The sequence below is a fragment of the Ferrimonas sp. YFM genome (assembly GCF_030296015.1).
In the GTDB taxonomy this organism is placed as follows: Bacteria; Pseudomonadota; Gammaproteobacteria; order Enterobacterales; family Shewanellaceae; genus Ferrimonas.
On record NZ_AP027368.1, the window covers coordinates 3,953,619 to 4,065,807 of the forward strand.

A 112,189-nucleotide genomic window follows, 5' to 3' on the forward strand; every position below is an offset into this window, starting at 1 on the left:
GGGTAGCCGAAACGGGGTGCCAGATGCTCGGTAAGCCAGTCCCGGGCCGCCAGAATCAGGGTTTCCGCCATTTGAGACAGGTGCGCCAGGGACTCATCCAGGGGCGCCAGATTGAGAAAGTCCCGGGCCGCGATCAGAACCATCTGCCGATGACGGAAACGACGCAGAACCCGCTTAGCCGAGGCCTCATCCTGACAAGTGGACAGCGCCTCATCCAGGGTGGCGCGGAATTGAGGATGGCGCAGATGCTGGGGCAGTTGCTGGAAAAACTCCGGCAGCCAGTCACCGTCCCGGCTCAGACGACCGCCGATAAACTGGGACATGGCAAACAGGTAGTTGAGTCTCTGCTGCTGCTGTTCATCCAGGGCACTCCAGGGGGCCTCCCCCAACACCTCTCTGTAATGATCGGCCTGCTGGCGCAGGCTGGCTGGGAGGTTGTCGAACAGGGGCGGCAGGCTCATAATAACTTCCTGTGTGTGCGGATTTTTCTCGGATTACCTTAGCAGAAAGCGGTTAAGAAGGCAGCGGTCGGATATGGCAGAGTGGTTGCAATGGGATTGGATTCACCTGGCCCTGGAGATAGGAGGCAGCCTGCTGCTGTTTACCCTGCTTCGATTCAGTCAGGGCTGGTGGGAAGGGGTCAGCAGTCAAAAGGAGCTGGCGGAGCGGGATAACGTCGCCTTTGGCATCAGCACCGCAGGTTCATTGCTGGCCATGGCGCTGGTGATCAGTTCGGTGATGCCTCGTCAGGGCCACCTCAGCTACACCCAGCAGGGGATCAACCTGATCGTGTTTGGCCTCATCGGCCTGTTGCTGATTCGGGTCAGCCTCTGGGCCAATGACCGTTTCGCCATCAACCGCATCGACAAGAAACAGCACATCCTCAGCGGCAATGTCGCCATGGCCCTGACCGACGCCAGTGCCGCCCTCAGCGCCGCCTTCATCATCCAGGCTCTGCTCACCAAGCTGCATCAGGCCCCCTCTCTGATGGGCGTGGTCAGCTATGGGCTGATCTACATCGCCAGCCTGGTGATGCTCACCGGCATCAGCCACTGGATGCAGCGCCTCCATGACCGCCATGGCTATGGCCCCTTCCAGCAGGCGATCGAGCAGGATCAGCGCTCCGTTGCCCTGAACCACTCCGGGGTGGTGATCGCCTGCTCTCTGATCATGTCGGCGTCTGTGTATCTGCCTGATGTGGGCGTAAACCAGCCCCTGACCCTGCTCTGGAGCTGGTTCGGATTCGCCTTGGGGGGGTTGCTGCTGCTGACCCTGTGGCAGAGGCTGCTCAGCGCCTGGGTAATGATTAAAATAAATCCAGACAGGGAGATCGCCCTGCAGGACAACAGCGGCATTGCCGCCCTGGAAGCGGCTCAGTGGGTGGGGGTTGCCCTGCTGCTGAGCGCCATGATTGATTGAGAGAACTATGCCAAAAGAGTCTTTAAGCCCCAGGGAAACGGGGATGATGTTGCTGTCGGTGTTGTCGGTGATCGTCGTGCTGGTCATCGCCTTCAACGACGAAACCAAAGAGGCGATCCGTCTGCTGCTCTATGTCGATTTCGCCATCTGCTTGGTGTTCATCACCAACTTCTTCTGGGGACTGGCCAAAGCGGACAGCCGCAAGCTCTATTTCACCCAACACTGGATTGACCTGGTGGCCTCCATTCCGGTGATTGAGCCTCTGCGCTTCGCCCGGATCTTCCAGGTACTGCGGGTGATCCGCCTAATGCGCATGAGCCGCTCCCTGCTCAAGGCTTACAGCCACCATAAGCGGGAAACCACCGCCACCAGCCTGCTGGTTGCCCTGATCACCGTACTCACCTTCTCTTCGGTGATGATCCTGCTGTTCGAGGACGGGGTACCTGGATCCAACATCAACGACGCCGAATCCGCCATCTGGTGGTCCCTGGTGACCATCTCAACCGTGGGATACGGCGACTACTACCCGGTGACCACAGAAGGCCGGGTGATTGGGGCCATGGTGATCATCTGTGGCGTGAGCTTCTTTGGTATCGTGGCGGGCTACCTGGCCTCCATCTTCGTCTCCCCCGAGGAGCAGGAGAAGCTGGACGAGCAGAACAAACAGCTGCAGAAGCGCTCCGACGCCCTGGAAGCCAGATTGGCGGCCCTGTCTGAGCAGAACCGCCAGATTCTGGCCAGGCTGGAGGCCCTTACTCCCCCCGAAGCTCAGGCAGCAGGGCAAGAAGGGCCAGCTGAGTCTGACCATAAGCGGGAGACGCCATAAGTTGAGCCAGCCGCGCCCTGGGATCCGGGGCGTCCACCAATCCCTGCCCCAGGGATGCCAGGCGTACCGCCAGCGCCGGCTCCCGTTCAAACAGCAGTTGAGACAATCCGCTGAACTGGACCACCAACGCCTCCAGGGCCCCCTGTGTGCCCAGCATCAGGTGATGCTCGTTGCACTGCCAGCCTGCCAGCCCCCTGGCCAGGTTTTCGGGCGGCTCAGCCTGAACCGGAGACTGAGGCGACAGGCCGGCCAGCCGATAGCCGCGGGCAGCCTTGGAGGCCTGGCCCAGGCGCAGATTGAATCGCTCCGCCAGCTTCTGAGCCAATTGCAGCGCCTCGCCCAGGTCGCCACTGATCAACTCCAGCTCCAGCTCATCGATCACTTCACTCTTGCCAGCCGCCAGCACCTCTCCGGAGTCCAGCGCCACCTCCAGCAGGGTGCCACCGGCCAGTTCCAGCTCCAGGGCGTGACGGCGGAAATTGGTGGCAAACTGCTCGGTCAGCGCCTGCTGCAGGGCCGACACCTCCTCCCCTTGCCAGACTTCCACCGGAAACAGCGCCAGCTCCGGCCAATCCGCGTCGATGTCGACGTTGTACTCGGGCCGGCGGTGCACGCCGGTGTCACTGCTGCCGGCGGTCTTTACCGTCTGCTCTCGATGCTCGCCCTTCTGGCGGATCCGCAAACCAATATCCAGATGGCGCAGCGCCAGTTCCGGGGTGTCAAAGTAGCGATTCACCAGAAAGTGAACCTGATCACTTTTTACTCGACCCGCCTGTTTCAGCGCCGAAACCAGTTCATTCCTGTCTACCTGGGTGAGCAACAGTTTCAGTTCGATTTCCATAAGCCTATAAGTTTCTTTAAAAATTCATACTGACGTAAGTAAAGTGAAATAATGTCATATAAGTGTCACATTACTGACATAGGATGCTCCCGGCCTTGATTCATCGGGATTTTTATAGCCAGCCGTTATAATTACTCCACAGAAGGCCAGATTTTTGATGTTGCTTATATTGGTGCATAGGGTAACATGCGCCCGCCAATGCTATTGAGAGCAAAGCAGAAGGTTCTTTGGCTATGCCAGTAAATACGATCTTAGGTGTCTTCGCGAAGTCACCCATTAAACCGCTTCAAGAGCACATGCATAAGGTGCACGAAGCGTCCAAGATGCTGATTCCTTTCATGGAAGCAGTTATTGACCAGAAGTGGGAACGTGCCCGCGAACTCCAGGGCGAAGTCAGCCGTCTGGAGCGTGAAGCGGATGTTCTCAAGCGGGAGATCCGTCTGACCCTGCCTGGTGGCCTGTTTATGCCGGTGGAACGCACCGACATGCTCGAGCTGCTGACTCAGCAGGATAAGATCGCCAACAAGGCAAAAGACATTGCCGGTCGCATCATTGGCCGTGAAATGGTGATGCCTGCCGATCTTCAGGATGATCTCAAATCCTACCTACAGCGCTGCGTTGACGCAGTGTCTCAAGCCTCCAAGGCCATCAACGAACTGGATGACCTTCTGGAAACCGGTTTCCGGGGACGGGAAGTGAACCTGGTTGAAGAGATGATTCAACAACTGGACCGCATCGAAGACGACACTGACCACATGCAGATCAGCCTGCGCCGTCGTCTGTTCAGCATTGAGAAAGACCTCAATCCTGTGGATGTGATGTTCCTGTATAAGATTCTCGAGTGGGCCGGAGATCTGGCCGACCAGGCAGAGCGGGTTGGCTCTCGTCTGGAACTCATGTTAGCTCGCGCTTAAGTCGAGACAAAATAAAAAGTTAAGGGTTTACCATGGTAGAAGTACTGGTAAATTACGGCCCCATTTTGATTGTGGTGGCCGCATTATTCGGTTTTCTGATGGCTTACGGTATTGGCGCAAACGACGTTGCCAATGCCATGGGGACTTCGGTAGGTTCAGGCGCACTGACCATCAAACAGGCGATCGTCATCGCGATGATCTTCGAGTTTGCGGGCGCTTACCTGGCCGGGGGAGAGGTAACCTCCACCATTCGTAAAGGAATCATCGATTCCGCCTTCTTTATCGACCAGCCTGAACTGCTGGTGTACGGCATGATCTCCGCCCTGTTGGCTGCAGGTATCTGGCTGGTCGCTGCCTCCATCCTGGGCTGGCCTGTGTCCACCACCCACTCCATCATCGGTGCCATCATTGGTTTCGCCGCTGTCGGCGTGGGCGTAGACAGCGTCAACTGGGGCAAGGTGGCTGGCATTGTGGGTTCCTGGATTGTGACCCCCGCCATCGCCGGTTTCATCGCCTACATCATCTTCCAGAGTGCTCAGAAGCTGATCTTCGATACCGAAGACCCGCTGAAGAACGCCAAGCGCTACGTCCCCTTCTACATGGGTCTGGCGGGCATGGTGCTGTCTCTGGTGACCATCAAGAAGGGCCTGAAACACGTTGGCCTGCACTTTGACAACGTTGAAGCCTGGGGCCTGGCCATCGCCATCTCCATCACCGTTGCCCTGATTGGTAAGTTCTTCATCAGTCGCCTGAAGCTGGATCCCAGCGCCGACCGTGACATGCACTTTGCCAACGTGGAAAAGGTGTTCGCCCTGCTGATGGTGGTGACCGCCTGTGGCATGGCCTTCGCACACGGCTCCAACGACGTGGCCAACGCCATTGGTCCTCTGGCTGCGGTAGTGTCTATCGTTCACGCGCAGGGTGAGATTGTCGCCAAGGCACCCCTGGTATGGTGGATTCTGCCCCTGGGCGGTGTGGGTATCGTTATCGGTCTGGCCACCCTGGGTAGCCGGGTGATCATGACCATCGGTAAGAACATCACCCACCTGACCCCAAGCCGCGGCTTCGCCGCAGAGCTGGCGGCGGCCTCTACCGTGGTGATCGCGTCCGGTACCGGTCTGCCCATCTCCACCACTCAGACTCTGGTCGGTGCGGTTCTGGGTGTAGGTATGGCTCGCGGCATCGCCGCACTGAACCTGGGTGTTGTACGCAACATCGTGGTTTCCTGGGTCATCACCCTGCCAGCAGGCGCCGGTCTGTCGATTGTGATTTTCTACTTGATTCGCGCCATGCTGGGTTAATATCCTTAGCTGATATCACCCGCTGTCTTCACGGGCAGCGGGTTTTCTGTATTAAGGGTTCTGAATATGTCGCACAAACCTCTGGCCATCGCCGCGCTGCTCAGCGCCGCCCTGCTGGCCCCGAACATCACCGCCGCTGAGAGCAACTACAGCATCTCAGAGGAGATTTACATCTACCTGCATTCAGGGCCGGGCACTCAGTTCCGCATCCTGGGTTCGGTAAAGGCTGGTATGCCGGTGACACTGACCGGTGAGAACCAGGGTGACTATGTTCAGATCATCGACGACAAGGAGCGCACCGGCTGGGTCAAGCGAGACCAACTGACCGAGCAGGAGAGCTTCCGCCTCGCCGTCCCGCGCCTCAATGACGAGGTCGCTGCACTCAAACAACTGCTGGACGCGGAGCAAACCCGCACCGCCGGGCTGCAGGAGCAACTGACGCAGCTCAACAGCGAGCTGGAGTCGACCCGACGCGATGCCATCAATGTGGAAGCCGACCTGAAGACCACCCTGGATTCCCTCTCTGCCGAGAATGAGCAGCTCAAAGAGGAGAATCAGAGCATGCAGAACAGCGAGCGCTGGCAGTGGCTGCAACAGGGCGGCATGGTGGCCGGTGCCGGCCTGATACTGGGCCTGCTCATCGCTTACCTGCCAAGGCCTCAGCGACGCCGCAATAACAAGAGTGGTTGGGTGTAACCGCCAGCATCAGGGATTACCCTAGAATCAGAAACTAAGCCGATAATTTTTATCGGCTTTTTTTATTCCCACCCCTCCACACCATCCCCTTTATCTTCGCCGTTTGGTGTTTGAATCTCCGCTGCACAAAACGCCAGCAAACCCTGTTTCACCTCACAATTTAAGGGTATACTGTGCGCGCCGTTGGCGCGGATTGTATACAAAAACAAAACTGATCACAGGATGCCGCGCCGCCCCATGGATTACGAGGGACACGCGATGTTTAAAGCAAGCCAAGTACTGGCTAATGGAGTACCCACTGACCTGACCAGCCTGAGAGAGGCGATCAGCGTCAATCACGGTGCGGATGAGTCCGACTACATCAGCGAACTGCTGCAACTGGTTCCGCAAGACCAGGCCACCATCGACCGCATCACTGAACGAGCCGAGCGTCTGGTGCACGAAGTGCGCAGCGTCGAGAAGAAGGGGCTGTCAGTGGGCATCGATGCCTTCCTGCAGCAATACAGCCTGGATACTCAGGAAGGGATCATCCTGATGTGCTTGGCGGAGGCCCTGCTGCGCATCCCAGATGCCGCCACCGCCGACGCCCTCATCGAAGACAAGCTCTCCGGCGCCGACTGGGCCAGTCACCTCAAGGGATCCGACTCGGTGTTGGTGAACGCCTCCACCTGGGGCCTGATGCTCACCGGTAAGGTAGTCACCCTGGACAGGACCCTCGACGGCAACCCCAACAACCTGCTGGCCCGCCTGGTCAATCGAGTGGGCGAACCCATCATCCGCAAGGCGATGTATACCGCCATGAAGATCATGGGCAAGCAGTTCGTCCTGGGCCGCTCCATGAACGAGGCGTTGGCCAACTCCGAAGACAACCGGGGCATGGGCTACACCCACTCCTATGACATGCTGGGTGAAGGCGCCCTGACCCAGGGCGACGCCGAGCGCCACTTCCAGGAGTACAGTCAAGCGATCAATACCCTGGGCAACCACCGCTCCAAACACAGCGACGCGCCCCTGCCCTCCATCTCGGTGAAGCTGTCTGCCATCCACCCCAAGTATGACGTCGCCAATGAGGCTCGGGTGCTGGAGGAGCTGCACGACACCATGATCAAGCTGATCACCCAGGGCCGCCAGCTGAATGTGGGCATCACCCTGGACGCAGAGGAAGCGGACAGGCTGGAACTCTACCTCACCCTGTTTGAGAAGCTCTACCGCAGCAACGCCAACCGCGGCTGGGGCAACTTCGGCGTGGTGGTCCAGGCCTACGCCAAAACCGCCCTGCCGGTGCTGTGCTGGCTCAACGCCCTGGCCTCTGAGCAGGGCGACCGCATCCCCATTCGCCTGGTAAAGGGCGCCTACTGGGATACGGAGATCAAACACTGTCAGCAACTGGGGGTCGCCAACTACCCGGTGTTCACCCGCAAGGCCGCCACCGATGTCTCCTATCTGGCCTGTGCCCGCTACCTGCTGTCCGACTTGACCAAGGGCAACATCTACCCTCAGTTCGCCAGCCACAACGCCCACACCGTGGCCGCGGTGCTGGACATGGCCGGCGAGCGGGAGTTTGAGTTCCAGCGCCTGCACGGCATGGGACAAGAGCTGTACGACCCGGTGATCACCCAACACCACCCCAGAGTGCGCATCTATGCCCCCGTGGGCGCCCATGAGGACCTGCTGCCCTATCTGGTACGGCGACTGCTGGAGAACGGTGCCAACACCTCGTTCGTTCACAAGCTGGTGGATCCCAATACCCCGGTCAGCAGCCTGATCGCCCACCCGCTGACCACGCTGAAGGCCTGCCCCACCCTGCATAACCACAAGATTGTCCTGCCGGAAGCGATCTTCGGCAGCGAGCGCAAAAATTCGAAAGGAATCAACATGAACATCGCCGCCGAGTCCCGCACCTTCTTTGCCAAGCTGGATGGCTTCAAGACCCACCAATGGCAGGCAGCCCCGCTGATTGGCGGCGAGACCATCAAATGTGGCGATGCCCTTGCCATCACCAGCCCTCAGGATCGCGGCCAGACCGTCGGTCAGGTGCACTTCGCCGACGCCGCCACCATCGAGCAGGCGGTCAAGGTCACCAATGCCGCCTTCCCCGCCTGGAACCGCGAAGATGTCGACGTACGGGCCCGGGCAGTGGAGAAGCTGGCGGACCTGCTGGAGAGCCACAGAGAGGAGTTGATCGCCCTGTGTACCCGCGAAGCGGGCAAAACCTTGCAGGATGGCATCGACGAGATCCGTGAAGCGGTGGACTTCTGTCGTTACTACGCCGTCCAGGCCCGCAAGATGCAGGGCGAAGCCACGGTGCTCCCCGGCCCCACCGGCGAGTTGAACGAGCTCTTTGTTCAGGGCCGTGGCACCTTCCTGTGCATCAGCCCCTGGAACTTCCCCCTGGCGATCTTCCTCGGTCAGGTGGTGGCCGCCCTGGTCACCGGCAATACCGTGATTGCCAAGCCAGCAGAACAAACCAGCCTGGTGGCCTATCGCGCCGTTCAGCTGGCGCACGAAGCGGGCGTTCCCGGCGATGTTCTGGCCCTGCTGCCGGGCACCGGTGCCCTGGTGGGCGGCAGCCTGACCGGCGATGACCGCATCGGCGGCGTCTGCTTTACCGGCTCCACCCAGACCGCCAAGGTGATCAACCGCGCCCTGGCTGGCCGCGAAGGGGCCATCGTGCCTCTGGTGGCGGAAACCGGTGGCCAGAATGCCATGGTGGTAGACTCCACCTCTCTGCCTGAGCAGGTGGTCAAGGACGTGGTGCAATCCGCCTTTGCCAGTGCCGGTCAGCGCTGTTCCGCTCTGCGGGTGCTCTACGTCCAGGACGACATCGCCGACAAGGTGATCGATCTGCTCAAGGGTGCCATGGCCGAGCTGCATGTAGGCAACCCCGCCCGCCACATGACCGACCTGGGCCCGGTGATCGATGAGGCCGCTCAGACCAACCTGCTGGCTCACATCGACCGCATCTCCAAGGAGGGCAAGCTGATCTTCCAGGCTCCTCTGTCCGAGGAGTGTCTGGACGGCACCTTCGTTCAACCGACCGCAGTGGAGATCCGCCATATCGGTCAGCTGGAGAAGGAACATTTCGGCCCCATCCTCCACCTGATTCGCTACAAGACCAGCGATCTGGAGAAGGTGATCGAGGAGATCAACAGCACCGGTTTCGGCCTGACCCTGGGAATCCACAGCCGCAACGAATCCCACGCACTGAAGGTCGCTGACAAGGTGAATGTGGGCAACGCCTACATCAACCGCAACCAGATTGGCGCCGTGGTGGGCGTTCAGCCCTTCGGTGGCCAGGGCCTCTCCGGTACCGGCCCCAAGGCGGGCGGTCCCCACTACCTGACCCGGTTTGTCACCGAGAAGACCCGCAGCAACAACATCACCGCCATCGGCGGCAATGCCACCCTGCTGTCACTGGGCGACGGCTAAATCAGCGAGAAGACCGCCAAAAAAACAGGCCGCCCACTGGGCGGCCTGTCTGTTTCTGACGTTAAGCCAGGCTGCACTAGAGTGCTTCCAGGGACATCACCACCTTGGGGCCGCTTTGATTCAGCTCCACCCGGCTCTCCTGGATGAACACCCGCTCGGCACCGATGCCGAACTGGGCGATCAGCACCTGCTTGACGGCCTGAGCCCGGCTGGCCGCCAGCTCCGGCAGGGCATCCAGGGGCAGATTAACCCTCTCCAGCAACTGGTTATACAGCCCCTGCTGCCAGGCCTGAGGCGGCTGGCCCTCAGGGGGCGGCGGGGCGGATCCCACGCCAAAGCGCCGTTCATAGGCGCTGACCAGCAGCGTCTGCTGTTCCGGGGTCAGCCCCTGCTCCGGAGTGGCGTCAAAGCCCAGTTCGGCGGAGAGTGCCTTTGAGGCCAGGGCACTGCGATCCGCGCCGACGGACACTGCCCCCTGGACCGACAGGCTGAGACCAGGACGTTGTGACAAGCCATCCGCCAGACGCTTGAGCTGCGCCTGAGCACCGGGGGACACCGAGGCGACACCAGGCTCGAACAGCACCTCTGAGGCTGGCTCCTCCCCGCCCAGCAAAGAGCCCAGCAGGGTAAAGGGCGAGGTCACCACCTTGGTGATGGCATTGAACAGCGCCTTGCCCACCAGGGGGCCGATGGCAAACTCAGGGTCGTCCACATCCCCCTGCACCTCCAGACCCAGATCGATGACGCCATTGCTGTCCTGCAACAGGGCCACCGCCAGGGCGACTGGCAGACTGGTGGCCTTGTCTGAATCACTGCGCTTACCCAGCTTCAGTTTGTCCACCACCGCCCGGTTGCTGCCCACCATTTTACGCTTGTCCAGCTTGTAGTTGAGGTAGAGATCCAGCTGGCCCTGATCGATGAAGTAGCCGGCATAGGTGCCGGAATAGGCATTCAGCGACGTCAAATCCACATTATCGAAGGTGAGCGCCATATCCAGGTAGCTCTCTGCCGCCAGGGGCTGTAGCTCGCCGGTGAGGCTCACCGGCGCATAGCGGTCGACCTGGCCCTGAATGTCCACCTTGGCACGGGAGTCTGGCTTGGAGCTGAGCCCACTGATGCTGCCCGCCAGGGTCTCAATGCCAGTGGCAAACTTCGGGGTCAGGCTGTTGTCGGCAAAGAAGGCGCCGCCGTCGCTCAGCTCGATGCGGTTGATGCTGAGCTGCAGCGGCTCAGATGCCCCGCCATCTTCGGCCTCGGCAGCGGCGTCTGCCCCCTGGGGCTGACTCTCGGCCCCCAGCAACTGCTGAATGTTGGTGCTGCCATCCTCATCGATGATCACCCGCGCGTAAGGCTGAGTGACGGCAACGGTATCCAGCGCCACCGACAGGGGGGCGGTGCCCACCTTCAGGCTGTTGACATCAAGCTGCTGCCATTTCACGAAGTCCCTGCCCTGAGCCGGGTCCTGAGTCACCAGCTCTTGAACCGCCAACTGGCCGTCGTAGCTCAGATCCAGTGGTTCGACCCCGGCCAGAGTCAGGGTACCAACGCAGCTCAGGCTGCCTGAGGTCATCTTCAGCGGCACCAGGTCCTGCCAATAGGGAATGGTCGCAGTCAGAGGGAAACGCTCCAGATTCAGCTCGAACTGGGCATTGAGGGTCTGTGGCACCAGCTCACCTTTGGCACTGAAGGCTGCATCGTCGTTGATGCGGCTGAGCACCTCGAGGGCGATGGGCTGGCTCAGATCGTTTGAGGCCGGGCCGACGGTCACCCGATCCAGATCCAGGATCCAGGTTGTCGCCTCTCTGGGGAGCCGATCCTCCAGGGTCAGGCGGAACTGCTCAACACTGGTTCCCGCCAGAGTGACCCGCCAGGGCTCTTCCGGCTCATCGCCGTTGGAAGCTGGGTCAGGCTGAGCATCAGTGTCCTCGGCGATCACCGGCTGGAACAGGGTCGCCCAGTCCAGCCCTTGTTCGCTGTTCACACCCAGGATCTGCCCCTGTTCCAGGGCCAGCTTGGCCACCGACACAGAGCGCTCATTCAGGTCCAGGCTGATCCCCGCCACCCGGGTTTTCGCCAGGGTCAGCAGCGGCCCCTGGTCGCTGGAGAGATTCAGACCGGACAGCTCAATGGTGCCGTCATTCAGCGTCAGCGATGAATCGTTGCCCACGCGCTGAAATCTCAGCCCGGTGTGCAGATCCAGTCGTCCCTGATCCAGCTGGAAACGGAACAGGTCTTTGATGAAGGGCCAGTAGCGGGTCAGATCCAGGTCATCCAGAGTCAGCTCCATCTGAATGTCCGCAGGGGCCAGGGATGCCGTGGCCTCCACCAGCAGGCGCCCCCCACCTGAACCGGACAACGCCAGAGCCATCTTGTTGTCTGCCCCCGCCAGGGCCAGGTTCTGGGCATCGAGCTCCAGATCGGTAAATCGGGTACTGGCCCCATCGGGACGCCGGTAGCTCACCACACCACTCTCCAGATTGAGATCGGCGATGTACAGCTGTGGAACCGTGGGCTCCTGAGGTTCGGCCTCCGGTGAGGGGCTGGATTCCGTCAGGGGCTTGAGCAGGACACCCAGGTTGCTGCGACCCTGCCCCAGCTCTCTGACCGCCAGCTCGGGGCCCTGCAGAGAGAGGGTTTTGATGCGGCCACTCAGGGTGAACAGCGAGTGAAGGGGGTCGAGGTCCAGGATCAGCTGCTGCAGACCCAGCACAGGCTCGCCGTCGTCACCATCGAGACGGACACCGTCGATCTGCAGTCGCCAGGCAAAGGGGTGGAACGCCACCTTTTCCAGGGTGAGTTGGCCATTGAGGTTGTCGGCCACCCACTTGGGAGCCTGGCTCTGAATCAGCCGGGGCAGGCCCCAGCCGGTGAGCAGAAGATAGATGAGCAGGACCAGCAGGCCCCAGCCGCCCCGGCGAATCCAGGGGTTACTCCATAGGGTTTTGATATTCACGGGACTCCCTACTCCGGGCTTTAAGTGACTCTCCCCGAGAGACAGCGAACGCAATAATCATAGACACTCCCGCCGGATGACGCGGAGGCAAGATACAGTAAGTGTGGCCCAGTATATCAGGAATAACTGGCCCAACCTGCTGTTTTAACATGTGAAGATAAAGGGGGGCACGGCACTCCCCGACCGGACAATGCCGCGCCCTGTTGCCGCGAGGCGACAGAGAGTCAGAGTTGACCCAGGGCGGGGACGCTGAACGCCTGGCCGGACATCTCCAGAATCACCTCGTTAGGCCGGATCTCGCGCAGCATCACCCCGGGGGCCACGCTGTCTCCCTCCTGCAGCTCACGACCGTTGGCCCTAAGCCAGCGGCTCTCCACTTCCGAAGAGTAGACATGGGCGGTGATGTTGATGTCAGGCAACCGCTTCTGGAAGTTCCAGGGCAGGCTGCCCAGCTTGGGCACCTCGGCGGAAGCCACAGGCTCACTGGCCTGGGGGTTGAGCAGGGACTCGGCGCTGACCTCGGGCTCGGGCTCGGGCGCCGGTTCCGGCTCGGCGCTCACCTCAGGGTCCAACTCAAGGTCGGCCACTGCACGCTCGAAGGCCGCCAACAACTTGGCATTGGCGGGCTCGGCCGCCTCCGGGGCCGCCTTGGGCGCCTGAGTAGCGACCTGAGGCTGAGAACCGGCAGAAGCTGTCGCTGCCTCCACCTGCAGATGATCCTGGGTAAGCACCTCGGCCTTGAACTCGGCATCGGTCATCTCGGGCTCAATCTGGTCATTCTGAGGCTTATACACGTACTGGGGCTCAGGCTCCGCCACCTGGGCAGGTTGCTCCCAGGCCACCGGAATGGGCATCACCACCTGCCTGACCAGCTGAAGCTCTGGGAGCTCAGTGACAATCTCAGGTTCGGGCTGAGGCTGAAAGCTCACCGCCAGCAGGCCCAGGCCTACCCCCATGGCGGTGCCAATCAGCGGCCAGCCATAGTGCCAGGGCAAAGCGCGTTTCGGGGCCAGGGGCGCCGCCATGGCAGGGTCCAGTTGACCCTGCTGCTGCTTCTCGCGGCCTACCGCATCCAACAGATAAGACATCAGGCGTCTCCTCCCTGGCTGAGTCTGGGGCCCTGTTCACTGCTCATCAGGCTGAGCAGCTCAAGGGTTTGTCGTCCGGCGATACCATCCACCTCCAGGCCAAAGCGGCGCTGGAAACTCATCACCTGCTGTTTCAGCTCCAGGTCATAGCTGCCGAGCATTCGGGCCGGGCGCTGCTGCAACCGGCTTAGGGTATTCTCCAGCCATTGCACCTGCCCCTGAGGACTGCCCTCCCCCACCAGCCTTGGCAGTTGGCCGGAGGGCCGCCAAATCAGGCTGTAGTGGCCATCAAAATGACTGATAAACCAAGACTTACTCGCGGAAATCCACTGATCACCAAACTGCAGGGTCAGAGGTGCATTGCCATCATTGCCGCTATTGAGCAGGGCACCGTAGAAGAGGGAACCGTCATCGCCGCGCAGGCTGACCACCGCCGGATAGTCCATCTCCAGCAGCTGCTGCCAGCTGCTGACCCCATCCAGGCAGGCCAGGCCCCGGGACTGGGCAAACTCACAAGGTGCGGTCGCCGGCACAGGTTGCTGCCAGTGGTGAAGCAGAGCCTGATAGGCCTGCAGATCATCGGCGAAGCGGCTCAGCTGAGGGACAGGAGCCGAAGGCTGGACCTGGGCTTGAGGCGCAGACTCCGGCTTAGGCGCCAGGACGTAGACCACGGCTGCAGCGGCGATGCCGGCGGTCAGGGTACCCGCCAGCCAGGGCCAGCGCCCCTTGGCTTTGGCCTTGATGCCCAGCACCTCAGCGGCGGCGGATTCCACCTCGCGGCGACCCAGATAGATCTTCTGGTGGGCGTAGCCCCCCATCAGGGCCCGCTCACACAACAGGTTGATCACCCGGGGCACCCCGCCACTGTACTGATGCAGAGCCTTGATGGCACCGGACTTGAACAGGGGCTGAGCCCGGCCCGCCACCTGCAGGCGGTGCTGCACATAGTGAGACACCTCCTCCTTAGTCAGAGGCAGGAGGTGATAGCGGGCGGTAATGCGTTGAGCCAACTGGCGCAGCTCGCGACGCTGCAGCAACTCCTGCAGCTCTGGCTGACCGATAAGGATCACCTGCAACAGCTTGCGGGTGTCGGTCTCCAGGTTGGTCAGCAGCCGCAGCTGTTCCAGCACCTCAGGCTTGAGGTGCTGGGCCTCATCGATGATCATCACCGTATTGCGGCCCGCCTTATGGTTGGCCAGCAGGAAGGCGCTGATCTTGTCGGTCAGTTGCTTGAGCGTCGGGTCTGGGTCATAGGGGATCTTCAGCTCATCGCACAGGGTCGCCAACAGCTCCAGCTCCGTCAGAGCCGGATTGAGGATAAAGGCGGTATCGGTGTTGTCCGGCAGTTGCTTGAGCAGGCTGCGGGACACTGTGGTCTTGCCGGTTCCCACCTCTCCGGTCAGCAGCACGAAGCCGCCATTCTCCCCCAGACCATAGGTCAGGTGAGCCAGGGCCTCACGATGTCGGCCGCTGAGAAACAGGAAGGCTGGGTTGGGGGCGATGGAGAAGGGGCTCTCCGCTAGCCCATAAAATCCCTTATACATAGCTTTTGCGCGGTTCTTGGTCGAATTCGCCCAAGGTAAGGGGTGTCATCTGGCTTGTCAAAGCCACCAGGCCATATAATGACGAAACAGCGATTTTTAGGAGAAAAAGGTGGAGATCTACCTGGTAGGCGGCGCGGTGCGCGACCAGCTGTTGGGGCTGGAAGTAAAGGACAGGGATCATCTGGTTGTCGGGGCGACCCCGGAACAGATGCTGGCGTTAGGCTACCAGAGCGTAGGCAAGAGCTTCCCGGTCTTTCTGCATCCCCAGACCCATGAGGAGTACGCCCTGGCCCGCACCGAGACCAAGGCCGGCCATGGTTACACCGGGTTCGAGGTCTGCTCCGACCCGGAAGTGACCCTGGAGCAGGACCTGCTGCGCCGCGATCTGACGGTCAATGCCATCGCCATGGACAGCCAGGGTCAATTGCACGACCCCTACCAGGGCCAGAAGGATCTGGACGCCAGAGTGCTGCGCCATGTCTCCCCCGCCTTTGTGGAGGATCCATTGCGGGTGCTGCGGGTGGCCCGTTTTGCCGCTCGCTTCCACCCCCAGGGCTTTACCGTCGCCGAAGACACCCTGGCTCTGATGGCCGAACTCGCCGACTCCGGAGAGCTGTCCCACCTGACTCCTGAGCGGGTATGGAGTGAAGCCGAGCGTGCCCTGGCGGGCCCCTGCCCCTGGGTGTTCTTCGAGGTACTGCATCGCTGCGGCGCCCTTTCGGTGCTGATGCCTGAACTGGCTGCCCTGGACGGAGTGCCCCAGCCCGAGGCCCATCACCCGGAAATCGACTCCCTGGTTCACACCCTGATGGTGCTCAAACGCGCCAGCGAACTGTCCGACTCGGTGGCAGTGCGCTTCGCCGCCCTGACCCATGATTTGGGCAAGGCACTGACTCCCCAGCATGAGTGGCCCAGGCATATCGCTCACGAAACCCGGGGCCTGGCGCCCCTGGCGGATCTGTGCCAGCGTCTCAAGGTGCCCAACGCCCCCAGAGAGCTGGCGGAGATCGGTTGCCGGTGGCATCTGCACGGTCACCGGGCCCTGGAGCTGAAACCCACCACCCTGCTGAAGCTGTTCGATGGCGTCGATGCCTGGCGCAAGCCAGAGCGGTTTGAACAGTTCATCCTGGTGTGTCAGGCGGACGCCCAGGGCAGGATGGGCCTGGAGCAACGGCCATACCCCCAGGCGGCCTGGCTGCGGCAGGCCCTCTCCCTGGCCAACCAGATTGAGGTGAAGCCCATTGTCCAGGCCGGCTTCAAGGGCGGGGCCATAAAAACGGAGCTGACCCGAAGACGAACACAGGCACTCGCCGATGCCCGATGATCGTCTCGGCATGATGTAAGAACTTCGCCCGGGGTGACCAACGCCCGGGCTGAAATCGCCCCATCCTCCCAGATCACTGACGTAGACTGGAAAGACCCCGGCCAACCAGGAGCCCTCAATGCCCAGGCAGCTGCTCAAACAACACTTTGGATTTGATGAATTTCGCCCCGGTCAGGAGCCGGTGATTCAGCGACTGATGGCGGGTGACAGCGCCGTGGCGATCTTCCCCACGGGCTCAGGCAAATCCCTGTGTTACCAGCTGCCCGCCCTGACCCTGCCCCACCTGACCCTGGTGATCTCGCCGCTGCTGGCCCTGATGCAGGATCAGCTGGCGTTTCTGCGCCGCCGGGGCATTCCGGCCGCCGCCATCGACTCCAGCCAGAGCTTCGAAGAGAGCCGGGAAGTGATGCAGCAGGCTCAGCGTGGGGAACTGAAGATCCTGATGGTATCGGTAGAACGCCTGAAGAATGAGCGCTTCCGCCGGTTTATCAGCCAGGTTCCCCTGTCGATGCTGGTGGTGGATGAAGCCCACTGCATCTCCGAGTGGGGTCATAACTTTCGGCCCGATTACCTGAAGCTGCCCCACTATCGGCGCTGGCTCAAGATCCCCCAGGTATTGCTGCTCACCGCCACGGCCACCCCCAGAGTCATCGAGGACATGTGTGCCCGATTTGAGATCCCCGAAACCGGGGTGGAAACCACCGGCTTCTATCGCCCCAACCTGGATCTGACGGTGAGGGGAGTGAGCGGCGGCCATAAGCGCAGCGCTTTGCTGCAGGCCCTGGCCGGGGAGCCCGAGGCGCCCACCATTGTGTATGTGACCCAACAGGCCAGTGCCGATGAACTGGCCCAATGGCTGACTCAACAAGGGGTCAGCGCCCGGGCATACCATGCGGGCATGGACCATGAGAAACGCAGCGCCTGTCAACAAGCCTTTATGGCGGGCAAATTGCCCGTGGTGGTGGCCACCATCGCCTTTGGCATGGGTGTGGACAAGGCCGATATCCGTCGGGTCATCCACTTCGATCTGCCCAAATCGGTGGAAAACTACTCCCAGGAGATCGGCCGTGCTGGCCGGGATGGCGGACTGTCCCACTGCCTGCTGCTGGCTGACACCGGTAACCGCACCCTGCTGGAAAACTTCGTCTTTGGCGACACCCCGGAACTGTCGGGCATCCAGGCAGTGCTTCGGTCATTGGCCGACGCAGGGGCCCAGTGGGAACTGCTGCCCAACTCCCTGTCGACTCTGAGCAACATCCGCCAGCTGCCCCTGCGTACCCTGCTGGTCTACCTGGAGATGGCGGGAATCATTGAGCCGCAATACAGCTACTTTGCCGAGATCAAGTTCAAGCTGCTGGTCGAAGAAGCCAGCCTGCTCACCCGGTTTGAGGGGGAGCGACAACAGTTCCTGCGCGCCCTGCTGCAACACAGTCACAAAGCCCGCACCTGGTATCAACCGGACTTCGATGCCCTCCACACTCAATACGGCTCAGACCGCAACCGCGCCATGACCGCCCTGGAGTACCTGGCCCAACAACAGTTGGTTGAGTTGCAAACCCGGCAGATGACCGAAGTGTTCCGGGTGCGCACGCCCCTGCCTGAACTGGCTCCCCTGGCGGCTCAGCTGCATCAGCAGTTCCTCGACAAGCAGGAGCAGGAGGTGGCGCGCATCGAGCAGATGCTGCAGCTGCTGCAGGAACCCCACTGCCTGAGTCATGCCCTGGCCGCCAATTTTGGCGATCCCCAGGCCCCCGAGCGCTGCGGCCACTGCTCAGCCTGCCGAGGGGAGACCGCCACCCTGTCACAGCCCCAACCTTTGGCGGAAGCGGATCCGGAACAAGTGCGACGCTGGCTCTCCCCTCTGGCCGACAAGCTGCAACAGAGTTTGCAGCAGCCTCTGACGCCGGAGCTGGCCGCCCGCTTCCTGTCCGGCCTGCCTACCCCCTGGCTGACCAAGGTCAGGGCCAGGCAACTGGCTGGCTTTGGCGCCCTGGAGGAGCACCCCTTCCGGGTGCTGGTTCAACTCTGTCAGACCAGCATCATCCCAGGGTTGGCCCTGCAGGAGTAAGTTCATCCGATGAAGCTAAGTCGATGAATCATCGACGCAAATTATGACTTAACCGGCTGAGAACAATGTGAATTATGTCGGATAGGCCATAGGCATTGCTGTTCCGAGTGGCTAGTATGACTTCAAGCTTTGTCACTCACATAAAATGCGCGGATGAAATCCTTCAACTGGAACAAAAACTTCGTTACCGGCTTCGACAGCGTAGACAGCCAGCACCAGGAGCTGGTCAGCCTGATCAATGGATTGGGCAATCTTCTCACCGAGAACAGATTCGATGAACAACGAGCTCGGGAGCTGATTCAAAAACTGGCGGATTATGCCCACGACCACTTCCAGGATGAAGAGGCCCTGATGGTGGCCCAGGGGATCGACTGCCGCCATTTGAAGCACCATATCGACGACCATCGTCACTTCCTCCGGGAGGTGGCCATACTGCAGCAATCGGTCAACACCGAGACCTCCGCCGGTTACATGCTGGAGTTTCTGATCCACTGGCTCGCATACCACATCCTAGGGCAGGACCAGAACATGGCCCGCCAGTTGGAGCGGATAGAGGCAGGCATCCCGGCAGCCGACGCCTTCGACGAACAGCAGCGCAGCCAGGACCCGGCCACCAGCACCCTGCTCGACGCCATTGGCCAGTTGTTTAAACAGGTCTCTGCCCGCAATCAGGAGTTGCAGGAACTCAACCTGACTCTGGAAGAGAAGGTGGCCAAACGCACCCTGGAACTCAGTGAAGCCAACCGCCATCTTGAGCTGCTCTCCCTCACCGACACCCTGACCCAGCTGCCCAATCGGCGCCACGCCATGCAGACCTTAGAGGCCTTGTGGAAAGAGGGAGAAGAGAAAAAACTGCCGGTGACAGCGATGCTGGTGGATGCCGACTACTTCAAGCAGGTCAACGACACCTATGGACACGATGCCGGGGATCAGGTGCTCATCGAGCTGGCCAGGACCCTCAGAGGCGCGGTACGCACCGATGATCTGGTGTGCCGTCTCGGCGGTGACGAGTTCCTGGTGCTTTGCCCCAATACCGACCTGGCCGGTGGTCAGATTCTGGCACAGCAGCTGGTGAACAAGGTGGCTGCGCTCAGGGTGGCCACCGGCGGTGCGCCCTGGCAGGGCAGCATCAGCCTGGGCTTTGCCAGTCAAATACCGAAGACAGAGGATTTCGAAGCCTTGATCAAGGCCGCCGACCGGGGCGTCTACGCCGCCAAAGAAGCGGGAAGGGGCTGCGCCAGGACCACTGCAGCCATTGGGTAAAATGATGAACCGCGACAAGCTGCTGCAAGCCACAAAGCCAGGCCAAATGATTCATCTTGATATCGGTGAAGATGACCATTTAATTGGTGAGCTGATGAGTGTGCAATCCGATTATCTCACGATTCATCAGGCCACAGACTTTCACTTTGACGGTTTGGCGCATGTCAGACTTGAGAGCATTCATCACCTTATCGACGATGAGCAAAGCCGTTTCTATTCAGAGCTCTTCGAAAAAACAAACCACGCTCCACGGTCCGATGAACTTCAATCCTTCCCTGAAACCTTTGATCGACTGCTAGCGCGCATCATCAGCAACAGATTGATCGTCTCCTACCACATCGAAGATATGATGTTGCTTGGGGAAACCCTGGGCTACCTGGATGAAATGATCACCATCCGTCCCATCAATACACTGGGAAAGGTGGGGGAAGCAGAAACCATCTCCAAGAACGAACTGACCTGTATTGAGGAGGGCACTGAGTACGTTCTGGCCTACGCCCGGCATCACCTCAACTCCTGAGTTCAGTCGCAATCAAAAAGCCACCGCCTTGGCGGTGGCTTTGCTTTCTCCAGTCAGCCGTTAAGCTTCCACGGTCGGCTTCTTCTCCTGGGCCTTCTCAACCAGTTTCTTGCTGCTCTGCTGAGCATCGATGTTCACCAGCTCGACCCGGGCTCCCTCCACTTCGTGCCACTGACCACGGGCAAAGAAGGAGAAGTTGGCCACCCCGGACTGCCAGTCCTCGTTCATCACCATCCTCAGTTTGGCGTTCTTATGCTCAATGGGGTGACCGCCCACCAGCAGCGGGCTGATGTCGAACCCTTCCGCCACCACCAGAATGTGGCAATCCTTCATGGTGCACATGTAGGACCACTCTCCGGTGAACTGGGACACCACATTGATCGGGGGGCTGACAGGCTGAAAGATGTGGCCCACACCGGACACACTCTTGTTGACCGTGTCCACCAGCAGCTTCAGGGTCAGGGAGGCGCCGCCGAGGATGGGCATCTCCTTGGTGCCCAAGGCAATCTGGTAGGAAACGGGAAACAGGCCGGTTTGAATATCTTTGGAAGTGCTCATAGTTCAATCCTTTGTATGCTTTGAGTAGATCTCAGAGGTCCATCACTGACCTCAGGCTTCGCAAGTCTAGGAGCGCCTGTCTGCCCTCGCCACGTCTTGGGGAAAAACCAGAGATCGCCCTTCCGTCTCGAGCGCCATTTTCCTACAAGGATTGCAACGACGAATCCTCCACAGGGTGATAAGGCGCCGTGGAATAACGGCGCCAGCGTATAAAAACTCCTAAAAAAACCTCATCAGAAATCACGACTCCTCGGCGGCTGCGACCGATTGTCGCACTTTGCCCCATGGCCATTGCCGAACTCGGCTCAGAGCGAAAATAATGCGCGGCAACAAGCCCATAGAAGTAAAAAAATCAGGATGATAATCATGAAAGCGTCCCTCCTTCCCAGCGCCATAGCCGTTGCAGCCACCCTCTCTGCCCCCGCTCAGGCACAAGAGGCAGACAACAGCTGTGACCAATCCCGTTGCGACGAAGTGATCGTGGTGACCGCCGAGCCCATGCAGTCTCCTCTGACCGTGGTCATCGACCCCAAGAAGCCCAGACAGCCCATTCCCGCCTTCGACGGCTCCAGCTACCTGCGCACCATTCCGGGCTTTGCCGTCACCCGAAAAGGGGGCTCCGGTGGCGACATCAGTTTACGGGGCATGGCGGGCTCCAGGGTCAGCGTGGTCAACAACGGCCAGCACATGCAGGGCACCTGTGGCGGGCGGATGGATCCCCCCACCAACTACATCTCTCCGGAAACCTACGAAGAGGTCAGGGTGATCAAGGGGCCCCAGACGGTGAAATATGGCCCTGTGGGCAGTGCCGGCACCGTGGTGTTCTCCCGGGACAGCTATGGCCTTAGTGAAGCGGGCACCGAGGGGCGGGCCAGCATCACCGGCGGCAGTTTCGATCGCAAAGACTACCTGATGGAGCTGCTTACCGGCAGCGAGGACTATTACTGGCAACTGGACATCAACGGCTCCCAGAGCGACGACTATGAAGATGGCAACGGCGAAATGATGCAGTCCGAATACGACCGCCAGAGCGTCAACACCGCCTTTGGCTGGACCCCGAGTCAGGGTCAGGTGGTGGAGCTGAGCTACGGCTACTCCCAGGGCAGCGCCGAGTACGCCGACCGGGCCAACAAGGCCCGGCAGATAGACAACGAGAACCTGTCGCTGCTGATGCGCAGCAACCTGGACAGCGACTGGGCCAAATCCATCGAGTTCCAGATCTACGCCAATGAAAACGATCACATCATGGATCAGTTCGATCGCCCCATTAGCGATCCGGACAACCTGCCCATGGGGATGAACCCCAGGCGCACCACCTATGGCGGCCACCTCTGGCTGGAGTTGGCACCCACTGAACCCTGGCAGCTGACCCTGGGGCTGGACGCCCTGGACAGCACCCAGGATATGCGCGGCGGCAAGAGCCTGGATCAGTTGGAGGCCGCCCCCTTCAAGGAGGTGTTCAACCAGCAGAGCATCGGACTGTTCATGGAGTCGGACTATCAGCTGAGTCAGGGGGTGATCAAGGCTGGCGCCCGTCTGGATCAGTGGACCACCGACCTGCGCGGCAGCTGGGCGGGTGACAACAAGGACAACAGCCGGGACGACACCCTGTTCTCCGGCTTTGCCCGTTATGAGCTGACCCAGGGTCAACACCAATGGTACGCCGGCTTCGGTCACGCAGAACGCATCGCCGACTACTGGGAGGTGATGATGGCAGGCAAGACCCTGACGCTGGATCCGGAAACCACCGACCAGCTGGATCTGGGCTGGATCTATCAGGGTCCGGTCGAGCTGTCCCTGTCGCTGTTCTATGCAGATCTGAGCGATTACATCCTGATCGACAACAACAGCATGCCATCGGCCCGCAACATCGACGCCACCCTGTGGGGCGGCGAGGCCGGACTGACCTGGACCTTCGCCGACCATTGGCAATGGGTCACCACCCTGGCGTACAGCCGCGGGGAGAACGACAGCGAGGATCGCCCCCTGGGCCAGATCTCTCCCCTGGAGGGCAAGCTGGCCCTCAACTATGAGCGGGAGAGCTGGAGCTTCGGCGCCCTGTGGCGACTGGTGGCCAGGCAGGACAGAGTGGCCGTCGGCCAGGGTAACATCGTTGGCCAGGACCTGGGGGAAACCGCCGGCTTCGGGGTGGTCTCCCTCAATGGCGCCTGGCGCTTCGCCGACGACTTCACCCTGAGCATGGGCATCGACAACCTGCTGGACAAGGCCTACGCCGAGCACATCAGCAAAAGCGGTGCCGGCAACGACCTGCTTCCGCCGGAAGAGCGCACCCGCCAGGTGAATGAGCCGGGTCGCACCCTTTGGGCCAAGCTGGACTATCAGTTCTGACCGCATCCGGGAGGCCGCCCGGCCTCCCAACCCCTCTCAACATGACTCGGCCTCGTTCTTTTGCAGTTGTTCACGTCGCCAAACTCCTCCTCATCCATTTGGGTTAACTCACCGACATGATCAGGGAGTGTCCGATGCGTCTTATCCTCAATGGCAAAAAAGCAAACCAGGATCCGGTTCGCCAGGGGATCCTGGCCCTGCGCCACCACGGCCCCATCGAGGTGCGAGTCACCTGGGAGGGGGACGACGTCGCCAGGCTGGTGACAGAAGCGATCGACGAGGGGTGCCCCCGGCTGGTGGCTGGGGGAGGTGACGGTACGGTCAACGAGCTGGTATCGGCGCTGATGGCCCACCCCAGGGAGCGAAGACCACAGCTGGCGATCCTGCCCCTGGGCACCGCCAACGACTTTGCCACTGCCTGCGCCATTCCCACGGAGGTGGAAGCGGCTCTTGCCCTGGCTCGAGATGGGCAATCTAGGCCGGTGGACGTAGCCAGTGCCAACGAACGTTACTTCATCAACGTCGCCAGCGGCGGTTTTGGCGCCCGGGTCACCGCCACCACTCCGGTGGCCCTGAAGAACTTCCTTGGTGGAGGCGCCTACACCCTTAATGGCCTGCTGCAGGCGTTAAAATTCGAACCCTACGAGGGGCAGCTACTCACCCCCAACGGCCCGCTGGAGAACCGCATCCTGGTGGGGGCGGTGTGCAATGGCCGTCAGGCCGGAGGCGGTCAGCCGCTGGCCCCTATGGCCTGCATCGACGACGGCCTGCTGGACTTCGTCGGCCTCTCCGCCTTTACCCCCCAGGACCTGCCCCAGGTTCTGAAGGAGCTGGAGTCGCCGGCGCCGGACAACCGCTTTGTCACCTGGATGCAATTGCCCTGGGCCGAGTACCAGGCCGACGATCCAATGCCAATGAACCTGGATGGCGAACCGATCCACGCCTCCCGGATCCGCTTTCAGGTCCATCCCGGCGCCATCAACCTGGTGCTGCCACCGGACTGCCCCTGTGTGGGTGGCGGCTAGCGCCCTCCCCTGGATTCTCGAAGGCGGCCTGTCTGTGACAGCCGGGTACAAAAAAGCGGCCCTGTGGGCCGCTCATTGCGCCGGTCTGGGTCAGACGAAGAAGGCGAACAGCACGCCAGCCAGAACCAGACGGTAGATGACGAAGGGTAGCATGCCCATATTACTGATCATCTTCAGGAAGTAGTGAATACACAGATAGGCGGACACAAAGGCCGCCACCAGAGCGACGCCCAGGGGAGACCAGTTGACCGGATCAGGGTTGCCAATCAGTCCCAGGGCCTCATAGCCGCCGGCCAGCGCCCCCACAGGGATCGCCAGCAGGAAGGAGAATCGGGCAGCAGAGACCCGATTCAACCCCACCAGCAGGGCCGCCGTAATGGTGACGCCGGAGCGGGAGGTGCCGGGGATCAACGCCATCGCCTGGGCGATGCCGATAAAGAGCACCAGCTGCCAGGTCAGATCCTCGATGCCGCGCTTCTCACTGGGCTTGGCGTCTGCCCACCACAGCAGCAGGCCGAAGATCAGGGTGGAGCAAGCCACCACCAGGGTGCTGCGAAAATGGGTGGCGATGAAATCGTTGAACAGCAGGCCGGAAAGCCCTACGGGAATGGTGCCCAGAACAATGAGCCACGCCAGCTTGCTTTGCTCACTGTGATGCCCGCCCAGGGAGCGCAGCCAGGCGGTCAGCAGAGAGATCACATCCTGGCGGAAGTAGATCACCACCGCCGCCAGGGTACCCAGGTTGACGATGGCATCAAAAGCCAGCCCCTGATCCGGCCAGCCCAGCAGCTGTGACGGCAGAATCAGGTGCGCCGAGCTGGAGATGGGTAGAAATTCGGTGATCCCCTGAATCAGGGCGAGCCAGAAGGCTTGTATCAGATCCATTTACTGCATGTCTCCGGAGGGTGACCAGTGGAATTCCACAGGCCATAGTTTCTGTTGAGTCTTATCGAAGTCCTGCCACAACTGTGACAGGGGAGCGTCATCGCCGGGCATCACCAGTTCGGGAGCCAGTTCGGCCAGGGGCCACAACACAAAGGCGTTGAATCGAATCTCTGGCCTGGGCAACACCAGGGGCTGCTGGCACTGAGTCTCGCCAAAGAGCAGCAGATCCAGATCCACGGTGCGGCTGGAAAACTTCTGAGCGTTCGGGGCGCGACCATGGGCCAGCTCCATCTTTCGCAGGGTTGCGGCAGTCTCTGCCAGAGAGAGCTTGGAGTCGCAGGCCACCACAAAGTTCAGGAAGTTGTCTCCGTCAAAGCCCACGGCTTCGCTCTCGAACACCCTGGACAGAGTCAGGGGGCCAAAGTGGCGAAACAGGTCATCCAGAGCGGGAGGGATATTCTCTCTGGGGCAGATGTTACTGCCCACGCTGATGTAGATACGGGTCACGGGTTGGTCCTGCTGCCCCGCTCAATGCGCACCCCAAGGTTGGCGGCATTTTTCACCGCACCGGGCTTATTGACCGTCACCTTGACCCAGTGGACGCCGAAACGGCTGCGAATCAGCTCAGCCACTTTTTCTGCCACGGTTTCCACCAACTCGTGGGGCGTGCCCTCCACCAGTTCGGTGACGGCAGTGGAGACGGTGTCGTAACACAGGGCGTGGCGGTAGTCGTCCGAGGCGGCGGCCGGCCGGTTGTCCCAACTCATCTCCAGGTCAATAAACAGGGTCTGGGTGATCTGCTTCTCCCAGTCAAATACCCCGATGACCGCTTCACATTTCAGCTGGTCGACGAAAACCGTATCTGCTTGCAACTCTGGTACTCCAATCAAAGGTTAGATACCCTAATATCCTGTCCGTAGGCGGGTGTGGCGGAATCATAAAGCCTTTTACCCCATCGCGGCAAACCGCAACCACCGCCTGGGGTGGCCATTAACGCAGAAAAGGACGCGCCGTTTCGATGACCCTGATGATGATCCTGTTTGCCTACCTGCTGGGTTCCGTATCCAGTGCGGTATTGGTGTGCAAGCTCAAAGGGTTACCCGATCCCAGAACCAGCGGCTCCAACAACCCGGGGGCCACCAATGTACTCAGGCTGGGGGGAAAGAGCGCCGCGGTGATGGTGCTGCTGTTTGACGTGCTCAAGGGCACCATTCCGGTGTGGACCAGTTACCATCTGGGGATCGATCCCCTCTCTTTGGCCTTTATCGGCATCGCCGCCTGCCTGGGCCACATCTATCCGGTGTTCTTCGGTTTTCGTGGCGGCAAAGGGGTGGCCACCGCCCTCGGCGCCCTGGCGCCCATCAGCGACTGGATGGGTCTGCTGATCATCGCCACCTGGGTGGTGATCGTCTGGCTGACCCAGTACGCCTCTCTGGGTGCGGTGATCACCTCGATGCTGGCCCCTTTATATACCTACCTGATCAAACCCCAGTACACCCTGTCGGTGGTGCTGCTGTGTCTGCTGATCATCTGGCGGCACCAGCCCAACCTGGTGCGCCTGTGGCAGGGCAAAGAGCCCAAGGTGTCGGAACGCCTGAAGGCGAAGGCTAAGCAGCCCCCGGCGCCTTGAGGGTATCCAGAGGCCAGCGCGGCTGACACTTCACTGACAGAGGCTGGGTTTCACCGGCCTTGAGTCGCTGCAGACCCGCGTAGGCGATCATCGCACCGTTGTCGGTACAGAACTCATTGCGGGGGTAGTACACCTCCCCCTTCTGCTTGGCCATCATCGCCGCCAATTGGGCGCGCAGATGTTTATTGGCGCTCACCCCACCGGCGATCACCAGGCGGTTCAGCCCGGTCTCCTTCAGGGCCCGGCGGCACTTGATCGCCAGGGTGTCCACCACGGCGTCCTCGAACGCCCGGGCGATGTCGGCCCGAGTCTGCTCATCGTCGCCTTCGGCGGCGATGGTGTTGGCGGCAAAGGTCTTGAGGCCGGAGAAGCTGAAATCCAGGCCAGGGCGGTCGCACATGGGGCGCGGGAAGGTAAAACGTCCCGGCGTGCCCTTTTCCGCCAGTTTGGCCAACAGCGGTCCGCCAGGGTAATCCAACCCCATCAGCTTGGCGGTCTTGTCAAACGCCTCACCGGCGGCATCGTCGATGGATTCGCCCAGGGCCTGATACTGGCCGATGCCGTCTACGCGCACCAGCATGGTGTGGCCACCAGAGACCAGCAGGGCAACAAAGGGGAATGGGGGGGGCGTCTCCTCCAGCATGGGTGCCAGCAGGTGACCCTCCATGTGGTGTACCGCCACCGCAGGGATGTTCCAGGCAAAGGCCAGGCTGCGACCGACGCAGGCGCCCACCAGCAGCGCCCCCACCAGGCCGGGGCCCGAGGTGTAGGCGATACCGTCAATCTCATCCGAGGTCAGGCCGGCATTGGCCACCGCTTCCTTCACCAGGGGCACGATCTTGCGTACGTGGTCCCGGGAGGCCAGTTCAGGCACAACGCCGCCGTAATCCGCATGCAGTTTCACCTGACTGTAGAGGGCGTGTGACAACAGCCCGCGCTCATCATCGTAGATGGCGATACCAGTTTCATCACAGGAAGTTTCGATTCCCAACAGTCGCATGCTAGACTCTCATATCAATAGTTGAAGGCGGCAATTCTACCTGCGCCTTGGCCAGGATACCAATCCCGGCCGGCACAACCGCCCTTAACCCGGGGAAAGCTCACCGGGCACAACCCAAAATCTCCTTTCACCATAAAGGGTTGAGAGGTGATTTTGCTTTGGTTGTTACCCAAGTTCCTCAAGACAGGTGAACGCCCCTTTACAAGCCAGTGCGGTTCAGAGTAGAATTTCGCACCATTTTGAACTTACGCCGGTCAAAAGATGACCAGCTCAAACCCAATTTATTGAGGTGAGTGGCAGATGCCAGTAATTAAAGTACGTGAAAACGAGCCCTTTGACGTAGCCCTGCGTCGCTTCAAGCGTTCCTGCGAAAAGGCAGGTATCCTGTCTGAAGTACGTCGCCGCGAGCACTATGAGAAGCCTACCACTGCACGCAAGCGCGCCAAAGCTGCTGCTTCCAAGCGTCACGCTAAGAAGCTGTCTCGCGAAAACGCTCGTCGTACCCGCCTGTACTAAGCAGAGTTTACGATGTCCGTAATTGAGCGTCTCAAAGACGAGCAGAAAGCTGCCATGCGTGCCAAAGATAAGGCACGCCTGGGCACCATCCGCCTGGCTCTGGCTGCGGTTAAGCAGCAAGAGGTAGACGGTCAGAAAACCCTGACCGACGATGAAATCACCGCGGTTCTGACCAAGATGGTCAAGCAGCGTCGCGATTCCATCAGTCAGTTTGAGGCCGCAGGCCGACAGGATCTGGCCGACGTGGAAGCCGCCGAAGTTGTTGTGCTGCAGGAGTTTCTTCCTCAGCCTCTGACCGAGGAGGAGCTGGGCGCTCTGGTAGACAAGGCACTGGCTGATTCCGGTGCCAGCTCAATGCAGGATATGGGCAAGGTGATGGGGCTGCTGAAGCCTCAGGTTCAGGGTCGTGCCGACATGGGCGCGGTCAGTGGTCTGATTAAGGCCCGTCTGAGCTAAGCCATCTTGCCTTAGCGTGAAACAAGCCGTGCCCTGCACGGCTTGTTCGTCTCTAATCGATAGCACCTCGGAGACTCAAAAGTAAGTGGCAGGGCGTATCCCCAGAGATTTCATTGACCAGCTACTGGCCCGAGTCGACATTGTCGATCTGATCGACGCACGCGTAAAACTTAAGAAAACAGGCAAGAATCACAGCGCCTGTTGCCCATTCCACAACGAAAAATCCCCCTCCTTCACCGTCAGTCAGGATAAGCAGTTCTATCACTGTTTTGGCTGTGGCGCCCACGGCAATGCCCTGGACTTTGTGATGGAGTATGACCGGCTGGAGTTCCTCGACGCCATCGAGGATCTGGCATCCACTGTGGGCCTCGAGGTCCCCAGGGAGCAGGGCCAGAGCGCCCGCCAGCAACAGGCCCCCAAACTCACCAGCCACTATGAGCTGATGGACTGGGCCGCCCGCTTTTTCCAACTGCAGCTGCGTAAGCATGCCCAGCGCCAGAAGGTGATCGACTACATTCGCTCCCGCGGCCTGGATGGCGAAACCGTCAAGAAATTCGGCATCGGCTTTGCCCCGGATGGCTGGGACAACCTGCAGTCGCAACACAAACAGAACCCCACCGGCCTGAACGTGCTGACCGAATGCGGCATGCTGATCGCCAAGGAGGGGGGTGGCCGAAGCTACGATCGCTTCCGCGACCGGCTGATGTTTCCCATCCGCGACCGACGCGGCCGGGTGGTGGCCTTCGGGGGCCGGGTGTTGGGTGACGGCACCCCCAAATACCTGAACTCGCCGGAAACCCCCATCTTTCACAAGGGGCGTGAACTCTATGGCCTGTATGAGCTGAAGCAGCACGACAGGAACCCCGCCAGAATTCTGGTGGTCGAAGGCTATATGGATGTGGTGGCCCTGGCACAGCATGGGGTGCCCTATGCGGTGGCCTCCCTGGGCACCTCCACCACCGCAGACCAGATGCAGCTGCTGGTGCGTACCAGTAAGCAGGTGATCTGCTGCTACGACGGCGATAACGCCGGCCGGGAAGCCGCCTGGCGGGCGATGGAAACTGCCCTGCCCCATTTGAGGGATGGCATCCAACTGAAATTCATGTTCCTTCCCGACGGGGAGGATCCGGACAGCCTGGTGCGGAAACAGGGTAAAGAGGCGTTTGAAGCCCTAGTGGAGAAGGCGATGCCCCTCTCCGATTACCTGTTTGACACCCTGCTGTCCGACGCAGATCTCTCCAGCCAGGAGGGCAAAGCCCACCTGGCCAGCACCATGGAGCCCCTGCTCAATAAGGTGCCCGATGGTCTGCTCAAAGAGAGTCTGTTTGCCCGGCTGCGCACCGAGCTCGGCTGGGGGGCAGACTCACTGCGACAACGGAGTGCGCCTCAGGTGGTTCAGCCCACCGGGGCTCAGGGACGCGGCACGCCGGTTCGGCGGGCCATTGCCCTGCTGCAGCAACAGCCTTCACTGGGCCACAACATGCCGGTGCAGGAGGAGTTGCAACACCTGGAGATGGCCGGCTTGCCGCTGCTTCGGGAGATGCTGGAGATCTGCCGCCCGGAACCGCTGACCACGGGTCAGCTGATGGAGCGGTTCAGGGGCCGTCCTGAACACGGCACCTTATGTAAACTGCTGAACTGGAAACTGGAGCTCAGTGATGAGTCCGCTTACCGCCAGGAGTTTACCGACTGTTTATTATGGTTAAACCAACGTTTTTTTGAACAGATGTCAGAGCAACTGCAACGTAAAGCGCGTGATGGTTCAATATCCACCGATGAGCTACGTCAATTGCAAGAGATGAATCTGTTATTACAGGGGCTTAAGGCCCCGGCAAAGGCTAGCGATTGACCCGCCGAAACGCTATAATTGGCTATTTGCGCGGCTGTCGCTCAAACACTCTGTTCGCATAAGTAAGTGGATGATATCTATGGATCAAACTCCGCAGTCACAACTCAAGCTTCTGGTAGCCAAAGGCAAAGAGCAGGGCTACTTGACCTACGCCGAGGTGAACGACCACCTTCCGGCGGATATGATCGATTCCGATCAGATCGAAGATATTATCCAGATGATAAACGACATGGGTATTCAGGTTTTCGAGTCCGCCCCGGACAGCGATGACCTGATGATGTCGGAAGACGCCACGGATGAAGACGCTGCCGAAGCCGCCGCTCAGGTGCTGGCCAGCGTAGAGGGCGAACTGGGCCGCACCACTGACCCTGTGCGCATGTACATGCGTGAGATGGGTACGGTGGAACTGCTGACCCGCGAAGGCGAGATTCTGATCGCCAAGCGCATCGAGGATGGCATCAACCAGGTACAGTGCTCCGTCGCCGAGTACCCGGAAGCGATCTCCTTCCTTCTGGATCAGTGGGATCGTTTCGAGGCGGATGAGATCCGCCTGTCTGAGATCATCTCCGGCTTTGTCTCCGAAGATGAAGACCAGAACAACGTCGCCCCGACCGCCACCCACGTCGGCTCCGAACTGTCTCAGGAAGACCTGGACGATGAAGACGACGAGGATGACGACGACGAAGAGGAGACCTCCTCCGGCCCGGATCCGGAAGAGGCCCGTGAGAAGTTTGCCGAACTGCGCAAGCACTATGAGCTGGCCCAGCAGGCGATCGCCGATCACGGTCACGACTCCGTCGAAGTGGCCATGGTGGTGACCCGCCTGTCTGAGCTGTTCAAGCAGTTCCGTCTGGTACCCAAGCAGTTCGATCATCTGGTTGGCAACATGCGTACCATGATGGATCGCGTACGCATCCAGGAACGCCTGATCATGAAGCTCTGTGTTGAGCAGGCGAAGATGCCCAAGAAGAACTTCATGAAAGTCTTCGCCGGCAGCGAAACCGACGACAGCTGGCTGCAGACCGAAGTGGCCGCCGGCAAGAGCTACAGCGATGCCCTGGCCAAGGTGCAGGACGAAGTGTCCCGTTGCCAGACCAAACTGGGCCAGGTTGAGGTGGAAACCCGCCTGACCATCGGTCGCATCAAGGACATCAACCGTCGCATGTCCATCGGTGAAGCCAAGGCCCGCCGAGCCAAGAAAGAGATGGTGGAAGCCAACCTGCGTCTGGTGATCTCCATCGCCAAGAAGTACACCAACCGGGGTCTGCAGTTCCTGGATCTGATCCAGGAAGGTAACATCGGTCTGATGAAGGCGGTAGACAAGTTCGAATACCGTCGCGGCTACAAGTTCTCCACCTACGCCACCTGGTGGATTCGTCAGGCGATCACCCGCTCCATTGCGGACCAGGCTCGTACCATCCGTATTCCGGTGCACATGATCGAGACCATCAACAAGCTGAACCGCATCTCCCGTCAGATGCTTCAGGAGATGGGCCGTGAAGCCACCCCGGAAGAGCTGGCTGAGCGGATGCTGATGCCGGAAGACAAGATCCGCAAGGTGCTGAAGATCGCCAAAGAGCCCATCTCCATGGAGACGCCCATTGGTGATGATGAAGACTCCCATCTGGGTGACTTCATCGAAGATACCACCCTGGCCCAGCCCATCGATGCCGCCACCAGCGAAAGCCTGAAAGTGGCCACCAATGAGGTTCTGGAAGGGCTGACCGCCCGTGAAGCCAAGGTGCTGCGCATGCGTTTCGGTATCGACATGAACACCGACCACACCCTGGAAGAGGTGGGCAAGCAGTTTGACGTGACCCGCGAGCGTATTCGTCAGATTGAGGCCAAAGCGCTGCGTAAGCTGCGTCACCCCTCCCGTTCTGAAATTCTCAAGAGCTTCCTCGACGAGTAATCAGAAAAGAAAACGCCCCGCTGATGCGGGGCGTTTTTTTATTTGTCTTCCTTGCTCCTAATTCACTATTTGCACCCGACTTTCACCTGGCGAAAATGAAACTGTCAGGGCACTATCTCGGTAAATAATTTCGCTCTTTTCCCTGCTGTCTGGCTACGGCAATTCTCTGATTCTTTGAGAACATCGCCTTTATCTGGCCCAAAGTTTCGCCCAAAAGAACCGAGCCATTGGAACCAAAGCCGCGGGTCTTATACAGGCGTTTGACTTCGGCCAGGGCATTGGGTGAGCGCTGCGCCAGGGCCTTGGCCAGCTCCTGGCTGCGTCCCATGGCATCATCCACCACTTCGGTGACCAGATTCAGCCTGAGCGCCTCGTCGGCATTCACAGGCTCTGCCAGCATGGAGAGCATCAATGCCTGGTCCTGTGGCATCTGCTCGCGCAACGCCAGGGTCCCGCCCATGTCGGGAATCAACCCCCAGCGCCCCTCCATCACCGCCAGGGTGGCGTCGGACTCGGCAATGCGGAAATCCGCCCCCAGGGCGATCTGCATGCCTCCCCCCCAACAGCGTCCCTGGATGGAGGCGATCACCGGTACCGGCAGGTCCCGCCAGCCGGTGCTAACCCTCTGAGCCCGGTTTGCCTGCCACGGCCATAACTTAAACAGCAACTTCATTGCGATTGAAGGGGAGGTAAACATGGACTTTATGTCTATGCCGGAACAAAAATCCTTGCCTCGTCCGGTAAGGATGACCGCACGAATTTCCCTCATGCCCGCGATGCGTTTTTGTACATCTACCAAGGCTTTGAATAGGTCGTAGTCCAGGGCATTACACTTATCGGGACGATTCATCTCCACCAGGGCGATGCCGTCCAGGACACTTAAAATTACTTTTTCCGACATAACCACTCCTTAGTTGTCAGAAATTCATCACCGTCAAGATCATGACATTTATAAATTAATTCAATAGAATGCTCTTTTTACGAGTTTCGATAAAAAGGTCATTTAGACCCAGGGCAGGGAGGCACCACCATTAAGGTTCTAATTTGCGATGACTCTGCGCTGGCCCGTAAGCAACTGGCCAGAACTTTGCCGTCGGGCCTTTGCAGTGACATAGCCTTCGCCGAAAACGGCGAACGGGCCCTTGAGATGCTGAAACAATCCAGCTACGAGCTGCTGTTTCTTGACCTCAACATGCCTGGCCTGGATGGCTATCAGGTCCTGGAGGCCCTCTCTGGTCAGACCTCCAAGCCTCAGACTATCGTGGTTTCCGCCGATATCCAACCCCAAGCCCTGACCCGGGTAAAGACGCTGGGTGCTCTGGACTTCATCAAGAAGCCAGTCAACACCGCGGATCTGGCCTCGGCACTGGCCAGGCTGAGGATCGAAACCGGCACGGCGACAAACATGGTCGACACCGGCAGCGTCAGCCTGGAGGACGCCCTGCGCGAAATCTGCAATGTCGCCATGGGTCGCACCGCGTCGCTGCTGGCCAAGGTGATCGACGACTTCGTTCAGCTGCCTGTGCCCAAGGTCTCCCACTGGAGCAGTCGTGACCTGGAGATGATGCTCACCTCCGCCCGCCAGGATCAATACACCCAGATCCTCAGCCAGGGGTTCATCGGCGCCGGTATCGCCGGCGAAGCCTTGCTGCTGTTTCACGACATCAACGAAACCGACCTCAGCCAGCTGTTTGGCCTCAAGGGTGAAACCGCCGCCCAGCAGGAGGAGATCCTGATGGATGCCGCCAACCTGTTGTTTGGCGCCTTCCTAAACAGCCTGTCAGAACAGTTACATGTGGCCTTCAGTCAAAGCCCGCCCATCATTTGGCGCCACTCCAAGGAGGTCAACAGCCTCAGCGGAGAGGTCTACGCCATTGAAATCAGCTACCGACAGGAGCAACATAAGCTAAATTGCGACCTGTTGCTGCTGCTGCCCCAATCCAGCTGGGCCCTGCTGCAGACCCAACTCAAGGACCTGGTGTAATCCATGCCAAACCAGCACTCCCACAATGCCGAACTCGATGCCCTGCACCTGCTGACCCAGCTGGTTCAGACTATTGAAGTGGGCCTGGTGGTGCTGGACCGACAGTTCCGCATCCACCTGTGGAACAGCTTCATGGAGAACCACAGTGGCCTCAGAGCCTCCCAGGTGCGCGGCAAGCGGGTCTTTGACCTGTTCGAAGAGTTACCGGAGGAGTGGCTCACCAGCAAGCTGGAGACCGCCTTCCTGCTGAATAACCGCGCCTTCACCACCTGGGAGCAGCGGCCCTACATCTTCAAGTTCCCCAACTCCCGCCCGGTGACCGGCCAGAGCCCCTACATGTACCAGAACCTGACCATTCAGCCACTAAGCAACCGGTTTGCCGAGGTGAATAACGTGGCTCTGGTGGTGTACGACGTTACCGTCGAAGCCAACCACCGTCAGGCGCTGTCGAAGATGAGCCAGATTGATACCCTTACCGGGCTGGCCAACCGCCGCATGTGGCAGCAACACCTGGATCAGGAGTTTGAGCGCAGTCGCCGCTATGGTCACCCCTCCACCTTGATGGTGCTGGACATCGACCACTTCAAGTCCATCAACGACACCCTGGGTCACAGTGCCGGTGACCTGGTGTTGGCGGCAGTGGGTCAGAAACTGGGGCAACTGCTGAGAAAGAGCGATGTGGCGGCTCGCTACGGCGGCGAGGAGTTTACCCTGTTGCTGCCGGAAACCACCCAGGAGCAGGCACAGCTGCTGGCTGAGCGCATTCGCAGCACCATGTCTGAGTTGACCGTGGAGACCGATGCCGGCGTGGCCAGCTTTACCGTCAGCATCGGTTATGCTCCCTACCATGAGGGCCTGGAGAACAATAAGGTGTGGTTCGAAAAGGCTGACAAAGCCCTGTATGAAGCCAAGCGTCAGGGCCGTAACCGCTGCATCCTGGCCAAGGCCAGCTGACCGCGCCCGAGACTAATCCTGCCAGTACCCCTGAAGGCCATCCTCCTTGCGACGCCCCCATCCCCGTCGTCTCTCCTTCTTTCCTGGCTCCCAACGTAGATACTGACGACGATCCGAGTTCTGACGCCGATTGATGCTGCGACGCTCCTGCTGAGGCTGCTGATCCGTCATACTCTGTCCCCCCTATGAGACACAGACTATAGTCTCCGGCATTGCGGCCAGCAAGCTCTTGGGCTCGCCATACGGGCCGAGGCAATTGACATACGCCTCCCCGGCAGTCCCATCGGCCCCAGACACAGCGCCTGCCTGAACCGGCGTGTCTAAGCCACAAAAAAAGCGCCTGACGGCGCTTTTTTAATTTCGCCATCACTGGCGAATGAGAACAACACCCGGGTGTTTATTCCACAAAGTAGGTGCCCCAGCCGTCGTACTGGATGCCGTGCTTGTCGGCCAGTTCGATCAAGGTCTTGGTGTCTTTATTCAGGCGCTCCACCTCAAGTTTGTGCTCAATCACGGCGTCAAAGGCAAACACCACGGCGCCGTCATCCAGCTCCAGCTCTTCGGCGTCTTCCACTTCATAACCCGCCTTAAAGGCGTCTACCGCCGCCTTCTCCAGCTTGTCGAAGTTGGAGCCGGAGAAGTGGTGCTCGATAACGTACTCGGCGTCCGGCTGAGAGCCATCCTCCAGCAGAGCCTCCACGATCTCGCGGTTCTCCTGCTCCTGCTCGAGGATCAGTTGTTCAATGGTCATGACCATCTCCAAATGGGTAAGATTGGCGCCAGTATATCAGGCCAGGGCAGGCTTGGCCCCTGCCAGTCGCATCGCCTCGTTGTTCAGCTCTTCCAGGCGCTGTTTCATGCGGCCATAGACCTCTTCCGCCAGCTCACGTACCTGATCCTTGGAGTAGCCCTTGGTGCAGATGGGCTCCAGGGTCTCGACGATCACCACGCCGTTGTTGCGGCGATTGAGGTTGATTCCATGCTGGTCTGAAGCGATCACCGGTACGATGGGCACCCCGGCCTGGATGGCGGTGTGGAAGGCTCCGGTCTTGAAGGGCAGCAAACCACGGCCACGGGAGCGGGTGCCTTCTGGGAAGATCCAAACAGACAAAGACTTGCCGCGGATCTTCTCCGCTGCCTGCTTCAGGGTGCGAACCGCCTTGGAGCGGTTGCCACGATCAATCAGAATGTTGCCGGTCAGCCAGTACAGCTGGCCAAAGAAGGGGATCCACTTCAGGCTGGTCTTGCCCATGGACACCGTGCCCTTGGGCACAGAACCTGTGTGGGTAAACAGATCGAAGTTGTTCTGGTGGTTGCCCACATAGACCACGGGCTCACCGTCGCCTCGGGTTCCGCGGTGAATCACCTTGAGACCGAGGATCGGTGCCACGGCACCAAACACCTTGGCGGTGTAGTGGACATTATTTCGGTGAAAGGGGCGAATCAGGCACAACAGCAGACCAAGGGTAGAAACCAGGACCAGCAACAGAGCCAGAGTCAGGGAACGCAACAGTAACAGCATCGGCGACGTCTTTCCTCACAACAGGGGCGCCCAGTATAGGCAAACCCCGTGACCGACTCAACGAATTCGTTACAACTGTTCGCTCAAAATTGGATACAGCGAACAGACAGGGGCTACAGCCATTGACGACACTGGTTTATACGTTGCTGTAATGCCTCGTAAAACTCTCCAAGGTGCAGGCCATCGGCCAATCCATGGTGGATCTGCGCGGCCACCGGCACCTTCACCTCCTCGCCACTCTGATCATACTTTCCCCAGGTAATTCGGGGCACAGAGTCTGCCGGGCTCAAAGGCATGGGGTTGGTCATCTGGGTAAAGCGCACCCAGGGCAGACAGGACATGTAGATGGAGTCATCCCCATCCCCCTCCTCATCAAACAGTCCTGGCCGTTGCCAGGCGATCTCAGACTGGGATGTCATCCGCCGGGAAAACTCGGCAAACTCCACGCAATAAGGCACCCGGACAAAACGCACCAGCCGATCCTCACCCAGGGTGGTGATGCCGGCACTCAGATGCTCATGTTCGATGACCTGATCGCCGCGGATGCGCCAGCGGGTCCAATCCAGCTGATGGCAGACGGTCATGATGGCGTGGGTGATGGCGTGATAGGCGGACAGCTTGTCGCGCTGGCAGCGGTGAAAGAGTTCGGTGATGGTGATGTCCGCACACAGGCTGAAGTAGGGCTGGTCCAGCTGAGTGAAAAACTGAAATTGCTGGCGGCGTGGCCAGCGCTCCATATCCAGATGTTTCATGATGTCCTTGTTTGTGTTCTTGCCGGGCTCTTGGCGGCCCGCTGGAAGTGTACCTAGGTTATATAACAGAGCGACGACAATGGGGATAAATAAAAGCGAAGCCAGTGGGCTTCGCTTTTCTGTGACTCAGTTATTCGGTGACCAACTCGAGCTTGTCCACCCGCTGCAGGCCTCGGGGCAGCTTGTTGCCCCGGCGGCCCCGCTCACCCTGATAGTGGGCCAGGTCATCGGGCTTGAGGGTCAGCTTGCGCTTGCCCGCCCACAAGGTGACGGCCGCGGTCTCCGGCACCACCACCAGATGCTTCAGGTACTCCTCCCGGCTCTTCACCCGCTCGGTGGGAATGCCGATGATCTTATTGCCCTTACCCTTGCTCAGCACCGGCAGCTGGGCCACAGGGAACAGCAGCATCCGGCCTTCGGTGGTGATCGCCAGCAGGCGGTCGCTCTCCTGATTGGCGATGGGGGTCGGCGCGATCACCCGGGAACCGATGGGAACGGTCAGCAGTGCCTTACCCGCCTTGTTGCGGCTGATCATCTCCTTGAGGGCACAGACGAAGCCATAGCCGGCATCGGTGGCCATCAGGTAGAGCTGCTCTGAGTCTCCCATCAGGGTATGCTCGAGCATCTCGCCGGCCACCAGGTTGAAGCGGCCCGACAGGGGCTCACCCTGGCTGCGGGCGGAAGGCAGGGTGTGCGCATCCGTGGTGTAGCTTCGTCCCGAGCTCTCCAGGAAGATCACCGGCTGATTGCTGCGCCCCCTGGCATGGGACAGGTAACCATCTCCGGACTTGTAGTTGAGCGTCTCCGGGTCGACCTCATGACCCTTGGCCTGACGGGCCCAGGCCTTCTGGGACATCACCACGGTGATCGCTTCGGTGGGCATCAGCTCGGTCTCGGTCAGGGCCTTGGCCTCCTCCCGCTCCTTGAGCGGGCTGCGGCGGTCGTCACCGTACTTCTCGGCGTCCGCCAGCAGCTCTTTTTTCACCAGGGTCTTCATGCGGCGCTCGGAGGAGAGGGTCAGCTGCAGCTTATCCCGCTCCTTGGAGAGTTCATCCTGCTCACCGCGGATCTTCATCTCCTCCAGCTTGGCCAAATGGCGCAGCTTGAGGTCGAGGATCGCTTCCGCCTGCTTCTCGGTCAGGCCAAAGTGGGCCATCAGCACAGGTTTGGGCTCATCCTCGTTACGGATGATGGCGATCACTTCGTCGATGTTGAGGAAGGCGATGAGCAAGCCGTCGAGGATGTGCAGTCTGGCCAGCACCTTGTCCAGACGGTACTCCAGGCGGCGACGCACCGTGGCCATACGGTAGTCCAGCCACTCGCCAAGAATGGTCTTCAGCCCCTTCACCGCCGGACGCTGATCCAGCCCCAGCATGTTCAGGTTGACCCGGTAACTCTTCTCCAGATCCGTGGTGGCAAACAGGTGCGCCATCAGCTGATCCAGATCCACCCGGTTGGAGCGAGGCACCACCACCAGACGGGTGGGGTTTTCATGGTCGGACTCATCACGCAGATCCGTGACCATGGGCAGCTTCTTCGCCTGCATCTGAGCGGCGATCTGCTCGAGGATCTTGCCGCCGGACACCTGGTGGGGCAGTTCGCTGATCACCACTTCGCCCTGCTCTATGGTGTAGACCGCCCGCATCTTCACCGACCCCTTGCCGGTCTCGTACATCTTGGCAATTTCATTGGCCGGAGTGATGATCTCGGCCCCTGTGGGGTAGTCCGGACCTTTAACAAAGGTCATCAGTTCCGGCAGTTCCGCCCTGGGGTTGTCCAGCAGGTGGGCACAGGCGTTGGCCACCTCGCGAACGTTATGGGGCGGGATGTCGGTGGCCATACCCACGGCAATGCCGGTGATGCCATTGAGCAGGATGTGTGGCAGACGGGCCGGCAGGCTCTTGGGCTCCTTCAGGGTGCCATCAAAGTTGACGCCCCAGTCCACGGTGCCCTGCCCCAGCTCGCTGAGCAACACCTCGGAGAAGCGGGAGAGACGGGATTCGGTGTAACGCATGGCGGCGAAGGACTTGGGATCGTCCGCCGCCCCCCAGTTCCCCTGGCCATCCACCAGGGGATAGCGATAGGTAAAGGGCTGGGCCATCAGCACCATCGCCTCGTAACAGGCGCTGTCACCATGGGGGTGGTACTTACCCAGCACGTCGCCCACGGTACGGGCGGATTTCTTGTACTTGGCAGAGGCGGACAGACCGAGCTCGCTCATGGCGTAGATGATACGTCGCTGGACCGGCTTGAGACCGTCACCGATGTGGGGCAGCGCCCGGTCCATGATGACGTACATGGAGTAGTTCAGGTAGGCCTCTTCGGTAAAGGCATGCAGCGGCCGCTGCTCCACTCCCTCAAGGCTCAATTCAGTTGCATCACTCATTGTTTTCGTTATCCGCCGTCTGCGCCGGCATTCCGTTGTAAGTTAGCTTGTAAACCGCACCATTATAATCGTCCGAAATCAAAAGCGAACCATCAGGGTGCTCAAGAAATGCCACAGGACGGGCTAAAGGTTGTTCTCCATCAAGCCAGGGGCCAATAATCACCCGGTATTGCCAGCTGCCGTCGTCCTGAGGCAGCAGGGCACTGACCTGATAGCCCACCTTGCTGCTGCGGTTCCAGCTGCCATGCTCGGCGATAAACAACGCCCCCCGATACGGCGAGGGAAACGCCTCGCCCCGGTAGAAGTGGATTCCCAGGGGCGCCACATGGGCCTGCAGCTGCCACAGAGGCTTCTCAAAGCCGGCCATCTGCCCGGCACTGGCCTTGAACTTGGGGTCGGCCACCTCAGCGCCATGAAGGAAGGGGTAACCAAAATGGCTGCCCACCGTGGTCAGCCGATTGATCTCATCCGGAGGCACGTCATCCCCCATCATGTCGCGGCCATTATCGGAAAAGTAGAGTTCGCCACTGTCCGGATGGAAGTCAAACCCCACGCTGTTGCGCACGCCCCTGGCCAGAACCTCATACTTCCCCCTGTCCAGGTCCAGCGCCAGAATGCTGGCGTAGGGCAGCTCCGGATTGCAGATGTTGCAGGGCGCACCCACTGGCACGATCAGCCGGCCATCGGCGGCGAAGCGGATGAACTTCCAGCCGTGGTGGGCGTCACTGGGCAGGCCGTCGTACACCACCTCCATCTTAGGTGCCACCAGCCGGTTTTCCACGTCCGGGAAAGCCAGGATGCGATTGACCGCCGCCACATAGAGGGTGTTGTCGCGAAACGCGATGCCGGAGGGAAGGTAGAGCCCCTGGGCCACCAGGTGCCGGGTCTCATAGACACCATCACCATCCAGATCCTGCAAGGCATGAACCTTGCCCGCCTTACGGCTGCCGACAAACAGGGTACCCCGGTTGCCCCAGGCCATCTGTCTGGCATTGTCCGCCTCGGCCACCTGAGTCAAAGAAAACCCCTCCGGCAGCTGGGCGGACGAGACCGCCGCCGCTGCGGCGATGATCAATAGTGTGACGCTTCCCATTTTCCCTCCCTGGCAGTCGAGCTAAGATTGCATAGTTATGCAAACTCAATCTGACCACCCTTTAGCCATGGTGTTCAGTTAACCATCAACACCGCTTTTAACAATTTCAAAATTTATTCCAGAATTCCAATATCTAAAATCCAGAGCTTCAAAAAATATTATATTTAGAGCAATAACATCAATAAAATGTGATTATCTGAGCCTGTCAACACATCACACTTTTCCACAAAACGCGATCTGCACGCCATATGCACTCTTTACATAGTGACAACATTCACGAAAAAGATGCTCAGTTTTTAGGCTGTTTCAATAGTGTGAACTGATGACGATTCCCGCATCAAGCTCTCTGCTATTAATACTCCTGCACACAACTAAGCGGGTAACGATCATGCAACGCGTATTCAATACACAGGACACTCAAAATCTGGCGATTGATCGCCGTCCGACCCTGGAAGAGCTGGTGCGTGACACCGGTTGGGTCACCGAGTCCACCGCCGTAACCCAGGAGCCCGACGGCACCCTGGTTCACTGGCGCATGCCCCTGCACCAGGTGGTGGCGGCCCGTATGTCCTTCACTGGCAAGTCCCTGCGCAGCGAGCTCGGTGGCAACTTCAGCAAGTACGTGGTTCAGGTAAACCACGAAAAGCGAGAGCTGGCAGAAGACTGGTCCAACGGGGTGGTCAGCGCCCTGAACTACATGGATTGTAAGCGTCGCACCAGCTGGTAAGCGCCGCAAAGAGAAACAAAGAGAAAGGCCGCACTGAGTGCGGCCTTTTCTTTATCAGTTTTCCAGAGACGCCAAGTCGCCCTTGGCTTCCAGCCAGGACTTGCGGTCACCGGCCCGCTTCTTGGCCAGCAGCATGTCCATCAACGCCTCGGTGGCCTGGGCATCATCCACCGTCAATTGCACCAGACGGCGGGTATTGGGATCCATGGTGGTCTCCCTGAGCTGGCCCGGGTTCATCTCACCCAGTCCCTTAAATCGGGTGACCTGAACCTTGCCTTTGCGCTTCTCGGCGGCAATTCTGTCGAGGATTCCCTGACGCTCCTGCTCATCCAGGGCGTAGAACACCTCTTTGCCCACGTCGACGCGGAACAGCGGTGGCATGGCCACATACACATGCCCCTGCTCCACCAGAGAGCGGAAATGCCTCATGAACAGCGCGCACAGCAGGGTGGCGATGTGCAGGCCATCGGAGTCCGCATCCGCCAGGATGCACACCTTGCCGTAACGAAGCCCGCTGAGGTCCTCGGAGTCAGGATCGATCCCCAGGGCGATGGAGATGTTGTGCACCTCCTGAGAGGCCAGCACCTGACCGGCGTCCACCTCCCAGGTATTCAGAATCTTTCCTCGCAGGGGCATGATCGCCTGAAAGTCACGATCTCGGGCCTGCTTGGCACTGCCGCCTGCCGAGTCCCCCTCCACCAGGAACAGCTCGCCGCGCATCGGCTCTGTGGTGGTGCAATCGGTGAGCTTACCTGGCAAGGCAGGACCACTGGTCACCTTCTTGCGGGCCACCTTCTTGGCCTTGCGCAGACGGCTCTGGGCACTGGCGATGCAGAACTCGGCCAGGGCTTCCGCCTGCTCGGTGTGCTCGTTGAGCCACAGGCTGAAAGCATCCCGAACCACGCCGGTAATGAAGGCCGACGCCTGACGGGAGGAGAGCCGCTCCTTGGTCTGACCGGCAAACTGGGGATCCTGCATCTTGATGGAGAGGATGTAGCTCACCTTGTCCCAGATATCCTCAGGCGCCAGCTTGACGCCCCGGGGCATCAGGTTGCGGAACTCGCAGAACTCGCGCAGTGCTTCCAGCAGTCCTTGACGCAGGCCGTTGACGTGAGTACCGCCCTGGGCGGTGGGGATCAGGTTGACGTAACTCTCGGCGACGGAGTCGCCCCCTTCCGGTTGCCACACCAGGGCCCAGTCCACCGCTTCATTGTTCGCAGCAAAGGCGCCGGTAAAGGGGGTATCCGGCAGCATGGGCCAGGACTTCACCGTATCGAACAGGTAATCCTTGAGGCCATCTTCGTAGTGCCACTCGGTGACCTCACCGGTCACCTTGTTGTCGAACTTGATCTTCAGTCCGGGGCAGAGTACCGCTTTGGCCCGCAGCAGGTGAGTCAGCCGGGCCACAGAGAAGTTGGCGGAGTCAAAATAGCTGGGGTCTGGCCAGAAATGAACGCTGGTGCCGGTGTTGCGACGACCACAGGTGCCGGTCACCTGCAGGTCCTGCACCTTGTCGCCATTTTCGAAGGCGATCTCATACACCTGGGCATCGCGGCGAACGGTCACCTCCACCCGGGTGGAGAGGGCGTTCACCACGGAGATCCCCACACCGTGCAGACCACCGGAGAACTGGTAGTTCTTGTTGGAGAACTTACCACCGGCGTGCAGCTTACACATGATCAGCTCGATACCGGGCACGCCCTCTTCCGGGTGGATATCCACCGGCATGCCACGACCATCATCGATCACCTCCAGAGACTGGTCCTTATGGAGTATCACCTGGACGCTGCTGGCGTGACCCGCCAGGGCTTCATCGACGCTGTTGTCGATCACTTCCTGACCCAGGTGGTTGGGCCGGGCAGTGTCGGTGTACATCCCGGGGCGCCGCTTTACCGGCTCCAGTCCGTTGAGTACCTCAATGGCATCGGAGGTGTATTGATTGGTCATCTCTGGTCCCAAGTCCGCTTAGTTGTGGTTATGTTATCGGCATCATCGAGTGGGCTTCAAGCCAGCCCAAGGAAACGGCATGCCGCAGGCAGGTGCTGCTCAAAGCCGACGAAACTGTGGTCGCCGCCCGGCTCAATCACCATCTGGCCATGGTGATACTTATCGACCGCCTGACGGTAATCCAGCACCTCATCACCGCTCTGCAGCAGGGTCAGGAAACGATCCGGATGATGGATCACCGGCGTATCCAGTGCCTGTAACTGGGTCATGTGTGCTTCTGTTACCTCGTAGCACTCACCGGTATAGGGGTTTTCCTGAGGGCCCAGGTAATCCAGCAGCAGTTCGAAGGGGCGCACCGCCGGGTTGATCAGCACCGCCCTGCCCCCATACTTCTCCGCCAGATAGCTGGAGAAAAAGCCCCCCAGAGAGCTGCCCATCAGCCGCAGCGGCTCGCCCGCCGCCAGGGCGGGTTCGACGATCCCCTCGAGCTGGGCCATGGCCGCCTGGGGCGTGGTGGCCAGCCGGGGAATGGCCAGGGGTTCATTGGCATGGTGCCGCGCCATATAGTCGCGGACCAGCTCCGCTTTCTGCGAACCGGGGGAACTGTTGAATCCGTGGATGTAGAGCAGCATGGTTCCTTGCCTAGTAGCCGGACGCCGTCCTGTCGGGTTGGAAGCGATCGCCGGACAGCCGTTTTATCGAGGTGTCGATGCTACCATCGGCATTCAGGGTCAGCAAACGGTAACCGGGCTGCAGGTTGTCCAGGGTAAAGTCCCGGCAGTGTGGCCGGAACTGAATGGACGTTGACGGTGCCGCCAGCATACGGATGTGGTCCACACGCTCATCCATCTCCTGATGGACGTGGCCCCAGATCACCCCTTTCACTGTCTCGAAGCGGCGAATCAGGTCGTTGAACTCCTGACCGTTATCCAGCCTGTGCTGATCCAGCCAGACACAGCCCGTGTCCAGGGGGTGATGATGCAGGGCGATCAGGGTGTGGTAGGCACTGGAGTGATTCAGCACCGCCTCCAGCCACTCCAGCCTGTGGTGATTCAGGTGCCCACCGGGCAGCCCCAGCACGGTACTGTCCAGCTGCAGCAACTGCCAATGGCCGAGGATGATGCGCCGGTCCAGCATGACACCACTGCCTTCGAGGCCCAGCTCCATGCGGTCGAAGGCGTCGTGATTGCCCGGCAATGCGCTCACCGGCACGCCCAGTCCACGGACGCCGTCGGCAAAATGGCGATAGGCTTCGATGCTGTGATCCTGGCTGAGATCGCCGGTGCCAATGACCATGTCCAGCGGCTCATAACGCAGTTCGGAGAGGATCGCGGAGAAGCTGTCCCAGGGATTCAGTCCCAGGAACTCAGCCCCTTTATCGGCAAACAGGTGGGGGTCGGAGATCTGTGCGATGCGGATCGACTGCTTGTCCGCAGGAAACGACAGTGCCTTGGCTCGAACACTCAAGGGCTGGTTTACTCCCTAACTTCAGCCACCATGGCCTTAAGCCTATGGGGCGATAAACATTCCAATATTTCAGCCAGAAACAGGTTTGTCTGGAACCTGTCCTGCGCCAGCCACAATTTGGCAGTCTGCCAATCATACAACGGCGAAAGGCCGGAGATCTGTTGACCACTTAACACTTCTGCCAGTCGAGCGTCGTGGTACATCCTAACCGACATGCAGGGGATAGTCAGCCAGGAGCTCGCAGGCACCCAGCGCTGTATCTGTAAAACCTGGGTGTAACGGGTTTGCTCCACCAGGGTGAAGCCCACTTCTATCAGGGGAGAGAGGCGCATATGCCAACGTTCCCCGGGCTTGGCATCCTCGGGGATCAGGGGCAGCAGGCGCAGATAGTTGCGCCCATACAGGGCGTGTAACCTCGCCAGCGAATCGCGCCGTTTGGCCATCAGACCTCAACCCTCCTGAGTTTGTGGTGATTCAATTCCAGCCATTGTAGACCAATCACGCTGCTTCCATTGTCGATTTGTCCAGATTCCACCATCTGGTACGCCTGGGTTCTGGGCACCACCACCACCCGGATGTCTTCATGCTCATCATCCAGGCCGTGAATCCCCTCAGCCTTGGAGGCATCCACCAGGGCCAGGACCATATGAAGGCGCTCGGAGCAGCCCCCCGGCGAAGAGAGATGGCTGCCGATGGGGGTGAGGCCAGCGCTGCGCAATCCGGTCTCCTCCAGCAGCTCCCTCTCGGCGACCTCCAGAACCGACTCCTTCTTATCGATCATCCCCGCCACCAGTTCATAGAGCCAGGGATTGTCGCTGTTGCCTATGGCGGGAATGCGGATCTGCTCAATCAGCACCACCTCATCCCGCACCGGGTCATAGGGCAACACCACCACCGCATTGCCCCGCTCGAAGATCTCCCGGGTCACCACCTCGCTCATGCCGCCGTCGAACAGGGGGTGGCGCAGTTTTCGCTGAATCAGTTTGAAAAAGCCCTGAAACAGCGTTTTTTCCTCCAGAAGCTCGATCCGTTCAGGATCCATCTGGCCAGGAAGTTGTACTTTCATCCATCTACCCTCTGTTTGGCGAATTTCTCCAGCCTTATGAACTCTATAAACTGTTACACTTGGTGACGCAAAATGATTGACTTTCCTGGGTGCAATTCAGTTTACTAAGGCTGTCAAAGTCAAGGTCGTCTTGGGAATAACGGGTTTTCCCAGCCCGGAAATTTAGCTTGCCTGTGGTGCAGGCTAGCTTTGTGTTTACTTTAAGGATTTCAAATGCGACTCAAATTTCGTGCATTGACCCTAGCGCTTGGTCTGGCCGGTGCAACCCTGCCAGCTCATGCGGACGATCTCTATCAGATCTACCAACAGGCACTGACCAAGGATCCGGTCCTGCTGCAATCCAAAGCGACTCGTGACGCCGCCTTCGAAGCGATCGATCAGAGCCGTGCCTCTCTGCTGCCCCAAATCAGTGGCTCCCTGGGCTATGGTTACTCCTGGTTTGATGACCTGGGTGAAACCTCAGACAGCGGTGGTTCCGGTTCCGGCAGCATCGAGCTGGGTCAGAGCATCTACAATCACGCCAACTACGTCAACCTGGCGCTGAGTGAGAAGAGTGCTGCCCAGAGCGACGCCAACTACTCGCTGGCCGCCCAGAGCCTGATCGTGCGGGTGTCCAACGCCTACTTCGACGTGCTATCTGCCCAGGACTCCCTTGAGTTCGTTCAAGCCAACAAGCGTGCCATCGAGCGCCAGCTGGAGCAAACCAAGCAGCGTTTCGCCGTGGGTCTGACCGCCATCACCGACGTGCATGAAGCCCAGGCTCAGTATGACCTGGCCATCGCCGAGGAGATCAACGCTCAGAACACCCTGGAGAACAGCTACGAGGGCCTGCGTGAGATCACCGGCCTAGAGCACAGCGAACTGTCCGTGCTGGACACTCAACGCTTCAGCCCCTCTGCCCCGGCCCCGGCCACTCACGACGCCTGGCTGGCACTGGGTGAGGAGAGCAGCCTGGAGCTGCTGAGCCGCCGCCTGGGTGTGGACATTGCCAAAGAGCAGATTGAACTGGCGAAAACCGGTCACCTGCCCAGCCTGGATCTGGCCGCTGGCATCACCGCCAACTATGGTCAGGAAGATCGCCCCAACCAGATCACCAACGATACCACTGGCCAGATCGGTCTGACCCTGAGGGTACCCATCTTCAGCGGCTTCTCCGTGACCAGCCAGGTTGAGCAGGCCAAGTACAACTTCGTGGCCTCCTCTCAGGCCCTGGAGGAGACTCACCGCTCCGTGGTGCGTAACCTGCGCAACAGCCTGAACAACGTTAAGGCATCCATCAGCACCATCAAGGCCTATGAGCAATCTGTGGTCTCTGCAGAGAGTGCCCTGAAGGCCACCGAAGCGGGTTTCGAAGTGGGTACCCGTACCATTGTTGAGGTACTGAACTCCACCCGTCAGCTGTACAGCGCCAAGCAACAGCTGGCCGATGCCCGCTACAACTACATCCTGGCCGTTCTGTCCCTGAAGCAGGCAGCCGGAACCCTGAGCGCCGAAGACGTACAGATGATCAACAACGGTCTGAAGTAAACGTTGCGCCTACGAAAAAACCGCCCATTGGGCGGTTTTTTTATGGCTGGCGCAGGATGATTAGAAGCTCAGTTCCACACCGACGAAGGCACCGGAGAACTCCAGGTCCGCCTGAGTGCCCCAGTCGCTGACGTCAAAGGTGTGCTGGCGATAGCCCCCCTTGATGGCCAGGTCCAGGGCCAGCATATCCAGCTCCCAGCCCAGGCCAGCCTTATAATCGCTGATCTCGCGATCGTCATAGCTGGCCAGCACCCCGTCGGCAAACACAAACAGGCCGGTACCAATCAGGTTCACCTGTCCCCGCACATAGCCCATGAGAATGCCATCATCCAGGTTGTCCTGGTTGAGGGCGCCATCGTTGAGCTTGCCACTGTACAGTCGGTAGCTGGCGCCCAGGTCCAGTTCTACGGCACCATTGTCCAGCAGCTCATAGTAAGCCACCAGTTCGGTGTTGGAGAGGTCCGCCTTAACGGAACCCTGGCCGTCTGACTCCTGCTGGTTGTGACGCAGCATCACGTTGGGCACCAGGGGAATGAAGTGCTCGAAGGCGACATAGCCGCTGGGCTGATAGCTGTCGTCCCAATCACCACCCGTGCTGTGCAGATCGCCACTGACGCTGTTCTGCTGCAGATCCAGGCCCAGCTTGACCCCCAGTACATCGGCCTGGGCGGTTCCGGTCAAAGCAGTGGCAAGACAGGCCGCCGCAACAGAGAGTTTCAAACGCATAAAGAGTTACCCTTGAGTTAGCAGTTGTTTGAGGTCAATCAGTGCCGCATTGGCACGACTGATGTAATTCGCCATCACCAGCGAATGGTTGGCCACCAGGCCAAATCCGCTGCCATTGAGCACCATGGGACTCCAAACGGTCTCCTGGGTCGCCTCCAGCTCACGGATGATCTGTTGCAGGCTGACGGTGGCGTTCTTCTTCTCCAGCACAGGAGCAAAGTCGGACTCCACGGCATTCATGATCGCCAGCAGCGCCCAACAGCTGCCACGGGCCTCATGAAACACATCGTCAATCTTCCACCAGCTGGTTTTCACCTCCTGCTCGCTCACCGTCATGGTGGACGCACTGGCGGAGGTGTCCCCGGCCAGATCGGTATTCAGGCGAGCCTGACCGACACTGGCGGACAATCTCTGGGACAGGCTGCCCAGACGCTTCTCCACCTGATCCAGTACCGCCACCAGGTTGTCGGCTCGGGCGTAGAACTGGGCCGAGGGCTGAGTGGGGTCACTGATGCGCATCCGGTAGGACTTGAGCGCCTCGATGCCATCGCGATACTCGGATTCGGCGCTGGGGATCAGCCAGCTGCGGTGGTCGATGTTGAATTTCGGCTGAGCCTTGGCCAGATCCGGGTCCTCGGCAGACTGGGACTGGGAGCGAGCCAGGTCCTTGCGCATCACCAGGGTCAGATCCCGCACCTGCTCCAGGGCACCGAACTCGAAAGCAGGCATGTTATCCATCAGCACCGAAGGCGGCATCTTGTCATTGGAGAGGAAGCCCCCGGGTTTATCCAGCAGGTTTTCCATCACCTCAATGGCCGCAGAGGTGGTGGCATAGCCGGTCACCGGCGTCTCCCCGCGCAGACGGTCGTTGCCAATCTGGTCTGGCTCGAAACTCCACCATACGGCAATCAGCCAGTTCAACAGCAGCAGACCCGCCAGGCCTGCCACAATCCACTTCCTATTCAATGCGGCCATACACTGGCTCCTCTTTAGTGGTGATGATGGTGCTCATGCCCGGCGGACTTCATGTCCACCACCGGCAGGATGGCGTCAACTTTGTCGCCGTTGGCAAAGCTCAGGGTGCACTTGACCTGCTGGCCGGCCAATGGCTGCTGAGTCAACTGCAGCAGCATGAGGTGATCTCCCCCTTCGGCAAGGGTCACCGACTGGCCCGCGGGCAGTTCGATGCGCTCAATGCGGCGCATCTTCATCATGCCGTTCTCGGTCAGCATGGTGTGTATCTCGGTCTTACCGGCGATGTCGCAGCTGGCCCCGATCAGGGCGGTGGCTGCGTCATCATTGTGAAGGGTCAGGTAGGCGGCGGTGTTGGGCACTCCCGGCGGCATCTCCCGCACCTTGGCATCACTCAGGGTAATGGCCGCCATGGCTGGGGTTGCGGCCAATAGGGCACAGCAAGTAAACAGTTGTTTGAATTTCATCGCGCTTCCCTTACACTTTTTCCTTCAGTACAAAAACTCTCCACGGAAAGGAGCAATTATGGCCAATCCCATAGCGATCTCCCGTGACGGTAACGTCATGGTACTGACCATCAATCGGCCCGACAAGCGTAACGCATTGACACATGAGATGTATTACCAGCTGTGTGACGGCCTGCAACAGGCGGAAAAGGATCCTGAGATCCATGCCTGCCTTCTCAGGGGGCAGAGCAACTGTTTTACCGCCGGCAACGACCTTGGCAACTTCCTGGCCGACGGTGGCTTCGATGAATCCAATGCCGCCGCCCAGTTCATTCAGCTTCTGCCGACCCTCAGCAAACCCCTGGTTGCTGCGGTAGGGGGCAATGCCGTGGGCATCGGCTGTACCCTGTTGCCCCACTGCGACATGGTGATCGCCGCAGACAACGCCAGTTTCATGCTGCCCTTCGTCAACCTGGGCATCGTCCCTGAAGCGGGCTCCAGCACCCTGATCCCTCAGATGTGCGGCGGGCCCCTGGCGGCAGAGCTGCTGCTGTTGGGAGAGCCCTTTGATGTGACGCGCGCCAAACAGGTGGGTTTGGTCAACCACAGCTGCCCTGAAGCGGAGCTGATGGATCTGGCCATGAGCTATGCTCAGAAGTTTGCCTCCCGTCCACCGCAGGCGATGCAGCAGGCCAAACGGCTGCTGAAGCTGTCCCAGCCACAGCTTGGGCAGGTGATGCAATCGGAGTTTTCCGCCCTCGGAGAGCGGCTGACCAGCGATGAGACCCGCCAGGTGATTCAGGCACGTCTGAAACGATAGGGAAAGCGGGGCCCCCGAGAGGGCGTTGGGGACCCCGCGAAAATTCGATTCTACTGGCTCTTCTGCCAGTACCAGCAGGCGATCACCACCACGGCCAGGGTCGCCAGGGACCAGCTGCCGTAATCCTGCCACCACCACACCAGTGCCGGGGGATCGCTCAGGGTCGCCAGACAGAGGCACAGCAGCAATACGACTAGCAGTAACGGCATCGACGTTTCGGCATCAACAGGGTGGCGACCAGGTAAGCCAGGGTCGCGGTCACTGGCTCAAGCATCAGATAGACCAGAAAGATGGCCCGGCACCAGAAGGGGCTGAATCCCAGATAGCTGCAGAGGCCGGCAAAGGTTCCGGCGACCCAGCCCCGGCTGGGATCTCGTTGGATTTTATTGGCCATGGTTTACCTCCTGGTCCTGCAATTCTTTCCTACTCACTCTTTCAACGGTCATCACCCGTTCAGGCAACGGCCGGAAAACTTCCCTGGGCTCTAGCACACTTCGTTGTAGATCCAATAGCCCAGGACGGTCAGCATCCAGCCGGCCAGGGGCAACATGCACAGCATGGCCGGCATCCAGTTCACAATCATTCTGCATCCTCTCCCTGTTGGTGAGCAGCTGCGGTCAACTCGGGCTTGGGCTGCTTGGCGGCCAGCTCGGTGGATTTACCCACCAACAGCATCTGGGCGGCCAGTCGCACTTCGTTGGCCAGTTGACGTTCCAGGGCTTGGCGCATTGAGGCTACCTGGGAAGACACAAACTGCTCGACTCCCTGCTCAATCTCGCCGTGAGGGGTCGCCTGGGCACCGGCGGAAAACATCAACACTGCGGCCAATGAAACGGATACCAGAGACTTCACTTTGATTGAACGGTCCATGAGATTTTCTCCAAAAGGGTGAATGTGTAGTTCACATAGGACTATTCAATCAGCGTGCCAACTTTTATCTCATTGATATTTAAAAGAATGTGAAAAAACAGGGGGGAGGACGGAGTGCCCATTTAAGGAGATCTCCGGGGAAATGGTGATTTTCACCAACCCTTGGTGAAATTGGTTAAGAAAGGGACAGCAGGCTGCCCCTCATACAGAATCAAGCGGGTTGCACACCGGTGGCCAGGGCCAGCTCCACCATGTCGCTGAAGCTGTTCTGGCGCTCCTCGGCGCTGGTTTCCTCGGTCATCAGCAGATGATCCGACACGGTGAGGATGGTCAGGGCCCGGGCTCCCTGTTCGGCAGCGATGGCATAGAGGGCCGCCGCCTCCATCTCCACCGCCAACACCTTCATCCTTTGCAGGGCGGGCAACAGTGCCGGGTCGCAGCCATAGAAGAGGTCATTGGTGAACACTGTGCCGAAGCGGGCCGGAATTCCCAGCCGCTGGGCCTGCTGATGGCAAGCCATCGCCAATCCGAAGTCCGGCACCGCAGGATAATCGTAACCCGCCAGCCGGGTGCGGTTGGTGAGTGAGGCGGTGCCGGCACCGGTGGCCACTACCACGTCCCTGAGCTTGAGATCCTCGGCCACCCCGCCGCAGCTGCCGATGCGGATCAGGGTTTTGACCCCATAATCGCGAATCAGCTCTTCGGCGTAGATGGAGATGGAGGGGATGCCCATGCCGTGGCCCATCACCGAAACCCTGTGGCCCTGCCAGGTACCGGTAAAGCCGAGCATGTTGCGCACATTGGTCACCTCCACCGCGTCCTCGAGAAAGGTGTCAGCAATGTATTTGGCCCGCAAAGGGTCACCGGGAAACAGCAGCAGGTCAGCGAAGTCGCCAGGTTTGGCATTGATATGGGGAGTCATCTTGGTTTCCTCTTTTTTCAGTGTCGACGACAGTGTAAAAAGAGGCTTGAGAACAGTATGAGGACAATTGTCCGCCTGGGGAGCCAGAAATGCCCGCATCAGAATCCCACCCTCTGCGCAGCGCCATCGAAAAGGGCCATCAACAGCTGGTGGAGGCCATCCACGCCCTGCCATTAAAACAGTGGCTATTGCCCGAAGGGGAGCCCCTGCTGCGCCAGGGAGAGCGTGTCGACGCCCTCTACTGGGTGGAACAAGGGGAGTTTACCCTGCACTACGCCGCCGCCAACGGCAAAGAGTTTGGCCTGGGGATCTGGCAGGGGGATCAGCGACTGTTTGGCGAGGTGGAACTGCTCACCGGCCAGCCCTGCCAGTTTGATGTGGTCCCCCTGATGCCGGTAAGCGTACGGCAACTGCCCAGGGACACATTCGAAAGCCTGCTCACCCATCACCCGGAGATCGCCCTGTGGCTCAGCCAACAGCTGGCGGGTTACTACCAGGGGCAGATGCAAAGGGCCATGACCCTGAGCCTCTACCCCCTGGCACACAACATCGCCCTGGACCTGATGCAGCGCCGTGCCAACGGCGAGCCGGACCTCAAGCTTTATCAGGAAGCGGCCCGCTTCGGCTGTTCCGAGCGGGTCTACCGCCGGGTGGTGGCTCAGCTGACCGAACTGGGGCTGGTGGAGAAACGTGGGGGGCGACTGGAGATCATTGACCAGGAGAAGCTTACCGCCTTTCTGGATCTGTAAACAACAACGCCGCCCCGAGGGCGGCGTTTGTCCTGTCTGACGGCTGCTTAAGCCTGCGCCTGCTCCAGAGGCTCACCCACCTGGGCCATCGCCTCCAACAGCAAGGCTGGCGTGGCATCGGCCAGATGGGCACGCTCGGACAGGGTACGGCGCCAGGTGCGGGCACCGGGCAGTCCATTGAACAGGCCCAGCATATGGCGGGTGACGTGGTTGACCCGGCCACCCCGGGCCAGATGACGCTCCACGTAGGGCACCATCTTCTCCACCACCTCGCGGCGATCCGCCACCGGGGTATCGCAACCGTAGATCGCTCTGTCCACCGCCGCCAGAAGATAGGGGTTCTGGTAGGCCTCACGGCCCACCATGACGCCATCCATCTGCTTCAGGTGGGTCTGGCACTCCTCCAGCGTCTTAATGCCGCCATTGAGCGCCAGGGTCAGGTGGGGGAAGTCGCGCTTCAACTGATAGGCACGCTCATAGTCCAGAGGCGGGATCTCCCGGTTCTCCTTGGGGCTGAGACCGGAGAGCCAGGCCTTACGGGCATGGATGGTGAACTGCTCACAGCCGGCGGCCGACACCAGCTCGACGAAGCGGGTCAGGAACTCGTAGCTGTCCTGATCGTCGATGCCGATGCGGGTCTTGACCGTCACCGGAATGTCCACCACCTGGCGCATGGCGTCCACGCTCTGGGCCACCAGCTCTGGTTCTGCCATAAGACAGGCACCAAAGCGGCCGTTCTGAACCCGGTCGGAGGGACACCCCACGTTGAGGTTCACCTCGTCATAGCCCAGCTCCTCGGCACGCTTGGCGCACAGGGCCAGCTCCTCAGGATTGCTGCCTCCCAGTTGCAGAGCCACAGGGTGCTCCTCCTGGTTGTAACCCAGGTAGTCTCCCTTACCGTGGATAATCGCCCCAGTGGTCACCATCTCGGTGTACAGCAGGGTATGTCGGGACAGCAACCGCGCAAAGTAGCGGTAATGCCTGTCGGTCCAATCCAGCATGGGGGCCACGGAGAAGCGGCAGTTGTGCTCGGCGTAACTCAAAGAAAGATCACCCTAGATTCAGTTCAACACAGCCGGAGACGACACTCCGGACGGCTTTGGGCCGGGGATTATAGCAAAGCCACGCCCCTCAAAGAAAACCCCGCCAGCAAGGTAGACGGGGCAAAAGGAGTGATGGGCCATTTCTCAATGGGTTGGCGTGCTGCGCCGGGTGATGCGCCCCGGCACAGATAATGACTCAGCGGGCGGACGCCACGTGCTGATAGGCGGGAAGGTGCTCATACAGCTCATCCTTGAGAGGATGGCGACGAGCGGTGCGAATGCGATGTATCTGGTAGATGGCCAAGGCCACGTTGGCTGCCAGGGCGATGGCCGAGACAAACCACAGGGCCGCCGGATCACCGGACGCCTTCACAGCATATTTAGAGGTGTCCACAAAGCTTGGGAAGCACATGACAAACATCATCCAGAACGCCAGGGTGTGGGCCCGGTGTTGCAACCAGGCTCCGCGGCGCATGAAAAAGGCCGGGATGGTGCAGGAGAGCAGCAGGGCCGCTCCGGCGTAAAACGCGTGGTCACCGACGCAGTTGTAGACATAGGCGAAGTTCCACAGATCGTAGGCGATGATCCAGAACCACAGCATGTCGGGCCAGAGCATATCCTTGAACTTGTCCCGGCTGATGAAGATCCCGGCCCAGCCACAGATGGTGAGGATATTCAGGATGCCGGCGATGCCGTTCATGATGTTCCAGGAACCGCCGGTGATCATCACGCCATCCACCAAGCCGTTGAAGCTGTAACACTGAAAGTCCCGCACGACGGCTTCGGCGATGTTGATGGCCAGAATGGCCGGTGGAAACATCAGCACCCACTTTTTCTGAGCCGCGCCCGGGATATAGCGGATCGCCATAAAACCGATGCAGCCCGCCAGCACCGAGTACACCTTGGCCCAGTGGAACCAGGTGCCCACACTGGAGCCTTCTGCGGTGGTGGTGTGGGGCCAGACGGTGAAGGTCAGCACCAGGGGCAGGACAATGAAACAGCCGATGCCGGCCCACATGCTGCGGCGGGAGATCTCGTTGAGCAGAATCAGGGCGCCCAGAACCGCAAAGAAGGCGACCCAGGAGTGAAAGGGGATAGGTTCAAACAGAGACATGTTTCCACCTCGTAAGGTAGGGCGGAGGAGCGGAATGGGGATTGAGGATGACACCGCTCCTCCTGAAAGCTGGCAGAGCTACGGACGAGGCTCTGCCAGCGTTTCTGGGTTAGAAGGCGTAGTTGTATTCCAGCCAGTAGCTGTCGTCCTTGGCGGTGCTGTAGTAGGCGCGGACGTTCTGCTTCTTGGTCAATTGATACGCCAGGGAGATCTCGAATTCGTAGGCATCCATCTGCAGGCCGCCCTCCATCACGTCGTCATCCCAGGACTTGCCGTTGAGCTCCATGGTGTAACGGTAGCTGGCCAGGGTCCACCAGTTGTCGGAGATGGTCCACTTGGCGTACACCATGGCGGTACCGATGGTGGAGGCGATGTCCACACCACTGGAGCTGGAGTCGGGCCACTCTGGATTCAGATCCTGAATGTTGTCGTCCATGATCACCGCACCCACATAGAGGATGGGCCAGATCAGGATGTCCTCACCCACGGGGATGGTGGCTACGGGACCGGCCTGTATCACCGAGGTGGACCCGAAGAAGGGATGATCGGCAAATACCGCGTCGACGGAGAAGCCCAGGCCGTTCTTGGTATTAATGGTGCCGTAACGCAGACGGTAGGAGCGGTTACTGGCGTACCCTTTGGTTTTGGTGCCTACGGGCCCAATACTGCCATCTGGGTATTGGCCATATTGAATACCACCAAATTTGGGGGTTTTATCGCCTTCATTGAAGATGTTTTTCACTTCAAACAGAATACCGGTCTTTTGATCAAATTCTCCTTTATCTTCACTCAGGGCCATCATCCCTTTCAGGTTGGCACCTTCGCTACCATAAGATGCACCTAAATAAGTGTACACTTCGGTTGGGTTGCCCATATCCGGTGCTTCTTCAGAAGCAAATGCAGACAAACTCAGGGCGGCCATCGCTAATGCAGTGAACTTTTTCATTATCAACTCCAGAATCATTTAATTATTTGTTTGTTTCGTAACTAATAACTAACTCGCCATCTCTTGTTTCAAGCGGTAATTTCTCCATTTGGCGCCGAACACTTGGTAGAAAAGGATGGAATTAAGAACGAAGCTCAAAAGTCCAACCGCCAGCATTAATTCGTCGTTTCTTGGCAGCATCACCACGTTACTTTCGTACATCGCCGGATTGGTGAAGTAGTACATAAAGGAGAGGGCCAGGGTGAACGCCCGCGCCTGCAACCAGGTACCTCTGGTGATCAGCAGAGACGGAATGGTGGCCGCCGTCAGCACCATAAACTGAGCTGTGGCAGACCCAGGGAAGTTCAGGTAGACGAAGGCAAAGTTCCACACGTCATAGGCGATGATCCAGAAGGTGGTCATGGCCGGCCAGATCATGTCCTTCTCCTTGGTCTTGGCCGCCTGAATCTGGGCCCAGCCGGTCAGAGTGATGATGGAGAAGATGCCACCGATGGCGTTGAGCACATTGGCGGTATAGCCCATGCTGAAGTCCTGCAATACCGCCTCGGAGATGTTCAGTGCCAGGAAACCCGCAGCACAGAACTTGGCCCACTTCATCTCGCCCACCTTGGTGTAGCGAATCAGGGTAAAGAGCACACAGGCGCCGACCACGGAGTAAAGCTTGACCCACTTGAACCAGTAGCTGACACCGTAGCTGGCCCACAGGGGAATCAGCACTATGGGCAGGACGAAGAAGATGATCACCGTGGGCCACTTGTAACGGCGGCAGACCTCGTTCATCACCATCAGGCCAATCAGCACCAGCAGTACGTGACCATAGGCTCTGGCCTCAATCCACTTGTGGCCGATGAATTTCTTGCCCTCCTTGGCATAGTGAAAGCGATCGGCGGAGACCACGGTCATGTCGGCGTTGTCGAAGTTGTCGATCTGCTGACCAGGAGAGCCGGTGATGACCAGGCGATTGCCATCGATCTGCCACTGTTTCACCTCAACCTGATTGTGACCACCGGACTGCTTGGTGATGGTCACCTGATGGTCTGGCGCAAACTCCAGTCTGAAGAAGATGCTTCCCTGGCCCGGGTCGCCATCCATGGTGCCTTGCCAGATCTGACCGGCAAACTGATCGCCGATAGACACCCCATCCAGGTCATTGGCCAGGACGGCCGGAGCCAGTACCAGGGCCAGCAGCCAGGCACAAAATAGCTTAAAAAAGGATTTCATTTCGTTTCTCCGCGGGGCAGCCACCCTGCCCCGCATTAGCGTTAACTCAGGCAGTTAGCGGTTTTTGACCGGGCAGCAAGGGACTGCTTTCCTCGGTCCTGGCATCCACCACCAGCGGCGGTTGCCTGTCCCCATAGGGAGGTTCATTGCCACCCTCAGCATTGGGCTGACGGAACTTCTTGAAGTACCAGAACAGGTAGGCCACATGCAGTACGGCGTTGGCTACGCCCCAGTAGAGCAGTACCTGATCGTTGGCCCAGTGGGTGGAGTCCATGACCTTGGCGAAGGGGTCGCCCATGGCACGCACCAGGATGTGGAACGCCAGGGTGTAGACTCGGGCAATGATGTAGAGCTCGGGGCGCTTCTTGAACACGGGGTAGAGCTCTGCCGCCATCAGAATGCAGAAGGAACTGGCGAAGTATCCGGGGTTTTCCCCATAGACAAAGGCCATGTTCCAGGTGGTGTAGAGGAAGTTCCATGACGCGGTGGAGTAGAACAGCAGGTCATTGGGCGCGTCTTTACCGATAAGCCAGTATTGGCGCTTGCCGTTCTTGTATTTGGGGAAGGGCATGGTGGCCAGCAACACACAACCTGCAATGAAGTTGAAGTAGTTCTCTGTCACCAGGTCCTTGACGGTTGCCTCGGCAATGTTGAGGAAAAGTACGCCGTACAAAACCCACAATACCCAGTCTTTTCGGAAAAACTTAAGTATCCGGTTTGGATTTTCATAATAGAGATATGCAATTCGTGCGGTACCGACAATTAACGCGGTAGGAATAAGCACGCTGACGGTTTTTGCCCAGCGGAACCAACCATCCAAATTGTCCGCCCAAAGAGGGGCAGTCAATAAAGACAGCAACCAGAAAAGAAAAGTAAATCTTGGTGTTCTTCTCATCATTTCGACGAGAACTAGCAGGAATACAATGTAGCCCACCATGGAAACTACATAGGTAGAAATCGGGATACCCATACCAACCTCAGAATTTATCCAGACTCGCTTTAGAGCTTTTACTCTAATGTTTGGTTTGGCCGAATTTCATGACCGGGATCAAGAATTTTTCCGCCGTTTTTTTGAACTGACATCAATATGGTTCGAACCAGATTATTTAACCGAAAAACAGGCCAATACTTCAAAGGGAGCGTTGCAATCAGAGGATTTTCAAAGCAAAAAACGAGATGACAGACAGATAACCCCATTCGTTAACATGGGCGAACATTTTGGAAAAATAGATTGATTTAAATCAATAAAAAATAGATTAGAGCAAATACTCTAATGGGGATTCTGGCCATATTTAAGGTGACCCAAGATGCAAAAAATGCCCCTGCTTTCCCTATGCTTCTCCCTGGCCTTCAGTGGCGCCGCCTGGTCGGTGACCATGGCCGATGTGGAGCTGGCTGATAACCTCACTCTGGATGGTGTGGAGATGCCTTACCGAGGCGCCGGCATCCGCTCCAAGTTCTTTATGGACCTCTATGTCAGCTCCCTCTACAACCAGGAAAGCCTGCCCGCAGGCGAACTGATGGAGGGGCAAACCGCCACCACCATTCAACTGGACATCATCTCCTCGATGATCACCTCGGAAAAGATGACCGCCAGCATGGAGGATGGTTTTGCCCAATCCGCCGGTAAACACCTGCCGCAGCTGAAAGAGCAGATCAGCCAGTTTACCCAGGCGTTCAGTGCCCCGGTCAGTGAAGGTGACACCTTCCAGATCGTCTCCATTCCCGGGCAGCCGGTGGAGCTGATTAAAAATGGCACCAAGCTGGTGGCGGTCGAGGGCGAACTGTTCCGCTCGGTCCTGCTGGGCATCTGGCTTGGTGACGATCCCCTCGACGATGACTTGAAAGAGGAGATGCTGGGACTCTAGCCATTATCAAGCTTTGTTGTCGCTCTGTTGACCGCACCTATAAGGTCAACTGAACACGAACGCGCGTGAGTCGTACTGTCCGGATACGCCGCCGGACCGTTTCGGGGCCAGCCTTAGACCTGGCCCCTTTTTTCTAGCTCATCAGGGTCGCCAGGATGCGACGCCCTCCCCCATGATCCCGGTGCTCGCCCAGATAGATTCCCTGCCACTGCCCCAGCGCCAATCGACCCTTACGAATCGGCAGCATCAGGCTGGTGCCCAGCAAGCTGCTCTTGATGTGGGCCGGCATATCATCATCCCCCTCATAGTCATGACGGAAGTAGCGGGTGCCATCGGGCACCAGCCGGTCGAAGAAGGAGGAGAAGTCCCCCCTGACCGTGGGATCGCAATTTTCATTCAGTGTCAGGCTGGCGGAGGTGTGCTGCAACTGCAGGTGCACCATGCCCACAGCGATCTCTGCCAGGGGCAGCTCCCGGCAGATATGATCGGTGATCAGGTGGAACCCCCTTGGGCGGGGATCCAGTCTGAGTTCAATCTGTTTCATCGAATTATCCTGGCGTCGAAGGTGTTACCGGCATAGTGGCAGCTCTCCCACAGGATGCAAGCGCCCCAGGCATGGACTAGTCCATTCGGGGGAGGAAACTACACTTTCGGGTAATGGGCTGATTCAGACTCAGCCCCTAAGTTAGGCCCTTGACTGCAGACCCCGAGCTGAGCTCAAAAGGAGTAGAGCGGTGCGACGATTGATCCTAATGCTGCTGTTGGCCATGCCTCTTCCCGGTCAGGGGGAGGATATTGAGCTGGACGGCATGCTCATCGACCGCACCCTGACTCGATTTGGCAAGGAGTTCATCTACTACTACGCCGGTTACTGGCGGGACTTGCCAGGGACTCAGGGGTTTATCGTGACTGTTTATGAAACCGTATACCCCCAGGCGGGCACCAAGCTGTGGATAGAGGTCAACCAGACTCCCATCTACCAAACCTATTTCGGCCGACGCTATAACGATCTGAAGAAACGGGCGGACCAGGCGATGCTGGTGACCATTGACCATGTCACCAAGGTCAAGGCCAACCTGATGCTGGGGCAAAACGAAGAGCAGTGGTAATTCAAGGAGAGAATGATGAAGCTCAACCCCCTGCTGTGTGCCGCGGCCCTGCTGTCACTGCCCGCCGCCGCCACCCAACTGACCTATCAGCCCATCAACCCCAGTTTCGGCGGCAACCCGCTCAATGGCAGCTTCCTGCTGGGAAAGGCACAATCACAGAATGACCATACGGCGGACCGCACCGAACTCAGTTTTGTGGAGCGCTTTCAGGAGTCTCTGGAGCGTAACCTGCTCTACAGCCTGACCCGGGCCATCACCAATGGTGACTTCACCGCCGGAACCTACAACACGGGCGAATACGTGGTGGAGGTGATCGACAGCGACCCCAGCAACATCATCGTCCGCATCACCGACATCGCCACCGGCGAAGTCACCGAAATCACCATGCCCAGGCAGGAGTTCTGATGAAACGGCTACTCACCCTGGCATTGCTGGTCACCCTCACCGGCTGTTCGGCCATTCCCAAACCGGACCTGATGACCGAAGAGGCCAAGATTGACCCGGTCAGCGAACTGATGCAATCCCTTAAGGACGCCCCCAAGCCGGCGTTTCCCATACCCGTCGCGGTCTATGCCTTCAGGGATCAGACCGGACAATACAAGCCCCAGGCCAATGTCAGCTCCTTCTCCACCGCCGTCACCCAGGGGGCCACTTCCATGCTGGTGCAGACCCTGCTGGATACCGGCTGGTTTGATCCTGTGGAACGGGAGGGGCTGCAAAACCTGCTGACGGAAAGAAAGATCATCCGCCAAAGCCAGGCCAAAGGTGACGAGATGCCCACCCTGGCCAACGCCAGGTTGCTGTTCGAAGGGGGGATCATCGCCTACGACACCGACACCTCCACCGGAGGCATCGGCATGGAGTACTACGGCATTGGCGTCTCCGAGCTCTATCGCCAGGACCAGATCACCCTGTACCTGAGGGCGGTGGATGTGCACACGGGCAAGGTGCTGATGTCGGTCTCCGCCACCAAAAACATCTTCTCCCAGGAGCTGCGAGCCGGCTTTTTCCGCTACATCAGCCTGAACCGACTGGCGGAAGCGGAGGCGGGCTACACCACCAATGAACCTGTGCAGTTGTGCGTTCGTCAGGCCCTGGAAACCGCCGTGGCGGAGCTGATTGAGCAGGGCAAGACCAAGGGTTACTGGTCCGCGGGTTAACCCGTCAATTACCCCAGTTTGGGCGGCCTGAGGGCCGCCTTTTTTTGTGCGATTTTGCCGTCTGTCCGCTGTAAGCCTACTGCCCCTCCCGTTGCCCGGATTTGTAGGGATTAGCCCCTCACCCAAGGACTAACTCCATGGGACTAGTTCCGGGGTTAATCACAGACAATCTCGAAATAATCCCTTTTATTTTTAATCCCTTAGCAATTGCAAAATAATCAAACAAACCACCCAAAGTGGCTATGGAGAGCGAGGGTGCAGGGCTATAGCATGGAGTCAACTTTTTCGCGAGGTGGCTATGAAACTTCGACTGATTTTGCCGCTGCTCTGTGCCATGCCGGTATGGGCCACGGACCTCTCCCTACCCCTACAGAACCTGATGGAACAACACTCCGTCAGCCAGCTTCTGCGTGGAGAAAACCGTGTCTCCCTGACCCAGACCGGCACCGACAATCTAGCCAGTCTCCTCCAACGGGGCAGCGGCAACTCCATCACCCTGACCCAGCAGGGACAGACTCAGCAAAGTACCGTCATACAGCTGGGCGAAAACAACCGTGTCTACGCCCTGCTGGTCGGCAGCGATAACCAGCTGGACCTGGAACAGGTAGGCCGAAGCAATCAGGCCCAGATGTTCCTCGGCGGCAACGGCAGCAAGCTGGACGTGAATCAATATGGCGACGCCAACCTGGTGGACGTCGGAATCTATTCTGTTACGCCTATGGACTCCCCCCTCTCCATTACCCAGACGGGCAGCGAGCGGACTCTATACATAGGCATCTACTAAAACCCAAGAGGAAGACGATGATGAAACATGGAGTTAAGTTCTCGCTGATCGCCCTGGCCCTGGCCTCTACCGGCTTTGCCGCACAGGCAGAGGACAGCGTTGTCGTAGAGCAGTCCGGCAACAACAACACCGCCAACTACAACTCATTAGGTGGCAATGCTGCCGAGATGATCCAACGTGGTAACGACAACACCATCGCCACCGGCCAGTTCACCGGCAGCGGCAACACTGCAGGCATCGGCCAGCTTGGCGATCACAACAGCGTCAGCCTGAACGAAACCAGCACCACCACAGGCAGTGGCAGCGACTACTTCCTGATTCAGTTTGGTGCTGAGGGTGTCGATCAAGCCCAGGGTCAGCAGATGAACATAGACATCGACGGCGGCAACAACGATGTTACCGCTTATCAGTTCGCCGGTGACGGCATGAACGCCGATGGCAGCGCAGGCACAGGCAACCAGCTAAACGTACAAGCCACTGGCGAAGGCAACGTACTGACCAGCTCGCAATCAGGCGACACCAACCTCATCGACATCAACTCCGGCAGCCTGAACACCAACGTCATCGGTGTAACCCAAGCCGGTGACAACAACACCCTGGACATGAATGAAGTGACCAACATCGGTGGCTCTGAGTTCGAAGTGTCTCAAGGCGGTAACAACAACCTGGCCGACTTCAGCGACGTAGCCCGTATCGATGGCTCCAGCATGGCGGTATTCCAGGAGGGTCAGGGTAACCAGACCAACTTCACCAGCATTGCCGACGTTAATGATTCTCGCATCACCGCCGATCAGGTCGGAGACGGCAACACCATCAACTTCTCCGAAGTGACCGGTGTGGACAGCTCCACCCTGGAAGCGTATCAGCAAGGCAACAGCAACACCGTGAACTTTGCCAGCGCCACCAACCTGACCGACAGTGTGGTGACCGCCGAGCAGATGGGCAACAGCAACAGCATCAGCGGCAGCCTGAGTGGCCTGAACAACACCACTGTCACCTCCTTCCAGGGCAGTGAAGAGGATGCAGAGCCCAGCACCAACAACCAGGTAACCTTTGCCATTCGCGATGCCAGCAACAGTGAATTTGCCACCGAGCAGCTGGGCAAAGACAACACCATCGATGTTGACATCATCAGTGCCGATGAGGTGACCTACAACCTGACTCAGGATGGCGAAGGCAACCGCATCGACTACGCCAGCTCCTGGTTCTCCTCCAACATCGACCTGACCGTCGATCAGACCGGTAAAACCAACGTCACCTATGTCTACGCCGACGGCCGCGACACCACAGTGGACATGATCCAAACCGGCGAGTCCAACCGCGGTGTTGTTCGCTCCAGCGCCAGCGGCTCCGACCTCGATACCGTACAAAATGGTGGGTTTAACAACCTGGATCTGCTGATTGGCGGCGACGACATGACTGCCCGTCTGGTTCAGCTGGGCTACCGAAACACCCTGACCGGTGACGACGGCAGCCTGAGCGTCAGCGGCAGCGGCCACACCCTGGACCTGGTGCAAAATGGCGACGACAACGTTCACACCAGTGACGTAGCCGGTAACGGCAACACCCTGGACACCTGGCAGCTGGGTGATGAGAACCAGTTGACCAGCAGCCAGAGTGGTGACGGCCTCATCGCGTACGGTTACCAGATTGGTGACAGCAACGAGCTGAGCGTGACTCAGACCGGTGAAAACAACGAAAGCTACGTACTGCAGATTGGCACCGACAACAGCGCCATCGTTACCCAGGCGGGCTTCGGCAACTTCGCCGATGTCTCCCAGGGCGGCATTGGCAACAGCGCCACCATCAGCCAGATGAAGCCTTAAATTCATCACCCATTAAAAAAGGGAGCCTCGGCTCCCTTTTCTGTTTTCACCCTGGCTCAGTTCAAGCCCAGCTTGCTCACCAGTTCCACCCGGTTGCGGGTCTCGGTCTTGCGGAAGATGGAGGCCAGGTGCGCTTTCACCGTGTACTCGCTGATAAACAGCTCCCGGGCGATCTCCTTGTTCCTGGCCCCCATGGCCACCAGCCGTACCACACTCTGCTCCCGGTTGGTCAGCTTCTCCTGCTCCTGGCGCTTCTGCAGCTGAATCTGGCTGCCGATCATCCGGGTCACCGCCTTCTCCAGGGTCGCCCGGGAGAACCACAGTTCCCCCTGCATCAGGGCCCGTAATGCGGACAGGGTCATATCCACCCGCTCCTCCTGGAACAGCAGTCCCTTGAGGCCCAGGGTCAGCAGTTGCACCGAGTCTACCTGAGACTCTCTGACGTCGTAAAGCACCATGGCGCTCTGGGGCAGCATGACCCGGGCCCAGTCGGGCAGTCCACTGGTGCCGATTCCGCCCTGCCAGGGCACCAGAGTCAGAGTTTGGGGATCCGCATCGGGCTCAGGCAACAGCGGATCGTCGATGGTGTGGATCTCCACCGGAATCCCCAGGGTGGCGCACAGCATGGGCAGAGAGCTGGGCAGCTCCCCGCTCTGATAGAAGAGAATTTTGGAATAGGGGGTCATAGGCATTCCTTGCACTCAAGCTGCCGAACATCCGTTGCCCGACATGACCGTAACGACCCCAACCTATAGGCTTAGCAGAGAAAGTTCAAGAAAGTGAACGCAGATCAACAGCATGCACAAACAACTTAGATGCATCTCATAAGCCACCCTTGGGGATGGCCTACTCCACGTAGCGATATTGCACCCGGGCGGTGGTGCTGCACAGCAGTTCATAGGGGATGGTGGACGCGCACTCGGCGACCTCTTCCACCGGCAGGCCCTCTCCCCACAGCACCACGGCATCCCCCACCTGAACCGGATCGTCACCGATCTCCACGGTGATCATGTCCATGGAGACACGACCCGCCAGGGGGTAGCGCTTGCCGTTGATCAACACCGGGGTACCGCTGACCGCGTGGCGGGGGTAGCCGTCCCCGTAGCCCATGGCGATCACCGCCAGGCGGGTGTCCCGACTGGCACGCCAACTCTGGCCATAGCCCACGGGATCGCCCGCCTTGTGCTCGCGCACCGCCAGCACCGCGGTTTTCATGGTCATCACAGGTTTCAACTCATAGTCTTCCGGGCGACCGGCGATCATCGGCGAGCCGCCGTACAGCGCCAGGCCGGCACGCACCCACTGCCCGTGGGATGCGGGCCAGGCAAGCGTCCCGGCGGAATTGGCCAGGGTGCGCTCCCCCGGCAGACTCTTGGTCAACTGATTGAACAGGGCGATCTGCCGGGTGGTTTCCGGGTTCTCCGCCTCATCGGCCACGGCGAAGTGGGTCATGAAGTTGATCTCACCCTGGATGTTGTCCAGGGCCCGCAGGCGCTGATACAGGGCTTCGAACTGATGGGGCTGAACCCCGAGGCGGTGCATGCCGGTGTCCAGCTTCAGCCAGATGCGTACCGGCTTGCTGAGGGCGGCGCGCTCCAGTATCGCCACCTGTTCACTGTCGTGAATGGCCACCTCCAGATCGTGGCTGGCCGCCAGTTCCAGATCCTCTTCGGAGAACACCCCTTCCAGCAGCAACATCCGAGCGCCGATCCCTTCCCGTCGCAGGCACAGCGCCTCCTCCAACCTGGCCATGCCGAAGCCATTGACGCCGGCGTCATCCAGCCATCTGGCCAGGGTCGTCAGGCCATGGCCATAGGCGTTGGCTTTGACCACCGCCATGATCTTTGCACCGGGCGCCAGTTGGCGCAGCCGGCCCAGGTTGTGCAACAGGGCACTTCGGCTGATCTCAGCCACAGGGGAAAATCGCACTGCAGATCCTTACTCGTCGTACTCGAAACCGCCGCCGGCATAGTTGTCAAAGCGGGAGAACATCCCCTGGAAGGTGAGAGGCACCTTGCCAATGGGGCCGTTCCGCTGCTTACCGATGATGATCTCGGCGGTGCCCTTCTCGGCGGTATCCGGGTGATATACCTCATCCCGGTAGATAAACATAATCAGGTCGGCATCCTGCTCGATGGAGCCGGATTCACGAAGGTCGGAGTTCACCGGGCGCTTGTCGGCCCGTTGCTCCAACGAACGGTTAAGCTGGGACAGGGCAATCACCGGTACATTCAGCTCCTTGGCCAGAGCTTTGAGGGAGCGGGAGATCTCGGCGATCTCCAGGGTCCGGTTATCGGCCAGGGCCGGCACCTGCATCAGCTGCAGGTAGTCCACCATGATCATGGAGAGGCCTCCGTGTTCACGGGCGATTCGCCGGGCACGGGAACGCACTTCCGTCGGAGTCAGGCCAGAGGCATCGTCGATGTACATCTTGCCCTGTTCCATCATCAGCCCCATGGTGCTGGAGACCCGGGCCCAATCCTCGTCATCCAGTTGACCGGTACGGATCTTGGTCTGGTCCACCCGGCCCAATGAGGCGAGCATACGCATCATGATCTGCTCCGAGGGCATCTCCAGGGAGAAGATCAGCACCGGGTGGTCCTCATTCATCGCTGCCGCTTCACACAGGTTCATGGCGAAGGTGGTCTTACCCATGGAGGGACGGGCCGCCACAATGATCAGATCCGAGGGCTGGAATCCGGCGGTCATCTTATCCAGATCAGAGAAGCCACTGGAGACCCCGGTCACCCCGTTATGGGGGTTGGAGTAGAGCTGTTCGATCTTATCGACCGTCTTCTCCAGGATGCTCTTGATGTTTTCCGGCCCCTCGTTGGCGTTGGCCCGGCTTTCGGCGATCTTGAATACCTTGGTTTCCGCCAGATCCAGCAGAGCGGCAGAATCCCGCCCTTCCGGGTTGAAACCGGCGTCGGCGATGTCGTTGGCCACCTTGATCATCTCCCGCACCACCGCCCGTTCACGGACGATTTCGGCATAGGCGACGATGTTGGCGACACTTGGAGTGTTACGAGATATGTCAGACAGATAGGGGATGCCGCCGACGTTTTCCAGCTCTCCCTGACGGCTCAGCTCCTCTGAGACCGTCACCAGATCCAGCGGGTGTCCCCCCTCCAGCAGCAGGGACATGGCGGCGAAGATATACTGATGGCTACGGCTGTAGAAGTCCTCTTTGACCACTCGCTCAGCCACCTGGTCGAACACATCGTTGTTCAACATCAGGCCACCTAGGACCGACTGTTCCGCCTCAATGGAGTGCGGAGGTATCTTCAGTTGGTCGACCGTTTTCTGCTGCCCGCTTTCGCGCTGGCGTGTTTCTGCCATGTTAAACCCGTTACACTCGGAACTTATAGTTGATAAGATTGCCCCTTTCCGGGCGCCAGCCCAGACAGGATTCATAATAATAAAGGGATCTCCCATGCCAACCAAAGTTTCTTCTTCGGTATCAGCATTGGCGCTGAGCCTCTCCCTGGCGATGCCCGCCCTGGCGAACGAGGGCCAGTGGCTGCCAATGCAGATGCCGCAACTGGCGGATGAGCTGAAACAAGCCGGTATCCGTCTGCCAGCGGATCAGCTGGCCGATCTGAACCAGTATCCAATGAATGCGGTGGTGGGGCTCGGCTATTGTACCGCCTCCTTCGTCTCACCCAAAGGCCTGGTGGTCACTAACCATCACTGCGCCTACCGGGGCATTCAGTTTAACAGCAACGAAGAGCACAACTACCTGGATGATGGCTTCCTGGCCACCTCCATGGATAAGGAGCCCTCTGCCGGCCCCCAGGAACGCCTCTACGTTACTGACAAGATTGAAGATGTGACCGACAAAGTGTATGCCGGAACCACCGACGAGATGGACGGCTACCAGCGCTATCACACCATCCAGGGCAACCGTAAAGCCCTGCTCAAGGAGTGCGAGTCCAACGACAACTATCGTTGTCACGTTCGCAGCTTCCACGGCGGCAAGAAGTACTATCTGCTTCGCCAGCTGATGATTCGTGACGTTCGCCTGGTGTATGCCCCACCTCAGAGCGTCGGCTCCTACGGCGACGACATCGACAACTTCGAGTACCCCCGTCACAGCGGTGACTTCACCTTCCTGCGTGCCTATGTGGCCCCGGACGGCTCACCGGCCGCCTACAGCGAAGAGAACGTGCCCTACCAGCCCAAGAGCTTCCTCAAGGTCAACGCCAGCGGCGTTCGCGAAGGGGACGGCGTTCTGGTGGCCGGTTATCCAGGCCGCACCAGCCGCCACAAGCTGCTGAGCGAGCTGGAGTTCGCCTCCGACTGGCAATACCCGGTGGCCGCCAAACGCTACCAGCACCATATTGATCTGATCGATCAGTACGGGATGGACGATGGCGTCATCAAGATCGCCTACGCCGGCACCAAGGCCAGCCTGGCCAACCGCATGAAGAAGCTCAACGGCCTGCTGGACGGCTTCCGCAAGACCGACATCCCCGCCATCAAGGGCAGCAGTGAGCAGGCGTTCATCGACTGGCTGAAGGCCGATGCCAAGCACGCCAATCAGCTGGCCAAGGTGGATGAACTGCAGCAGAAGCTGGCCAAGCAGCGCGACTACAAGCAGCGCGCCTTCTACTTCGAAAACGCCCAGTCCAGTGCCATGCTGAGCACAGCCAATCGCCTCTACAAGCTGGCGAACGAGCGTCAGAAGCCGGACGCGGAGCGTGAAGAGGGCTATCAGGAGCGTGACATGAAGATGCTCCAGGGTCGCCTCAACCGTCTGTCTCGCAGCTACGACTCCCGTATGGACCGGGCCCTGTGGCAGACCGACATCGACGCCTACCTGGGCCAGGACAACCGTACTGCGGCCCTGGACAAGGCCTTGGAGACTCTGGATCTGGATCAGGCCTACGCCAACACCGAGCTGCATGACGGCGCCAAGCGTCTGGAGTGGATGACCCAGCCGGTCGACGCCTTCAAAGCCAGCAATGACCCCTTCATCCAGATGGCCGTGGCTCTGTATGACGCCAACGAAGCCAACCGCAAGGAGCGCCAGACCCTGGCCGGTGAGATCACCGCCGCCCGTCCCGCGGTAATGGATGCCCTGCTGGAGTGGTACGACAGCCGCAACCAGCCTGTGTACCCTGACGCCAATGGCACCCTGCGCATCAGCTATGGTGTGGTGGATGGTTACCAGTCTGCCGACGCCCTCTACAAGCAGCCCTTCACCAAGCTGGAAGGGATTGTGGAGAAGCACACCGGCGTCTACCCCTTCAACGCCCCTGAAAAGGTGGTCAAGGCGATCCAGGCCAAACGCTACGGCAGCTTCTTCCAAGAGAGCCTGAAGGCCGATAACCAGGCCTGGTACTGCGCCATCTTCTCCTGTCCTGAAGCCCGTGATGCTCACTTCGGCTCGGTGCCGGTGAACTTCCTCTCCAGCGTTGACACCACAGGCGGCAACTCAGGTTCCCCCATCCTCAACGGTGACGGCGATCTGGTGGGCCTGAACTTCGACTCCACCTATGAGTCCATCACCAAGGACTGGTACTTCAACCCGGAAATCACCCGTGCGGTGCACGTGGATTTCCGCTACGTACTGTGGATGATGGAGCAGGTCGACAGCGCCAACAACCTCCTTAACGAGCTGACCCTGGTGGAGTAATCCTCGGGTTCAACGAAAAAGGCGCACTCAGGTGCGCCTTTTTTTGGTCCGCGGCTGTGCTCTGGGCGTACTTCAAAGGAGTTCACCGAACAGGCTTAGCCAAGGAGACACCATGAATCGGCCCAAACTACTCATCACCGCCCTGTTAGGTTCCTTTACCATGGGGCTCATCATGTCCGCCGCCCTGACCACCATCCATACCGGCTTCGACGCCAACTGGACGCTGCGCTGGGGGGAGAGCTTTCTGATGGCCTGGCCTCTGGCCTTCCTCCTGAGCCTGACGGTGATGCCCAGGGTGGCCGAACTGGCCGGCTCTCTGATCTCAGAGCCCGTACGCAGGACCAAATAGCAGACATAAAAAAACACCGCCCGGAGGCGGTGTTTTTCAATCTTCCGGCTAATGCGGCAGATTACTCAGCAACAACGTTGATCTTAACGTTGGTGCTAACTTCGCTGTGCAGAGCGATAGCGATGTCGAATTCGCCAGTGTTGCGCAGAGCGCCTTCAGGCAGACGAACTTCAGACTTGGCTACTTCAACGCCAGCAGCAGTGATCGCGTCGGCGATGTCACGGGTACCGATGGAACCGAACAGCTTGCCTTCGTCACCGGCCTTGGAGGCGATAACTACGGCTTCCAGAGCGGCCAGTTTCTCGGCGCGAGCTTCAGCAGCAGCCAGCTTGTCAGCGATGTTCTTTTCCAGATCAGCGCGACGAGCTTCGAACTCAGCGATGTTGGCTTGATTAGCGAATACCGCTTTGCCTTGAGGCAGCAGGTAGTTACGAGCGTAACCAGATTTAACGGTTACCTTGTCACCCAGACCGCCCAGCTTGGCAATTTTATCCAGCAGAATAACTTCCATTACCTTTTCCTCTACTTTTAAAGGGTTAACCTAATGCCGAACTTAACCTTGCAGGTCAGTGTAAGGCAGCAGAGCCAGGTAACGAGCACGCTTGATGGCGCGAGCCAGCTGACGCTGGTACTTAGCGCTGGTGCCAGTGATACGGCTCGGTACGATCTTACCGCTTTCGGTAACGTAGTTTTTCAGAGTCGCTACGTCTTTGTAGTCGATCTCAGTAACACCGTCTGCAGTGAAACGGCAGAATTTACGACGACGGAAATAACGTGCCATTTGGGCATCTCCTATGAAATAGGTTCAATTGAGTCAGCGTGCAATATCAGGCGGCTTTGGCCATTCCTGCTCTGTTGCCAGGCGAGGAATCCCGCCACCCGTATTGGCTGACCTGAGTCCAATGAATCCAGTAAGGGTTGTGCTTCCCGACCGCTTACGACCACCTGTATCTTGCAGTAAACCGGACGATTCAGTCCCGCTTCCTGCTGCATGGAGCGATGCTCCAGAACGAAGTATCCGTGGGGAACTCCGTTGATACCGGTTGCCCGTTTAGGAGGCCGAAGGACGGTGCCAGTCAGCTCCAGGCGGTTGGTATTCACAACGATTACTCGGCCTTGGCTTCCTCAGCAGCAGGTGCAGGAGCAGGCTTGGCTTCGCGACGCTCTTCACGCTCACGACGCTCTTCCTTGGCTTTGGCCATAGCGGAAGGCTCGGTGATAGCGCCTTTGGTGCGGATTACCATGCTGCGGATAACGGCATCGTTGAAGCGGAAAGCAGTTTCCAGCTCTTCGATGGCTTCAGCGGTAGCTTCAGCGTTAACCAGAACATAGTGAGCCTTGTGCAGCTTCTCAATTGGGTATGCCAGCTGGCGACGGCCCCAGTCTTCCAGACGGGTTACAGAACCACCATCTTTACCGAGGGTAGCGGTGTAACGCTCGATCATGCCAGGAACCTGTTCACTCTGATCAGGGTGAACCATAAATACGATTTCGTAATGACGCATTATTGATCCTTACGGTTATTCAGCCTCTTGCAGGCTCAGCCGGACCTGGAGGCAAGGAACAAAAAGGGTTTCGGCTGATTAGCCGGCGCATATTACAGTAAATGGCCATTCCGGGCAAGAAGAAAGGAGGACGCAGTGGGCGATTTTTCACTGTAATTTCGTGGGCGACGTCAGTTCATCGCCAGCTTCCACTGATGGCGGGGGCGGAGTACACTGTGTCTCTGCTACTGGCCCGCAACGGGCCCATCCCATAATGACAAGAGTGCACAAACACAGTGTTAAAGACACCCTATTGGCTGCCCATGCTGCTCATCGCTCCCCAGGCCCTGGCTCTGGTGCCGCCGGAGTACAAGGAACCGGAGGATCGCCTCGACGCCGAGGTGGAGCTGGGCCTGCAATACACCTCGGGCAACACCGAGTCCAGCAACTTCAACAGCCGGGGAAAACTGGTCTATGACGGCGACGCCGCCAAGCACGAAACCGTGCTCAAGGCCTACTTCGCTTCAGACAACCAGAGTGCCACCGCAGAGCAGTACACCGTCGAATACCAGCTCGACTACAAACTGAGTGGCAGCAACTATCTCTATGGCCGTAGTGAATTGATTTGGGACAGATTCGGCTCCTTCACCCAGCAGCAGATCTACTCGGCGGGTTACGGTTCCACCCTGATTGACCGTCGCCACACCAAGCTGTCACTGGAAGCGGGTGGCGGTTACCGTTTCAACGAAGCCAATCTCACCGACGACGATGCGGATCAGAGCAGCTCCACCGACGAAGGGATTGCCCGTTTCTCCGGAAAGTTTGAGCAGCGGCTTCACGAGTACACCACCTTCAACGCTGAGGGAGCGGTGGAAACCGGTAATCGCAATACCGTCGCCACCCTGAAGATGTCCATCCGTAATCAGTTGTGGGCGGACCTGGCCCTGAAGATCGGCACCGACATCAAGTTCACCGACCGGGTACCGGAGAACAGCGAACGCACCGACATCATCTCCACGGTCAATCTGCTCTATACCTTTTAGGGCGTGTTGACCTTTGCTGAGTATTTTTGCGCCAGCATCCAGCCACTAAGGCCTCGATGTATCAACATTGTGCCCAAAATGAATGGGTACCTAGACTGAGCAAAGCGCCCTAGAGACTCAGCAGACAGAACAGCAAAGGGCGCCCCAGGGCGCCCTTTATCGTTTGCGAGCCGGAGTTAGCCCCGGCGCTGACGCACCGCTTCAAACAGGCACACCCCGGTGGCCACCGACACGTTCAGGCTGGTCACCACCCCGGCCATGGGGATGGAAATAAGCTCGTCACAGTGCTCACGAGTCAGGCGACGCATCCCCTTGCCCTCGGCGCCCATAGTGATCGCCAGAGGACCGGTCAGCTTGGCCTGATAGAGGTCGTGGTCCGCCTCCCCCGCGGTGCCGACAATCCATATGCCCCGCTCCTGCAGTTCACGCATGGTGCGCGCCAGGTTGGTCACCTGGAACAGGGGGATGTTCTCGGCCGCGCCCACCGCCACCTTGCGCACCACAGGGCCCAGGCTGGCAGAGCGGTCCCGGGGCACAATCACCCCATGAACCCCAGTGGCGTCGGCGCTGCGCAGACAGGCGCCCAGGTTGTGGGGATCGGTCACCCCGTCGAGGATCAGCAGCAGCGGTGTCTCGACTCCGTCGAGCAGGGCCGCCAGTTCCGCCTCCCCTTTTACCGGGGCAGGTTTGGCTGCGGCCACCACACCCTGATGCTGGGGGGACGCCGCTTTCTCATCCAGGGCCTTTCGCGCCGCCGGCTGGCAGCTGATGCCGTTCTGCTTGGCCAGTTGCAGGATCTTGTGCAGGCGCTCATCGTCCCGACCCTTGAGCAGCCAGATAGATTTCACTCGCTCAGGCTCAGACTGCAACAGCGCCTCCACCGCGTGGAGGCCAAACACCATCTCTTGTTTCATTACTGCTTATTCCGCTTCTTACTCTTCTTGGCCGGAGTGTCCCGACCCGCTGTCTGTTTCTGTGAGGCTTTGCCCCGGCCGCCGGATTTGGCTTTGCCACTCTCCTTGCCGCGGCCTGACTTGCCTTTGCCCTTGCCGTCTCCGGCTTTGTAGGGGCCCTTCTGAGGCTGCTTGTCGGCGGGCTTCTGAGGCTGTTTCTGGGCCTGTTTACGGCTGGATTTGGCTTTGGCCTTCATCTTCTTGCCGACGCCCTTCTCCTCCACCATGCCCAGCTCAATCTGACGATCGTCCAGCTTCACCGACAACACCTTGACCCGAACCTCATCGCCGAGACGGTAGCGCTTACCGCTGTGCTCGCCGTAGAGCCCCTGGCGGACCGCATCAAAGTGGAAGTAGTCATTCTCCAGGCTGGAGATGTGCACCAGGCCGTCGATGTGATAGCTGTTGAGGCGCACAAAAAGGCCAAAACTGGTGACGCCGCTAATCACCGCGTCGAAGGTGTCTCCCACATGGTCCTGCATAAACTCACACTTGAGCCAGTCGGACACATCCCGGGTAGCGTCGTCGGCACGGCGCTCGGTCAGGGAGCAGTGATCCCCCAGCTCTACCAGCTGCTGGGTATCGTAATGCAGCGCCGCCCCATCCTGGCTGCGGCCCTTCATCTTGTCCATCGCCTTCTTGATCAGCCCCTGGTCCTTGACCAGCAGGGAGCGGATCACCCGGTGCAGAATCAGATCCGGGTAGCGACGAATGGGAGAGGTAAAGTGGCTGTAACCCTGCAGAGCTAGGCCGAAGTGGCCCAGATCGTCGGGGCTGTAGACCGCCTGCTTCATGGAGCGCAGCACCATGGTGGTGACCAGCTCGGCGTCACCCCGCCCCTCCAGAGAGGAGAGCAGCTTGGCGATGTCCGCCGGCGACGGCTTCTCACCACCGCCCAGCTGCAGCCCTTGCTGGCCCAGGAAGTCTCTCAGAGACTTGAGCTTGGACTCGCCCGGCCCTTCGTGGATCCGGTAGAGGGTCTCACCCTTGTGCTTCTTGACGAACTTGGCGGCGGCCACGTTCGCCAGGATCATGCACTCTTCGATCATCTTGTGGGCGACGTTACGCTCACGGGGCACGATCTGCTCGATACGGCGATCGGCGTTAAAGATAAACTGAGTTTCCGTGGTTTCCAGCACCAGGGCGCCGCGCTTCACCCGAGCCTGATCCAGGGCACCGTAGAGCTTGTGCAGCTCCTCCAGGTGAGGCAGCACCTCGGCATAACGCTCGCGCAAACGCTCATCGCCGTCGAGCATGGCCGCCACCTTGGTGTAGGTCAGGCGGGCGTGAGAGTGCATCACCGCGGGATAGAACTTGAAGCCGGAGAGATTGCCCGCCTTGGAGACGGTCATCTCCGCCACCATGCACAGACGATCCACCCCGGGGTTCAGGGAGCAGAGGCCATTGGAGAGCTTCTCCGGCAGCATGGGGATCACCTGAGCCGGGAAGTAGACCGAGTTACCCCGTTTAATCGCTTCATCGTCCAGTGGCGTGCCGCTGCGCACATAATGACTGACGTCGGCGATGGCCACCCACAGGCGCCAGCCGCCACCGCGCTTCTTCTCACAGTAGACCGCATCGTCAAAGTCACGGGCGTCTTCACCATCAATGGTCACCAGAGGCAGCTTACGCAAGTCGATGCGACCCTGCTTGTCCTCTTCGCTGACCTCGTCGTCAATTCCTTCCACCTGCTTAAGCAGGGCTTCGGGCCACTGGTGGGGCAGATCGTGATTGCGCAGGGCGATGTCGATCTCCATACCGGGATCCATCTCGTTGCCCAGCACTTCGACCACCTTACCTCTGGCGTGGGTGTGCCGACCGGGTCGCTGCACCAGCTCAACAGACACCACCTGGCCGAGGCGGGCCCCCATACGATCGCCTTCATGAATCAGGATGTCCTGGCTGATGCGCCTGTCGTCGGGCACCACGAAGCCGACACCGTCTTCGGTGAAGTAACGGCCGATAATCATCGGGTTTCTCGGTTCCAGTACCCGGACGATGCGCCCTTCCTGGCGACCACGGCGATCGTGACGATCTCCCTGAGCCATCACTCGGTCCCCGTGGAGCACACTGTGCATGGTGCGCTCGGTCAGGAAGAGATCCTGGCTGCCATCATCGGGGCGGAAGAAGCCGAACCCATCCCGGTGGCCAAGCACCGTGCCGGTGAGCAGGTCCATCTTTTCCGGAATGCCATAGCGTCCTTTGCGGGTGTACACCAGCTGTCCGTCACGCTCCATGGCGCGCAGGCGACGCATCAGGGCGATATACTGCTCGCCCTCCAGGCCCAGTTCCGCCGCCAGTTCATCGCGGCCAATCAGGCCACGGCCGTCAGCGATCAGCTGCAGCAGGTATTCACGGCTGGGAATGGGGTTTTCGTACTTCTCAGCCTCACGCTGATAATGGGGATCGTTTTTATCCAATAGTTAAATTCTCGTAGAAAAAAGGGGGATTTAGCTTCAAGTATACCGACAATCAACGGTACTTATCTTGAAATTTCTGATCCGCTCGGATGGCCGCAACGGTGCGGGGCGGGATCAGAGGCTCCAGCTGGGTCAGCAGGGAACGGGCGGTTTGCCTGTCCTCTTCGTGCTGGTACACCTCTTCAAACAGCCAGCGGTAAGCCTGGGGATAATCCCTGGGGGCTCCATGGCCTTTGATGTACATGCGCACCAGGTCGAACCGGGCGCGCAGGTGGCCCTGTTCCGAGGCAAGCTTATAGTAATGAATCGCCAGGTCGTTGTTCACCAGAGTGAACTTGCCTATGCGGTAGTAGCGGGCCAATTGCTCCAGGGCATCGGGCAAACCCGACTCCGAAGCGGTTTCCAGATAGTAGTAGCCTTCGCGAACGTCCTCTTCCACGCAGACGCCGTACATCAGCATGTCGGCCCACAGCATCTGGTAGGCGGGCTCCTTGAGCACCTTGGCGTGCGCCCGGACATCCTCGACCAGCTGACAGTCATCCCGGCGCATCTGAGCCAGGTGGGTGTTGTCCCGAATCATCTGCAACAACGCATCCTGCGAGTACAGCTCCACCGCCTGCAGTTCCGCACGGGCAGGAGCCATCATCATCAGGGTTGTGAGCAGCAGCAGTATTCGTCTCATACTTGGGTTATCGGCCCGGGTTGTTCAATCTGTAGTCCAACATAGCATAACGGGGCCAGTTGGCCCCGTCACTATCGCTGTTAGGCGAATGGATTCCGCAGAATCATGGTCTCTACCCTGTCCGGGCCGGTAGAGATGATGTCCACGGGGACCTCCAACAGCGCTTCGATGCGGGCGATGTAATCCAGCGCCGCCTGGGGCAGCTTGTCGTGCTCCACCACACCAAAGGTGTTGTCGTTCCAGCCAGGCATGCTCTCGTAGATGGGCTCTACCTGCTCGTAGTCTTCGGCGGCCAGAGGCGGAACCTCAACGATACTGCCGTCGGCCATCTTGTAGCCGGTGCACAGCTTCAGCTCTTCCAGGCCGTCCAGCACGTCCAGCTTGGTCAGGCACAGGCCGGTGATGCCGTTGATCTGAACGGCGCGGCGCATGGCCACGATGTCCAGCCAGCCGCAGCGACGCTGACGACCTGTGGTGGCACCAAACTCATGGCCCTTCTCACCCAGGTGCTGACCAACATCGTCGTCCAGCTCGGTGGGGAATGGACCGCCGCCCACACGGGTGGCGTAGGCCTTGATGATGCCCAGTACGTAATCGATGCGGTTAGGACCGAAACCGGAACCTGTGGCCACACCACCGGCGGTGGTGTTGGAGGAGGTTACGTAGGGGTAGGTGCCGTGATCGATGTCCAGCAGAGTGCCCTGGGCACCCTCGAACAGTATCGGTTCACCGGCCTTACGGGCCTTGTCCAGCAGATCGGTCACGTCCACCACCATGGACTTCAGCAAATCCGCCACAGACATCGCCTGCTCGTACACCTCATCGAAGGAGACGGGCTCGGCCTGGTGGTATTCGGTCAGCATGAAGTTGTGGTAGCTCAGTACCTCCTTCAGCTTCTCGGCGAAACGCTCGGCATCGAACAGGTCACCAACGCGCAGGGCACGGCGGGCTACCTTGTCCTCGTAGGCCGGACCGATACCACGACCTGTGGTGCCGATCGCCTTGCTGCCACGGGCCGCTTCACGGGCCTGATCCACCGCCACGTGGTAGGGCAGGATCAGCGGGCAAGCCTCGGAGATCAGCAGGCGGTCCTCGACAGGCACGCCACGCTCTTTGAGCATGGTCAGCTCACGCAGCAGCGCGTCAGGAGCCAGTACCACACCGTTGCCGATGATGCACTTGACGTTCTCGCGGAGGATGCCGGATGGAATGAGATGCAGGACGGTCTTCTCGCCGTTAATAACCAGAGTATGACCAGCATTGTGGCCACCCTGATAACGCACCACATAGGAAGATTTATCAGTAAGCAGGTCTACGACCTTGCCTTTGCCTTCGTCACCCCATTGGGTGCCGAGAACAACAACATTTTTGCTCATTATGGATACAGAGTAGGTGGTTAAAGCAGGATTCTAGCAAAACAGCCTGAGCAAAACAGCCGTTATTAAGAAAAAATGTACAGAATTACCGCACCCGCAGTCACCAGGGCGCCACCGATGCGGCGCAACATGGCGTCGGGCTGGCGGCTCATCTCTGAGACCGCAGCACGCCACTGACGCGGCAGAAAGGCCGGCCCAATCCCCTCCATCAACAACAGCAAACCCAGGGCCAACAACCAGGATTCAGACATAACTCACTCTCCTTGAAGAACATTTCCCATTAAAGAAAAAGCCCGGCAGTGAGCCGGGCTTTTCAAACTGACAGGGATCAGTTGGCCTTGTTGGTGCCCTTCATATACTGGAAGAACTCGGAGTCGGGAGAGACCACCAGTACGTCCTGTTTGCTGTTGAAGGATTTAGCATAGGCGTCCAGGCTGCGCATAAAGCTGTAGAACTCCGGCGCCTGATTGTAAGCATCGGCGTAGATCTTGGCCGCCTGAGCCTCACCCTGACCTCGCAGGGTTCGGGCAGTCTTCTCAGCTTCCGCCAACATTACCGTCACCTTGGCATCGACTCCGGCTCGAATGACCTCCGCCTTCTCGCGACCTTGGGAGCGATGCTCCTTGGCCACGGCGATACGTTCGGCGCGCATACGATCGTAGATGGACTGACTCACTTCGCGGGGCAGGTTGATCTGCTTAACCCGGACGTCCACCACCTTGATGCCCAGTTCCAGGGCACTGTCGGAGGCGGCCTTCAGGGCTTCCTGCTGCAGCTCATCACGGCTGCCGGATACGATCTCGGAGATGGTACGGGAACCGAACTCACTACGCAGGCCGTTGTTGATCTTACTCTGCAGCAGCGCTTCCGCCTGCAACTGGTTACCGCCGGAGGTCGACAGGAAGAAGCGTTCGAAATCGATGATGCGCCACTTCACGTAGGAGTCCACCATCAAATCTTTCTTCTCTGAGGTCACGAAGCGGTCAGCAGGCGCATCCAGAGTCAGGATACGGGCATTCAGACGCAGTACCGAGTCGATGACCGGCACCTTGAAGTGCAGACCTGGTTCATACACCAGGGTAACGCCGTCTGCGTCCTTGGCGATCTTACCGAAACGCTTCACGATGCCGCGCTCGCCTTCACTGACCACGAACAGGCTGGAGAGTCCCAGGAAAAACACCAGGACCAGAGTGACAATAGCTACGGGTCTCATGGCTTAGTTCCTCCCCTGACGAATGCTGCCGCCACGGCTGTTGGAGCTGCGGTTGTTGTTAAAGGTGGACGAAGGCACAGAGCTGCTGTCGTTCACCTGAGTGGACCCGGTGCGGGGCGCACTCTTGCCGGAGGAGCGCTCGATGATCTTATCCAGAGGCAGGTAGAACATGGAGCCGTTGCCCTCGGTATCCACCATCACCTTGGAGGTGTTGCCGAACACCTTCTCCATGGTCTCCAGGTAGAGACGCTCGCGGGTGACTTCAGGGGCCGCTTCGTACTGAGGCAGCAGCTGAACGAACCGGGCCACTTCACCCTCGGCTTCCAGGGTGACACGCTCACGATATGCGGTGGCGTCCTGCTCCATACGCTGCACCTGACCACGAGCCTCAGGCTCAACGGCACGGGCATAGGCTTCCGCTTCACGCACGAAACGCTCTTCATCCTCTTGAGCGGAGATGGCGTCATCGAAGGCGTCCTTCACCTCTTCCGGCGGACGGGCAGGCAGTAAGTTGACGTCGACCACGGTCAGACCCAGGCCGTAGGGCTCAATGATCCCCTCCAGCTCGACGCGGGTGTCCTGACGGACCTGCTCACGGCCGGTGGTCAGAATGTCATCCATGGTGGTGTGGCCCACAACGTAGCGCAGGGCACTGTCCATCGCCTCGTTGAGAGACTCATCCGGATTGGTCACGTTGAACAGGTAGGCACGAGGGTCGGTGATGCGGTACTGAACCTTCATCTGCACCGCCACCACGTTTTCGTCCATGGTCAGCATCATGCCGGAAGCGGGCAGCTCACGGATATTGTTGACGTTCACCGGAGTCACCTCATCGATGAAGGTGGCTTTCCAGCCCAGACCAGGCTCAACCAGCTCATAGTACTGACCAAAACGCAGCACCACGCCGCGCTCCGCTTCCTCAATCTTGTAGAAACCGGACAGGCCCCATACCGCGGCCAGCAAAAGGGCACCGATACCGACGGCGGCGCCGCTCAGGCCTCCGCCACGGTTACCACCAAAGCGCGAGGACAGCTTGCGGAACACCTGATCCAGGTCCGGAGGACCCTGATCATTGCCACCGCGATTCCCCCAGGGGTCATTTCCCTTATTTCCAGGCTCATTCCAGGCCATGTAGTTCTCCGTTATATCTTATCGGGACCAGGTGGAAACGTCCGCCGTATGCGGTCATTACGCCCCTGCCGATAGCTTAGAGGTTTAACGCTAATTTATCAGGCAATTACTGGATGATAAAGTGCTCTAGCTTCCCTTGCGAAGCCTTCACCTGTCTACGCCACTCCGATTCCGGAAGGGAGATCGCCACCAGGCAGTTCCCCTCCTCATCATATTGACTGCTCTGAACCGCGCTAAGTTCAAAGAAGACGTTGAGCCACTTGTGCTCATCTGGCGGTAGTTTTAATGATAGTTCAACTATTTGCCGCCCGAGAAGGTCGCTGAGTGCCTCAAACAGGAACTCCTGACCCAGGTCTGCCTGAGCAGACACCCACACCCGCACCGGTCGACCCTGGTCGTCCCGGTCGATGCGCGGCACCGCGTCCTCCAGCAGGTCCACCTTGTTGTAAACCAGCAACTGTGGAATCTCGTCGGAGTCAATCTCCTTAAGAACCCGATGAACCTCTTCGATATTCTCGACGGCTCGCTGGTCATGGGCATCCACCACGTGCAGAAGCAGGTCCGCTTCCCGGGTCTCCTGCAGCGTCGCCTTAAAGGCCGCCACAAGATCGTGGGGCAGGTGTCGGATAAAGCCAACGGTGTCCGCCAGCACGGCTGGGCCCACCTGGTCTATCTCGATCCTGCGCAAGGTGGGATCCAGGGTGGCAAACAGCTGATCAGCCGCATAAACGCCTGAGTTGGTCACCAGATTGAACAGGGTCGACTTACCCGCATTGGTGTACCCCACTAGGGACACCGTCGGAATCTCACGGCGAGCCCTGGAGCGACGCCCCTGTTCCCGCTGCTTCGCCACCTTCTCCAAACGTCGGAGGATGGTTTTAATACGTTCGCGCAGCAAACGCCGATCGGTTTCAAGCTGAGTTTCGCCCGGTCCCCTCAGACCAATACCCCCTTTCTGACGCTCCAGGTGGGTCCAACCCCGTACCAGACGGGTGGAGAGATGGCGCAACTGTGCCAACTCGACCTGCAACTTACCTTCGTGGGTACGCGCCCGCTGGGCAAAGATGTCCAGAATCAGGCCGGTGCGATCTAGCACGCGACACTTCATCAGGGCTTCGAGGTTTCTCTCCTGGGCCGGAGAAAGGGCGTGGTTGAAGATCACCACATCGGCCTGTTCCGCCTGGACCAGAGCCGCGATCTCTTCTGCCTTACCGGCACCACAGAAATATTTGGGATGGGGGGAGGATCGAGCCCCGGTAACGACTCCGCAGGCATCAACACCTGCGGAGGAAACCAGTAATTGCAGCTCTTCCAGATCTTCTCGTTCTCCCTCTCGGGAGAAGTTCAGATGAACAAGTACAGCGCGTTCGCCTGCCTCATACCGCTCAAACAAGCAGACTCTCCTGGCTGTTAACCCTGATTTTGATCCTGTTGATTATAACCGCTCTGCTGGTTCTGGTTCATGTTGAATGGACGACCTGGAACCACAGTGGAGATGGCGTGCTTGTAAACCATCTGGCTCACAGTGTTCTTCAATAGAATCACAAACTGATCGAAGCTCTCAATCTGTCCCTGCAGCTTAATACCGTTTACCAGATAAATAGATACTGGTACCCGTTCACGACGCAATGCGTTCAGAAACGGGTCTTGTAAGGATTGCCCCTTAGCCATAATGATTCCTTAACTAAAATATTCTAATTGCTTTTAATAAATACTGTTCTGCAAGCAACATCTAACTGAGCTGTTGGTAGTTATAGCCTATGTAAAGTTAGATGGCGAGTCCCCTTAACAGTTTATCTACATTGCCTGCAGACTCTGACGTCAGCCATTGCAGATCGGACCAGCTCCTCAACCAGGTTATCTGCCTCTTTGCCAGCTGCCTGGTAGCAGCTATCCCCTTCTGCGTCATCTGTTCGTAGTCATCTTCACCTGCCAGGAAAGACCACACCTGGCGATAACCTACGCAGCGGATGGACGGCAGACCCGGGTGCAGATCGCCTCGTTGATACAACCGACGCACCTCATGCTCGAAGCCCGCCTCAAGCATCAGGTGGAATCGTTGCTCGATTCTCTCATGCAAGCGCTGTCTCTGCTCCGGAGCAATGGCGAACTGGCTGACTTGATACGGTAAAGGGTCACTTTTGCGCTTGGTCAGCTCTGTCAGAGTTTCGCCACTAATTCTATAGACTTCCAGAGCCCGCGACAATCGTTGCGGATCGTTGGGGTGGATTCTCTCAGCGGCAACCGGGTCGATCTCTGACAGCTGACGGTGCAATTCGGCCCAGCCGAGGCTTTTCGCCTCCTCTTCGATCTTCTGCCGAATCGTCGCATCCGCAGAGGGGAGCGGGGACAGGCCTTCCAGCAGGGCCTTGTAATAGAGCATGGTGCCGCCCACCAGCAGGGGAATGCGGCCTGCGGCGGTGATCTGGGCCATCTCCTTCAGGGCGTCGGCACGAAAGTCGGCGGCGGAGTAGGCTTCTGCCGGATCCAGGATGTCAATCAGCCTGTGAGGCGCCAGCGCCAGCTCTTCGGCACTGGGCTTGGCGGTGCCGATGTCCATCTCCCGATAGATCATCGCCGAATCGACGCTGATCAGATCGCAGGGCAGCCGCTGACACAGCTCAATGGCCAGATCGGTCTTGCCAGACGCCGTGGGCCCCATCAGGAAGATGGCCGGGGGCAAAGTGGTGCTCATATCAGGACTCCAGCTCGGAACGCCAGGGCAGTGCCCGGCCCCGGCTGGTCATTAATCTCTCTATGTCGGCGCCAGGCAGGGCCTGCAGCCGGTGCCACAGCGCCTCGGGGTCGGCCGGCTCAGCTTCCGCCTGATCCGCCAGCCAGGCCACCAGGGCTTCGCTGTTGGGGGACTCCCCGGCCGGGAAAGAGGCCAGCCACTGCAACAGCTCCGGCACCACCTGTGCCAGGTTGGCCTGACGCAGCATCGCCGGTACCTTGCGAATGATCAGCCTCTGCTTCTGCTCGGCCAGTTCCAGCCCCAGGCGCTTGAGCAGGCCCTGCTGCAGTTCCAGCACCCCATCCCAGGCATCGATTCTGGGCACGGACACCGGCAATAGCAACGGCTGTCCCACCAGCCCCTGTGGCAGTCGTTCCGCCAGCTCCAGGCGCAGTACGGCACTGGCCAGGGCGGCAAGGGGCAGCAATCTTAGTTGATCCCCCCGCCCAAATAAAGCGACGCGCTCATCCAGCTGAGTCAGCCAGCGCCATACCGATGCGTCCGCGGCCGGCCTGGCCTCGGGCTCCGGAGCCGATTCGGTGCGCATCAGCTCACCATAGTTGCTGACCGCATTGCGGCTCGGGGCCGGTTGCAGCGGTGGTGGGGTATAGCCCCCTCCCGAAGAAGCCGGCCTGCCAGCGGGCCTGGATCCAACATAGCCGCCATAACCCGCGGCCGGAGCCTCGAAACTCGTCGGCGCAGAGCGCGGCGACGACACCTCATAGCCTGAACCGCCCTGAGGCGCCGCCCCCCCGGTCCCGACAGGGGCAGGCTGAGACACAGGAGCAGGCTCAACATAGGGTTCCGCAGACTCCTGCAGGGAGAGCGATCCCTGAGTCAGCTGCGCCACCGCATCACTGAGCCCCTGCAGGATAAAGTCGTGCACATAACGGGCCTGATGGAAGCGCACCTCATGCTTGGCCGGGTGCACGTTGACGTCCACCTCCTGGGGGGGCAGCTCCAGGTGGAGCACATAACCGGCATCCAGTTGCTGGCCGTGAAGCTCCAGCGCCTGACGCAGTGCATGATTGACCAGGCGATCCCGGACCACCCGGCCATTGACGTAGAAGTACTGCACCTCGTTGAACTGCTGATGACCATCGCCTATGCCCAGATGGCCATGAAGCTGTAACTGGTCATTGCCGGCACTGATGGCCAGGGCGGCCTCGGCAAACCGGTTGCCACAGATGGCGCCCAGTCGCTGCTGGTGCTGACGCTCGGTGCGCGCCGGGCGGTACTGCCTCACCTGTTTGCCGTTGTGGCTCAGGGTGAAGTGCACCGTGGGCTTGGCCAGGGCGATGCGCCTAAGCTGCTCATCGATGTGGTTAAATTCGGTCTTATCGGCCCGCAGGAACCGCCGGCGCGCCGGGGTATTGAAGAACAGATCCTCCACCTGCACCGTGGTGCCCACCGGATGGGCGGCGGGCTGAAGTTTCACCGCCATCTCCCGCCCCTCGGCGTAGGCCTGCCACCCCTGGTCCTGGTCCTCTGTGCGAGAGGTCAGGGTCAGCCTGGAGACCGAGCTGATGGAGGCCAGCGCCTCTCCGCGGAACCCGAAACTGAGGATGCTCTCCAGATCTTCGAGACTGGCCACCTTGGAGGTGGCATGACGGGAGAGCGCCAGGGACAGCTCCTGTTCGGCGATGCCAATACCATTGTCCCGGATCACCATCGCCTTGCTGCCGCCGCGTTCGATCTCGATGTCGATGCGGCTGGCGCCGGCGTCCAGGCAGTTCTCAACCAGCTCCTTAATCACGGAAGCGGGTCTCTCCACGACCTCGCCGGCCGCGATCTGGTTAGCCAGTTGCGGCGGCAGTATCTGAATCGGCATAAGGGGTCCTCAGAGACGGGGAATGGTCAGGGTCTGGCCAATTTGAATGTTGTCAGACTTCAACTTGTTGGCACTGCGAATCGCCGCCACACTGACCCGGTATTGCTGGGCGATGCGCGACAGAGAGTCTCCCCGCTTCACCTTGTGAGTGCGGGTCTGGGCCAACAGGGCATCCCTGGGAGGGTTCTCGGTGAAATAGGCTTTCACCGTTTGATGGATGGCACCGGCCATCTTGTTCTGATAGGCACTGCTGCGCAGCTTCTTCTCCTCATTGGGATTGGAGATAAAGCCGGTTTCAATCAGCAGGCTGGGGAAATCCGGGGACTTGAGCACCGCCAGGCTAGCGTGCTGTGGGCTCTTCTTGTGCAGCTTGGTGATCTTTCCGATGCGCCTGAGCATCTGGTCGGCGATCGCCTGACTCTCCACCATGGAGTTTTCCCGGGCCAGATCCAGGAAGGTGCGCTGAAGGTGCGGATCCGCGCCACCACTGGCGGAGATCACCTCACCAATGCCCCGAAGCTCTGAAAGCTTGTCATCTTTTTCCAACCAGCGACCCATCTCGGAGTTGGCTCGTCGCTTGGAGAGCACCCACACCGACGCCCCCTGGGGCTGAGGCGAGGTAAAGGCATCCGCATGGATGGAGAGCAGCAGGTCCGCCCGCTTCTTCCGCGCCAGTTCGGAGCGGCGATCCAGAGAAACAAAGTAGTCGCCGGTGCGCACCATAAAGGCCTCAAAGCCCGGGGTGGCGTTGAGTTTGTCCCTGAGCTTGCGGGCGATGGGCAGCACCACGTTCTTCTCATAGGTGCCGGATGGGCCGATGGAACCCGGGTCCTTGCCCCCGTGGCCTGCGTCGATGGCGATCACCACATTGCGAGCCGGTGTGCTTTTACTGCTTTTGGCTGAAGTCGCCTTGCCTGCGGGAGCCGCCAGCAGATCGATCACCAGGCGGTGACCATAGTTGCCCTTGGGACCCAGCTTAAACACCTTGTGGGAAGCAGGCTGCTTCAGATCCAACACCAGGCGCAGGGTGCCGCTTTTGGGAGGGTTGCTGAGGCGGATGCGTTTCAGCTGGGACGAGGTGAACTTCAGAGAGGAGAGCTTGGTGTTCAGCTTACCGCCCTTGAGGTCCAGCACCAGCCGCTCCGGGCCATCCAGGCGGAAACTGTTGTAGCTGGGAGACGCAGACAGGTCCAGCACCACTCGCGTCCGCTCCTTGTCAGGCCAGATGCGAATGGTGTCGATGTTGTTGGCCCATGCCAGGCCGGGAATCACCCCCAAACACAGCGTCAGTCCAAACAGGACCAACAGCCGACGTCCCCAGTCTCTTATCATCGGTTATAGCTGTTCCAGTAGTGCCTCGCCCTTGATGGTATGGCTACTGAGTGTCGCACTCCGCCCATCCCCTTGATAGCTTAGGGTAATGGTTAGATCCGCCGGGGGCAATACGCCCTGACCTCGATTCGGCCACTCCACCAGGCAAAGGGAGCGGTCTGTGAAATAGTCCCGTATCCCCATAAACTCCAGCTCTTCCGGATCCGCCAGGCGGTAGAGGTCGAAGTGATAGACACTCACCTGACTCAGTTCATAGGGCTCCACCAGGGTATAGGTGGGGCTTTTCACGTGCCCTTGATGACCCAGGCCCTGAATCAATGCCCGTGACAGGGTGGTTTTTCCAGCGCCCAACTCTCCCTCCAGGTGGATCACCATGGGCGGATTGATCAGCTTGGCGAGTTCGGCCCCCAGGGCCAGGGTATGACTGTCGTTATCCAGGATCCGGGTGTATTGCCTCATTCAGTTCACTCTTGCGGGTTGACCAGTTGTCGGATGTAGGGCATCAAATCCGATGCCAGCATGCCTCGCTGGCCCCCTTCCGCCGCCATATCCGCAGCCTCTCCGTGGAGGCAGACACCGCAGGCAGCGGCGTCAAGCAGTGGCAGTCCCTGGGCCAGCAGGGACGCGATTATACCAGACAAAACGTCTCCGCTGCCCCCTGTCGCCAAACCTGGGTTGCCCACCGGCGCCACCAGCATGGACTCACCGTCATAGATCAGGGTACCGGCCCCTTTGAGCAGCACCACGCCGCCGTAGCGCTCCTGCAGCTCCCGCACCGCCTTGAAGCGATCCCGCTGGACATCCACGGTCTCAACCCCAAGCAATCGGGCCGCCTCGCCAGGATGGGGCGTCAGCACCCAGTCATCCCGTTTCAGCGGGTTTTTGGCCAGCAGATTCAGGGCATCGGCGTCCATCACCAGAGGACGCTCGGAGTTCAGGGCCACCCGCCACATGTGGTAGGCCCAGTCACCGCTGCCCAGGCCAGGACCACAGAGTACGACCTGTCCCCAGCTGACCCTCTGGTACACCTCCATATCGGCGATGTCGCTGCCCCAGAGCATCAGCTCGGGCCGTCCAGCCTGAATCAGCGGCAGGTTTTCATAGCGGCTGATGATGCTCACCAGGCCAGCGCCACTGCGCAGGGCCGCTTCCGAGGCCAGACGCACCGCGCCGGGCATGCCGTGGTTACCGCCAATCACCGCGATGCGCCCGTGATCCCCTTTGTGGGAATCAGGCTTCCTGGGCCCCAGGTAGTGCAGGTAGTCGGCGAACCCCACCTTGGAGGCGTCACAACGCACCTGAGACGCCATGGCGTCGCCAATGGCCAGAGGGGCCAGCACGATATCACCGCAGCACCCCACTGCCATCCCGGTCAGCAGGCCCTGCTTCACTCCTACGAACGTCAGGGTGACATCCGCCTGAACCACCGCCTCTGCCACATAACCGTTGTCGCCATTGAGGCCGGAGGGCAGATCCAGAGCCAACACCTTGGCACCGCTGTCATTGATGGCGGTGATCATCTCCAGAAACTCCGGACGCAGATCCCCTTCAAAACCCGTACCCAGCAGGCCGTCGACAATATGACTGGCCCCTGCCAGGCGACAGGCTTCTGCGACTTCGAATCGGCCGCCGGCATCCATGAACTGCTGCTGGGCAATCTTGGCGTCCCCCTTGAGCAGGCGCTCAGGTTGAATCTGCAGGACGCGAACCGTCAGGCCCTCAGCCAGAGCATTTCGAGCCAGAACATAGGCATCACCGGCATTGTTGCCCCGGCCACAGACCACGGTCAGTTCGGAGGCTTCTGGCCAGCGCTCACGAAACAGTTGCCAAGCCCGCAGCCCCGCCTCCTCCATCAGAGACCACATCAGCACCCCGTGCTGCTTGGCCAGAAGGGGCTCCCATTTCCTTACCGTTGCACCGGAAAACAGGGTTGAGGGTAGTGCCGCCGTTGCCTTACGCATTACTGAATCTTGCCTCCATCAGGGGAAAAAAAACGGTCAGGAAGCCCTGACCGTTTCTTATGTCATTGGTTAGCCGGAATCATCACTACTGTGATCTGTATCCGCTCAAGGTTAATGATAGGTACCCCAACATCCCTCGAGCTTCCAGTCTAATCGAACCCGGCTTTGATCGGTGTCAAATATCGTCCATGCGCAGCGTGTTGTGGACGAATCTCTGCTGACGAATCCGCTCGGCAGCCAGCACCGCTTCCAGGGCGGATTGAGTCTCCATATGCTCGGATTGCTCCAGGGCCAGATGCAGCAGACCCAGCACCTTGTTATCCAGATCCAGAGCCAGATTCATCACCGTATGCTCATCGGCACCGCCCTCGAGCACCACGCCGTTGCACTCCTCGATGATGTCATCGTAATCCAGACGCTTAAACCAGGTATCCAGCACGCCATCAGACGCTTCCTCGATATACTGATCCATCTTCTCGGCCACCTCGAGCTGGTGGGTCCGTAAGTACTCCAGCAGCAGCTTAACCCGGGATGAGTCGGCCTGATGGTCCAGGCGGTCATACAGCTTGCTCATCGCCACCCGGCACTGTGACACGTATTCGAGCAGCTCTCGCATCTGTTTAAAGCGCATAGGATCTCTCCACAAATTCAAGCGTTTGATCTTAGGTATAGCCTCATTATGGTGACTTTGTACAAAAGATATTTTGAACGCCATCACCCTTTAGTGATCTGGGATCACACACAGTATTCTGGAGGCTGTGACCCTGGTCCTATCTACAGACAAAGCAATCCCCTGAAAACAGGTTAACTTCATTCAAAGGAGGGGGGCGCTCTGCCGGTCGACAGCCCTGAACCCCAAACGCCAAAAAGCCGTCCGAAAGCATGGCTTTTTCTAATTTGCAGCGCCGCACGAGGTTCCCCGTGGTTTAGCAGAGAGTGTGACCTCAACCCTTCAAGGTTGCGCTCTGCCAGCTGACGGCTCTATAACCCAGACGCAAAAAAGCCATCCCGAGGGATGGCTTTTCTAATTTGCAGCGCCGCACGAGGTTCCCCGTGGTTTAGCAGAGAGTGTGACCTCAACCCTTCAAGGTTGCGCTCTACCAGCTGACAGTCCTGAACCCCAGACGCAAAAAAGCCATCCCGAAGGATGGCTTTTTCTAATTTGGAGCGGCACACGAGGTTCGAACTCGTGACCTCAACCTTGGCAAGGTTGCGCTCTACCAGCTGAGCTAGTGCCGCTTAATTCTGTGGACTCTGCCGAGTGTCTCACGGGCGAAAAGAAGGTTGCGCTACTTTCTACCCTGCACTGAGCTAGTGCCGCTTCGTTTTAAGCTTTAAAAATTGGAGCGGCACACGAGGTTCGAACTCGTGACCTCAACCTTGGCAAGGTTGCGCTCTACCAGCTGAGCTAGTGCCGCTTCGTTTTAAGCTTTGAAAATTGGAGCGGCACACGAGGTTCGAACTCGTGACCTCAACCTTGGCAAGGTTGCGCTCTACCAGCTGAGCTAGTGCCGCTTCGTTTAAGCTTTGAAAATTGGAGCGGCACACGAGGTTCGAACTCGTGACCTCAACCTTGGCAAGGTTGCGCTCTACCAGCTGAGCTAGTGCCGCTTCGTTTTAAGCTTTGAAAATTGGAGCGGCACACGAGGTTCGAACTCGTGACCTCAACCTTGGCAAGGTTGCGCTCTACCAGCTGAGCTAGTGCCGCTTCGTTTTAAGCTTTGAAAATTGGAGCGGCACACGAGGTTCGAACTCGTGACCTCAACCTTGGCAAGGTTGCGCTCTACCAGCTGAGCTAGTGCCGCATAATTTTCTTTTGCGCTTTTCCCGAGTTGTCTCAGGAAGCGAGGGCGCATTATAAGCGAAATTAGAGCCTCTGCAACCCCCAGCCGCCAAATTTGGTTTAAGTGGTCAAATTTTAAAAACTTCGGACCTGTAGTAGGCCAATTCGGCAATGGATTCGCGGATATCATCCAGGGCCAGGTGAGTGCCCTGCTTCTTAAAACCACCAAGGATTTCAGGCTTCCAGCGACGGGTCAGCTCCTTCACCGTACTCACGTCCAGGTAGCGGTAGTGGAAGTAGCGCTCCAGGTCAGGCATGTAACGGTAAAGGAAGCGCCTGTCCTGACCCACGCTGTTCCCACAGATAGGCGAAGCTCCCTCAGGCACCCACTGTTTCAGAAACTCGATGGTTTGACGTTCCGCCTCAGCGGTGCTGATGGCACTCTCCTTCACTCTCTTAGTCAGGCCACTTTCACCGTGAGTACGGGTGCACCACTCATCCATCTTGGCCAGTTCGTCGTCACTCTGATGAATGGCCAGCATCGGCCCCTCCGCCAGCACATTGAGCTGGGCGTCGGTAACTATGGTGGCGATCTCGATGATGCAGTGCTGTTCCGGGTCCAGCCCAGTCATCTCAAGATCAATCCAGATCAGGTTGCTTGGGTCCGCTGCCATGGGTGATTTCCCTCAAATCCAGTATTTTTGATGCATTAAGTAGTATGATAACCCTTTTACTTCTCCCCCTGCCACGGTCCCTACAGAGGCCCGCGGCCTGAGACAGAGTTTATTCACGCGTGAGCAAAGGCAAAAAGAGACTGACCAAAGGACAGATTCGCCGAGTCAGAGCGAATCAGCAAAAGCGACTGAAACGCCAGGAGCCCGAATGGGACAGTGATCAACTGGGATCCCAGGAGTTGGGGCGAGTCATCAGCCGCTACGGCCAGCATGCCGACATCGAAGCCCCGGACGGCAGCGTCCACCGCTGCAACCTTCGACGCACCATCGACAGCCTGGTCACAGGTGATGAAGTGGAGTTTCGCCTGGGCAAAGAACACCTGCATGGGATCAGTGGTATCGTCGAAGCGGTTCACCCCAGACGCAGCGCCCTGACCCGACCCGATTACTACGATGGCGTAAAGGTAGTGGCCGCTAACATCGACCAGATCTTCATCGTCTCTTCGGTGCTGCCTGAGCTGTCCAGCCAGATCATCGACCGCTACCTGGTGGCGTCCGAAGACACCGGCATTCCGCCGGTTCTGGTGCTCAACAAGATCGACCTGCTGGACGATGAGGGCCGTGAGCTGGTGGATGAGATCCTGTCTCCCTACCGGGAGATCGGCTACCCCATCTTCCTGCTCAGCAGCCACACCGGCGAAGGGGTGGAGGAACTGCGTCAATGGCTGAAAGATAAAGTCAGCATCTTCGTCGGCCAGTCCGGTGTCGGCAAATCCTCCCTGATCAACGCGCTGATGCCAGACACCGAGCTGGATGTGGGGGCGGTCTCTGAGGTCTCTGGCCTGGGGCAGCACACCACCACCACCGCCAAGCTGATCCATTTCCCGGAGGGGGGCGATCTCATCGACTCCCCCGGGGTACGGGAGTTTGCCCTGTGGCATCTGGAGACCGAGCGGGTCACCTGGGGCTTCAAAGAGTTTCGGGAATGGATGGGCAGTTGCCGCTTCCGTGACTGCAAACACATGGATGATCCCGGCTGCGCCTTGCAAGAAGCCGTAGAACAGGGAAAAATCAGCCAACAACGTTTTGATAACTACCACAGAATTTTAGAAACCATGGCCACAGATCGACCCACTCGCCAGAGCAGCGATCCCATGGACAGGAAATAGAAAGGAAGAACCGTGTCTTTGGACAAACTTAAAGTGAACCTGCAGTACATCCTGCCCAAGCACGCCCTGTCGCGCCTGGTGGGCAGCTTTGCCGCCTCTCAGGCGGGCCCGCTGACCACAGCTTTCATCAAGTGGTTCATCAAGCAGTACAAGGTCAATATGGATGAGGCGCTGCACAGCGATCCCCGCTCCTATAAGACCTTCAATGACTTCTTTACCCGTCCCCTACGCCCTGGCGTCCGGCCCATCGCCGAAGGCGACGACCTGGTGATTCAGCCCGTGGACGGCAAGGTCAGTCAGTTGGGCCCCATCAAGGATGGTCGACTGTTCCAGGCCAAGGGGCATGAGTACAGCCTGCACACCCTGCTGGCCGGCACCAAAGAGGATGAAGCGAAATTCACCGACGGTGAATTTGCCACTGTGTACCTCTCCCCCACCGATTACCATCGCATCCACATGCCCATGGCCGGCACCCTGCGCAAGATGATCTATGTGCCCGGCGACCTGTTTTCGGTGAACCCGCTGACCACAGAGAATGTGCCTGGCCTGTTCGCCCGTAACGAACGTGTGGTCTGTATCTTCGATACTGACAAGGGACCCATGGCGATGATCCTGGTGGGCGCCACCATTGTGGCCAGCATTGAAACCGTCTGGGCAGGCACCATCACTCCGCCTACCGGCCCCTCTGTGTTCAGCTGGGACTACCCAGCCGAAGGCGAGAATGCCATCAGCCTGGAGAAAGGGGCTGAACTGGGCCGCTTCAAGCTTGGCAGCACCATCATTGCCCTGTTCGGCAAAGGGATGCTGGAGGAGTTTGACGACGACTTCCACGCCGGTGCCGCCACTCGCCTGGGCAAACCCATGGCCAAGCTGGACTGACACCAGCATAAGATTCAGGGAGAGGCCGGCGCGCCTCTCCCCTGAATCGCTTTCCCAATCACTAAAGGGCGAATCCATGAACTCTAAGGGTCAATCCGCCCTGATGTCACCGCTGCTGCAGCTGCATCTATCCATACTGCTGTTTGGCGGTACCGCCCTGTTCTCCGCCCTGATCCCCCTGCCCGCCACAGAGATCACCGCCTATCGAGCCGCCATCGCCTCCCTGGTGCTGGGCTCTCTGGTGCTCTACCGTCGCGGCCACCTGAAGCTGATGCGCTACCGCGACTACGGGGTGATCACTCTGCTGGGGATCATTGTCGGCCTGCACTGGGTCACCTACTTTGCGTCTATGCAGGCTTCCAGTGTCGCCATAGGCATGATCTCCTTCTTCACCTACCCGGTGATGACGGTGATTGCCGAACCCCTGTTCAACAAGCAGTTGCCCAAGGCCGCCGACCTGCTCAGCGCCATGGTGGTGCTGGCCGGCATCGCCCTGTTGGTACCCACCCCTTCGCTGTCAGACAACCTGACCCAGGGCGTGGCCCTTGGCATCATCTCTGCGGCCCTGTTTACCGCCCGCAACCTGATTCAGAAGCGCTGGTTCAGCGGCTATGACGGCCCCACCACCATGGCCTACCAGACCGGAGTCGCCGCCCTGATGTTGCTGCCGTTTTGCAGCCAGCCCCCCACCGACCTGGATGGCTCAGGTTTGGGACTACTGCTGTTGCTGGCCATCGTGTTCACCGCCCTTCCTCACGCCCTGATGTCCCAGTCTCTGAGGCACCTGGCGGCCAAGACCGTCAGCCTGGTGGGTTGCCTCCAGCCACTCTACGGCGTCAGCCTGGCGGCACTGGTCCTGGCGCAGTGGCCAGATGCCCGGACCCTGGCCGGAGGCGTGCTGGTGGTGTGTGCCGCCCTGTTCGAAACCCACCAGCAGAGCCGTGCCCAGGGGAAAAAGGGTCGTTAAAGCCCTTAATGGAGGAGACTGGAGCGCCGTTCCGTCGGCCACTTTGCTCCGAATGGGGAAAATTCGCATAAATGCACACACCGCCCTAGTGCTGAGACCCCAATCTCCGCTACCATTTGATGCAGCCCTAACTGCCTCAGATGACCCGAAAAATACCCATGTGGCGCACCCTCCTACTCTACCTCACCCTGTTCACTGCCCCGCTGGCGGTGTCCGGCCCCTTTTCACTTGAAAAACAACTCTCAGGCAATCAGGCCCAGACCGGGTCTCTGACCCCGGCTCAGTGGCAGCAAGCCACCGACTCCGAACGCCGCCGTGCCGATGAGTATCAGCAACAGCTGGCTGATTACCCTGTGCAGCAGCAACAGATCCTCTCCCAGCTGCAACAGTCCCCCACCGCCATGGTGGACGCCGGCCTGCCCCTGACTCAGCAACTCTCCCTGGCTCATAACATGCTGGGGGAGCTCAAGAGCAGTTTCGACAACTTGGGCGAGCGAGTGGACTGGCTCAGAGGCCGCCACGACGAGGTGTCCAAAGAGCTGGCGCTGGCCCAGGAGCAAAAACGCCTGTCAGAACAGGACAGCGGTGCCCTGCCGGAGCGGCAGGCCTATCTGGCTCAGTGGCTGCAGACCCTGTTTCTGGAAGAACAGGCGCGCCCCAAGGAACTGAAACTGACCCAGTTGCGACAGCAGCTGGTCAGCGCCCAGATCCTGGCCCAGGAGCAGTTGATCGAGCAGCTCAACCAACAAGCCAATGAGCAGCGCCGCCGCCAGAGCGAGCAGGCCCTGAGCGACTTGGCCGGACAGGAGTACCTCAGTGACCCGGCCCTGACCGCTCTGGCCAGGGAAAACGCCATGCTGGCCCAGCAGCTGACCTCGGTGAATCAGACCACCGAGTCCCTGGTCGGGCAACAACAGCAGCTGGAGCAGATGCACAGCAAACAGCAGCAGCGGCTCAGCCAGGTCAGGGATCAGTTTCAGTGGATGACCCCGGACGCCACCTTCGGCAGCAGCCTGCTGAAGCAGCTCAGACAGCTGGAGCGACGCCAGCAACTGCCCCTGCTTGACCAGGAGATCAGTCGCTCCCGGGTGCAGAAGTTCGACCTGGAGCAGCGCCAGGCAGAGCTTGAATATCGCCTGAGCCGCACTGACGGAGACGACCCCAGAGTGCCCCTGTGGCAGAATCAGCAGACCCTGCTCACTCAGACCCTGGACGCTCTGGAGCAGCAGGTGGTGGAACTGTCCCGCCTCAACCAGCTTCATCATCAGGTCACCCAGTTGGATGAGCGGCTGCTGCAACTCATCGGCGAACGGTTATTCTGGCTGCCCAACGCCCAGCCCCTGGACCCCAATTGGTTCACCCAGGTGGTGGGCAGCATCACCTGGCTGGTCTCCACCGACCGCTGGCTGGAACTGCGCACCGCCATCCACCAGCACGCCCGCTGGTGGTCACTGTGGCTGGTGTTGGCGGTACTGGCGGTGGTGATGCAGGACCTGCTGCGCCAACCCTATGCCAGGCTTCGCGAGCATCAGGCCCGCTATGTGGGCAACGTAACCCACGATCGCTTCAACGACTCGTTCAAGGCGCTGCTGGCGGCCATCGCCTACTCCGCCATCATTCCTGCTCCCCTTCTGGCGGCAGCCTGGAAACTGCAGGCTCAGGTGCAGATGCCCTTTGTTCATGCCCTGGGCTCAGGGTTGATGGCCGGTGTGCTGCTGATCGCCCTCTACTGGATGGTGTTCCAGCTGAGCCGGGAAGATGGTCTGTTTATCGCGCATTTCCGCCGCCATCCACCGTTGATTCGACAGAACATCCAGTTCTTCCGCCGTCTGCTGTTCAGTGCCGCGCCTCTGCTGGTGCTGATCCGTTTCTGTCAGGAGTGCCAGGTTCCCCTGCTGAACGACAGCCTGGGGCGGGCCGCCTTCCTGGGGCTCTGTCTGCTGCTGGGACACGCTTACTGGCGATTCATCAAGCTGGTGGACCAGTACCATGTTCACCACACCCGCAGCCGCCCCAACCAGCACCTGCTGGAACGTCTGGTGTGGCTGGCACTGGTAATTCTTCCCCTGGTTGCCTTCGTGCTGACCCTGCAAGGCTACTACTACACCGCCTTCTCGGTGTTGACCCAGGTACAGCTCACCGTGCTGCTCGCCATCGGCTTTATGCTGGCTCACCTGATGGTCAAACGGTGGATGTTGATTCAGCGACGCCGCCTGGCCTTCGAGCGCGCCAAGGCAAAACGGGCCGAAGTGCTGGCCCAGAGGGAAAAGGAGCGCAGCGATCCCGGCGGTGAGCCCCTGGAGCCCCTGGAGGAACCCCAGATTGACCTGGACACCATCTCCACCCAGTCCCTGGGCCTGGTGCGCTCTCTGATGATCCTGGCCTTTATCCTGACCCTACTGGGGGTTTGGAGCCAGACTCACCCCGCCATGTTCAGCTCCCTGGATGGCATCGTCCTCTGGACGAGCAATGAAGTGGTCGCCGGCATCGAGCAGGTGGTGCCCATCACCCTCAAGTCTGTGCTGGCAGGAGGCCTGATCCTGGGGTTCACCCTGATGACCGCCCGCAACCTGCCCGGCATGCTGGAACTGGTGCTGTTGCAGCGGCTGGAGCTGACCCCGGGCACCGGCTTTGCCATCACCACGGTGAGCCGCTACCTGGTGGTACTGGTGGGCACCATCGCCGCCTTCTCCACTCTGGGCATGGCCTGGAGCAAACTGCAGTGGTTGGTGGCCGCCCTGTCGGTGGGCCTGGGTTTCGGCCTGCAGGAGATCTTCGCCAACTTCATCTCCGGCCTGATCATCCTGTTTGAGAAACCGATTCGCATCGGCGACACCGTCACCATCCGCGATCTCACCGGCAACGTCTCCAAGATCCAGACCCGGGCCACCACCATCGTAGACTGGGACTGCAAAGAGATCATCGTGCCCAATAAGGCGTTCATCACCGAACAGTTGATCAACTGGTCCCTGTCCGATGCCATCACCCGGGTCACCATCAAGGTGGGTGTTGCCCGCGACAGCGACCCCGCCCTGGTGGAAGCCCTGCTGCACCAGGCCGTCAAAGAGACACCTCACGCCCTGGCACAGCCTGAGCCTGAGATCTACTTCGCCGGATTCGGTACCCATACCCAGGATTACGAGATTCGGGTCTACACCGATGAGATGGGCAAACGCTGGCCTCTGCGTCATCGCCTGCACCAGTTGATCATCAAGAAGTTCCGAGAGTCCAAGGTGGAGATGGCGTATCCTCAGATGGAGATTCAGCTGAAAAACCGGGGCGAGCCGCCGGAAGGGGCCTCAGGCCTGATTCGATAATCCACAAACAAGGATGGGTTCATGTTAGTGATTGCGCATCGAGGAGCCAGCGGCCTGGCACCGGAGAATACCCTGGCCGCCATGGAGAAAGCCCTGGAACTGGGCGCCTGCGCCATCGAGCTGGATGTGCACAGGGTGGAGCAGGATCTGGTGGTGATCCACGATCGCTGGCTGCAAAGGCACACCGACGGCCATGGTCTGGTGCATCAGTCGACCCTGGCCCACCTGGCCAGCCTGGACGCCGGCAATGGGGAGCGGGTGCCCACCCTGTGGCAGGTACTCACCCTGGTGGCGGGCCGCTGCGACATCAACATAGAGCTGAAAGGGCGCGGAACCGGTGAACTGCTGGCCCCTGTGCTGGAGCGAGCCATCACCGAACTGGGCTACAAGGGCACTCAGTTTCTGGTCTCCTCCTTCAACCACCCGCAGCTGGCCAGAATGAAGGCCGCCCTGCCTTGGGTGAAGATAGGTGCCCTCACCACCAGTTGCCCCCTGAACTACGCCCAGTTTGCCGAAGAGATGGGGGCATTCTCCGTCCACATGGACGTCAATTTCGCCGAACCCGAATTCATCGCAGACGCCAAGGCCCGGGGTCTGAAGGTGTACGTGTACACCGTGGATGAAGCGGAAGACATGATAGAGCTGCAACATCAGGGCGTCGACGGCGTCTTCTCCAACCTGCCAGACAAGGCCAGGGGCATTCTCGGCAATGATCGCCGTGGCCCGGGAGAGGCCTGGCAATGACCACCCTGGCCCTGCTGACCTCGAACAATGAAGCCTATCAACACCTGATGGCTCAAACCTCTTTGCCAGGCCTTACCCTGGAGAACGACCCCGCCAACGCAGAGATCTGGCTGGCAGACCCGGACCAGGCGGCCAAGGCTCTGCAACACTGCCCTGCCCCCACCTGGCTGGCCAGCACCTTTGTCGGGGTCAATCCGCTGCTGTCCCCCGGCCTGCCCAGTGGCTACCCACTGACCCACATCAAGGGGATCTTCGGCCCCTTGATGGCGGAATACGTAGTGGGACACCTGCTGAGCCTGTACCGGGACCTGCCCCGGCTGAGGGTGCAGCAACAACAACAGGAGTGGAAGCCGTTCGGCTACACCAGCCTGCGCCACCAAACCATGCTGATTCTGGGTACGGGTGACATCGGCCAGGAGGTGGCCAGAGTCGCCACAGCCTTGGGCATGAATACCCTGGGCGTCAGCCGCAGTGGTGCCGCCGCCGCCCACTTTGACCAGGTCTATCCGGTCTCCCGGCTCCATCAGGCACTAGGCCAGGCTCAGGTGGTGGTGGGTGTGCTGCCGGATACACCGGACACCCGGGGCTTAATTGACGAATCAGCCCTGACGCAGCTGCCTGCGGGCGCCATCTTGATCAACGTTGGCCGGGGAACCCTGATCAAGGATGACGCCTTGCTCAACGCCCTGGGCAGCGGGAGAGTGAGTCATGCGGTGCTGGATGTGTTCCAACAGGAACCTCTGCCACGGGCACACCCCTTCTGGCACCATCCCAGAGTGACCCTGACGCCTCACGTGGCCGCCACCAGTTTTCCTGAGCAGGTATGGCAGCAATTCACCGACAACCTTTCCCGCTTTCAACGGGGGGCTCCCCTGGCCCACCTTTTTGACTGGAGCAAAGGCTACTGATCCCTGAGCGAGAGCAGCCCCTCCACCCGCTGCTCCAGCTCCAGGGAGTCCACTTCCAGAGTCATGGTGACCTTGATGGCAACGGTGTCCGATAACTTGTCGGCCTGTTCCAGAATGCTGTGCTCCAGGGTCTGGTGTGACTTGATTCCCACTTCTTTGAGAAACCGTCTAATTGACTGATTTAGCAATTCTTTATCCACACTCATTTTCAGCACCTCTCACTATAAAAGATCGACTTCACATATTTTTATAACAACAAAACCTAACTATTGCCGATTTAACAGCCAAAAGTAATTGGACATGATAATCGTTCGCATTTATTATGAGCCCAGTTCAACAGAAGGGTTGTCACCATGTACGTTTGCATTTGCCACGCCGTCACCGAAAAACAGGTCCGCCAAGCGGTGGACGACGGCGCTACCGACGTGAAATCACTCAAGCAGAAGCTGGGTGTGGGTAGTGAATGCGGCCGCTGCATTCAGGCAACCCTGGAAGTGATTCAGGCTCAGACAGACGCCCAGCCACGCTACTACGAAGTCGCCTGACACTGACCCATCCCCCCTCTCCAGCCCTTTTTGACAGGGGCTGGAGCGCTTCTATGCTTAATCGTTGTCCCCACAAAAAGAGCACAACGATGAAATCTGATCCGAAAGTCATTACCCACCTGAATAAGGTGCTGTTCAACGAACTCATCGCCATCAATCAGTATTTCCTTCATGCCCGTATGTACAAGGACTGGGGCCTGAAGCGGATCGCCGACAAGGAATACGATGAGTCCATCGACGAGATGAAGCACGCCGACAAGCTGATCGAACGGATCCTGTTCCTGGAGGGGCTGCCCAATCTGCAGAGCCTGGGGAAGCTGCGCATCGGTGAGAACACCAAGGAGATGCTGGAGTGCGACCTTGCCCTGGAGATGGACGCCATCGGAGATCTGAAGGAAGCGATCGCCTACTGCAAATCGGTGCGCGATTATGTCAGCGGCGAACTGCTGGACGACATCCTCGAGGATGAAGAGGAGCATGTGGACTGGTTGGAGACCCAGCTGGAACTGATCGACAAGGTGGGCATCCAGAACTATCTGCAAACCCAAACCATCGACGAATAACAGGCTTCGTAAAAAAAGAGAGAGCGGCCATCGACCGCTCTTCTGTCTCTAGGCGCTGTGCTGCGCTTGGGGCAGTTCGCCGCCTCGCGCCAGGGTGAGCCTCACCAGGGCACACACCACAGCCAGGGTGCAGACTATGGTGGCTCCTGAGGGCAGATCCCAGGTGGCCGATGCCCACAGTCCCAGCAGGTAACCGGTCAGGCCGGCACCATACCCCAAAACCAGAGCCTTGGTGCCCTTCAGCCGGTTCACCGCCAGCGCCGGCAGGATCAGGCTGGAGAACACCAGGTAGACTCCCACCAACTGCACAGAGAAGGTGATCATAAGGGCAAACAACGGGTAGAAAGCGCGGCCACTGAGCAGCGCCGGACGCCACAGCAACAACCCCAGCACCAGGGCGGTGCACAGGCCAGGCAGCTTGAGCGCGGGCCAGTCGGTCCAGAGGATCTGCCCGGAGAGCAGCTGCTTCAGCAGTTCGCCGCCATGGGGGTCCTTGGCCAGCAACAACATGGCCGCCACCGCCGACAGCACATAGAGGCAGCCAATCATCGCCTCAAGCTCCGCCTTGGCGTGCTTCTCCAGCAGGGCAATCAGGCCTGCGCCAACCAGAGCGAACAGCAGTGGCATCCACAGACCAGAGCCGGCCAGGTGCGCCAGCTCATGATGAGTGGATGCGAATACCGCCCCCAATGCGGCGATCTGTGCGATCGCCAGATCGATAAAGATGATCCCCCGGGCCAGCACCTGCCGCCCCATCACCACGTGGCTGGCCAGCACCAGGGTGCCCGCCGCCAGTGCAGGCAACAGAATACTGAACATGGTGAGATCAAACATCGTTGCTCTCCAGAGTCTCCAGCAGCAGCCTGATGTTGGTGTCATACAGCTGGAACAGATCGTCTGCCTCCTCGACACCAGGGCCGAAAGGCAGCTGCAGCACGGGGATCTTGGCTCTCTGTCCCAGCCACTGGGCACCGCGGCCATCCTGATAGCCGGTGTAGATCACCGCCATGATGGGGGTGGACTCGGTGAGCTTCAGCAGCTGTGCCAGGTGACCTGTGGTGGGCGGCAGCCCCGGCTTTGGTTCAAGGTCTCCCGCCTGTTCCATGCCCAGCCAGTCAAACAGATACTGGAAGCTGGTGTGGTAGGCGATCACCTTCTTGCCCTTCAGAGGCGCTGCAGCGGCTTCCCAACGAGTGGTCGCCTGGGACCAGCGCTGGCTGAAGTCCGCCAGGTTAGCCTGGTAGTCACTCTGATGTTCCGGGTCTAGCTCCACCAGCTTGGCGGTCACCGCTTCGGCGACGGACAGCATCCGCTGTGGGGAGAAGTGGAAGTGAGGGTTACCGCCGGCATGCACATCGCCCATGGAGCGGTCGACTTTATCCAGCTTGCCCAGGGTGTCCACATACTCGGCAGCATAGAGCATGCCCGGCTGTCCATCACGAACCTTGCGGTTGTTGGCCTTCATCTGCAGCATCGGCAGCCAGCCCACCTCCAGTTCGGCGCCAGCACAGATCGCCAGATCCGCACGTCGCAGTTTGGAGATCAAACTGGGCCTGGCCTGCACGTGGTGAGGATCCTGCAGAGCGGTGGTGGCACTGGAGACATTGGCCTCCGGCGCCAGCTCCTTGGCCAGAGCGGCGTACTCCGGCTCACAGGTAAAGATATTGAGCGCCCAGGCTTGGGGCGCTGCAAGCAGCGCCGCCAGCACGGGCAGGGTCCATTTAGAACTGGTGCGCACCGTGAGCTCCTAATGCCATAACGAATTGCAGAGTCAGGATCTGGTCGTCCTTGGAGCCAAACAGCTCATCATCCTGATGGGTGTACTGCAAGCGAACGGTAGAGAAGTGGCTGTTGTGCCAGGCGACCATCACCTCGGTCTCCTTCAGTTTGCCCTCTTCGAAGTGCAGGTGGTGCTCGCCATCATGCTCCTCTTCGTGGCCCATGGAAGCGGTCAGCTCGCCATAGCGCACACCGGCAGACCAGTTGGGATTGAACTGATACACACCAGACACATACCAGCCCTTGTAGTCGGCAGGCAGATTCTCTTCGCCACCGGCCTCCTCGAAGGGCTTGTCCATCAGCATATATTCTGCGGACAGAGTCAGGAAGTTGTTCTTGTAGTTACCGTTGGGCGCCCATTTATAGACGGCATCCAGGCTGTAGAGATCACGGCCGGTCAGAGACGCACTGTGGCTGTGGCCGGCGTGGGCGTCACCCTCATCGGCGTGCTCCTCGTGCTCCTCCTCTTCATGCTCTTCATGGTGGCCCTGACCGTTTTCGTTGCGCAGCCAGGAGAAACCCAGCTGCCAGCTGTGGTCAGTGCCCCAGTCGCCACCCAGCTTGGTGTACAGGTGATAAACGCCCACACTTTCCAGTTCAGACTCTTCGATGCCTTCCGCTTGCAGGCTGTCACCGGAGAAACCTTCGGCACCCAGTACCCAGTAGGTCTCGGTGGGGGCTACCCAGTTCAGACGCAGACCGTCATCGAAATAGTGACCGCCCAAGAAGGCGCGGTAGATGGCAGGACGCTCTACGAAGGAGTCGGAGTGAGGGTGCTGGCTGTTCAGGTAACCCAGGTCAGACAGGAAACGACCGCCGCGGATGGAGAGGCCACCAGGCAGACCCATAGTCTGGATGAAAGCTTCCTCCAGCTCCACCTCGGTGTCACCGTCGTGGGTTTCCAGCACTGTGGTCAGCTTGCCGTAGAACTGATCGTCGATGGCGCCACTGATGGCCAGTTCGGTTTCACCCAGGCCAAGACCGTCTTCACGGCTACCCAGGGCGCGATCGCCATCCTGGTAGTAACCGTCCAGTACGACGCTGATGGCAGGGTTGTTGGCCGCAAACACGGAAGCAGAAGCGCAGGCCAGAACCAGGCCCGCGGTAACAGCATTCAGTTTCATTGTTCTTTGTTCCTAAAAATCGCATAGGGTCACGCCCACCACGGGACATGACGGAAAAAATAAAAATATATTTTTGGATATAACGACTTAGGACAAAGGAGGGCCGCGAATGACGCAGCGCCGCTGTGGCCCAACCTGAGGCTTGCACGTATCTACAGGAATGGGTTGCGGATGAACCGACGGCAGAAGCGCCTTGGGCAGAGAGGGAGTCAGGGCCTTGGCCTGATGATCCCCGTGGAAGCACCAGGCACACTGAACCAGATCCTGGTGAACATCGAAGTGATAAACAGCATGAGCCGGGGCCGCCAGTGACAGGACCAGCACCCAGAGCACCATCAACTTTGTCAGAAGGGTCCTGAAGCTCATGCAATTTTGAATTTGACTTAATTGAGGCCATGTTAGCCGCTAACGATGACACCCACAAGTCAGTAACAGGGGGGCAACTGCAATCGAAAGCGTAAGAAAAAATGTTCTTGGGTCAGCTCACGCCCTGGAAACGGGGAAGGCGGTCACCGCATCGATGTGATTCTCCCCAAGGGCCAGCATGATCAGGCGGTCCACTCCCAACGCCACCCCGGCACAGTCCGGCAGTCCCGCAGCCAATGCCCGAATCAGCCGGTGGTCGATGGGGCGCTCGGGCAATCCCGCCAGCGTCCGCTTGCTATTGTCCAGCTCAAAACGGCGCAACTGCTCGTCGGCGTCACTGAGTTCGTGGAAACCGTTGGCCAGCTCTATGCCTTTAAAGTAAACCTCAAAGCGCTCCGCCACTCTCTTGTCAGAGGGGCTGATGCGGGCCAATGCCGCCTGACTGGCAGGGAAGTCAAACACGAAGCAGGGACGCTCTTGGCCAATCACCGGCTCCACCACCATGGAGAACAGCAGCTGCAACAAGGTATCGACGTCTTCCTCTATATCGGCGATGTCACCCAGGCCATGCTCCCGGCAGCAGAACTTGAGGGCCTCCAGGTCCGCCGCCAGGGGATCCAACCCGGTCACCTGGACAAACGCCTGCTGGTAGGTCAGTCGCTCCGGTTCGGCGCAGTTCAGCACCACCTGCAGCAGCTGCGCCATCTCATCCATCAGCTGATGATGGTCGAAGCCGGGGCGGTACCACTCCAGCATGGTGAACTCCGGGTTGTGGTGCCTTCCCGCCTCCTCGTTCCTGAAGCTCTTGCACAGCTGATAGATGGCGCCGCTGCCGGCGCACAGCAGCCGCTTCATGTGAAACTCGGGAGAGGTCATCAGGTAGAGGGGCACCCCATCGGCGGCACCAGGCCCCACAAAGCGGGTGTCGAAGCTGTGCAGGTGCAGATCGGTCGTGGCCGCCCTGGAGAGAGCCGGGGTATCCACCTCCATCACGTCGCGCTGGGCAAAGAACTGGCGGATGCTGGCCATCAACCGGGCTCGCTGCCTGAGGTTTGCCAGGGGGGCCGTAGGTTGCCAATCTTGGCTTAAAGTCGCCATGGGAGTCTCCATAAACAAAAACAGTGGGCCATGGCCCACTGTTTATCTCACAAGCGTCTGCCGTGATTACTTGGTGCGAACACGCTCAACGTATTCACCGGTACGGGTATCCACTTTCACCATCTCACCGATCTGGATGAACAGAGGTACACGCACCACGGCGCCAGTGGACAGGGTGGCAGGCTTGCCGCCGGTGCCCTGGGTGTCGCCCTTCAGGCCGGGATCGGTCTCGGTCACTTCCAGAGTCACGAAGTTGGGCGGAGTCACCACGATGGGGTTGTCGTTCCATACGGTGATGGTGCAGACATCCTGCTCCACCAGCCACTTCTCGGCGTCACCCACAGCCTTGGCGTCGGCCGCGATCTGCTCAAAGGTGTCGTTGTTCATGAAGTGCCAGAACTCACCGTCGTTGTACAGGTAAGCCAGGTCATGATCCATTACATCCGCCGCTTCCACGGATTCGCCGGACTTAAAGGTTTTCTCCAGCACCTTGCCGGTAAGCAATTTGCGGATTTTTACGCGGTTAAAGGCCTGGCCTTTGCCAGGCTTTACAAACTCGTTCTCAATGATGTTGCACGGCTCGCCATCCAGCATTATCTTTAGGCCGGAGCGAAATTCGTTCGTTGAGTAAGAAGCCATTATTTTCTCTTCCAACAGGTCGTTTTGACGTCTAACGGTAAATGATAACCCGAAATTCCCTGAATTTGCACGACTGCTGGCAACAGGAGTTGGCGCAAGCCTATACAGATCCCAAACTGCTCCTCGAAGCCCTGGATCTTGACCCAGAAAGCTTCGCCGAAGAGATAGCGGCTCGCACCCTGTTTCCCATGCGGGTTCCCCGCCCCTTCGTGGCCGCCATGGAGAAGGGCAACCCCAGAGATCCGCTGCTGCTGCAGGTGCTCCCCGCAGCCAGAGAGTTTGACCAGATAGCCGGATACGGTCCTGATCCTCTGGAGGAGCAGGAGGCGGCGGTACCCGGCATACTGCACAAATACCGAAGTCGCGCCCTGCTGATGCTCAAGGGGGGCTGTGCGGTGAACTGCCGTTACTGTTTCCGGCGTCATTTCCCCTATGGGGAGAACCAGCTGAGCGGGTCGGCGATGGATCAGGCGCTGGACTACCTGGCATCGGACAGCCGACTCAATGAAGTGATCCTGTCCGGGGGCGATCCCCTGATGGCCAAAGATGTGCATCTGCAGAGGCTGGTGGAACGCCTGGAGGCCTTGCCGCACCTGAGCCGACTGCGGATTCACTCCAGATTGCCGGTAGTGCTGCCCGCCAGGCTGACCTCGGAGCTGGGGCAACTGCTCGCCAGCACCCGTCTCAAGACGGTACTGGTGCTGCACATCAATCATCCCAATGAGATCACCCCAGAGTTAAGGGAAGGGCTGAGCAGCCTCAGTCGGTCCGGGGTGACCCTGCTGAACCAGTCGGTCCTGCTCAAGGGAGTGAACGATTGCGCCGATGTCCTGAGTCAGCTCAGCGAGGCACTGTTCGATGCCGGGGTCCTGCCCTACTACCTGCACCTGCTCGATAAGGTTCAGGGCGCCGCCCACTTCGATCTGCCTGAATCCAGGGCCTGGGCGTTGATGGCACAGCTGCTCGAAATCCTGCCAGGCTTCCTGGTGCCGCGGCTGGTGAGAGAGGTCGGAGGGCGCAACAGCAAGACCCCGGTGGATCTGCACTTGGCCTGAGGGGTACAATCCCGCCAGATTTGGAAGGAGAACCAACTATGTCACTGCTTTGGGTCACCGACATCTGGGGCCAGCACGCCAGCCTGAAGGGCCAGATAGAGAGCCTCAGCCAACACGCCGGGGAGTGTCAGCTGCTTGACCCCTATGCGGGTCAGCCATTTGCGTTCAACGATCAGCAGCAGGCCTACGATTACTTCCTGTGCCGCTGCAGCAAGCCCGGCTATGCGGACAAGCTGGAAGCCTGGCTGGACGCTCACCAGGAACCGGTCACCCTGCTGGGCTTTTCCGCCGGGGCCAACGCCATCGCCACTCTGCTGAGCCGCCGCAGCTTCCCCCAGGTTCAAAAAGCGATCCTGGTCTACGGCAGTGAACTGCCCCAGTTGGACGGGTCTCTGCCAGTGGAAACCCACCTGCTGTTGTGTCAGGAGGATGCAGGCGCCGACAAACTGGCTCAGGCCCAGTGGCCCGCCAGCATTCACCTGACCGAGGCACCCCACGGCTTTATCAATCCCAGGGCACCGGCCTACGACGCCGGCCAGGCCGACAAAGCCTGGGACTGGATCCAGCAAAGACTCTGATCTGGTTGTCAGTTGGCAGGGCAGCGGCTCTGCCAGCAGTCGGTCACCTTGAGTCCCTGCTCCCTGAGCAGGGCCACCACACTCTCTTCGCCCACCAGGTGACCGGCACCGACCACCACGAACACTGGCCCCTTTGTGTCCCCCAACCAGGAGATCAGAGTGTCTCTCATCCCCTGATTGCGCTTGACCATCAACGCCTCCCAGGCTTCAGGCTCTTCGGCGATATCTTCGAAAGTCAGCTTCGCCAGCAGGTCGTGATCACCGCTGCGCCAGGCATTCAGCAGCGGCCCGACGTCCATAGGCTCCATTGCCCCCTCCAGCATCGCCTGCTGAGTGGCATCGGACAGGCCATCGAACACCCGCATCTGCAACAGCATCCCCTCCAGCTCCCACAGAGGTTTCTGACCCCGGCGCTCACTGAAGTAGGCCTCAACCCCCTGGGCAGACTGATACCCCGCGCGAGCCATCTCCGCCATCAGCAGCTGTGAGCTCAGGATCCAGGGAGCCAGATTGGGGTCGCACAACATGCCCCGCTCGCCGCAGTAGGTCGCCAGCTTGCGGGAGAGGCTGTCTGGGAGGGGGGATTTGGCGTAGAGAAAGGGCTGAATCTGTTGGGCAATCTTCGGGTCCTGGGTGTCCGCTTCCAGAGCCAGTACGACAGACGTGCTGAAGGCCTGCTCTATCTGCTCGGCAAAGGGGTAAAAGTCCTTCTGCCCCACATGAACCGACCCCAGCAACCAGGCTTGCCCCTCGGCGCCCTGTACATGGAAGAAGGGAGGCTTGTCATCTGGGGCCGCGTAAGCCAGTGTGGTAAACAGCAGCAGGGATAACAACAGTCGCATGATCTCTCCAAAACTAGGGGCTAAAACGGCTTTTCTTCATCAGATGAAACCGGATAATAGGGCGCTGGGACGTGACGACCCTTGCCGACGGCCAGAGCCAGATTAACGGCAACAGGATGTCACGGCCCAATCGATACTAACTTTTCACAGCAAGGATTTGGAGTCTATGTCCTACAACCAGGTGATCGCCCAGTTTAAAGCAACCTTTCAGCAAGCCTACCGCCAAGTGGTTGATGCCGATGCCATGCTGGAGCAGTTGCGTCAGGAGGGGCATGGGAAATTTGAGTCCGTTTTTCCAGAAGGCCAGGGATTTACCACCAAGGCCAACCGCTTTATGCCCTACCTGGAAGAGGTGGTCGGTGAATTCGACCAGTTTGAGGCAGCCCCCAGCACCGAGAAATTGCCCCCACTGGTGCAGAAACTGGAACTGCTGCTCTCTACCCTGACCCAGTTTCGCGAGTCGATGAAGAGCGCAGGTAAGTAAGCGCTCACAACAAACCTAGAGCCGGTTAAATAAGGGACCAGGCGAACCCGTCCGGGTCGACCCAACGGTCGCCGCTCTCCCAGCGTACGCCCCATTGAGCCAGTTCCGACTTCAGCTCTTTGGGGAGCGCGCCCGACACCCCAAGTCCATCAAACCCCCTCTCCGGCCCATTGTGGTATCGGAAGCCAGGCAATGACTCTGTTCCCTGGATATGCTGCAACTCCAGCAGGGTATAGGAGCGCTGCCAAAGCCACTCCCTGTTGGCCACAGCCTCCAATCCCGGCTCCGGCAGGGCGCTGTCGTCGTAGCCAAGGAAATAGAGGGTCATGTTACGCTCGGGCACAGGCTGCCGGGACAGCAGCCGCATCCCCATGGCCTGCTGATAGAAAGCCAAAGAGAGTCCGGGGTCCTTCACCCGAACCGTCGACAGCAGCATCGAGGGCGCAAAACTGGCAAACTCACGCTCCCCCTGAGGCTCAGCTGCCACACCAAAGGTTCTCTGAACCAGCTCTATGCAGTAACCGTCCGGGTCGGTGAAGTGACACAGGGTCGCAACCTGAGGCACCTCGAATGGCTCCCCGGTGGCCACCCCCATGCGTCGCAGTGCCCACATCGCCCCCGGCACCGAGTCCACCGCCAGTGAAAACTTCCAGTAACCCTCGGCAGGGTTGGGCTGCACTGCCACCGCCAGAGGAGCCATCTCCTCGATCAGCACCAGCGACGCTTGCCCAGGGCCATAACTCAGAGTGGCACACTGCCGGCCGTTGATTGACTCCAGAGAGACCAGGGCCATGGCGAGTTGATTCTGATAAAACGCCAGACTGCGGGACAGGTTTGAGACCCTGAGCCGATGCTCCTCAATCTTCATCTGCAACATCCTCTGTATCCACCCCTCTCTTTATACAACAAAAAAGCCGGAGTCATCGGACTCCGGCCTTTGAGATACTCAGTGTGTCTAGCGTCGAGCTGCCAGGGGCTGAGGCAGATCCCGCTTGGCCCAGTTCTTGATCATGGTCGTTTCATAGCGCAATGAATCACTGGAGTAGCTCGCCCTGGTGGATCCACGCTCGAAGTTGAGATCCTTAATTTTCACCGTGTCGCCATCCAACTGATTGCCACTGGCATCCTGCAGGCTCCAGCTGAACTCAATCATTGGGGGATAGACGCTCTTAACGATACGGATGTCATTGGCCGCCGCGCCGAAAGAGGGGCGAACGTCCCCGGCCAGGTCTAAGTTGGTCACTGTTATCACCAACTTCTCACCATCATTGAGCAGCGGCTTCAGAGATTTCTGAAACTCCTTACCCAAAGTGGCAAAGACATGGTTTTCAAACCTGTCCTGACGCCCTGAACTGGCACGAACATCTCGGTAATCGTCAGGACTTTGCCATACCACGGTCACCGGACCGTCTTGTGTTGGCCACTCCTGCGCATCGGACTGCGCCGTTGCCCATGGGCTCATCACCAATAACATCAGCCAGGCAAAAGCTCTCATAGTGCTCCCCTCGTTCGGAATCAAACTGGTTCATTCATTGGTTTAGAGGGGTGTGAGTAAAAATAATTCAATGAGAACATCTAAATATTCGTGATTCAGATCACAAAGATTATCTAATGCACCATTTTTAGCATAGCTTTAATGCCCTGACGTATCCGACTTAACCTCTAAGGAGAGCGTCGGGCCAATGCCAAAGCTCTTAATACTGAGCCTTGGGCAGCAGACAGGACGCCGCTCGGCAGAGCGGCTCCCTATACGACGCAATGGCCGACTCAGGCCAATCCGCGCTCGACGGCGACAGCCAGTGACTGGCTCTTGCGGCCAAGCAAGCGCTCCAGGTCGCCGCCGTCATCGAACAGCCAGCCATTGGCGGCGTGAGCCTCGGCATCGGCCAGGGCAGCGGCAAAGCCTTCTGGCAGACCCGCGCCCACCAGCACGCCGGTGAACTCTGACTGGGACATGGGAGCAAACTCCACCTTTTTGCCACTCTGCCTGGCCAGCTCCTCAGCGAACTCCGCCAGGGTAAAGGCCTGGCTGCCCGCCAGTTCGTACACCTTGCCCGCCTGATTCTCTTCCGAGGTCAGCACCACCGCCGCCGCCTCGGCGTAATCTTCCCGAGCCGCCGTAGCCAGACGACCTTCTGCGGCCGCACCGGCCACGGCGCCCATCTCCACCAACCCTGGTGCCTGAGCACTGTAGTTCTCCGTGTACCAGCCGTTACGCAGCATCACCGCCGCAATCCCGGACTCTGCAATCATCTGTTCGGTGACCTTGTGTTCACCGGCCAGGGCCAGTGGCGAGCGGTCGGCCTTGAGAATACTGGTGTAAGCCAGCAGTTTCACCCCAGCCTCCCTGGCCGCCTCGATCACTGCCTTGTGCTGAGGCACGCGCTGGCCCACCTCGCTGCCGGAGATCAGCAGCAGTTTGTCTGCGCCTGCCAGGGCAGGTGCCAGAGTCTCTGGACGGTTGTAGTCCGCTTGGCGCACCTCGATGCCCTGCTCTTTCAGATCCTCTGCCTTCTCTGGGGTACGGACCAGGGCGATAAGCTGCCCGGCCGGCACACGCTTCAACAGGGATTGAATCACGAGGCAGCCCAATTGGCCGTTGGCTCCGGTGATGGCGATCATAGGATTCTCCTTGGAAATTTAAGTCTGTCATATCGATGTGTCAGCCAGTATCGGCAATAATGATTGTCACCACTAGACGACCCTTCCCGAATGGAGCGCACCGATTTTGAGTACAATCAATTTCTCCCAATTGAAGCCGCTGGCGATCTTCTCCCTGGTGGTGGAGAGCGGCAGCTTCGCCGCCGCCGCCCGCAAGCTCAACACCAGTCGCTCACGGGTCAGCGAGCAAGTCTCCGGGCTGGAGGAAGCCTTGGGCATTCGTCTGATCCAGCGCTCGACCCGGCAACTGGCGGTAACCCCGGAAGGGGATCGCATCTATCAGCTGGCCCGGACCCTGCCGGAAGTATTAAACGACGTGGAAGCCATAGGTCAGCCCGCCGTCCCCAGTGGCCGGGTGGCCCTGACCGTCACCCACGATGTGGGCATCAAACACCTGGCACCGGTGCTGGAGGGGTTTTGCCAACGCTATCCGCAGATCCAGCTGGACCTGGTGGTCAGCGACCAGCCCCTGGACTTGATTGGCGAGCAGATCGACCTGGGGATTCGTATCGGCTTTCCCAAAGACGACTCCCTGGTGGCCAGGGTGCTGCACCAAGAAGCGTTTTCCCTCTACGCCAGTCCAGCCTATCTGACGCAGCATGGCACCCCAGCCAGTGCCACCGACCTGGAACAGCACAGGTGGATCACCCTGTTCCAATCCGGCTCGGATGGAGCACAGCACCTGATACACCAGGACAACAGCCTCACCATTCGCCCGACAAACTTCTTCCGCACCAGCTCTCCACTGATGATGCAGCAGATGATCTGCGACGGTCTGGGCATGGGCTGTCTGCTGCCGGTAACCGTCAAGCAGGAGTTGGCCGATGGCAGGCTGGTTCAGGTGATGCCGGAGATAGGCAGTGAACGGCTGGTTTTCACCCTGCTCTACCCCTCCCGACGGCAGATCCCCCAGCGGGTGCGCTGCCTGATTGATTATCTGCTGGAGGCGAAGTTGTTCGGCTAGAGCCAGGCCGGGTCGGTTGTCAGCGCATCCTCACGGCGCTATGTTGCAGACAAGGGCCAGTGACGACCCCTGCGCATCGCTCATAGGCAGAGCGATCGCTGTCCTTTAGGGAGAACCCCATACCATGAGCACCTCAAGCCACTATCAGAAGCTGGTCAGCATGTACGCTGCCGCCCCGATCAATGCCCTCTATCGACCCACCATGGAGGTCGCCGAGGGCAGTGCAACCATAGAGATCGAGCTGTCCGAGCAGTACCACCACTCCGCCGGCGGAGTGCACGGCTCTGTCTATTTCAAGATGCTGGACGACGCCGCATTCTTCGCCGCCAACTCCCTGGAGCCGGAGTTCTTCGTGCTGACCACCTCCTTCACCACCTATCTGACCCGGCCGGTGGCCAATGGCAAGATGCGAGCGGTGGGCAAGGTGGTCAACCGCAACAAAACCCAGTTTATTGCCGAGTCCGTGGTCTACGACAGCGAAGGCAGGGAGTTAGGCCGGGGCAACGGCATCTTTGTCAGGGGCAAATTCCCTCTGG

General features: G+C 59.3%; 115 protein-coding genes and 6 tRNA genes (2 of these 121 only partly in view). 47 read left to right on the forward strand and 74 right to left on the reverse strand.

The annotated features are described in order from the left end of the window. Positions 1-461, reverse strand: the 5' end (the start) of a protein-coding gene (gene glnE / locus QUE41_RS18225) for a bifunctional [glutamate--ammonia ligase]-adenylyl-L-tyrosine phosphorylase/[glutamate--ammonia-ligase] adenylyltransferase (RefSeq protein WP_286340392.1). It extends 2,383 nt beyond the left edge of the window; 461 of the gene's 2,844 nt are visible here — the first part of the coding sequence; it begins with the start codon at positions 459-461; its stop codon lies beyond the left edge, outside the window. 73 nt (positions 462-534) lie between these two features. Here glnE and QUE41_RS18230 point away from each other — a divergent pair, with 73 nt between their 5' ends. Both QUE41_RS18230 and QUE41_RS18235 read left to right on the forward strand, forming a co-directional pair. Continuing rightward, the gene (locus QUE41_RS18230) at positions 535-1,419 is read left to right on the forward strand and encodes a DUF350 domain-containing protein (protein ID WP_286340393.1); all 885 of its coding nucleotides are present in this window, start codon (positions 535-537) and stop codon (positions 1,417-1,419) included. 7 nt (positions 1,420-1,426) lie between these two features. After that, the gene (locus QUE41_RS18235; protein WP_286340394.1) at positions 1,427-2,245 is read left to right on the forward strand and encodes a potassium channel family protein; all 819 of its coding nucleotides are present in this window, start codon (positions 1,427-1,429) and stop codon (positions 2,243-2,245) included. Here QUE41_RS18235 and QUE41_RS18240 read toward each other — a convergent pair. Continuing rightward, positions 2,172-3,086, reverse strand: coding sequence for a CYTH domain-containing protein (locus QUE41_RS18240; RefSeq protein ID WP_286340395.1), 915 nt, complete (start codon positions 3,084-3,086; stop codon positions 2,172-2,174). The genes QUE41_RS18235 and QUE41_RS18240 overlap by 74 nt on opposite strands. Positions 3,087-3,319: 233 nt before the next feature. Here QUE41_RS18240 and QUE41_RS18245 point away from each other — a divergent pair, with 233 nt between their 5' ends. The 4 genes from QUE41_RS18245 to putA all read left to right on the forward strand — a co-directional run bounded on the left by QUE41_RS18245 (position 3,320) and on the right by putA (position 9,426). Further along, positions 3,320-4,000, forward strand: coding sequence for a TIGR00153 family protein (locus QUE41_RS18245; protein WP_028109992.1), 681 nt, complete (start codon positions 3,320-3,322; stop codon positions 3,998-4,000). Between the two features lie 32 nt (positions 4,001-4,032). Further along, entirely contained in the window at positions 4,033-5,301 is a 1,269-nt protein-coding gene (locus tag QUE41_RS18250) for an inorganic phosphate transporter (protein ID WP_286340396.1), read from the forward strand. Between the two features lie 66 nt (positions 5,302-5,367). Continuing rightward, positions 5,368-5,997 (forward strand): TIGR04211 family SH3 domain-containing protein, encoded by a 630-nt coding sequence (locus QUE41_RS18255; protein ID WP_286340397.1) that lies wholly within the window; start codon positions 5,368-5,370, stop codon positions 5,995-5,997. 258 nt (positions 5,998-6,255) lie between these two features. Continuing rightward, the gene (putA, locus tag QUE41_RS18260) at positions 6,256-9,426 is read left to right on the forward strand and encodes a bifunctional proline dehydrogenase/L-glutamate gamma-semialdehyde dehydrogenase PutA (RefSeq protein WP_286340398.1); all 3,171 of its coding nucleotides are present in this window, start codon (positions 6,256-6,258) and stop codon (positions 9,424-9,426) included. Between the two features lie 76 nt (positions 9,427-9,502). On the opposite strand, the gene QUE41_RS18265 is transcribed toward putA, so the two are convergent. The 3 genes from QUE41_RS18265 to QUE41_RS18275 all read right to left on the reverse strand — a co-directional run bounded on the left by QUE41_RS18265 (position 9,503) and on the right by QUE41_RS18275 (position 15,011). After that, on the reverse strand, positions 9,503-12,379 hold the full coding sequence (locus QUE41_RS18265) for a DUF748 domain-containing protein (RefSeq protein ID WP_286340399.1): 2,877 nt from the start codon (positions 12,377-12,379) through the stop codon (positions 9,503-9,505). A gap of 224 nt (positions 12,380-12,603) precedes the next feature. Next, complete coding sequence (locus tag QUE41_RS18270) at positions 12,604-13,467, reverse strand: general secretion pathway protein GspB (RefSeq protein ID WP_286340400.1); 864 nt, start codon at positions 13,465-13,467, stop codon at positions 12,604-12,606. Continuing rightward, on the reverse strand, positions 13,467-15,011 hold the full coding sequence (locus QUE41_RS18275; RefSeq protein WP_286340401.1) for an ExeA family protein: 1,545 nt from the start codon (positions 15,009-15,011) through the stop codon (positions 13,467-13,469). The genes QUE41_RS18270 and QUE41_RS18275 overlap by 1 nt, the downstream gene beginning before the upstream one ends. A gap of 109 nt (positions 15,012-15,120) precedes the next feature. Between QUE41_RS18275 and QUE41_RS18280 the strand changes: the two genes are divergently transcribed. From QUE41_RS18280 to QUE41_RS18295, 4 genes are all read left to right on the forward strand, one after another. Beyond that, entirely contained in the window at positions 15,121-16,335 is a 1,215-nt protein-coding gene (locus tag QUE41_RS18280; RefSeq protein WP_286340402.1) for a multifunctional CCA addition/repair protein, read from the forward strand. Positions 16,336-16,453: 118 nt separating this feature from the next. Beyond that, positions 16,454-18,403, forward strand: a complete 1,950-nt coding sequence (locus tag QUE41_RS18285) for a RecQ family ATP-dependent DNA helicase (RefSeq protein ID WP_286340403.1) — start codon at positions 16,454-16,456, stop codon at positions 18,401-18,403. A 153-nt stretch (positions 18,404-18,556) separates the two neighbouring features. Next, positions 18,557-19,666, forward strand: a complete 1,110-nt coding sequence (locus QUE41_RS18290; RefSeq protein WP_286340404.1) for a GGDEF domain-containing protein — start codon at positions 18,557-18,559, stop codon at positions 19,664-19,666. 4 nt (positions 19,667-19,670) lie between these two features. Further along, positions 19,671-20,186 (forward strand): hypothetical protein, encoded by a 516-nt coding sequence (locus QUE41_RS18295; protein ID WP_286340405.1) that lies wholly within the window; start codon positions 19,671-19,673, stop codon positions 20,184-20,186. A gap of 60 nt (positions 20,187-20,246) precedes the next feature. Here the strand turns inward: QUE41_RS18295 and QUE41_RS18300 are convergent, their stop codons facing one another. Continuing rightward, positions 20,247-20,744 (reverse strand): DUF1842 domain-containing protein, encoded by a 498-nt coding sequence (locus QUE41_RS18300; protein ID WP_286340406.1) that lies wholly within the window; start codon positions 20,742-20,744, stop codon positions 20,247-20,249. A 366-nt stretch (positions 20,745-21,110) separates the two neighbouring features. On the opposite strand from QUE41_RS18300, the gene QUE41_RS18305 reads away from it, so the two are divergent. After that, positions 21,111-23,093 (forward strand): TonB-dependent copper receptor, encoded by a 1,983-nt coding sequence (locus tag QUE41_RS18305; RefSeq protein WP_286340407.1) that lies wholly within the window; start codon positions 21,111-21,113, stop codon positions 23,091-23,093. Between the two features lie 134 nt (positions 23,094-23,227). Continuing rightward, a complete protein-coding gene (gene yegS / locus QUE41_RS18310) occupies positions 23,228-24,118 on the forward strand; it encodes a lipid kinase YegS (protein WP_286340408.1) in 891 nt (296 codons plus the stop codon). Between the two features lie 90 nt (positions 24,119-24,208). Here yegS and QUE41_RS18315 read toward each other — a convergent pair whose 3' ends face one another. From QUE41_RS18315 to folB, 3 genes are read right to left on the reverse strand one after another with little or no spacing between them, the layout of a single operon-like run. Next, complete coding sequence (locus QUE41_RS18315) at positions 24,209-25,003, reverse strand: undecaprenyl-diphosphate phosphatase (RefSeq protein ID WP_286340409.1); 795 nt, start codon at positions 25,001-25,003, stop codon at positions 24,209-24,211. Then, entirely contained in the window at positions 25,004-25,510 is a 507-nt protein-coding gene (folK, locus tag QUE41_RS18320) for a 2-amino-4-hydroxy-6-hydroxymethyldihydropteridine diphosphokinase (RefSeq protein WP_286340410.1), read from the reverse strand. Then, positions 25,507-25,875 carry a dihydroneopterin aldolase gene (gene folB / locus QUE41_RS18325; protein WP_286340411.1) on the reverse strand — a complete coding sequence of 123 codons (369 nt, stop codon included), beginning with the start codon at positions 25,873-25,875 and terminating at the stop codon, positions 25,507-25,509. The genes folK and folB overlap by 4 nt, the downstream gene beginning before the upstream one ends. Positions 25,876-26,021: 146 nt before the next feature. Between folB and plsY the strand changes: the two genes are divergently transcribed. Continuing rightward, positions 26,022-26,633 carry a glycerol-3-phosphate 1-O-acyltransferase PlsY gene (gene plsY, locus QUE41_RS18330; protein WP_286340412.1) on the forward strand — a complete coding sequence of 204 codons (612 nt, stop codon included), beginning with the start codon at positions 26,022-26,024 and terminating at the stop codon, positions 26,631-26,633. Here the strand turns inward: plsY and tsaD are convergent. Continuing rightward, positions 26,611-27,633, reverse strand: a complete 1,023-nt coding sequence (gene tsaD / locus QUE41_RS18335; RefSeq protein ID WP_286340413.1) for a tRNA (adenosine(37)-N6)-threonylcarbamoyltransferase complex transferase subunit TsaD — start codon at positions 27,631-27,633, stop codon at positions 26,611-26,613. The genes plsY and tsaD overlap by 23 nt on opposite strands. A 300-nt stretch (positions 27,634-27,933) precedes the next feature. Here tsaD and rpsU point away from each other — a divergent pair, with 300 nt between their 5' ends. From rpsU to rpoD, 4 genes are all read left to right on the forward strand, one after another. Further along, complete coding sequence (gene rpsU, locus QUE41_RS18340; RefSeq protein ID WP_084144540.1) at positions 27,934-28,149, forward strand: 30S ribosomal protein S21; 216 nt, start codon at positions 27,934-27,936, stop codon at positions 28,147-28,149. Positions 28,150-28,161: 12 nt separating this feature from the next. Next, positions 28,162-28,605 carry a GatB/YqeY domain-containing protein gene (locus tag QUE41_RS18345; RefSeq protein WP_286340414.1) on the forward strand — a complete coding sequence of 148 codons (444 nt, stop codon included), beginning with the start codon at positions 28,162-28,164 and terminating at the stop codon, positions 28,603-28,605. 85 nt (positions 28,606-28,690) lie between these two features. Beyond that, entirely contained in the window at positions 28,691-30,454 is a 1,764-nt protein-coding gene (gene dnaG / locus QUE41_RS18350) for a DNA primase (RefSeq protein WP_286340415.1), read from the forward strand. A gap of 79 nt (positions 30,455-30,533) precedes the next feature. Then, positions 30,534-32,366, forward strand: coding sequence for an RNA polymerase sigma factor RpoD (gene rpoD / locus QUE41_RS18355; RefSeq protein WP_286340416.1), 1,833 nt, complete (start codon positions 30,534-30,536; stop codon positions 32,364-32,366). A gap of 112 nt (positions 32,367-32,478) precedes the next feature. Here rpoD and QUE41_RS18360 read toward each other — a convergent pair whose 3' ends face one another. Beyond that, entirely contained in the window at positions 32,479-33,267 is a 789-nt protein-coding gene (locus QUE41_RS18360; protein ID WP_286340417.1) for a crotonase/enoyl-CoA hydratase family protein, read from the reverse strand. Positions 33,268-33,408: 141 nt separating this feature from the next. Between QUE41_RS18360 and QUE41_RS18365 the strand changes: the two genes are divergently transcribed. Together QUE41_RS18365 and QUE41_RS18370 are read left to right on the forward strand one after the other, a co-directional pair. Beyond that, a complete protein-coding gene (locus QUE41_RS18365) occupies positions 33,409-34,350 on the forward strand; it encodes a response regulator (RefSeq protein ID WP_286342972.1) in 942 nt (313 codons plus the stop codon). 3 nt (positions 34,351-34,353) lie between these two features. After that, the gene (locus QUE41_RS18370) at positions 34,354-35,304 is read left to right on the forward strand and encodes a GGDEF domain-containing protein (protein WP_286340418.1); all 951 of its coding nucleotides are present in this window, start codon (positions 34,354-34,356) and stop codon (positions 35,302-35,304) included. 12 nt (positions 35,305-35,316) lie between these two features. Here the strand turns inward: QUE41_RS18370 and QUE41_RS18375 are convergent, their stop codons facing one another. From QUE41_RS18375 to QUE41_RS18400, 6 genes are all read right to left on the reverse strand, one after another. Continuing rightward, complete coding sequence (locus QUE41_RS18375) at positions 35,317-35,475, reverse strand: hypothetical protein (RefSeq protein WP_286340419.1); 159 nt, start codon at positions 35,473-35,475, stop codon at positions 35,317-35,319. Positions 35,476-35,701: 226 nt separating this feature from the next. Further along, entirely contained in the window at positions 35,702-36,055 is a 354-nt protein-coding gene (gene rraB / locus QUE41_RS18380; protein WP_286340420.1) for a ribonuclease E inhibitor RraB, read from the reverse strand. Positions 36,056-36,091: 36 nt separating this feature from the next. Next, a complete protein-coding gene (locus QUE41_RS18385) occupies positions 36,092-36,826 on the reverse strand; it encodes a 1-acylglycerol-3-phosphate O-acyltransferase (RefSeq protein ID WP_286340421.1) in 735 nt (244 codons plus the stop codon). Between the two features lie 113 nt (positions 36,827-36,939). Beyond that, positions 36,940-37,578: a CatA-like O-acetyltransferase gene (locus QUE41_RS18390; RefSeq protein WP_286340422.1), complete on the reverse strand. Its 639-nt coding sequence runs from the start codon at positions 37,576-37,578 to the stop codon at positions 36,940-36,942. 130 nt (positions 37,579-37,708) lie between these two features. Further along, entirely contained in the window at positions 37,709-39,964 is a 2,256-nt protein-coding gene (parC, locus tag QUE41_RS18395) for a DNA topoisomerase IV subunit A (protein WP_286340423.1), read from the reverse strand. Continuing rightward, the gene (locus tag QUE41_RS18400) at positions 39,957-41,057 is read right to left on the reverse strand and encodes a PQQ-dependent sugar dehydrogenase (RefSeq protein ID WP_286340424.1); all 1,101 of its coding nucleotides are present in this window, start codon (positions 41,055-41,057) and stop codon (positions 39,957-39,959) included. Before QUE41_RS18400 ends, parC begins: the two co-directional genes overlap by 8 nt. A gap of 388 nt (positions 41,058-41,445) precedes the next feature. Here QUE41_RS18400 and QUE41_RS18405 point away from each other — a divergent pair, with 388 nt between their 5' ends. Next, positions 41,446-41,784, forward strand: a complete 339-nt coding sequence (locus tag QUE41_RS18405; RefSeq protein WP_286340425.1) for a hypothetical protein — start codon at positions 41,446-41,448, stop codon at positions 41,782-41,784. Positions 41,785-41,838: 54 nt separating this feature from the next. Here QUE41_RS18405 and parE read toward each other — a convergent pair whose 3' ends face one another. From parE to nudF, 5 genes are read right to left on the reverse strand one after another with little or no spacing between them, the layout of a single operon-like run. Continuing rightward, positions 41,839-43,731 (reverse strand): DNA topoisomerase IV subunit B, encoded by a 1,893-nt coding sequence (gene parE / locus QUE41_RS18410; protein WP_286340426.1) that lies wholly within the window; start codon positions 43,729-43,731, stop codon positions 41,839-41,841. 56 nt (positions 43,732-43,787) lie between these two features. Then, complete coding sequence (locus tag QUE41_RS18415; protein ID WP_286340427.1) at positions 43,788-44,363, reverse strand: YqiA/YcfP family alpha/beta fold hydrolase; 576 nt, start codon at positions 44,361-44,363, stop codon at positions 43,788-43,790. A gap of 10 nt (positions 44,364-44,373) precedes the next feature. Then, entirely contained in the window at positions 44,374-45,198 is an 825-nt protein-coding gene (gene cpdA, locus QUE41_RS18420) for a 3',5'-cyclic-AMP phosphodiesterase (RefSeq protein ID WP_286340428.1), read from the reverse strand. Positions 45,199-45,206: 8 nt separating this feature from the next. Then, positions 45,207-45,641, reverse strand: coding sequence for a DUF1249 domain-containing protein (locus tag QUE41_RS18425; protein WP_286340429.1), 435 nt, complete (start codon positions 45,639-45,641; stop codon positions 45,207-45,209). Continuing rightward, positions 45,641-46,264 carry an ADP-ribose diphosphatase gene (gene nudF, locus QUE41_RS18430; protein WP_286340430.1) on the reverse strand — a complete coding sequence of 208 codons (624 nt, stop codon included), beginning with the start codon at positions 46,262-46,264 and terminating at the stop codon, positions 45,641-45,643. Before nudF ends, QUE41_RS18425 begins: the two co-directional genes overlap by 1 nt. Before the next feature lie 213 nt (positions 46,265-46,477). On the opposite strand from nudF, the gene tolC reads away from it, so the two are divergent. Beyond that, the gene (gene tolC, locus QUE41_RS18435; RefSeq protein WP_286340431.1) at positions 46,478-47,791 is read left to right on the forward strand and encodes an outer membrane channel protein TolC; all 1,314 of its coding nucleotides are present in this window, start codon (positions 46,478-46,480) and stop codon (positions 47,789-47,791) included. Between the two features lie 60 nt (positions 47,792-47,851). Here tolC and QUE41_RS18440 read toward each other — a convergent pair whose 3' ends face one another. From QUE41_RS18440 to QUE41_RS18450, 3 genes are read right to left on the reverse strand one after another with little or no spacing between them, the layout of a single operon-like run. Continuing rightward, a complete protein-coding gene (locus QUE41_RS18440; protein WP_286340432.1) occupies positions 47,852-48,517 on the reverse strand; it encodes a TIGR04219 family outer membrane beta-barrel protein in 666 nt (221 codons plus the stop codon). 6 nt (positions 48,518-48,523) lie between these two features. After that, positions 48,524-49,492, reverse strand: coding sequence for a DUF2333 family protein (locus QUE41_RS18445; RefSeq protein WP_286340433.1), 969 nt, complete (start codon positions 49,490-49,492; stop codon positions 48,524-48,526). A gap of 14 nt (positions 49,493-49,506) precedes the next feature. Further along, the gene (locus tag QUE41_RS18450) at positions 49,507-49,956 is read right to left on the reverse strand and encodes a copper chaperone PCu(A)C (protein ID WP_286340434.1); all 450 of its coding nucleotides are present in this window, start codon (positions 49,954-49,956) and stop codon (positions 49,507-49,509) included. 58 nt (positions 49,957-50,014) lie between these two features. Between QUE41_RS18450 and QUE41_RS18455 the strand changes: the two genes are divergently transcribed. Continuing rightward, a complete protein-coding gene (locus QUE41_RS18455) occupies positions 50,015-50,755 on the forward strand; it encodes an enoyl-CoA hydratase-related protein (protein ID WP_286340435.1) in 741 nt (246 codons plus the stop codon). Between the two features lie 50 nt (positions 50,756-50,805). On the opposite strand, the gene QUE41_RS18460 is transcribed toward QUE41_RS18455, so the two are convergent. From QUE41_RS18460 to deoD, 4 genes are all read right to left on the reverse strand, one after another. Then, positions 50,806-50,964, reverse strand: a complete 159-nt coding sequence (locus QUE41_RS18460) for a hypothetical protein (RefSeq protein ID WP_286340436.1) — start codon at positions 50,962-50,964, stop codon at positions 50,806-50,808. After that, positions 50,949-51,149 (reverse strand): PspC domain-containing protein, encoded by a 201-nt coding sequence (locus QUE41_RS18465; protein WP_286340437.1) that lies wholly within the window; start codon positions 51,147-51,149, stop codon positions 50,949-50,951. The genes QUE41_RS18460 and QUE41_RS18465 overlap by 16 nt, the downstream gene beginning before the upstream one ends. 185 nt (positions 51,150-51,334) lie before the next feature. Beyond that, positions 51,335-51,625: a hypothetical protein gene (locus tag QUE41_RS18470; protein ID WP_286340438.1), complete on the reverse strand. Its 291-nt coding sequence runs from the start codon at positions 51,623-51,625 to the stop codon at positions 51,335-51,337. Between the two features lie 211 nt (positions 51,626-51,836). Further along, positions 51,837-52,547 (reverse strand): purine-nucleoside phosphorylase, encoded by a 711-nt coding sequence (gene deoD, locus QUE41_RS18475; RefSeq protein ID WP_286340439.1) that lies wholly within the window; start codon positions 52,545-52,547, stop codon positions 51,837-51,839. A gap of 89 nt (positions 52,548-52,636) precedes the next feature. Here deoD and QUE41_RS18480 point away from each other — a divergent pair, with 89 nt between their 5' ends. Then, entirely contained in the window at positions 52,637-53,296 is a 660-nt protein-coding gene (locus tag QUE41_RS18480) for a Crp/Fnr family transcriptional regulator (protein ID WP_286340440.1), read from the forward strand. A gap of 47 nt (positions 53,297-53,343) precedes the next feature. Here QUE41_RS18480 and dusA read toward each other — a convergent pair whose 3' ends face one another. The 5 genes from dusA to QUE41_RS18505 all read right to left on the reverse strand — a co-directional run bounded on the left by dusA (position 53,344) and on the right by QUE41_RS18505 (position 58,293). Next, complete coding sequence (gene dusA, locus QUE41_RS18485; RefSeq protein ID WP_502876031.1) at positions 53,344-54,297, reverse strand: tRNA dihydrouridine(20/20a) synthase DusA; 954 nt, start codon at positions 54,295-54,297, stop codon at positions 53,344-53,346. 238 nt (positions 54,298-54,535) lie between these two features. Beyond that, positions 54,536-55,453 (reverse strand): DUF5692 family protein, encoded by a 918-nt coding sequence (locus tag QUE41_RS18490; protein ID WP_286340442.1) that lies wholly within the window; start codon positions 55,451-55,453, stop codon positions 54,536-54,538. 109 nt (positions 55,454-55,562) lie between these two features. Beyond that, the gene (locus tag QUE41_RS18495; RefSeq protein WP_286340443.1) at positions 55,563-56,399 is read right to left on the reverse strand and encodes a hypothetical protein; all 837 of its coding nucleotides are present in this window, start codon (positions 56,397-56,399) and stop codon (positions 55,563-55,565) included. 48 nt (positions 56,400-56,447) lie between these two features. Beyond that, positions 56,448-57,620, reverse strand: a complete 1,173-nt coding sequence (locus tag QUE41_RS18500) for a DUF5692 family protein (RefSeq protein ID WP_286340444.1) — start codon at positions 57,618-57,620, stop codon at positions 56,448-56,450. 46 nt (positions 57,621-57,666) lie between these two features. Next, on the reverse strand, positions 57,667-58,293 hold the full coding sequence (locus tag QUE41_RS18505; protein ID WP_286340445.1) for a hypothetical protein: 627 nt from the start codon (positions 58,291-58,293) through the stop codon (positions 57,667-57,669). Between the two features lie 343 nt (positions 58,294-58,636). On the opposite strand from QUE41_RS18505, the gene QUE41_RS18510 reads away from it, so the two are divergent. After that, entirely contained in the window at positions 58,637-58,855 is a 219-nt protein-coding gene (locus QUE41_RS18510; protein ID WP_286340446.1) for a hypothetical protein, read from the forward strand. A 72-nt stretch (positions 58,856-58,927) separates the two neighbouring features. Continuing rightward, entirely contained in the window at positions 58,928-59,488 is a 561-nt protein-coding gene (locus tag QUE41_RS18515) for a chalcone isomerase family protein (protein ID WP_286340447.1), read from the forward strand. 133 nt (positions 59,489-59,621) lie between these two features. Here QUE41_RS18515 and QUE41_RS18520 read toward each other — a convergent pair whose 3' ends face one another. After that, the gene (locus QUE41_RS18520; RefSeq protein WP_286340448.1) at positions 59,622-60,032 is read right to left on the reverse strand and encodes a secondary thiamine-phosphate synthase enzyme YjbQ; all 411 of its coding nucleotides are present in this window, start codon (positions 60,030-60,032) and stop codon (positions 59,622-59,624) included. Between the two features lie 208 nt (positions 60,033-60,240). On the opposite strand from QUE41_RS18520, the gene QUE41_RS18525 reads away from it, so the two are divergent. From QUE41_RS18525 to QUE41_RS18545, 5 genes are all read left to right on the forward strand, one after another. After that, entirely contained in the window at positions 60,241-60,597 is a 357-nt protein-coding gene (locus QUE41_RS18525; RefSeq protein ID WP_286342973.1) for a curli production assembly/transport protein CsgE, read from the forward strand. Between the two features lie 15 nt (positions 60,598-60,612). Next, positions 60,613-61,002 (forward strand): curli assembly protein CsgF, encoded by a 390-nt coding sequence (locus QUE41_RS18530; protein ID WP_286340449.1) that lies wholly within the window; start codon positions 60,613-60,615, stop codon positions 61,000-61,002. Continuing rightward, complete coding sequence (locus QUE41_RS18535; protein ID WP_286340450.1) at positions 61,002-61,757, forward strand: CsgG/HfaB family protein; 756 nt, start codon at positions 61,002-61,004, stop codon at positions 61,755-61,757. The genes QUE41_RS18530 and QUE41_RS18535 overlap by 1 nt, the downstream gene beginning before the upstream one ends. Positions 61,758-62,055: 298 nt before the next feature. After that, positions 62,056-62,541, forward strand: coding sequence for a hypothetical protein (locus QUE41_RS18540; protein ID WP_286340451.1), 486 nt, complete (start codon positions 62,056-62,058; stop codon positions 62,539-62,541). Positions 62,542-62,561: 20 nt separating this feature from the next. Continuing rightward, the gene (locus QUE41_RS18545; protein ID WP_286340452.1) at positions 62,562-64,367 is read left to right on the forward strand and encodes a beta strand repeat-containing protein; all 1,806 of its coding nucleotides are present in this window, start codon (positions 62,562-62,564) and stop codon (positions 64,365-64,367) included. A gap of 56 nt (positions 64,368-64,423) precedes the next feature. Here QUE41_RS18545 and QUE41_RS18550 read toward each other — a convergent pair whose 3' ends face one another. The 3 genes from QUE41_RS18550 to dnaB form a co-directional block, all read right to left on the reverse strand. Beyond that, positions 64,424-65,053, reverse strand: coding sequence for a helix-turn-helix transcriptional regulator (locus tag QUE41_RS18550; protein ID WP_286340453.1), 630 nt, complete (start codon positions 65,051-65,053; stop codon positions 64,424-64,426). 160 nt (positions 65,054-65,213) lie between these two features. Continuing rightward, entirely contained in the window at positions 65,214-66,296 is a 1,083-nt protein-coding gene (gene alr, locus QUE41_RS18555; protein ID WP_286340454.1) for an alanine racemase, read from the reverse strand. A gap of 9 nt (positions 66,297-66,305) precedes the next feature. After that, a complete protein-coding gene (gene dnaB / locus QUE41_RS18560) occupies positions 66,306-67,706 on the reverse strand; it encodes a replicative DNA helicase (RefSeq protein WP_286340455.1) in 1,401 nt (466 codons plus the stop codon). A gap of 94 nt (positions 67,707-67,800) precedes the next feature. Between dnaB and QUE41_RS18565 the strand changes: the two genes are divergently transcribed. Further along, the gene (locus QUE41_RS18565; RefSeq protein WP_502875909.1) at positions 67,801-70,005 is read left to right on the forward strand and encodes a S46 family peptidase; all 2,205 of its coding nucleotides are present in this window, start codon (positions 67,801-67,803) and stop codon (positions 70,003-70,005) included. Positions 70,006-70,117: 112 nt separating this feature from the next. Then, complete coding sequence (locus QUE41_RS18570) at positions 70,118-70,354, forward strand: DUF2798 domain-containing protein (protein WP_286340456.1); 237 nt, start codon at positions 70,118-70,120, stop codon at positions 70,352-70,354. A 61-nt stretch (positions 70,355-70,415) separates the two neighbouring features. On the opposite strand, the gene rplI is transcribed toward QUE41_RS18570, so the two are convergent. Genes rplI through rpsF form a run of 4 tightly spaced genes read right to left on the reverse strand, consistent with a single transcriptional unit; the run spans position 70,416 to position 71,859 of the window. Beyond that, positions 70,416-70,865, reverse strand: coding sequence for a 50S ribosomal protein L9 (gene rplI, locus QUE41_RS18575; RefSeq protein ID WP_286340457.1), 450 nt, complete (start codon positions 70,863-70,865; stop codon positions 70,416-70,418). Between the two features lie 42 nt (positions 70,866-70,907). Next, positions 70,908-71,135 (reverse strand): 30S ribosomal protein S18, encoded by a 228-nt coding sequence (gene rpsR / locus QUE41_RS18580; protein ID WP_028109942.1) that lies wholly within the window; start codon positions 71,133-71,135, stop codon positions 70,908-70,910. An 11-nt stretch (positions 71,136-71,146) separates the two neighbouring features. Beyond that, the gene (gene priB / locus QUE41_RS18585; protein WP_286340458.1) at positions 71,147-71,455 is read right to left on the reverse strand and encodes a primosomal replication protein N; all 309 of its coding nucleotides are present in this window, start codon (positions 71,453-71,455) and stop codon (positions 71,147-71,149) included. A 5-nt stretch (positions 71,456-71,460) separates the two neighbouring features. Further along, positions 71,461-71,859 (reverse strand): 30S ribosomal protein S6, encoded by a 399-nt coding sequence (gene rpsF / locus QUE41_RS18590; RefSeq protein WP_286340459.1) that lies wholly within the window; start codon positions 71,857-71,859, stop codon positions 71,461-71,463. A 275-nt stretch (positions 71,860-72,134) separates the two neighbouring features. On the opposite strand from rpsF, the gene QUE41_RS18595 reads away from it, so the two are divergent. After that, a complete protein-coding gene (locus QUE41_RS18595; protein ID WP_286340460.1) occupies positions 72,135-72,881 on the forward strand; it encodes a DUF481 domain-containing protein in 747 nt (248 codons plus the stop codon). 176 nt (positions 72,882-73,057) lie between these two features. On the opposite strand, the gene rlmB is transcribed toward QUE41_RS18595, so the two are convergent. The 22 genes from rlmB to orn form a co-directional block, all read right to left on the reverse strand. Continuing rightward, positions 73,058-73,795, reverse strand: a complete 738-nt coding sequence (gene rlmB, locus QUE41_RS18600) for a 23S rRNA (guanosine(2251)-2'-O)-methyltransferase RlmB (protein ID WP_286340461.1) — start codon at positions 73,793-73,795, stop codon at positions 73,058-73,060. Next, a complete protein-coding gene (gene rnr, locus QUE41_RS18605; protein WP_286340462.1) occupies positions 73,795-76,254 on the reverse strand; it encodes a ribonuclease R in 2,460 nt (819 codons plus the stop codon). Before rnr ends, rlmB begins: the two co-directional genes overlap by 1 nt. Before the next feature lie 52 nt (positions 76,255-76,306). Next, complete coding sequence (locus QUE41_RS18610) at positions 76,307-76,936, reverse strand: tetratricopeptide repeat protein (protein ID WP_286340463.1); 630 nt, start codon at positions 76,934-76,936, stop codon at positions 76,307-76,309. A gap of 80 nt (positions 76,937-77,016) precedes the next feature. Continuing rightward, positions 77,017-78,312 (reverse strand): adenylosuccinate synthase, encoded by a 1,296-nt coding sequence (locus QUE41_RS18615; protein WP_286340464.1) that lies wholly within the window; start codon positions 78,310-78,312, stop codon positions 77,017-77,019. Between the two features lie 65 nt (positions 78,313-78,377). Continuing rightward, entirely contained in the window at positions 78,378-78,563 is a 186-nt protein-coding gene (locus QUE41_RS18620; RefSeq protein WP_286340465.1) for a DUF2065 domain-containing protein, read from the reverse strand. A 77-nt stretch (positions 78,564-78,640) separates the two neighbouring features. Beyond that, a complete protein-coding gene (hflC, locus tag QUE41_RS18625) occupies positions 78,641-79,525 on the reverse strand; it encodes a protease modulator HflC (RefSeq protein ID WP_286340466.1) in 885 nt (294 codons plus the stop codon). A gap of 3 nt (positions 79,526-79,528) precedes the next feature. Next, complete coding sequence (gene hflK / locus QUE41_RS18630) at positions 79,529-80,656, reverse strand: FtsH protease activity modulator HflK (protein ID WP_286340467.1); 1,128 nt, start codon at positions 80,654-80,656, stop codon at positions 79,529-79,531. A 106-nt stretch (positions 80,657-80,762) separates the two neighbouring features. After that, positions 80,763-82,049: a ribosome rescue GTPase HflX gene (gene hflX, locus QUE41_RS18635; RefSeq protein ID WP_286340468.1), complete on the reverse strand. Its 1,287-nt coding sequence runs from the start codon at positions 82,047-82,049 to the stop codon at positions 80,763-80,765. A 17-nt stretch (positions 82,050-82,066) separates the two neighbouring features. Then, a complete protein-coding gene (gene hfq, locus QUE41_RS18640) occupies positions 82,067-82,327 on the reverse strand; it encodes an RNA chaperone Hfq (protein ID WP_028109931.1) in 261 nt (86 codons plus the stop codon). Between the two features lie 97 nt (positions 82,328-82,424). Continuing rightward, on the reverse strand, positions 82,425-83,351 hold the full coding sequence (gene miaA / locus QUE41_RS18645; RefSeq protein ID WP_286340469.1) for a tRNA (adenosine(37)-N6)-dimethylallyltransferase MiaA: 927 nt from the start codon (positions 83,349-83,351) through the stop codon (positions 82,425-82,427). 1 nt (position 83,352) lies between these two features. Beyond that, on the reverse strand, positions 83,353-85,221 hold the full coding sequence (gene mutL, locus QUE41_RS18650) for a DNA mismatch repair endonuclease MutL (protein WP_286340470.1): 1,869 nt from the start codon (positions 85,219-85,221) through the stop codon (positions 83,353-83,355). 9 nt (positions 85,222-85,230) lie between these two features. Further along, positions 85,231-86,553 (reverse strand): N-acetylmuramoyl-L-alanine amidase, encoded by a 1,323-nt coding sequence (locus QUE41_RS18655; protein ID WP_286340471.1) that lies wholly within the window; start codon positions 86,551-86,553, stop codon positions 85,231-85,233. A gap of 3 nt (positions 86,554-86,556) precedes the next feature. Further along, positions 86,557-87,012 (reverse strand): tRNA (adenosine(37)-N6)-threonylcarbamoyltransferase complex ATPase subunit type 1 TsaE, encoded by a 456-nt coding sequence (tsaE, locus tag QUE41_RS18660; protein WP_286340472.1) that lies wholly within the window; start codon positions 87,010-87,012, stop codon positions 86,557-86,559. A gap of 5 nt (positions 87,013-87,017) precedes the next feature. Further along, positions 87,018-88,514, reverse strand: a complete 1,497-nt coding sequence (locus tag QUE41_RS18665) for an NAD(P)H-hydrate dehydratase (RefSeq protein ID WP_286340473.1) — start codon at positions 88,512-88,514, stop codon at positions 87,018-87,020. A 175-nt stretch (positions 88,515-88,689) separates the two neighbouring features. Beyond that, the gene (locus QUE41_RS18670; RefSeq protein WP_286340474.1) at positions 88,690-89,145 is read right to left on the reverse strand and encodes a hypothetical protein; all 456 of its coding nucleotides are present in this window, start codon (positions 89,143-89,145) and stop codon (positions 88,690-88,692) included. Positions 89,146-89,677: 532 nt separating this feature from the next. Next, positions 89,678-89,753: transfer RNA gene (locus tag QUE41_RS18675), tRNA-Gly, on the reverse strand. Positions 89,754-89,856: 103 nt separating this feature from the next. Then, positions 89,857-89,932, reverse strand: a tRNA-Gly gene (locus QUE41_RS18680). Between the two features lie 21 nt (positions 89,933-89,953). After that, positions 89,954-90,029: transfer RNA gene (locus QUE41_RS18685), tRNA-Gly, on the reverse strand. Positions 90,030-90,049: 20 nt separating this feature from the next. Then, positions 90,050-90,125, reverse strand: a tRNA-Gly gene (locus QUE41_RS18690). 21 nt (positions 90,126-90,146) lie between these two features. Continuing rightward, positions 90,147-90,222: transfer RNA gene (locus tag QUE41_RS18695), tRNA-Gly, on the reverse strand. A 21-nt stretch (positions 90,223-90,243) separates the two neighbouring features. Continuing rightward, positions 90,244-90,319 (reverse strand) — tRNA-Gly (locus QUE41_RS18700). Positions 90,320-90,425: 106 nt separating this feature from the next. Continuing rightward, positions 90,426-90,971, reverse strand: coding sequence for an oligoribonuclease (gene orn / locus QUE41_RS18705; protein WP_286340475.1), 546 nt, complete (start codon positions 90,969-90,971; stop codon positions 90,426-90,428). Positions 90,972-91,090: 119 nt separating this feature from the next. On the opposite strand from orn, the gene rsgA reads away from it, so the two are divergent. The 6 genes from rsgA to QUE41_RS18735 all read left to right on the forward strand — a co-directional run bounded on the left by rsgA (position 91,091) and on the right by QUE41_RS18735 (position 98,955). Next, positions 91,091-92,140 (forward strand): small ribosomal subunit biogenesis GTPase RsgA, encoded by a 1,050-nt coding sequence (gene rsgA / locus QUE41_RS18710; protein WP_286340476.1) that lies wholly within the window; start codon positions 91,091-91,093, stop codon positions 92,138-92,140. A gap of 18 nt (positions 92,141-92,158) precedes the next feature. Continuing rightward, positions 92,159-93,019, forward strand: coding sequence for an archaetidylserine decarboxylase (gene asd, locus QUE41_RS18715; protein ID WP_286342975.1), 861 nt, complete (start codon positions 92,159-92,161; stop codon positions 93,017-93,019). A gap of 76 nt (positions 93,020-93,095) precedes the next feature. Beyond that, positions 93,096-93,986: a DMT family transporter gene (locus QUE41_RS18720; RefSeq protein ID WP_286340477.1), complete on the forward strand. Its 891-nt coding sequence runs from the start codon at positions 93,096-93,098 to the stop codon at positions 93,984-93,986. Positions 93,987-94,144: 158 nt separating this feature from the next. Beyond that, positions 94,145-97,303, forward strand: a complete 3,159-nt coding sequence (locus tag QUE41_RS18725) for a mechanosensitive ion channel domain-containing protein (RefSeq protein ID WP_286340478.1) — start codon at positions 94,145-94,147, stop codon at positions 97,301-97,303. Positions 97,304-97,324: 21 nt separating this feature from the next. Next, entirely contained in the window at positions 97,325-98,047 is a 723-nt protein-coding gene (locus QUE41_RS18730) for a glycerophosphodiester phosphodiesterase (protein ID WP_286340479.1), read from the forward strand. Continuing rightward, entirely contained in the window at positions 98,044-98,955 is a 912-nt protein-coding gene (locus QUE41_RS18735; RefSeq protein ID WP_286340480.1) for a D-2-hydroxyacid dehydrogenase, read from the forward strand. Before QUE41_RS18730 ends, QUE41_RS18735 begins: the two co-directional genes overlap by 4 nt. Here QUE41_RS18735 and QUE41_RS18740 read toward each other — a convergent pair. Further along, positions 98,949-99,161, reverse strand: coding sequence for a DUF6494 family protein (locus tag QUE41_RS18740; protein WP_286340481.1), 213 nt, complete (start codon positions 99,159-99,161; stop codon positions 98,949-98,951). The two genes, QUE41_RS18735 and QUE41_RS18740, sit on opposite strands and share 7 nt — an antisense overlap. 147 nt (positions 99,162-99,308) lie before the next feature. On the opposite strand from QUE41_RS18740, the gene QUE41_RS18745 reads away from it, so the two are divergent. Both QUE41_RS18745 and bfr read left to right on the forward strand, forming a co-directional pair. Next, positions 99,309-99,500: a (2Fe-2S)-binding protein gene (locus tag QUE41_RS18745; protein ID WP_028110022.1), complete on the forward strand. Its 192-nt coding sequence runs from the start codon at positions 99,309-99,311 to the stop codon at positions 99,498-99,500. Between the two features lie 89 nt (positions 99,501-99,589). After that, positions 99,590-100,063, forward strand: coding sequence for a bacterioferritin (bfr, locus tag QUE41_RS18750; protein ID WP_286340482.1), 474 nt, complete (start codon positions 99,590-99,592; stop codon positions 100,061-100,063). 48 nt (positions 100,064-100,111) lie between these two features. Here the strand turns inward: bfr and QUE41_RS18755 are convergent, their stop codons facing one another. The 3 genes from QUE41_RS18755 to QUE41_RS18765 are packed head-to-tail and all read right to left on the reverse strand — an operon-like array spanning position 100,112 to position 102,966. Continuing rightward, the gene (locus QUE41_RS18755) at positions 100,112-100,897 is read right to left on the reverse strand and encodes a metal ABC transporter permease (protein WP_286340483.1); all 786 of its coding nucleotides are present in this window, start codon (positions 100,895-100,897) and stop codon (positions 100,112-100,114) included. After that, positions 100,890-101,801, reverse strand: a complete 912-nt coding sequence (locus QUE41_RS18760; protein ID WP_502875910.1) for a metal ABC transporter solute-binding protein, Zn/Mn family — start codon at positions 101,799-101,801, stop codon at positions 100,890-100,892. Before QUE41_RS18760 ends, QUE41_RS18755 begins: the two co-directional genes overlap by 8 nt. Then, positions 101,785-102,966 (reverse strand): putative porin, encoded by a 1,182-nt coding sequence (locus tag QUE41_RS18765; RefSeq protein ID WP_286340484.1) that lies wholly within the window; start codon positions 102,964-102,966, stop codon positions 101,785-101,787. Before QUE41_RS18765 ends, QUE41_RS18760 begins: the two co-directional genes overlap by 17 nt. Before the next feature lie 171 nt (positions 102,967-103,137). On the opposite strand from QUE41_RS18765, the gene QUE41_RS18770 reads away from it, so the two are divergent. Beyond that, positions 103,138-103,278, forward strand: a complete 141-nt coding sequence (locus QUE41_RS18770) for a hypothetical protein (protein WP_286340485.1) — start codon at positions 103,138-103,140, stop codon at positions 103,276-103,278. Positions 103,279-103,449: 171 nt separating this feature from the next. Here QUE41_RS18770 and epmA read toward each other — a convergent pair whose 3' ends face one another. Together epmA and efp are read right to left on the reverse strand one after the other, a co-directional pair. Next, the gene (gene epmA / locus QUE41_RS18775; protein ID WP_286340486.1) at positions 103,450-104,430 is read right to left on the reverse strand and encodes an elongation factor P--(R)-beta-lysine ligase; all 981 of its coding nucleotides are present in this window, start codon (positions 104,428-104,430) and stop codon (positions 103,450-103,452) included. Positions 104,431-104,496: 66 nt separating this feature from the next. After that, positions 104,497-105,069: an elongation factor P gene (gene efp / locus QUE41_RS18780; protein ID WP_028110029.1), complete on the reverse strand. Its 573-nt coding sequence runs from the start codon at positions 105,067-105,069 to the stop codon at positions 104,497-104,499. Positions 105,070-105,110: 41 nt separating this feature from the next. Here efp and epmB point away from each other — a divergent pair, with 41 nt between their 5' ends. Both epmB and QUE41_RS18790 read left to right on the forward strand, forming a co-directional pair. Beyond that, positions 105,111-106,124: an EF-P beta-lysylation protein EpmB gene (gene epmB, locus QUE41_RS18785; protein WP_286340487.1), complete on the forward strand. Its 1,014-nt coding sequence runs from the start codon at positions 105,111-105,113 to the stop codon at positions 106,122-106,124. A 38-nt stretch (positions 106,125-106,162) separates the two neighbouring features. Next, positions 106,163-106,702: a dienelactone hydrolase family protein gene (locus tag QUE41_RS18790; RefSeq protein ID WP_286340488.1), complete on the forward strand. Its 540-nt coding sequence runs from the start codon at positions 106,163-106,165 to the stop codon at positions 106,700-106,702. An 8-nt stretch (positions 106,703-106,710) separates the two neighbouring features. On the opposite strand, the gene QUE41_RS18795 is transcribed toward QUE41_RS18790, so the two are convergent. Then, complete coding sequence (locus QUE41_RS18795) at positions 106,711-107,544, reverse strand: TraB/GumN family protein (RefSeq protein ID WP_286340489.1); 834 nt, start codon at positions 107,542-107,544, stop codon at positions 106,711-106,713. 166 nt (positions 107,545-107,710) lie between these two features. On the opposite strand from QUE41_RS18795, the gene QUE41_RS18800 reads away from it, so the two are divergent. Further along, a complete protein-coding gene (locus QUE41_RS18800) occupies positions 107,711-108,028 on the forward strand; it encodes a prephenate dehydrogenase (RefSeq protein WP_286340490.1) in 318 nt (105 codons plus the stop codon). A gap of 25 nt (positions 108,029-108,053) precedes the next feature. Here the strand turns inward: QUE41_RS18800 and QUE41_RS18805 are convergent, their stop codons facing one another. The 3 genes from QUE41_RS18805 to QUE41_RS18815 all read right to left on the reverse strand — a co-directional run bounded on the left by QUE41_RS18805 (position 108,054) and on the right by QUE41_RS18815 (position 110,650). Beyond that, positions 108,054-108,896, reverse strand: a complete 843-nt coding sequence (locus tag QUE41_RS18805) for a VOC family protein (protein WP_286340491.1) — start codon at positions 108,894-108,896, stop codon at positions 108,054-108,056. An 87-nt stretch (positions 108,897-108,983) separates the two neighbouring features. Continuing rightward, complete coding sequence (locus tag QUE41_RS18810; RefSeq protein ID WP_286340492.1) at positions 108,984-109,523, reverse strand: DUF3016 domain-containing protein; 540 nt, start codon at positions 109,521-109,523, stop codon at positions 108,984-108,986. Between the two features lie 272 nt (positions 109,524-109,795). Then, positions 109,796-110,650 carry an SDR family oxidoreductase gene (locus QUE41_RS18815; RefSeq protein WP_286340493.1) on the reverse strand — a complete coding sequence of 285 codons (855 nt, stop codon included), beginning with the start codon at positions 110,648-110,650 and terminating at the stop codon, positions 109,796-109,798. A gap of 106 nt (positions 110,651-110,756) precedes the next feature. Here QUE41_RS18815 and QUE41_RS18820 point away from each other — a divergent pair, with 106 nt between their 5' ends. After that, positions 110,757-111,653, forward strand: a complete 897-nt coding sequence (locus QUE41_RS18820) for a LysR family transcriptional regulator (protein WP_286340494.1) — start codon at positions 110,757-110,759, stop codon at positions 111,651-111,653. A 124-nt stretch (positions 111,654-111,777) separates the two neighbouring features. After that, positions 111,778-112,189, forward strand: the 5' portion of a protein-coding gene (locus tag QUE41_RS18825) for a PaaI family thioesterase (RefSeq protein ID WP_286340495.1). 29 nt of this gene lie beyond the right edge of the window; 412 of the gene's 441 nt are visible here — the first part of the coding sequence; its start codon is at positions 111,778-111,780; its stop codon lies beyond the right edge, outside the window.

Coding starts and splice junctions, on each gene's coding strand:
- QUE41_RS18370 (WP_286340418.1), top strand. CDS start 34,354: ATGCCAAACCAGCACTCCCACAATGCCGAACTCGATGCCCTGCACCTG.
- QUE41_RS18400 (WP_286340424.1), bottom strand. CDS start 41,057: ATGGGAAGCGTCACACTATTGATCATCGCCGCAGCGGCGGCGGTCTCG.
- QUE41_RS18805 (WP_286340491.1), bottom strand. CDS start 108,896: ATGAAGATTGAGGAGCATCGGCTCAGGGTCTCAAACCTGTCCCGCAGT.
- QUE41_RS18255 (WP_286340397.1), top strand. CDS start 5,368: ATGTCGCACAAACCTCTGGCCATCGCCGCGCTGCTCAGCGCCGCCCTG.
- QUE41_RS18565 (WP_502875909.1), top strand. CDS start 67,801: ATGCCAACCAAAGTTTCTTCTTCGGTATCAGCATTGGCGCTGAGCCTC.
- QUE41_RS18300 (WP_286340406.1), bottom strand. CDS start 20,744: ATGAGCACTTCCAAAGATATTCAAACCGGCCTGTTTCCCGTTTCCTAC.
- QUE41_RS18490 (WP_286340442.1), bottom strand. CDS start 55,453: ATGTCTCTGTTTGAACCTATCCCCTTTCACTCCTGGGTCGCCTTCTTT.
- QUE41_RS18405 (WP_286340425.1), top strand. CDS start 41,446: ATGCAACGCGTATTCAATACACAGGACACTCAAAATCTGGCGATTGAT.
- QUE41_RS18795 (WP_286340489.1), bottom strand. CDS start 107,544: ATGCGACTGTTGTTATCCCTGCTGCTGTTTACCACACTGGCTTACGCG.
- deoD (WP_286340439.1), bottom strand. CDS start 52,547: ATGACTCCCCATATCAATGCCAAACCTGGCGACTTCGCTGACCTGCTG.
- QUE41_RS18285 (WP_286340403.1), top strand. CDS start 16,454: ATGCCCAGGCAGCTGCTCAAACAACACTTTGGATTTGATGAATTTCGC.
- QUE41_RS18470 (WP_286340438.1), bottom strand. CDS start 51,625: ATGGACCGTTCAATCAAAGTGAAGTCTCTGGTATCCGTTTCATTGGCC.
- QUE41_RS18390 (WP_286340422.1), bottom strand. CDS start 37,578: ATGAAACATCTGGATATGGAGCGCTGGCCACGCCGCCAGCAATTTCAG.
- QUE41_RS18445 (WP_286340433.1), bottom strand. CDS start 49,492: ATGGCCGCATTGAATAGGAAGTGGATTGTGGCAGGCCTGGCGGGTCTG.
- QUE41_RS18520 (WP_286340448.1), bottom strand. CDS start 60,032: ATGAAACAGATTGAACTCAGACTGGATCCCCGCCCAAGGGGGTTCCAC.
- hflK (WP_286340467.1), bottom strand. CDS start 80,656: ATGGCCTGGAATGAGCCTGGAAATAAGGGAAATGACCCCTGGGGGAAT.
- QUE41_RS18790 (WP_286340488.1), top strand. CDS start 106,163: ATGTCACTGCTTTGGGTCACCGACATCTGGGGCCAGCACGCCAGCCTG.
- QUE41_RS18425 (WP_286340429.1), bottom strand. CDS start 45,641: ATGGCCAAACGGCGCGATTCGCTGGCGAGGTTACACGCCCTGTATGGG.
- QUE41_RS18730 (WP_286340479.1), top strand. CDS start 97,325: ATGTTAGTGATTGCGCATCGAGGAGCCAGCGGCCTGGCACCGGAGAAT.
- QUE41_RS18540 (WP_286340451.1), top strand. CDS start 62,056: ATGAAACTTCGACTGATTTTGCCGCTGCTCTGTGCCATGCCGGTATGG.
- putA (WP_286340398.1), top strand. CDS start 6,256: ATGTTTAAAGCAAGCCAAGTACTGGCTAATGGAGTACCCACTGACCTG.
- QUE41_RS18725 (WP_286340478.1), top strand. CDS start 94,145: ATGTGGCGCACCCTCCTACTCTACCTCACCCTGTTCACTGCCCCGCTG.
- QUE41_RS18535 (WP_286340450.1), top strand. CDS start 61,002: ATGAAACGGCTACTCACCCTGGCATTGCTGGTCACCCTCACCGGCTGT.
- hfq (WP_028109931.1), bottom strand. CDS start 82,327: ATGGCTAAGGGGCAATCCTTACAAGACCCGTTTCTGAACGCATTGCGT.
- rraB (WP_286340420.1), bottom strand. CDS start 36,055: ATGACCATTGAACAACTGATCCTCGAGCAGGAGCAGGAGAACCGCGAG.
- QUE41_RS18800 (WP_286340490.1), top strand. CDS start 107,711: ATGTCCTACAACCAGGTGATCGCCCAGTTTAAAGCAACCTTTCAGCAA.
- QUE41_RS18525 (WP_286342973.1), top strand. CDS start 60,241: ATGCTGCTGTTGGCCATGCCTCTTCCCGGTCAGGGGGAGGATATTGAG.
- QUE41_RS18810 (WP_286340492.1), bottom strand. CDS start 109,523: ATGAGAGCTTTTGCCTGGCTGATGTTATTGGTGATGAGCCCATGGGCA.
- rplI (WP_286340457.1), bottom strand. CDS start 70,865: ATGGAAGTTATTCTGCTGGATAAAATTGCCAAGCTGGGCGGTCTGGGT.
- rpsU (WP_084144540.1), top strand. CDS start 27,934: ATGCCAGTAATTAAAGTACGTGAAAACGAGCCCTTTGACGTAGCCCTG.
- QUE41_RS18480 (WP_286340440.1), top strand. CDS start 52,637: ATGCCCGCATCAGAATCCCACCCTCTGCGCAGCGCCATCGAAAAGGGC.
- QUE41_RS18295 (WP_286340405.1), top strand. CDS start 19,671: ATGAACCGCGACAAGCTGCTGCAAGCCACAAAGCCAGGCCAAATGATT.
- tsaE (WP_286340472.1), bottom strand. CDS start 87,012: ATGAGGCAATACACCCGGATCCTGGATAACGACAGTCATACCCTGGCC.
- QUE41_RS18765 (WP_286340484.1), bottom strand. CDS start 102,966: ATGAAACTGAATGCTGTTACCGCGGGCCTGGTTCTGGCCTGCGCTTCT.
- QUE41_RS18620 (WP_286340465.1), bottom strand. CDS start 78,563: ATGTCTGAATCCTGGTTGTTGGCCCTGGGTTTGCTGTTGTTGATGGAG.
- orn (WP_286340475.1), bottom strand. CDS start 90,971: ATGGCAGCGGACCCAAGCAACCTGATCTGGATTGATCTTGAGATGACT.
- efp (WP_028110029.1), bottom strand. CDS start 105,069: ATGGCTTCTTACTCAACGAACGAATTTCGCTCCGGCCTAAAGATAATG.
- QUE41_RS18515 (WP_286340447.1), top strand. CDS start 58,928: ATGCAAAAAATGCCCCTGCTTTCCCTATGCTTCTCCCTGGCCTTCAGT.
- QUE41_RS18755 (WP_286340483.1), bottom strand. CDS start 100,897: ATGTTTGATCTCACCATGTTCAGTATTCTGTTGCCTGCACTGGCGGCG.
- epmA (WP_286340486.1), bottom strand. CDS start 104,430: ATGGCGACTTTAAGCCAAGATTGGCAACCTACGGCCCCCCTGGCAAAC.
- yegS (WP_286340408.1), top strand. CDS start 23,228: ATGCGTCTTATCCTCAATGGCAAAAAAGCAAACCAGGATCCGGTTCGC.
- QUE41_RS18270 (WP_286340400.1), bottom strand. CDS start 13,467: ATGTCTTATCTGTTGGATGCGGTAGGCCGCGAGAAGCAGCAGCAGGGT.
- QUE41_RS18770 (WP_286340485.1), top strand. CDS start 103,138: ATGAACCGACGGCAGAAGCGCCTTGGGCAGAGAGGGAGTCAGGGCCTT.
- QUE41_RS18815 (WP_286340493.1), bottom strand. CDS start 110,650: ATGATCGCCATCACCGGAGCCAACGGCCAATTGGGCTGCCTCGTGATT.
- QUE41_RS18305 (WP_286340407.1), top strand. CDS start 21,111: ATGAAAGCGTCCCTCCTTCCCAGCGCCATAGCCGTTGCAGCCACCCTC.
- QUE41_RS18465 (WP_286340437.1), bottom strand. CDS start 51,149: ATGGCCAATAAAATCCAACGAGATCCCAGCCGGGGCTGGGTCGCCGGA.
- tolC (WP_286340431.1), top strand. CDS start 46,478: ATGCGACTCAAATTTCGTGCATTGACCCTAGCGCTTGGTCTGGCCGGT.
- QUE41_RS18315 (WP_286340409.1), bottom strand. CDS start 25,003: ATGGATCTGATACAAGCCTTCTGGCTCGCCCTGATTCAGGGGATCACC.
- QUE41_RS18615 (WP_286340464.1), bottom strand. CDS start 78,312: ATGAGCAAAAATGTTGTTGTTCTCGGCACCCAATGGGGTGACGAAGGC.
- mutL (WP_286340470.1), bottom strand. CDS start 85,221: ATGCCGATTCAGATACTGCCGCCGCAACTGGCTAACCAGATCGCGGCC.
- rpoD (WP_286340416.1), top strand. CDS start 30,534: ATGGATCAAACTCCGCAGTCACAACTCAAGCTTCTGGTAGCCAAAGGC.
- QUE41_RS18245 (WP_028109992.1), top strand. CDS start 3,320: ATGCCAGTAAATACGATCTTAGGTGTCTTCGCGAAGTCACCCATTAAA.
- QUE41_RS18670 (WP_286340474.1), bottom strand. CDS start 89,145: ATGCGCTTTAAACAGATGCGAGAGCTGCTCGAATACGTGTCACAGTGC.
- QUE41_RS18290 (WP_286340404.1), top strand. CDS start 18,557: ATGAAATCCTTCAACTGGAACAAAAACTTCGTTACCGGCTTCGACAGC.
- dusA (WP_502876031.1), bottom strand. CDS start 54,297: ATGCTGGATTGGACCGACAGGCATTACCGCTACTTTGCGCGGTTGCTG.
- QUE41_RS18745 (WP_028110022.1), top strand. CDS start 99,309: ATGTACGTTTGCATTTGCCACGCCGTCACCGAAAAACAGGTCCGCCAA.
- QUE41_RS18235 (WP_286340394.1), top strand. CDS start 1,427: ATGCCAAAAGAGTCTTTAAGCCCCAGGGAAACGGGGATGATGTTGCTG.
- QUE41_RS18360 (WP_286340417.1), bottom strand. CDS start 33,267: ATGTCGGAAAAAGTAATTTTAAGTGTCCTGGACGGCATCGCCCTGGTG.
- QUE41_RS18275 (WP_286340401.1), bottom strand. CDS start 15,011: ATGTATAAGGGATTTTATGGGCTAGCGGAGAGCCCCTTCTCCATCGCC.
- QUE41_RS18500 (WP_286340444.1), bottom strand. CDS start 57,620: ATGAAATCCTTTTTTAAGCTATTTTGTGCCTGGCTGCTGGCCCTGGTA.
- parC (WP_286340423.1), bottom strand. CDS start 39,964: ATGAGTGATGCAACTGAATTGAGCCTTGAGGGAGTGGAGCAGCGGCCG.
- QUE41_RS18240 (WP_286340395.1), bottom strand. CDS start 3,086: ATGGAAATCGAACTGAAACTGTTGCTCACCCAGGTAGACAGGAATGAA.
- QUE41_RS18455 (WP_286340435.1), top strand. CDS start 50,015: ATGGCCAATCCCATAGCGATCTCCCGTGACGGTAACGTCATGGTACTG.
- tsaD (WP_286340413.1), bottom strand. CDS start 27,633: ATGCGACTGTTGGGAATCGAAACTTCCTGTGATGAAACTGGTATCGCC.
- QUE41_RS18495 (WP_286340443.1), bottom strand. CDS start 56,399: ATGAAAAAGTTCACTGCATTAGCGATGGCCGCCCTGAGTTTGTCTGCA.
- dnaB (WP_286340455.1), bottom strand. CDS start 67,706: ATGGCAGAAACACGCCAGCGCGAAAGCGGGCAGCAGAAAACGGTCGAC.
- parE (WP_286340426.1), bottom strand. CDS start 43,731: ATGACCAATCAATACACCTCCGATGCCATTGAGGTACTCAACGGACTG.
- QUE41_RS18545 (WP_286340452.1), top strand. CDS start 62,562: ATGAAACATGGAGTTAAGTTCTCGCTGATCGCCCTGGCCCTGGCCTCT.
- hflC (WP_286340466.1), bottom strand. CDS start 79,525: ATGAGACCCGTAGCTATTGTCACTCTGGTCCTGGTGTTTTTCCTGGGA.
- QUE41_RS18550 (WP_286340453.1), bottom strand. CDS start 65,053: ATGACCCCCTATTCCAAAATTCTCTTCTATCAGAGCGGGGAGCTGCCC.
- plsY (WP_286340412.1), top strand. CDS start 26,022: ATGACCCTGATGATGATCCTGTTTGCCTACCTGCTGGGTTCCGTATCC.
- QUE41_RS18570 (WP_286340456.1), top strand. CDS start 70,118: ATGAATCGGCCCAAACTACTCATCACCGCCCTGTTAGGTTCCTTTACC.
- nudF (WP_286340430.1), bottom strand. CDS start 46,264: ATGAAAGTACAACTTCCTGGCCAGATGGATCCTGAACGGATCGAGCTT.
- QUE41_RS18385 (WP_286340421.1), bottom strand. CDS start 36,826: ATGCTGTTACTGTTGCGTTCCCTGACTCTGGCTCTGTTGCTGGTCCTG.
- QUE41_RS18375 (WP_286340419.1), bottom strand. CDS start 35,475: ATGACGGATCAGCAGCCTCAGCAGGAGCGTCGCAGCATCAATCGGCGT.
- rpsR (WP_028109942.1), bottom strand. CDS start 71,135: ATGGCACGTTATTTCCGTCGTCGTAAATTCTGCCGTTTCACTGCAGAC.
- rlmB (WP_286340461.1), bottom strand. CDS start 73,795: ATGAAACAAGAGATGGTGTTTGGCCTCCACGCGGTGGAGGCGCTGTTG.
- QUE41_RS18740 (WP_286340481.1), bottom strand. CDS start 99,161: ATGAGTGTGGATAAAGAATTGCTAAATCAGTCAATTAGACGGTTTCTC.
- QUE41_RS18450 (WP_286340434.1), bottom strand. CDS start 49,956: ATGAAATTCAAACAACTGTTTACTTGCTGTGCCCTATTGGCCGCAACC.
- QUE41_RS18530 (WP_286340449.1), top strand. CDS start 60,613: ATGAAGCTCAACCCCCTGCTGTGTGCCGCGGCCCTGCTGTCACTGCCC.
- QUE41_RS18665 (WP_286340473.1), bottom strand. CDS start 88,514: ATGCGTAAGGCAACGGCGGCACTACCCTCAACCCTGTTTTCCGGTGCA.
- QUE41_RS18440 (WP_286340432.1), bottom strand. CDS start 48,517: ATGCGTTTGAAACTCTCTGTTGCGGCGGCCTGTCTTGCCACTGCTTTG.
- QUE41_RS18230 (WP_286340393.1), top strand. CDS start 535: ATGGCAGAGTGGTTGCAATGGGATTGGATTCACCTGGCCCTGGAGATA.
- bfr (WP_286340482.1), top strand. CDS start 99,590: ATGAAATCTGATCCGAAAGTCATTACCCACCTGAATAAGGTGCTGTTC.
- QUE41_RS18735 (WP_286340480.1), top strand. CDS start 98,044: ATGACCACCCTGGCCCTGCTGACCTCGAACAATGAAGCCTATCAACAC.
- QUE41_RS18720 (WP_286340477.1), top strand. CDS start 93,096: ATGAACTCTAAGGGTCAATCCGCCCTGATGTCACCGCTGCTGCAGCTG.
- QUE41_RS18460 (WP_286340436.1), bottom strand. CDS start 50,964: ATGCCGTTACTGCTAGTCGTATTGCTGCTGTGCCTCTGTCTGGCGACC.
- QUE41_RS18250 (WP_286340396.1), top strand. CDS start 4,033: ATGGTAGAAGTACTGGTAAATTACGGCCCCATTTTGATTGTGGTGGCC.
- epmB (WP_286340487.1), top strand. CDS start 105,111: ATGATAACCCGAAATTCCCTGAATTTGCACGACTGCTGGCAACAGGAG.
- QUE41_RS18655 (WP_286340471.1), bottom strand. CDS start 86,553: ATGATAAGAGACTGGGGACGTCGGCTGTTGGTCCTGTTTGGACTGACG.
- QUE41_RS18345 (WP_286340414.1), top strand. CDS start 28,162: ATGTCCGTAATTGAGCGTCTCAAAGACGAGCAGAAAGCTGCCATGCGT.
- QUE41_RS18415 (WP_286340427.1), bottom strand. CDS start 44,363: ATGCTGCTCTACATCCACGGATTCAACAGTTCCCCCGGTTCGCAGAAA.
- QUE41_RS18610 (WP_286340463.1), bottom strand. CDS start 76,936: ATGAGACGAATACTGCTGCTGCTCACAACCCTGATGATGATGGCTCCT.
- rpsF (WP_286340459.1), bottom strand. CDS start 71,859: ATGCGTCATTACGAAATCGTATTTATGGTTCACCCTGATCAGAGTGAA.
- miaA (WP_286340469.1), bottom strand. CDS start 83,351: ATGAGCACCACTTTGCCCCCGGCCATCTTCCTGATGGGGCCCACGGCG.
- QUE41_RS18510 (WP_286340446.1), top strand. CDS start 58,637: ATGTTTGGTTTGGCCGAATTTCATGACCGGGATCAAGAATTTTTCCGC.